This window comes from Micromonospora coriariae, from assembly GCF_900091455.1.
Taxonomy (GTDB): Bacteria; Actinomycetota; Actinomycetes; order Mycobacteriales; family Micromonosporaceae; genus Micromonospora; species Micromonospora coriariae.
Map to the genome: position 1 here is coordinate 57,405 of NZ_LT607412.1, position 114,736 is coordinate 172,140.

97 protein-coding genes and 6 pseudogenes (1 of these 103 running past the window's edge) are annotated in these 114,736 nt (G+C 69.5%); 57 read left to right on the forward strand and 46 right to left on the reverse strand.

Going from position 1 to position 114,736, the window contains the following annotated elements:
- Positions 1-97: 97 nt before the first annotated feature.
- Entirely contained in the window at positions 98-745 is a 648-nt protein-coding gene (locus GA0070607_RS00270) for a transposase (RefSeq protein ID WP_197701212.1), read from the reverse strand.
- A gap of 549 nt (positions 746-1,294) precedes the next feature.
- Here GA0070607_RS00270 and GA0070607_RS00275 point away from each other — a divergent pair.
- From GA0070607_RS00275 to GA0070607_RS34035, 3 genes are all read left to right on the forward strand, one after another.
- A complete protein-coding gene (locus GA0070607_RS00275; protein WP_089016359.1) occupies positions 1,295-1,858 on the forward strand; it encodes a helix-turn-helix domain-containing protein in 564 nt (187 codons plus the stop codon).
- A 461-nt stretch (positions 1,859-2,319) separates the two neighbouring features.
- A complete protein-coding gene (locus GA0070607_RS00280; RefSeq protein ID WP_408630861.1) occupies positions 2,320-2,535 on the forward strand; it encodes a winged helix-turn-helix domain-containing protein in 216 nt (71 codons plus the stop codon).
- A gap of 223 nt (positions 2,536-2,758) precedes the next feature.
- Positions 2,759-3,031, forward strand: coding sequence for a hypothetical protein (locus tag GA0070607_RS34035; RefSeq protein ID WP_408630933.1), 273 nt, complete (start codon positions 2,759-2,761; stop codon positions 3,029-3,031).
- Here GA0070607_RS34035 and GA0070607_RS00290 read toward each other — a convergent pair.
- Complete coding sequence (locus GA0070607_RS00290) at positions 2,967-3,200, reverse strand: hypothetical protein (RefSeq protein ID WP_089016362.1); 234 nt, start codon at positions 3,198-3,200, stop codon at positions 2,967-2,969. The genes GA0070607_RS34035 and GA0070607_RS00290 overlap by 65 nt on opposite strands.
- A 571-nt stretch (positions 3,201-3,771) precedes the next feature.
- On the opposite strand from GA0070607_RS00290, the gene GA0070607_RS00300 reads away from it, so the two are divergent.
- The 3 genes and pseudogenes from GA0070607_RS00300 to GA0070607_RS00315 form a co-directional block, all read left to right on the forward strand.
- Positions 3,772-4,305 (forward strand): hypothetical protein, encoded by a 534-nt coding sequence (locus tag GA0070607_RS00300; protein WP_157743037.1) that lies wholly within the window; start codon positions 3,772-3,774, stop codon positions 4,303-4,305.
- A 500-nt stretch (positions 4,306-4,805) separates the two neighbouring features.
- The gene (locus GA0070607_RS00310; protein WP_172898954.1) at positions 4,806-6,248 is read left to right on the forward strand and encodes a PKD domain-containing protein; all 1,443 of its coding nucleotides are present in this window, start codon (positions 4,806-4,808) and stop codon (positions 6,246-6,248) included.
- Positions 6,249-7,005: 757 nt separating this feature from the next.
- Positions 7,006-7,608 (forward strand): annotated as a pseudogene (locus GA0070607_RS00315) (transposase); the annotation flags it as partial.
- Between the two features lie 27 nt (positions 7,609-7,635).
- On the opposite strand, the gene GA0070607_RS00320 reads toward GA0070607_RS00315, so the two are convergent.
- Positions 7,636-9,198, reverse strand: a complete 1,563-nt coding sequence (locus GA0070607_RS00320) for an ISL3 family transposase (RefSeq protein ID WP_231930679.1) — start codon at positions 9,196-9,198, stop codon at positions 7,636-7,638.
- A gap of 78 nt (positions 9,199-9,276) precedes the next feature.
- Between GA0070607_RS00320 and GA0070607_RS00325 the strand changes: the two are divergent.
- Positions 9,277-9,684, forward strand: a pseudogene (locus GA0070607_RS00325) (transposase); the annotation flags it as partial.
- 47 nt (positions 9,685-9,731) lie between these two features.
- Here GA0070607_RS00325 and GA0070607_RS00330 read toward each other — a convergent pair.
- Together GA0070607_RS00330 and GA0070607_RS00335 are read right to left on the reverse strand one after the other, a co-directional pair.
- Positions 9,732-9,920 (reverse strand): annotated as a pseudogene (locus GA0070607_RS00330) (molybdenum cofactor biosysynthesis protein); the annotation flags it as partial.
- Positions 9,921-9,931: 11 nt separating this feature from the next.
- Entirely contained in the window at positions 9,932-11,539 is a 1,608-nt protein-coding gene (locus GA0070607_RS00335; RefSeq protein ID WP_089016365.1) for an alpha/beta hydrolase fold domain-containing protein, read from the reverse strand.
- A gap of 1,010 nt (positions 11,540-12,549) precedes the next feature.
- On the opposite strand from GA0070607_RS00335, the gene GA0070607_RS00340 reads away from it, so the two are divergent.
- From GA0070607_RS00340 to GA0070607_RS33120, 3 genes and pseudogenes are all read left to right on the forward strand, one after another.
- Positions 12,550-13,977 (forward strand): DEAD/DEAH box helicase, encoded by a 1,428-nt coding sequence (locus GA0070607_RS00340; RefSeq protein ID WP_089016366.1) that lies wholly within the window; start codon positions 12,550-12,552, stop codon positions 13,975-13,977.
- Positions 13,978-14,173: 196 nt separating this feature from the next.
- A complete protein-coding gene (locus tag GA0070607_RS00345; RefSeq protein WP_074308580.1) occupies positions 14,174-14,377 on the forward strand; it encodes a cold-shock protein in 204 nt (67 codons plus the stop codon).
- Positions 14,378-15,099: 722 nt separating this feature from the next.
- Positions 15,100-15,270, forward strand: a pseudogene (locus GA0070607_RS33120) (NUDIX hydrolase); the annotation flags it as partial.
- A gap of 60 nt (positions 15,271-15,330) precedes the next feature.
- On the opposite strand, the gene GA0070607_RS34040 reads toward GA0070607_RS33120, so the two are convergent.
- The 4 genes from GA0070607_RS34040 to GA0070607_RS00370 form a co-directional block, all read right to left on the reverse strand.
- Positions 15,331-15,783, reverse strand: a complete 453-nt coding sequence (locus GA0070607_RS34040; protein ID WP_089016367.1) for a GNAT family N-acetyltransferase — start codon at positions 15,781-15,783, stop codon at positions 15,331-15,333.
- A gap of 1,326 nt (positions 15,784-17,109) precedes the next feature.
- Positions 17,110-19,734, reverse strand: a complete 2,625-nt coding sequence (locus tag GA0070607_RS00360) for an ATP-binding protein (RefSeq protein WP_089016368.1) — start codon at positions 19,732-19,734, stop codon at positions 17,110-17,112.
- Positions 19,731-23,168: a phospholipase D-like domain-containing protein gene (locus GA0070607_RS00365; RefSeq protein ID WP_089016369.1), complete on the reverse strand. Its 3,438-nt coding sequence runs from the start codon at positions 23,166-23,168 to the stop codon at positions 19,731-19,733. The genes GA0070607_RS00360 and GA0070607_RS00365 overlap by 4 nt, the downstream gene beginning before the upstream one ends.
- The gene (locus GA0070607_RS00370) at positions 23,165-26,893 is read right to left on the reverse strand and encodes an AAA domain-containing protein (RefSeq protein WP_089016370.1); all 3,729 of its coding nucleotides are present in this window, start codon (positions 26,891-26,893) and stop codon (positions 23,165-23,167) included. The genes GA0070607_RS00365 and GA0070607_RS00370 overlap by 4 nt, the downstream gene beginning before the upstream one ends.
- 218 nt (positions 26,894-27,111) lie before the next feature.
- On the opposite strand from GA0070607_RS00370, the gene GA0070607_RS00375 reads away from it, so the two are divergent.
- Positions 27,112-28,377 carry a S1 RNA-binding domain-containing protein gene (locus GA0070607_RS00375; RefSeq protein WP_157743038.1) on the forward strand — a complete coding sequence of 422 codons (1,266 nt, stop codon included), beginning with the start codon at positions 27,112-27,114 and terminating at the stop codon, positions 28,375-28,377.
- 155 nt (positions 28,378-28,532) lie between these two features.
- Here GA0070607_RS00375 and GA0070607_RS00380 read toward each other — a convergent pair whose 3' ends face one another.
- The 3 genes from GA0070607_RS00380 to GA0070607_RS00390 form a co-directional block, all read right to left on the reverse strand.
- Positions 28,533-28,907 carry a type II toxin-antitoxin system VapC family toxin gene (locus GA0070607_RS00380; protein WP_089016372.1) on the reverse strand — a complete coding sequence of 125 codons (375 nt, stop codon included), beginning with the start codon at positions 28,905-28,907 and terminating at the stop codon, positions 28,533-28,535.
- Positions 28,904-29,158 carry a type II toxin-antitoxin system Phd/YefM family antitoxin gene (locus GA0070607_RS00385; RefSeq protein WP_089016373.1) on the reverse strand — a complete coding sequence of 85 codons (255 nt, stop codon included), beginning with the start codon at positions 29,156-29,158 and terminating at the stop codon, positions 28,904-28,906. The genes GA0070607_RS00380 and GA0070607_RS00385 overlap by 4 nt, the downstream gene beginning before the upstream one ends.
- Before the next feature lie 345 nt (positions 29,159-29,503).
- Positions 29,504-30,199 carry a tetratricopeptide repeat protein gene (locus GA0070607_RS00390; protein ID WP_157743039.1) on the reverse strand — a complete coding sequence of 232 codons (696 nt, stop codon included), beginning with the start codon at positions 30,197-30,199 and terminating at the stop codon, positions 29,504-29,506.
- 201 nt (positions 30,200-30,400) lie between these two features.
- Here GA0070607_RS00390 and GA0070607_RS00395 point away from each other — a divergent pair, with 201 nt between their 5' ends.
- Together GA0070607_RS00395 and GA0070607_RS32175 are read left to right on the forward strand one after the other, a co-directional pair.
- Entirely contained in the window at positions 30,401-30,694 is a 294-nt protein-coding gene (locus GA0070607_RS00395; protein WP_089016375.1) for a hypothetical protein, read from the forward strand.
- Between the two features lie 35 nt (positions 30,695-30,729).
- Positions 30,730-31,179: a hypothetical protein gene (locus GA0070607_RS32175; protein WP_157743040.1), complete on the forward strand. Its 450-nt coding sequence runs from the start codon at positions 30,730-30,732 to the stop codon at positions 31,177-31,179.
- A gap of 300 nt (positions 31,180-31,479) precedes the next feature.
- On the opposite strand, the gene GA0070607_RS00400 is transcribed toward GA0070607_RS32175, so the two are convergent.
- On the reverse strand, positions 31,480-31,725 hold the full coding sequence (locus tag GA0070607_RS00400) for a hypothetical protein (protein ID WP_157743041.1): 246 nt from the start codon (positions 31,723-31,725) through the stop codon (positions 31,480-31,482).
- A gap of 374 nt (positions 31,726-32,099) precedes the next feature.
- On the opposite strand from GA0070607_RS00400, the gene GA0070607_RS32180 reads away from it, so the two are divergent.
- The 6 genes from GA0070607_RS32180 (at position 32,100) to GA0070607_RS00430 (ending at position 37,538) form a co-directional block, all read left to right on the forward strand.
- Positions 32,100-32,285 (forward strand): hypothetical protein, encoded by a 186-nt coding sequence (locus GA0070607_RS32180; protein WP_157743042.1) that lies wholly within the window; start codon positions 32,100-32,102, stop codon positions 32,283-32,285.
- Positions 32,286-32,394: 109 nt separating this feature from the next.
- Positions 32,395-33,042, forward strand: coding sequence for a hypothetical protein (locus GA0070607_RS00405; protein ID WP_089016377.1), 648 nt, complete (start codon positions 32,395-32,397; stop codon positions 33,040-33,042).
- A gap of 125 nt (positions 33,043-33,167) precedes the next feature.
- Complete coding sequence (locus GA0070607_RS00410; RefSeq protein WP_089016378.1) at positions 33,168-33,527, forward strand: hypothetical protein; 360 nt, start codon at positions 33,168-33,170, stop codon at positions 33,525-33,527.
- Between the two features lie 750 nt (positions 33,528-34,277).
- Positions 34,278-35,015 carry a sulfite exporter TauE/SafE family protein gene (locus tag GA0070607_RS00420; protein WP_157743043.1) on the forward strand — a complete coding sequence of 246 codons (738 nt, stop codon included), beginning with the start codon at positions 34,278-34,280 and terminating at the stop codon, positions 35,013-35,015.
- A gap of 174 nt (positions 35,016-35,189) precedes the next feature.
- Entirely contained in the window at positions 35,190-37,061 is a 1,872-nt protein-coding gene (locus GA0070607_RS00425) for a transketolase (protein WP_231931230.1), read from the forward strand.
- Positions 37,062-37,130: 69 nt separating this feature from the next.
- On the forward strand, positions 37,131-37,538 hold the full coding sequence (locus GA0070607_RS00430) for a DUF2267 domain-containing protein (protein ID WP_089016381.1): 408 nt from the start codon (positions 37,131-37,133) through the stop codon (positions 37,536-37,538).
- A gap of 142 nt (positions 37,539-37,680) precedes the next feature.
- Here GA0070607_RS00430 and ileS read toward each other — a convergent pair whose 3' ends face one another.
- Together ileS and GA0070607_RS00440 are read right to left on the reverse strand one after the other, a co-directional pair.
- On the reverse strand, positions 37,681-40,803 hold the full coding sequence (gene ileS / locus GA0070607_RS00435; protein WP_089016382.1) for an isoleucine--tRNA ligase: 3,123 nt from the start codon (positions 40,801-40,803) through the stop codon (positions 37,681-37,683).
- Positions 40,804-41,415: 612 nt separating this feature from the next.
- Entirely contained in the window at positions 41,416-41,823 is a 408-nt protein-coding gene (locus GA0070607_RS00440; RefSeq protein ID WP_089016383.1) for a nitroreductase family deazaflavin-dependent oxidoreductase, read from the reverse strand.
- Between the two features lie 407 nt (positions 41,824-42,230).
- On the opposite strand from GA0070607_RS00440, the gene GA0070607_RS00450 reads away from it, so the two are divergent.
- Complete coding sequence (locus GA0070607_RS00450; protein WP_089016385.1) at positions 42,231-42,785, forward strand: nucleotidyltransferase family protein; 555 nt, start codon at positions 42,231-42,233, stop codon at positions 42,783-42,785.
- A gap of 106 nt (positions 42,786-42,891) precedes the next feature.
- Here the strand turns inward: GA0070607_RS00450 and pdxR are convergent, their stop codons facing one another.
- On the reverse strand, positions 42,892-44,310 hold the full coding sequence (gene pdxR, locus GA0070607_RS00455) for a MocR-like pyridoxine biosynthesis transcription factor PdxR (RefSeq protein ID WP_089016386.1): 1,419 nt from the start codon (positions 44,308-44,310) through the stop codon (positions 42,892-42,894).
- 47 nt (positions 44,311-44,357) lie between these two features.
- Here pdxR and GA0070607_RS00460 point away from each other — a divergent pair, with 47 nt between their 5' ends.
- The 5 genes from GA0070607_RS00460 to GA0070607_RS00485 all read left to right on the forward strand — a co-directional run bounded on the left by GA0070607_RS00460 (position 44,358) and on the right by GA0070607_RS00485 (position 51,002).
- Positions 44,358-45,710, forward strand: a complete 1,353-nt coding sequence (locus GA0070607_RS00460; RefSeq protein ID WP_089016387.1) for an FAD-binding oxidoreductase — start codon at positions 44,358-44,360, stop codon at positions 45,708-45,710.
- A gap of 38 nt (positions 45,711-45,748) precedes the next feature.
- A complete protein-coding gene (locus tag GA0070607_RS00465) occupies positions 45,749-46,174 on the forward strand; it encodes a DUF6069 family protein (RefSeq protein ID WP_089016388.1) in 426 nt (141 codons plus the stop codon).
- A gap of 115 nt (positions 46,175-46,289) precedes the next feature.
- Positions 46,290-48,212 carry a S9 family peptidase gene (locus GA0070607_RS00470; protein WP_231930693.1) on the forward strand — a complete coding sequence of 641 codons (1,923 nt, stop codon included), beginning with the start codon at positions 46,290-46,292 and terminating at the stop codon, positions 48,210-48,212.
- Between the two features lie 468 nt (positions 48,213-48,680).
- Positions 48,681-49,475, forward strand: coding sequence for an MBL fold metallo-hydrolase (locus tag GA0070607_RS00480; protein WP_269458413.1), 795 nt, complete (start codon positions 48,681-48,683; stop codon positions 49,473-49,475).
- A 363-nt stretch (positions 49,476-49,838) separates the two neighbouring features.
- The gene (locus GA0070607_RS00485; RefSeq protein ID WP_089016390.1) at positions 49,839-51,002 is read left to right on the forward strand and encodes an IS110 family RNA-guided transposase; all 1,164 of its coding nucleotides are present in this window, start codon (positions 49,839-49,841) and stop codon (positions 51,000-51,002) included.
- A gap of 165 nt (positions 51,003-51,167) precedes the next feature.
- On the opposite strand, the gene GA0070607_RS00490 is transcribed toward GA0070607_RS00485, so the two are convergent.
- Both GA0070607_RS00490 and GA0070607_RS00495 read right to left on the reverse strand, forming a co-directional pair.
- Positions 51,168-51,323, reverse strand: coding sequence for a VanZ family protein (locus GA0070607_RS00490; RefSeq protein ID WP_269458445.1), 156 nt, complete (start codon positions 51,321-51,323; stop codon positions 51,168-51,170).
- Positions 51,324-51,335: 12 nt separating this feature from the next.
- A complete protein-coding gene (locus GA0070607_RS00495) occupies positions 51,336-51,710 on the reverse strand; it encodes a nuclear transport factor 2 family protein (RefSeq protein ID WP_089016391.1) in 375 nt (124 codons plus the stop codon).
- Positions 51,711-51,780: 70 nt separating this feature from the next.
- Between GA0070607_RS00495 and GA0070607_RS00500 the strand changes: the two genes are divergently transcribed.
- Positions 51,781-52,377, forward strand: a complete 597-nt coding sequence (locus GA0070607_RS00500) for a TetR/AcrR family transcriptional regulator (RefSeq protein ID WP_089016392.1) — start codon at positions 51,781-51,783, stop codon at positions 52,375-52,377.
- A 43-nt stretch (positions 52,378-52,420) separates the two neighbouring features.
- On the opposite strand, the gene GA0070607_RS00505 is transcribed toward GA0070607_RS00500, so the two are convergent.
- The 4 genes from GA0070607_RS00505 to GA0070607_RS00520 are packed head-to-tail and all read right to left on the reverse strand — an operon-like array spanning position 52,421 to position 55,900.
- The gene (locus tag GA0070607_RS00505; protein WP_089016393.1) at positions 52,421-53,044 is read right to left on the reverse strand and encodes a response regulator; all 624 of its coding nucleotides are present in this window, start codon (positions 53,042-53,044) and stop codon (positions 52,421-52,423) included.
- On the reverse strand, positions 53,041-54,267 hold the full coding sequence (locus GA0070607_RS00510) for a sensor histidine kinase (RefSeq protein ID WP_231930700.1): 1,227 nt from the start codon (positions 54,265-54,267) through the stop codon (positions 53,041-53,043). Before GA0070607_RS00510 ends, GA0070607_RS00505 begins: the two co-directional genes overlap by 4 nt.
- Complete coding sequence (locus tag GA0070607_RS00515) at positions 54,225-55,049, reverse strand: ABC transporter permease (protein WP_089016394.1); 825 nt, start codon at positions 55,047-55,049, stop codon at positions 54,225-54,227. The genes GA0070607_RS00510 and GA0070607_RS00515 overlap by 43 nt, the downstream gene beginning before the upstream one ends.
- Positions 55,046-55,900 (reverse strand): ABC transporter ATP-binding protein, encoded by an 855-nt coding sequence (locus tag GA0070607_RS00520; protein WP_089016395.1) that lies wholly within the window; start codon positions 55,898-55,900, stop codon positions 55,046-55,048. The genes GA0070607_RS00515 and GA0070607_RS00520 overlap by 4 nt, the downstream gene beginning before the upstream one ends.
- A gap of 572 nt (positions 55,901-56,472) precedes the next feature.
- Here GA0070607_RS00520 and GA0070607_RS00525 point away from each other — a divergent pair.
- Positions 56,473-58,701: a HelD family protein gene (locus GA0070607_RS00525; RefSeq protein WP_089016396.1), complete on the forward strand. Its 2,229-nt coding sequence runs from the start codon at positions 56,473-56,475 to the stop codon at positions 58,699-58,701.
- 29 nt (positions 58,702-58,730) lie between these two features.
- Positions 58,731-59,231 (forward strand): annotated as a pseudogene (locus GA0070607_RS00530) (NADAR family protein); the annotation flags it as partial.
- 156 nt (positions 59,232-59,387) lie between these two features.
- Here the strand turns inward: GA0070607_RS00530 and GA0070607_RS00535 are convergent.
- Both GA0070607_RS00535 and GA0070607_RS00540 read right to left on the reverse strand, forming a co-directional pair.
- Entirely contained in the window at positions 59,388-59,969 is a 582-nt protein-coding gene (locus GA0070607_RS00535; RefSeq protein ID WP_089016397.1) for a dihydrofolate reductase family protein, read from the reverse strand.
- A 64-nt stretch (positions 59,970-60,033) separates the two neighbouring features.
- A complete protein-coding gene (locus GA0070607_RS00540; RefSeq protein ID WP_231930702.1) occupies positions 60,034-60,873 on the reverse strand; it encodes a helix-turn-helix domain-containing protein in 840 nt (279 codons plus the stop codon).
- 301 nt (positions 60,874-61,174) lie between these two features.
- Between GA0070607_RS00540 and GA0070607_RS00545 the strand changes: the two genes are divergently transcribed.
- The 4 genes and pseudogenes from GA0070607_RS00545 to GA0070607_RS00560 form a co-directional block, all read left to right on the forward strand.
- The gene (locus tag GA0070607_RS00545) at positions 61,175-61,849 is read left to right on the forward strand and encodes a cytidylate kinase family protein (protein ID WP_089016399.1); all 675 of its coding nucleotides are present in this window, start codon (positions 61,175-61,177) and stop codon (positions 61,847-61,849) included.
- A gap of 409 nt (positions 61,850-62,258) precedes the next feature.
- Complete coding sequence (locus tag GA0070607_RS00550) at positions 62,259-62,810, forward strand: TetR/AcrR family transcriptional regulator (RefSeq protein WP_089016400.1); 552 nt, start codon at positions 62,259-62,261, stop codon at positions 62,808-62,810.
- Between the two features lie 9 nt (positions 62,811-62,819).
- Positions 62,820-63,182, forward strand: a complete 363-nt coding sequence (locus GA0070607_RS00555) for a hypothetical protein (RefSeq protein WP_089016401.1) — start codon at positions 62,820-62,822, stop codon at positions 63,180-63,182.
- Positions 63,183-63,280: 98 nt separating this feature from the next.
- Positions 63,281-63,737, forward strand: a pseudogene (locus tag GA0070607_RS00560) (cation transporter); the annotation flags it as partial.
- A 79-nt stretch (positions 63,738-63,816) separates the two neighbouring features.
- Here GA0070607_RS00560 and GA0070607_RS00565 read toward each other — a convergent pair.
- Positions 63,817-64,794 carry an ArsR/SmtB family transcription factor gene (locus GA0070607_RS00565; protein WP_089016402.1) on the reverse strand — a complete coding sequence of 326 codons (978 nt, stop codon included), beginning with the start codon at positions 64,792-64,794 and terminating at the stop codon, positions 63,817-63,819.
- Positions 64,795-64,851: 57 nt separating this feature from the next.
- Between GA0070607_RS00565 and GA0070607_RS00570 the strand changes: the two genes are divergently transcribed.
- The 3 genes from GA0070607_RS00570 (at position 64,852) to GA0070607_RS00580 (ending at position 67,577) form a co-directional block, all read left to right on the forward strand.
- Positions 64,852-66,120, forward strand: a complete 1,269-nt coding sequence (locus tag GA0070607_RS00570; RefSeq protein WP_089016403.1) for an MFS transporter — start codon at positions 64,852-64,854, stop codon at positions 66,118-66,120.
- 181 nt (positions 66,121-66,301) lie between these two features.
- Positions 66,302-67,153, forward strand: a complete 852-nt coding sequence (locus GA0070607_RS00575; RefSeq protein ID WP_231930704.1) for an arsenate reductase/protein-tyrosine-phosphatase family protein — start codon at positions 66,302-66,304, stop codon at positions 67,151-67,153.
- A 13-nt stretch (positions 67,154-67,166) separates the two neighbouring features.
- The gene (locus GA0070607_RS00580) at positions 67,167-67,577 is read left to right on the forward strand and encodes a VOC family protein (RefSeq protein ID WP_089016405.1); all 411 of its coding nucleotides are present in this window, start codon (positions 67,167-67,169) and stop codon (positions 67,575-67,577) included.
- Positions 67,578-67,826: 249 nt separating this feature from the next.
- Here GA0070607_RS00580 and GA0070607_RS00585 read toward each other — a convergent pair whose 3' ends face one another.
- The 10 genes from GA0070607_RS00585 to GA0070607_RS00630 are packed head-to-tail and all read right to left on the reverse strand — an operon-like array spanning position 67,827 to position 78,598.
- A complete protein-coding gene (locus tag GA0070607_RS00585) occupies positions 67,827-69,023 on the reverse strand; it encodes a CaiB/BaiF CoA transferase family protein (protein WP_231930706.1) in 1,197 nt (398 codons plus the stop codon).
- Positions 69,024-69,034: 11 nt separating this feature from the next.
- Entirely contained in the window at positions 69,035-70,504 is a 1,470-nt protein-coding gene (locus tag GA0070607_RS00590; protein WP_089016407.1) for a dihydroorotase, read from the reverse strand.
- Positions 70,501-71,868: an FAD-dependent oxidoreductase gene (locus GA0070607_RS00595; RefSeq protein WP_089016408.1), complete on the reverse strand. Its 1,368-nt coding sequence runs from the start codon at positions 71,866-71,868 to the stop codon at positions 70,501-70,503. The genes GA0070607_RS00590 and GA0070607_RS00595 overlap by 4 nt, the downstream gene beginning before the upstream one ends.
- Positions 71,865-72,506 carry an aspartate/glutamate racemase family protein gene (locus GA0070607_RS00600; RefSeq protein ID WP_089016409.1) on the reverse strand — a complete coding sequence of 214 codons (642 nt, stop codon included), beginning with the start codon at positions 72,504-72,506 and terminating at the stop codon, positions 71,865-71,867. The genes GA0070607_RS00595 and GA0070607_RS00600 overlap by 4 nt, the downstream gene beginning before the upstream one ends.
- A gap of 12 nt (positions 72,507-72,518) precedes the next feature.
- On the reverse strand, positions 72,519-73,853 hold the full coding sequence (locus tag GA0070607_RS00605) for an MmgE/PrpD family protein (protein WP_089016410.1): 1,335 nt from the start codon (positions 73,851-73,853) through the stop codon (positions 72,519-72,521).
- Between the two features lies 1 nt (position 73,854).
- A complete protein-coding gene (locus tag GA0070607_RS00610; RefSeq protein ID WP_089016411.1) occupies positions 73,855-74,556 on the reverse strand; it encodes an ABC transporter ATP-binding protein in 702 nt (233 codons plus the stop codon).
- Entirely contained in the window at positions 74,543-75,274 is a 732-nt protein-coding gene (locus tag GA0070607_RS00615; RefSeq protein WP_089021560.1) for an ABC transporter ATP-binding protein, read from the reverse strand. The genes GA0070607_RS00610 and GA0070607_RS00615 overlap by 14 nt, the downstream gene beginning before the upstream one ends.
- The gene (locus GA0070607_RS00620; RefSeq protein ID WP_089016412.1) at positions 75,271-76,320 is read right to left on the reverse strand and encodes a branched-chain amino acid ABC transporter permease; all 1,050 of its coding nucleotides are present in this window, start codon (positions 76,318-76,320) and stop codon (positions 75,271-75,273) included. The genes GA0070607_RS00615 and GA0070607_RS00620 overlap by 4 nt, the downstream gene beginning before the upstream one ends.
- On the reverse strand, positions 76,317-77,300 hold the full coding sequence (locus GA0070607_RS00625; protein WP_089021561.1) for a branched-chain amino acid ABC transporter permease: 984 nt from the start codon (positions 77,298-77,300) through the stop codon (positions 76,317-76,319). The genes GA0070607_RS00620 and GA0070607_RS00625 overlap by 4 nt, the downstream gene beginning before the upstream one ends.
- 50 nt (positions 77,301-77,350) lie before the next feature.
- Positions 77,351-78,598 (reverse strand): ABC transporter substrate-binding protein, encoded by a 1,248-nt coding sequence (locus GA0070607_RS00630; RefSeq protein WP_089016413.1) that lies wholly within the window; start codon positions 78,596-78,598, stop codon positions 77,351-77,353.
- A 203-nt stretch (positions 78,599-78,801) separates the two neighbouring features.
- On the opposite strand from GA0070607_RS00630, the gene GA0070607_RS00635 reads away from it, so the two are divergent.
- From GA0070607_RS00635 to GA0070607_RS00685, 11 genes are read left to right on the forward strand one after another with little or no spacing between them, the layout of a single operon-like run.
- A complete protein-coding gene (locus tag GA0070607_RS00635) occupies positions 78,802-79,578 on the forward strand; it encodes an IclR family transcriptional regulator (RefSeq protein ID WP_089016414.1) in 777 nt (258 codons plus the stop codon).
- The gene (locus GA0070607_RS00640) at positions 79,575-80,417 is read left to right on the forward strand and encodes an HpcH/HpaI aldolase/citrate lyase family protein (RefSeq protein ID WP_089016415.1); all 843 of its coding nucleotides are present in this window, start codon (positions 79,575-79,577) and stop codon (positions 80,415-80,417) included. The genes GA0070607_RS00635 and GA0070607_RS00640 overlap by 4 nt, the downstream gene beginning before the upstream one ends.
- Entirely contained in the window at positions 80,414-81,259 is an 846-nt protein-coding gene (locus GA0070607_RS00645) for a cyclase family protein (RefSeq protein WP_231930708.1), read from the forward strand. The genes GA0070607_RS00640 and GA0070607_RS00645 overlap by 4 nt, the downstream gene beginning before the upstream one ends.
- Positions 81,256-82,653, forward strand: coding sequence for an MmgE/PrpD family protein (locus tag GA0070607_RS00650; protein ID WP_089016416.1), 1,398 nt, complete (start codon positions 81,256-81,258; stop codon positions 82,651-82,653). Before GA0070607_RS00645 ends, GA0070607_RS00650 begins: the two co-directional genes overlap by 4 nt.
- Positions 82,650-83,969, forward strand: coding sequence for an MmgE/PrpD family protein (locus GA0070607_RS00655; RefSeq protein WP_089016417.1), 1,320 nt, complete (start codon positions 82,650-82,652; stop codon positions 83,967-83,969). Before GA0070607_RS00650 ends, GA0070607_RS00655 begins: the two co-directional genes overlap by 4 nt.
- Complete coding sequence (locus GA0070607_RS00660) at positions 83,966-84,844, forward strand: DUF3891 family protein (RefSeq protein WP_089016418.1); 879 nt, start codon at positions 83,966-83,968, stop codon at positions 84,842-84,844. The genes GA0070607_RS00655 and GA0070607_RS00660 overlap by 4 nt, the downstream gene beginning before the upstream one ends.
- On the forward strand, positions 84,844-85,365 hold the full coding sequence (locus GA0070607_RS00665; RefSeq protein WP_157743044.1) for a hypothetical protein: 522 nt from the start codon (positions 84,844-84,846) through the stop codon (positions 85,363-85,365). The genes GA0070607_RS00660 and GA0070607_RS00665 overlap by 1 nt, the downstream gene beginning before the upstream one ends.
- Positions 85,362-85,715: an EthD domain-containing protein gene (locus GA0070607_RS00670; RefSeq protein ID WP_089016420.1), complete on the forward strand. Its 354-nt coding sequence runs from the start codon at positions 85,362-85,364 to the stop codon at positions 85,713-85,715. Before GA0070607_RS00665 ends, GA0070607_RS00670 begins: the two co-directional genes overlap by 4 nt.
- Positions 85,712-86,314 carry a hypothetical protein gene (locus GA0070607_RS00675; protein ID WP_089016421.1) on the forward strand — a complete coding sequence of 201 codons (603 nt, stop codon included), beginning with the start codon at positions 85,712-85,714 and terminating at the stop codon, positions 86,312-86,314. Before GA0070607_RS00670 ends, GA0070607_RS00675 begins: the two co-directional genes overlap by 4 nt.
- A complete protein-coding gene (locus GA0070607_RS00680; RefSeq protein WP_089016422.1) occupies positions 86,311-87,240 on the forward strand; it encodes an LLM class flavin-dependent oxidoreductase in 930 nt (309 codons plus the stop codon). Before GA0070607_RS00675 ends, GA0070607_RS00680 begins: the two co-directional genes overlap by 4 nt.
- Positions 87,240-88,604, forward strand: a complete 1,365-nt coding sequence (locus tag GA0070607_RS00685) for an MmgE/PrpD family protein (RefSeq protein ID WP_089016423.1) — start codon at positions 87,240-87,242, stop codon at positions 88,602-88,604. Before GA0070607_RS00680 ends, GA0070607_RS00685 begins: the two co-directional genes overlap by 1 nt.
- Before the next feature lie 490 nt (positions 88,605-89,094).
- Here GA0070607_RS00685 and GA0070607_RS00695 read toward each other — a convergent pair whose 3' ends face one another.
- Complete coding sequence (locus GA0070607_RS00695) at positions 89,095-89,817, reverse strand: SDR family NAD(P)-dependent oxidoreductase (RefSeq protein WP_089016424.1); 723 nt, start codon at positions 89,815-89,817, stop codon at positions 89,095-89,097.
- A gap of 381 nt (positions 89,818-90,198) precedes the next feature.
- Positions 90,199-90,420: a hypothetical protein gene (locus tag GA0070607_RS00700; protein ID WP_089016425.1), complete on the reverse strand. Its 222-nt coding sequence runs from the start codon at positions 90,418-90,420 to the stop codon at positions 90,199-90,201.
- A gap of 629 nt (positions 90,421-91,049) precedes the next feature.
- On the opposite strand from GA0070607_RS00700, the gene GA0070607_RS00705 reads away from it, so the two are divergent.
- Together GA0070607_RS00705 and GA0070607_RS00710 are read left to right on the forward strand one after the other, a co-directional pair.
- Positions 91,050-91,430, forward strand: a complete 381-nt coding sequence (locus GA0070607_RS00705) for a VOC family protein (protein WP_089016426.1) — start codon at positions 91,050-91,052, stop codon at positions 91,428-91,430.
- Positions 91,431-91,708: 278 nt separating this feature from the next.
- A complete protein-coding gene (locus tag GA0070607_RS00710) occupies positions 91,709-92,158 on the forward strand; it encodes a hypothetical protein (protein ID WP_089016427.1) in 450 nt (149 codons plus the stop codon).
- Between the two features lie 549 nt (positions 92,159-92,707).
- Here GA0070607_RS00710 and GA0070607_RS00715 read toward each other — a convergent pair.
- The 4 genes from GA0070607_RS00715 to GA0070607_RS00725 form a co-directional block, all read right to left on the reverse strand.
- Positions 92,708-93,079, reverse strand: coding sequence for a hypothetical protein (locus GA0070607_RS00715; protein WP_157743045.1), 372 nt, complete (start codon positions 93,077-93,079; stop codon positions 92,708-92,710).
- 384 nt (positions 93,080-93,463) lie between these two features.
- Positions 93,464-99,652, reverse strand: a complete 6,189-nt coding sequence (locus GA0070607_RS00720) for a S8 family serine peptidase (protein ID WP_089016429.1) — start codon at positions 99,650-99,652, stop codon at positions 93,464-93,466.
- A gap of 14 nt (positions 99,653-99,666) precedes the next feature.
- The gene (locus GA0070607_RS32185; protein ID WP_157743046.1) at positions 99,667-99,819 is read right to left on the reverse strand and encodes a hypothetical protein; all 153 of its coding nucleotides are present in this window, start codon (positions 99,817-99,819) and stop codon (positions 99,667-99,669) included.
- An 80-nt stretch (positions 99,820-99,899) separates the two neighbouring features.
- Positions 99,900-102,854 (reverse strand): ATP-binding protein, encoded by a 2,955-nt coding sequence (locus tag GA0070607_RS00725; RefSeq protein ID WP_089016430.1) that lies wholly within the window; start codon positions 102,852-102,854, stop codon positions 99,900-99,902.
- A 344-nt stretch (positions 102,855-103,198) separates the two neighbouring features.
- Between GA0070607_RS00725 and GA0070607_RS00730 the strand changes: the two genes are divergently transcribed.
- From GA0070607_RS00730 to GA0070607_RS34045, 6 genes are all read left to right on the forward strand, one after another.
- Entirely contained in the window at positions 103,199-103,897 is a 699-nt protein-coding gene (locus tag GA0070607_RS00730; protein ID WP_089016431.1) for a haloacid dehalogenase-like hydrolase, read from the forward strand.
- A gap of 384 nt (positions 103,898-104,281) precedes the next feature.
- Positions 104,282-104,737, forward strand: a complete 456-nt coding sequence (locus tag GA0070607_RS00735; RefSeq protein ID WP_231930711.1) for a MaoC family dehydratase — start codon at positions 104,282-104,284, stop codon at positions 104,735-104,737.
- 106 nt (positions 104,738-104,843) lie between these two features.
- Positions 104,844-105,326 carry a hypothetical protein gene (locus GA0070607_RS00740; protein ID WP_231930714.1) on the forward strand — a complete coding sequence of 161 codons (483 nt, stop codon included), beginning with the start codon at positions 104,844-104,846 and terminating at the stop codon, positions 105,324-105,326.
- A gap of 291 nt (positions 105,327-105,617) precedes the next feature.
- Positions 105,618-105,896, forward strand: coding sequence for a hypothetical protein (locus GA0070607_RS32910; RefSeq protein ID WP_197701334.1), 279 nt, complete (start codon positions 105,618-105,620; stop codon positions 105,894-105,896).
- The gene (locus tag GA0070607_RS32915; protein WP_331716463.1) at positions 105,896-106,141 is read left to right on the forward strand and encodes an HAD family hydrolase; all 246 of its coding nucleotides are present in this window, start codon (positions 105,896-105,898) and stop codon (positions 106,139-106,141) included. The genes GA0070607_RS32910 and GA0070607_RS32915 overlap by 1 nt, the downstream gene beginning before the upstream one ends.
- Positions 106,084-106,287 carry an HAD hydrolase-like protein gene (locus GA0070607_RS34045; protein WP_197701216.1) on the forward strand — a complete coding sequence of 68 codons (204 nt, stop codon included), beginning with the start codon at positions 106,084-106,086 and terminating at the stop codon, positions 106,285-106,287. The genes GA0070607_RS32915 and GA0070607_RS34045 overlap by 58 nt, the downstream gene beginning before the upstream one ends.
- A gap of 330 nt (positions 106,288-106,617) precedes the next feature.
- On the opposite strand, the gene GA0070607_RS00750 is transcribed toward GA0070607_RS34045, so the two are convergent.
- Positions 106,618-109,551: a M20/M25/M40 family metallo-hydrolase gene (locus GA0070607_RS00750; RefSeq protein ID WP_157743047.1), complete on the reverse strand. Its 2,934-nt coding sequence runs from the start codon at positions 109,549-109,551 to the stop codon at positions 106,618-106,620.
- Positions 109,552-109,994: 443 nt separating this feature from the next.
- Between GA0070607_RS00750 and GA0070607_RS32190 the strand changes: the two genes are divergently transcribed.
- The gene (locus GA0070607_RS32190) at positions 109,995-110,138 is read left to right on the forward strand and encodes a hypothetical protein (protein ID WP_157743048.1); all 144 of its coding nucleotides are present in this window, start codon (positions 109,995-109,997) and stop codon (positions 110,136-110,138) included.
- A 26-nt stretch (positions 110,139-110,164) separates the two neighbouring features.
- On the opposite strand, the gene GA0070607_RS00755 is transcribed toward GA0070607_RS32190, so the two are convergent.
- Genes GA0070607_RS00755 through GA0070607_RS00765 form a run of 3 tightly spaced genes read right to left on the reverse strand, consistent with a single transcriptional unit; the run spans position 110,165 to position 112,820 of the window.
- On the reverse strand, positions 110,165-110,824 hold the full coding sequence (locus GA0070607_RS00755; RefSeq protein WP_089016434.1) for a response regulator: 660 nt from the start codon (positions 110,822-110,824) through the stop codon (positions 110,165-110,167).
- Entirely contained in the window at positions 110,821-111,990 is a 1,170-nt protein-coding gene (locus GA0070607_RS00760) for a sensor histidine kinase (protein WP_089016435.1), read from the reverse strand. The genes GA0070607_RS00755 and GA0070607_RS00760 overlap by 4 nt, the downstream gene beginning before the upstream one ends.
- Positions 111,987-112,820 carry a CPBP family intramembrane glutamic endopeptidase gene (locus GA0070607_RS00765; protein ID WP_089016436.1) on the reverse strand — a complete coding sequence of 278 codons (834 nt, stop codon included), beginning with the start codon at positions 112,818-112,820 and terminating at the stop codon, positions 111,987-111,989. The genes GA0070607_RS00760 and GA0070607_RS00765 overlap by 4 nt, the downstream gene beginning before the upstream one ends.
- A gap of 271 nt (positions 112,821-113,091) precedes the next feature.
- Between GA0070607_RS00765 and GA0070607_RS32195 the strand changes: the two genes are divergently transcribed.
- Positions 113,092-113,433, forward strand: coding sequence for a hypothetical protein (locus GA0070607_RS32195; protein WP_157743049.1), 342 nt, complete (start codon positions 113,092-113,094; stop codon positions 113,431-113,433).
- Here GA0070607_RS32195 and GA0070607_RS00770 read toward each other — a convergent pair whose 3' ends face one another.
- On the reverse strand, positions 113,434-114,345 hold the full coding sequence (locus GA0070607_RS00770) for a LysR family transcriptional regulator (RefSeq protein ID WP_089016437.1): 912 nt from the start codon (positions 114,343-114,345) through the stop codon (positions 113,434-113,436). It abuts the gene before it with no gap.
- Positions 114,346-114,632: 287 nt separating this feature from the next.
- On the opposite strand from GA0070607_RS00770, the gene GA0070607_RS00775 reads away from it, so the two are divergent.
- Positions 114,633-114,736, forward strand: the 5' portion of a protein-coding gene (locus tag GA0070607_RS00775) for an NADPH-dependent F420 reductase (protein WP_089016438.1). It continues 523 nt past the right edge of the window; the window shows 104 of its 627 coding nt (coding positions 1-104); it begins with the start codon at positions 114,633-114,635; its stop codon lies beyond the right edge, outside the window.

Genomic DNA, 114,736 nt, shown 5'->3' on the forward strand with positions numbered 1-114,736 from the left:
TCATAACCGTGCGGCGTTTCCGGGTCCTCGTCCCAAACCCAGGAGATGGCGGGTTCTGCGACACGGCATGACTCCGACAGGGGCGAGCGATGAGTAATTAAGGGTCGCGGTCGCCGGGCAGGCGCGCGACCTGTAGCCGGATCAGGGTGCCGGCGATGACGGGCAGGTCGCCGTGGTGGTCGATCCGGCAGGTGCGGCGGGTCAACCGCGGGTGCAGCCGGTCCCAGCTGCAGGCGTTGACTGTGCCGTAGCGGCTGGTCTCGGCGGTGGTGTGGTGCTGCGGCGCCGGCCAGGTGGACGGGTTGTCCAGGCGGAACTCGGGCCCGTGTTTGGGCGGACGGCCGGTGCCGGCGGGCAGTCGGGGTGGCTTTGGTAGTCGTCGTCCCCGGTCGGCGCGGATGCGGCCCAGCAGTTGCACCGGCAGATCGGCCGGGACGAACGCCAGTCGGGTGATGTCGTAGCCGGCGTCGGCGACGATCAGAATCTCAGGATCGCCGTCGCGCCAGTGCCCTGCGGCGATGAGGCGGTTGACGACGTCGCGGAGCTGGTCGGCGGTCACGGCGGTGGCGTCATCGGCGGGTCCGAGCCGGACCGCGTCCAGCACCGCCGTCCAGCTGGTGGGACCCGAATCCAGCGCGGCGACAAACGAGTACGGCCAGCCGGGAATCAGCTGGGCCTGACCCTTCGACTGGCCGTAGACGTGGCAGAACAGCCGGTCGGGCGAGGTTGATGCGTCCGGGCGCATCGAGTTACCCGAAGATCATCAAATGATGGTCGTATTCCGCCTGCACGGCACGGCGCGTCCACACAGGATCGTCGAACCCGCCGGACACCGGAGGTTTAAAGGAAAAGCCAAGTCTCGACGGTGTAGCGCCAGGAGGGGTTCCTCGTCGGCGAGTCGCCTGATCAGATCGGCGAGGTCACTGTTCCGACGGCCTGCCGTATCGCTGCTGGTCGACGCACACAGCGTATGAGCCCGACACTCCACGTGGAACCGATAGGCAATTTCTGCCCAACTTCGTCATGGCCCCGGCGATAACTGTCAATCTTGGCAGCTGCTAGTGGCAAGTTGCTCACGTTCCGTGCTTGATGGTTCATTCACATAGTTCATATGATCCTTTCGGGTAGCCGACGTGATCCACGCGGCACCCACGGGGCTTGGGGGTGGTTCCGGGTCCTACCAGCGCCTGCTCCTGTTCCAATCGGGCCCGCGACGCAGGCGGAACGCAGTAGGCCACAGGTAAGGAGAAAGATGACTCTCGCTCGGGGGGAAAAGTCCATTGAGGACGTCCGGATGGAGCGTCTACTGGGAGCCGACGACGCGGCCGTGGTCATCGCGATCGCCTCCTCAACGGAGGAGAGAGTGCGCCTGGCGTCGCTGGTGACCGGCCATGCCGCGGTACTGCTGGTCTCGTCGCCGGAGGAGCTCCTGTCGCTACTTGTCGGCAGCGCACCGCCCGCCGAAGCCCCGTCAGTCCATCCACGCGTCGTCGAGCCGCTCTCGCGCGCCCTGATAGGAACGGCTGATGTCGTTCCGGAGGTCGATTCGGACAGGCGGGTGGCCACCTGGTCCGGGCGCACCGTGCCCCTGTCACCCCTTGAGCACGACCTGCTTCGGTACCTTCTGCTGGCACGACTCGGCCGCACCCGCACCTTCGAGTCACTGCACCGCGCGGTCTGGGGCAACGACCACCTCGGCGGCCGGGGCGACGTGCGGTCGGTGGTGAAGCGACTCCGCCGCAAGCTCGACGAATTGGACTGCCCGCTGCGGATCCAGGCGGTGCGCGGCGTCGGCCTGCGTCTTGTCGACCCCGGCGCGGTGCTGTCAACGAACGCCGAAGAAGCACGAGAGAGCTGAAACCAGATCTGAAAGTGATGCGCCTTCCCGGTCCTCCAGAACGATATGTCCGGGTCCGACCCGGGCGCCGATGTGGGGCCCCCTGCCACCGCAGACGGCGCTGGCCGTCAGGCCGTAGAACCGGTGCAAGCAATCCGGGCCGAGGTTCACGGCTGCTCGCCTGCTCCTTCCCATAGCAGTGCGGATCCGGGCGCCGTCATTGGCAACTGGTGTGGGCGTAGGCGGGGACCGTGTCGCATCGCGGCGAGCGGGCTCTTCGGCTGCCGAACCGGGGCCGAGAGCCGAACCTGGCCCGAGCCCGACCGAGCCGGTCCGTGCCCCTTGGCGCCAACCCAGGATCACAAGACACCACTCGCGCCTACAGCAGGTGCACCTAGTTCACTAAGTCGGTCGGAGGTTGAGTGGAGCTAGGGCCCGTGATCTCATCGGGGCGCCGACCCAGGAGTGATATGCCCCGACGAATGAGCTACCGCCAAATCGCGGACGACATCGCCGCCCGCATCGCGACCGGCGAGTACCCACCCGAGTCCAAGATTCCTTCCTACAGTCAGCTCTCGGAGCTCTACAGCGTTTCCGTTGCAACCGTGCAGCGTGCACTTCTGGTCCTGCACTCCAGAAGCGTCGTGTATGGAGAGCCTGGGCGGGGCGTCTACGTCAAGGGGCATGACGACTCATGAAGTACGGCGAACCAGGAGGCGTGGACGTTACGCCGACAGCGTGGAGCTGACCCCGATGGACGCCCGTGGGAGCGTGCCGAATCCGCTGCTATCAGTGTTCGTCCACCGAGTCGTGCAGGTGGGGGCAGTTATGAGAATGGTCTTCGTGTTGTGTTATTTGCACAAACCGGCACCCGCCGTGTCCGGGCACTTAAGACGCCGCTAAGCCGACTCGACCCGAGCCCTGTTCCCCTCGCACCGCTCGCCCCGGCTGCGGCTGCGGCTGCGGCTGCGGCTGGCCACCCTGCACGCCATCGACGCCGTGCACCGCTTCGTCGACGTCACCACCGGCGACAACCAGCACCTTGACACCCTCGGCCCGCTCGGCATGCTCCTGCATCCCACCACCCATACCGATCCGCAGCGGGCCGTGCCCGTCCACCGCGGCGTGGTCAATCGTCCGCTACCTCGATTCGGGGCATCGGGGCCGGCGGCAGGTACGCCCAGTCGGAGATGATGACCACGGCCACCTCACGATTTGTCACCATCCAACTCACCGACTTCCACGATCCGCGCACGATGCCTTCTAACCGGTAGCCTCGCCGGCGGCTGTAGTCCAGGCACTTCACCACAGCCGGCTCGATGGGATCGATGTCGGCAGATATCCAGATGACGGCCGTGTCCATGCAGCCCCCCAATCAACTTCTAGGTTTGGCGTCAACCGGACGGCGGGAGCTGATCGAGGCTGCCCCCAGCCGCCGCGCCGGCATCGTTCACCTGCAGCTCGGCGGGCGCGCTGGCGGGGTCCAAGGCCGACAAGACGCCGCAGTCCCCGCGGCCGGGATGAAAGCCACATCCCAGCCCTTCGCCGACGTTCAGCCCGACGTCCAACCCCACTGCCAGCCCGATAACGACTCCGAGCACCACCACCTCTCCTCCGAGCACCGACGTGAACGCCCAGATCCCGATCCCGGGCTACGTCACCGACTCCCGGTTCGGCGACATCCTGGTGGACGAGGCGCGCAGCCGGGTCTGCATCACGGGGGGCAAGGGCACCGACGCTCTGATCGTGACCGACCTAAACGGCAGCGTCCTTCGCACCCTTGCAGGCATCGCACCGGGGGGCTGCCGGGATGACGCTGAGCCCAGATGGCAGCAAGCTCTACATCGCCGCCGGCGACCAGGACTGGCTCAGGATTGTGGACCTGGACACGTGGGGAACTGGACGGGCAGTTCGCCGGGAAGACCGATGGAACCATGACGTGCCCGAAGGACATGGCCTTCGCGGCCGGCCAGCTCTGGGTCTCGTCGGGGTGCGAGAACGAGGCCACGGCGGGCATTGGCCGCGTCGACCTCGCGACCGGCAGGTTCAACGTGAACGCAGTCGACGCCATCGACGAGCGGATCAGCTCGGCGATGCTGCTGGCCACCTCACCCGCTCAGCCCGACGTGCTGATCGCCGGCGCGACGGGCACCAGCCCCGCCCTGCTGGTCCGCTTCGAGGCCACCGCGACAGGGCTAGTCCAGCGGGCGATCAGCCGGACCGACGGTGGCTCGGTCGCGCAGTTGGCGGTCACCCCGGACGGCACCGAAGTTCTCGTTCCCTCGGGTGCGCCGTACTACCACCCGGCCCTGCGCACGTCCGACCTCGTCGAGGTGCACCAGTACCCGACCGTGACGTATCCGAACGCCGTGGCGATCCGGCCCGACGGCCTCGTCGTCGCCGGCACCAACTCGTCGTACGACAAGGACGTCTGGATGGTGACCTTGCGGATCCGTACGCTGCCGTGACACCCCACGCCTGGCCCGTCACCGACGGGCCGGGCGATCGGCGATCGGTCACCGCTGGGGCTCGCGGTGAGGGGCCCGAGGTCGCTCTCGGCGAAGGTCGCCACCCTCGCCTGATCGACGCCCTCGCCGGCGTCCCAACCGTCATGCCCTTCGCCACCGGCCTGCACGGCGAGCACCCCGCCGGACCCGTCTGGACCCTCACCGCCAACCCCGCCAGTCGCCGATGGCTGCACGAGCCGCCCAACGACCACGGGCCCACAACACCGCCACCAACCCCCATCGCTACATCGGCGACACGGACGAGGTCTAACGGTCAGCCACGCTTTAGCACACCCTTAGCGACCCCTTAACCCTCTCACGCAGAGACTTCGGATTCCATCGGTGCGTTCGCGCGCCGCCGACGTGAAAAGAGAGGCCCTTCTTCGTATCCGTACCACCGGTATCCCTCCGCTGGCGACAGCGCCAGACGTGGCGGGATACGGGAATTAGGAGGATTTGCAGTGGTCAGACGGAATGTGGCACGGCTCGTCGTCGCGTTCACGGGGGTGATCGCTCTGCTGCTCGGGGGGCAGACCGCCGCCTTCGCCGCGCCGACCAACGACGACTATCTCGCCGCCATCGCGGTGGAGTCCATTCCCTTCACCACCACCATCGACACCAGCGACGCCACGTCCGACCCGACCGATCCGACCGGGTGCTACAACAACGGATCGGTGTGGTTCAGCTTCACCCCGACGCGGGACATGTGGATCCAGGCCGACACCATCGGCAGCAACTACAACACAGTGCTCTCCGCCTGGACCGGCGACCAGGGGGCACTGACCCTGGTCGGCTGCAACGACAATTACTACAGCCAGGACGCGCGGCTCGCCTTCACCGCCAACGCTGGCACCACCTACCGCTTCATGGCCGGTTACTGCTGCGGCAACGGCCGCGACGGGGGCGGTTCGCTTCGGTTCTCGGTCAAGGAGGTCCTGCCGCCGACCAACGACGACTTCGCCGACGCGATCCCGGTCGGCGCGCTGCCCTACACCGAGGCGCAGGACTACCAGGGTGCCACCCGGGAGACGGGCGAGCCCTCGTCCTGTTTCACCCCGACCCGTACGGCCTGGTACTCGTACACACCGACGACCACCGAGTCGATCACGGCCCGAACGAGCCCCGGCTATGCAGGCATGGCCGTGTACACGGGCTCCTCGCTCACCGACCTGGCCATGTCGGAATGCACCACCCTCTACAGCTATCGGCCGCTGACCTTCCGCGCGCAGGCGGGTACGACGTACCTCTTCCAGGTGGCGGCGGACGGAATCAACGTGCACACATTCCAACTGGAGGCCGCGAAGCAACCCATAGCCGATTTCTCCTACTGGCCGAGCGAACCCAACTCGTACGACCGGATCAGTTTCAGCAGCTCCGTCAATGACCCGGCGGGTGCGGGCATCTCCTCCTACGCCTGGGACTTCGGTGATGGGACGACGTCGGCCGACCCGAATCCGGTCCACCAGATAACAGCTGATGGCGATCACACGGTCAGATTGACGGTACGAACGCCTGACGGGCGGACCGCGTCCGCCACCCACGTGATCCGGGTGCGCACCCACGACGTCGCAATCGTGCGGATGACGGTGCCCACGACGGCGCGGGTGGGGCAGACCATCGGAGTCGACGTCCACGTGCGGAACACCCGGTACGACGAGAGCGTACGGGTCGAACTCGAACGCAGCACTCCCACATCGGGCTACCAGCCGGTCGGGGCGTTGACCCAGCCAGTCCCGGCCGCGAGCAGCAACAAGACCACCCGATTCTCGTTCACCTACACCGTCACCAGCGACGACCTGGCCTACGGGAAGCTCACCTTCCGGGCCTCGGCCGACCCGAGCCCGAGCCGCGACGCGCTCCCAGCGGACAACGAACTGCTCTCGACCCCGGTCATCATCAAATAAGTCGGCGGCGCCCCGGATCGTCAAGACCCGGGGCGCCGCTCAACGCCGGGTCCAACTTTGATGCCTGGTGGGATCCGGGACACCGACGCGTCGGTGCGAAGGGACATCAGGTATCCGCTCAGCTCATCAACAGGCTCTGCCGATACGCGGCGCGATCTCATGGTTCTGACGGGCTTAGCCGGCCCCACCCGGACGGCTTGGAGTGGCCCCACCCCGAAGGCGACCCGATGCCGATCTCGGTAACGCTGAGGGGCAGGCGAGACGAAGGTCGCGGGACGAGCATTGATCGTCGCTCTCGATAACCGGCACGTCTGGCGCGTATTTCCGGGCGGTGCCGCACGATGGTTGGGTCAAGGTGCGGTTGGTTCCACCAGTGGCGGCCGCTCGCTAGACCGGACCAACAACAGCCCAGCGCCGAGGACGAGCACCCCGAACTGCTCGCGGAGCAGGTCGATGAACGCGCGCTACTCGACCATCGGCACTCGGTGGGTGCGTCGGTACTCCCGCAACAGCCCGGCCCCGACGAACTCGGCCCACGTCACCGAACGGGCGCCGCACGGCTCCGTGCGCAGCACAGGTTTGTCTCTCGCCCCTTACGCTCGTCCCCTTCCAGCCAGCAGTGCAGCGTCGACTGCACCACCCGCAGCAGCCGGGCAGCGTCCGTCTCCGAGAAGGCCTCACGCTCCGGGACACTCAATCCAGCGCCAGTGGGTCTGTAAGAAGAACGGTGTAACTCCTGATCAAGGAGCGGCACCTGATGACGGAAACGACGATGGCCGTGGATACTTCCGCGGTGGCGAAGAAGAAGAACCCGGTGGGTAAGCCGGCGGACGGTGTGGACGCGGAGTTGGTCGGCCGCCTGGTCGAGCAGGCCCGCGCAGCGGGCCTGCAGCTGACCGGCGACGGCGGTCTCCTGCAGCAGCTCACGAAGCGGGTGATCGAGGCCGCCCTGGACGGTGAGATCACCGACCACCTCGGCTATGACAAGGGCGATCCAGCGGGCAACAACGGCGGCAACTCGCGCAACGGTGCCCGCGGCAAGACGGTTCTGACCGAGGTCGGCCCGGTCGAGATCACCGTGCCGCGTGACCGTGACGGCAGCTTCGAGCCGCAGATCGTCAAGAAGCGGCAGCGCCGGTTGACCGGGGTCGAGGACATGGTGATCTCGTTGTCCGCTAAGGGATTGACGACCGGTGAGATCGCCGCGCACCTGGCCGAGGTGTATGGCGCTGACGTGTCACGCCAGACCATCTCCACGATCACCGACAAGGTCATCGACGGCATGACCGAGTGGCAGAACAGGCCCCTCGACCCGGTCTACCCGGTGATCTTCCTCGACGCCGTGCACGTGAAGATCAGGGCTCTGTCGCCGGTTGTGTGAAGGGGATCAGTGCGCGAGGAGGACGCGTTTGCGGAGCAGGTCGAGGCCGGCGCGGCCGAACATCTGCCGTTTGATCATCTTGAGGCGGTTGATGTTGCCTTCGACCGCGCCGGAGCTGTGCGGCAGGGTCAGGCCGTTGCGGACGGCGTCGAAGTCGCGGCGCAGGTTGCGGGCGAACCCGGCCAGCGGCGTGAGGGTGTCGACTTCGACCGTGGTGATCCACATCTCGAGGCGGTCGCCGTGGCGGCCGGTCATCATGACCGCGAAGTCTCGCACGTGTTTGACCAGCCGGTTGATGTCCCGATCACGGCCGCGCAGCTCGTGAAGTTTGGTCGCGTCGCGGGCGTCGAGATGGTCAGGATGAGTCATGATCCACGAGGTGACTTGACGCACCGATGGCGGTTTCGGGCCGGGGTGTGGGGCGTGGCCGAGGCCTTTGCGGAAGCGGCGTAGGTAACGCTGGACGGCCAGTTCTCCGCCGGGATAACCCTGCTGTTTGATCTCTCGGAACAGCTGCGTGGCGTTGCGCTGTCCTTCGTTCCAGCGGTGGTGCAGGTAGGCGACGTAGTCGTCAACCAGGTGCGCGCGTTGCTCGGTGACGGCGGTCAACTCGGTGAAGCTGGCCGCGTTCAGGTATTTGCGGACCGTGGCCTGGTGCAGGCCGAGCTTGCGGCCGATTGCGGACTTGTTCAGTCCCTGTGCGGCGAGCTCGTGAACAGCGCCGTGATGTTCACGCAGGCGGGTCACGATCTTCTTCTCGGGTAGCGGCTGCACCTCGGCGGGCATGGAGTCGTCCGCCGCCGAGGGTGCCGGGGCGACGAGCCGGGACCGATAGGCGTTGACGGTCTTCTCGACCGCCTGGCCCAGGTTCTGCCAGAGATGGAACCGGTCCGCGACCTGAACCGCCTGCGGGGCTCCAGAGCGGGCGCCTTCGCCATAGCCGCCGGCCCGGTCCCGGCAGATCACCTCGATCTCGGGGTGCTGCCGCAGCCACTCTGCGAGGCTGTCACCGTCGCGGCCGACGAACATGTCGACCGGGCGGTGGCTGTCCATGTCGATCAGCACAGTGCCGTAATGACGGCCTCGGCGGAACGCGAAGTCGTCGACGCCGAGGACGGTGATCGGCGTCTTCGGCGGGTCAGGCAACGCCTTGACCAACCGCAACAACGTGTCGCGACCGGCAGCGACCCCGATCACCAACGCCAACCGGGAACCGGCCCGGCCAGCCAACGCCAAACCAATCTGCGTCAGTACGCCCCGCAGCCCCGGCGTCAATCGCGCATGCGGACTGGTCAGCCCCTCGATCTGCTCGGCGAACGTCCGCGCCGGGCAGGTGTTGTTGTCGCAGCGGAACCGCCGGATCCGCACCTCAAGCAGCAACGCCGTCCCGGCGATCGCGACATCACGCAACCGGCGCTGATACCGGCCATGAACCCTGGCTGACCGCTGCTGGCACCGACCACACCGCGCGGTCTCCGCCCGGACCCGCGCGGACAGCACCACGACGCCGTCACGCTGCTCAACCGTCTCGATGGACAGAAGCGAGAGATGCGGCAGTAACTGCTCCACAAGTGAACACGCCGGACATGATCAACGAAAGCACCGAGTTGGCGACGGACCTGTCCACATCACAAGATCGGCGACAGAGTCAAGATCAGAGACGGCAAGGTCGCCAACCGGCCCATCTACGTTGCCCTGGCAGTCACGGTCGATGGGACCCGCGACATCCTCGGCCTGTGGGCGGGTGACGGCGGGGAGGGCGCCAAATTCTGGCTGCAGGTCCTGACCGAATTGAAGAACCGCGGCGTCGACGACGCCTGCATGGTCGTCTGCGACGGGTTGAAGGGCCTACCCGACGCGATCGCCGCGACCTGGCCCCTCGCGGTGGTCCAAACGTGTGTCATCCACCTGCTCAGAGCCTCGTTCCGGTATGCGGGCCGGCAACACTGGGACGCTATCGCCAAGGCATTGCGGCCGGTTTACACCGCGCCCACCGAGGCGGCCGCGCAGGCCCCCTTCGACGAGTTCGCCGAGGCATGGGGCGGCCGATATCCGTTGCCCCGGACCTGCACCAGATCAACGCCGGGCGGCAAGGACTCCTACGCGATCACGGTCACGCTCGCGTCGCGATGCGCCTGCTTGCCGAAGTACCGGTCGCCGACGATGCCCAGGCCCGCCCGGATCCGGACCTCCTCGACCAGTTCGCCCGACGGCGCCGGCGGCGGACCGTCCGCGGGCCGACCCACATATCGATGTACGGGCGGGGCCAGCAGCTGGACGATCCGCCGCATGGCAGCCAGCGTCACCCGATGACCTTGGGCCTTCGCATTGGCGCGCCATCGAACGGATGCGCGGCCGGGGCCGCCTCGAACGCCTGACGCAGGTGCAGGGCGACCTCCTCTTGGGCGTGCGCGGCCTTGTCCAGCACCGCGGCAAGGCCGAAGAAGTCGTGCATCACTCCCCCGTAACGGACCGACGTGGCCCGCACGCCGGCGGCCTCCAAGCGGGCGCACCACTCGTCGCCCTGGCTCTGCAGCACGTCGCGGTCGGTGGTGACGATCAGTGTCGGCGGCAGACCGGCGAGGCCCTGCACGGAGAGCGGAAGCAGATCGACCCTGGGGTCTTTCAGGCTGTCGGTCACGCCACGGAAGGCGTGCATCATCATCCAGGACAGCAGTGGACGATTCAGCGGCCGGGCGTCTGCGGCGTCCCACATGGACGCGCCGTACTGGGCGGTGGTGGTCAGCGGGCAGACGAGCACCTGCGCCACGGGCAGTGGCTCACCTGCCTGCTTGAGCTGACAGCAGGTCGCAGCCGCCATGTTCGCCCCGACGCCCTCCCCGCCGATGGCGATGTGTGACGCGTCGCCGCCGAGCCCGGTGGCGTTGGTCAGGAGCCACCGGTAGGTGGCCAGCACATCCTCGTGGGCGGCCGGGAACACGTGCTCGGGAGCCTTGCGGTACTCCGGCGACACCACGATCGCGCCCGTCCGGTTGACCAGGGCGCGGCAGGACGCGTCATAGTCGTCGTTCGTGAACAGGGTCCAACCGCCACCGTGCACCCACATCACGACGGGCACCGGATCGGAGGTCTGGCCGAGCGGCTTGTAGACGCGTACGACCAGATCACCACCCGGGCCGGGCACGGTGACGTCCGCTGCAGATCCGACCTCCTCGGGGTCCGTCGGCCGCCCGTCCTGCCGCAGGATCTCCATCGCCGCGTCGGCGAGGCTCGGCTGCTGGCGGGCCTGCTCGAGGGTGAGGAGCTCATACGGGGCCAGGACCAGTCGGGACCAGGTGTCGAGGATCCGCTGCGCCTGGGTGTCGAGCAGCCAGGAGGCGTCGGTCGACAGGACGTTGCTGCGGCCGGATACCCTGTCGCGTACCTTGTCCATGAACCCGGCGGCACCGAGCATGAGCCTGCGACGGCGTCCGGTGGGCGGGACGGTGGGATGCGAGCGGGCAGGGGCCCACCCCTTGGCGGCGAGGTACCGCTCGCCGAGCCGACCCATCTCCTGCGCGCCCACCGCCCGACGCAGCGCCGGCAGGAACTCCCGTTCCTCCTTCTCGATGTGGTGCCGGACACCGCCGATCAGCTTGTTCAGCGCCCGCTCGAATTCGCGGCTGCCGGGATCCGCATGGTCGAGCAGGACGAGCAGCCTCTTGAGGGCCTGGTGCTCGCCCCGCCCCTCCTCGGCGTCCGCGGCGGCGCCGATCTCGGCCAGCGCCGGATACAACACCTCCTCCTCGGCGTGGGCGTGCAGGGCGCGGCCGTAACTCACCTGGTCGACCAGCATGCGCCGGTCACCGCGTCCGGCCTCGAGGTGCTCGAAGAGGCGGTTCGCCACCACGTGCTCGTCGGCGATCAGGTGGTCGAGGTCGCCCGGCAAGGTCGCGTACGGCAGCGTCATCGGACACCTCCTCCTCCACACTTACCGCAACCGGCACCGCCTTCGCGGCATAACCTCGCATGTCGCCAAGAACCCGAACGGGCGGGTCGACGCCGGTCAGCGCGCGTCCCAGCCAGGCGTTGACGCCCGGCTCCAGCTGACGCCACCTCACCCTGCGGGCATGCCTTCCTGAGCGGATGTCCGGCGAGCGCATTCACTGACCGATCGAAGCGATTCAACCGACGGCGACCACCCTCGACCCGCTCGGCGGACGTACCTCTCAGCCATCCAGTCAGACCCAAGCAGGTCATGTCATGAGCTGTTCGACTCGCATCGCCGGCGCCGAGACGGGCAGGGCCTACACCGTGCCCCGTTGCGCTGGGCGACCACCCCGACCGCGGCACGATGGGTGCGGCGGTCGCGCCACCGCCGCACCTGCTGGTCCAGACGTGAGATGTGCTGATCCATCTGATCTACCTGCACAGGACGTCGGTAGCTACGACGCGTCGAACCGACACGCGGGGTAGCCCTTACTGGCTGGGCTCCGTGGCGTCGTGATGCCTAACGAGCGGGCGATGGGCGCCGGTCCTCGGCTTCCGGTCGGCGTCACCCTCGACACGGAACGGGGTGCCCAGGCGGGTCATCGCACCCGAACTTGCGTCAACGGCAGGTGTGTGGTCGAAAGGCTCATCTGCTCCCGATGCTTCACGGAACAAATTCGAGTCATGCCCGGTTAAATCAGTCAAGAACTGCTCCAAGTTTGGCGCGCCACGGCGCGACCCGCTCGCACATGCAAGCCGGGTGCCGAAAATGCGCGGGGCGCATTCGGCCGCTCGCCGGGATCCGTTTCGCTCGGCCCGCCGAACCCTAACCCAGAAAGCCATCGTTACGGCTTGGGCTGGGGTGTGGGTAGAATTGATTAAGCAGCCCGCCGGTTTACGACCCGGCCTGCATCTGACGTCGACCACCACGCGCCGCGACCAATCGGTCAGCGCCGTGCAGGGCGACCCCTTCCACGTTCGGAGACTCCCATGGCGGCACGCCGCCCCAGCAAGACACGCCTTGTCACACCCACCTCCTTCGCCGACCTCGGCGTGCCCGGCCGCCTGGTCGCCGCGCTCGAGCAGGCAGGCATCAACACGCCATTCCCGATCCAGGCCGCGACGCTCCCGGATTCACTCGCCGGACGCGACGTGCTCGGTCGGGGCCGCACAGGTTCGGGCAAGACATACGCCTTCGCCCTCCCGGTCCTCGCCCGGCTCTCGGCCGCCACGTCTGCGCGACTGCCCGGCCGCCCGCGCTCGCTCATCCTGGCGCCCACTCGCGAGCTGGCAACCCAGATCGAAGCAACGATCGCACCGCTCGCCACCGCGCTGTCGCTGCGGACCGCGACGATCTTCGGCGGAGTGAGCGCGCGGCCACAGGTCGCTGCACTGCGTGCCGGAGTCGATATCCTCATCGCCTGTCCCGGCCGGCTCGCCGACCACGTGTCGACCGGCCACGCAAACCTCGACGCCGTCGAGATCACGGTGCTCGACGAGGCGGACCACATGGCCGACCTCGGCTTCCTGCCGGTCGTACGGCGACTCCTCGACACAACACCGCCCCGCTCGCAACGGCTGCTGTTCTCCGCGACGCTCGACGCGGGCGTCGACGTCCTCGTGCGGCGATACCTCTCCAACCCAGTCACCCACAGCGTCGACTCGGCGATGTCCCCGGTCGCCGCGATGACCCACCACGTGCTCCGGGTGCGTCACGATGATCGGCTCCCCGTCCTGATCGACCTGACGGCCGCCCCGGGGCGCACGCTCGTGTTCACCCGCACGAAGCGGGGCGCCAAGAAGCTGACCAGTCAACTGGTCGCCTCCGGCGTGCCCGCCGTCGAGCTGCACGGCAACCTGGCGCAAAACGCCCGAACCCGCAATCTGGCGGCGTTCTCCGCCGGCGACGCCCGCACACTTGTCGCGACCGACATCGCGGCGCGCGGTATCCACGTCGACGATGTAGCGCTCGTGATCCACGCCGACCCGCCAGCCGAACACAAGGCATACCTGCACCGCTCCGGGCGGACCGCGCGTGCCGGAGCGAGCGGCACAGTCGTCACCCTGATGACCGACGACCAGGTCACCGACGTGCGCGACCTCACCCGCCAGGCCGGCATCAACCCGACGATCACCCGCCTCGGCCCCGGTGACTCGCTGCTCACCGAACTCGCCCCGGGCGAGCGCCGCTTCGTGACGCCTCCCGTAGCGACAACGAGGCCGCATAGCGGACGAGGCCACAGCGCCACGCGGCGCCCGGATCCGCACACAGCCGCGGGCGGATCGACCGCCAGCGCGGCGCGCGGGACAGGCTCGGAAAGTCGTCGGGCGAGTGCGGCGGAAACCACGTCCCCGCCACGGGGCGCCGCGGCGTTCTCGTCCGGCACACGGGTTGGCAGCCGGCGCGGTCAGCGTTGACAGCGAAGACACCGCGCGGGCGGCTTGCGCGTGCTAGCCTGCCCGCGTTGCAACTTTTGGTTTGCCGCATACTTTGCCAGCGCCTGGTGGGTACCTAACCCGCCAGGCGCTCTTTGTTCTGCCGGTTCTTGCGGACCAGCGGCGGCGGCAACCGAGGGCCCGTACACGGCTCCATCAGCTACTCCAAGGAGAAGACATGGCATTCGGCACCGTCAAGTGGTTCAACGCGGACAAGGGCTTCGGCTTCATCACGCAGGACGGCGGCGGCGCCGACGTCTTCGCCCACTTCTCCGCCATCTCATCGAGCGGGTTCCGCAGCCTGGACGAGAACCAGCGGGTCGAGTTCGACGTCGAGCAGGGCCAGAAGGGCCTTCAGGCCGCCAACATCCGCCTGGTCTGACTGTTTGACTCCGCCGTGCGTGGCGACGAGGCCTCGCCCGTCGCCACGGCGGTGGCTGAGACCAACGGAACAGCGAAAGCCGATCTGTTCCGACACCGCGGTCCTGCCCGGCCCCGAACCGCTGGTGCTGCACCCGCAGTAAGTCCGGAGTTGCAGCGGGGACCACCAGCATCGACCGGCTACGCGCGCACAGTTTCGGGTCATGGTGCGGGGTAGCAGCCGGCGACGCGAGTCACCATCAGTTGGCGGCAGCCGACAACTTGATAACGGATCCCCCGGCGAGGGTCGTGGTCGAGCCCGGAACCTGAACAGCGACCGATGGACGAGCGAGATCATCAGGCACAAGGCGGGCACAACTGACGGCGACAAGGGCTGTCAACCGCTGTAAGGCAAGCAAGGCCTCGCCCAGGTCAAGGCATCGATTCGCCCGATCAAAGATGATCCACAGACCATCGGAGGGGTTCAGGATTCAAGTCCCTGACAGGCTCACCCTTCCCCCAGTTCAGCCGCCCCTGTGAGGTTGCTGAATCCCGATCTTGGTTCGTACAGCGGCGGACATGCTTCCCCGTAGGCGCCGATACTCCGGGCCGTAGTCCCCCAGCGGGTCCGTGACACGTCCAGCCGAAAGCTCGTGACAAGGCGCGGTAGAGCCTCGGCGCGTCATTGGTCGGATACTGGCCGGGTGACCGGAGGAGCAGGTTACCGAGTCGACGCGGTGGACGATCCATGGTGAGCGGGTTGTGGACGGCACCCTGCGGGCACGGTTGAGCATCGCCGAAGTGGAACTGCCGGACGGGGTCCGCTTCGAGCAGTACGTGATTCGGGCACCCCGGTCGGCTATGGTCGCCGTAATTGACGATCAGGAGCGCCTGTTGCTGATGAGGCGGCATCGGTTACGAAGCCACGGTTCACCTCGCCGCCATCAACCAGTGGCTGTAGACGATTTCGACACCCTAGTCCGCCGGTCGCTGCAGGAGCTGTCGGGACGACTGGAAGCCCAGCCGCTGGTACATCGGCACTGCCTTGCGGCCAGAACGGACCGTCACACGAAGGGACCCAAGGCGTGTCGCGTGCTCCGAAGCAGCATCCACGAGCGCCGAGCCAATCCCCTGGCCTCGCTGATTCGGCATGACGAATACGCTCTGGATGTCTGCGGATAGCCGACTTGTCGCTCCAGGTCTCGGGACGCGGGGTACGAGCGCGACCCAGGCCATGCCGACGATCTCCGGTCGGAGGAGTCGAGCGACGAATGCTACGTGCGAGTCCTGGTGAGCGGCCCACCACTTCGCGAGGTCCGCCGCGAATGCGTCTACGGACAGCTGTGCTGGTTCCTCATCAAGGGTGTCTAGCCACAACAGCCGGGCCAAGTCTGCGACGTCGTCCGCGTTCGCCTGACTGATCCTCACGGGGCGAGTCTGTCACGGCCATGGAGTGCGGCATGAACGGGCTCAAATGCCACCGTGCCGTGGCTACCTGCCACGACCAACCCTCCCGCCGTCATAAAGCCACTCTCCCTTCTCCCTCGCCGTGATCAATGAATGGCTTCAACCCGGACTTTGATACGGGCCGTAGTCGGCGAAGTCCGCCGACTGTGGACCTTCAGTCCATCGCACGAGGCCCGGAACAGCCTAAACTTGCTGGTGCCCTGACCTTCTAGCTCGGGCTGATCCTAGGAGTGAACATGCTGTCGGTCCGCCTGCTCGGCGATCTGGAGATTGTCGTCGACGGTCGGGCCGTCGATCTGTCCGGCATCAAGGCCCAGACACTGATCCTGATCGCGGCCAGCGGCCCGGCGGGCATCACCAGCTCTGACCTGGAGCGGGCGATGGAGGGCGTCGGCCGCGGAGCGGAGAAGGGCACGCTGCATCGCCGGGTGACCGAGGTTCGCAAGGCCCTCAACAATCAGGTTTCCCCGTACAAGGACGACCAGTGCTATCGACTGAAGTCCACGTCCCGCGTCACGGTCGATTCGTGGGAGTTTTCCGACGGCGTCGCTCTGCTAGCGGCGGGGGCTCCGGATCCGGCCGAGGCGGATCGGCTGATGGGACTGTGGCGCGGCAACCCGCTCCCCCGCCGTTACAGTCCGGCCTGGCCGGTGTGGCGGGCCGTCGCCGAAGGGCACGATCGGCTGGTGGCGCTGCTCGACGGCTGGGAGCGGGACCGGCTTGCGGAGCTGACCGCGCTGCGGCGGTACGCCTCCCTGTTCCCCGACGACTGGAAGCTGCAGAAGCTCCGTGGCGCGCTGTCCGGCAAGCCGCAGCTGCTGGTGGTCGAGGACCAGGTGATGGACGAGATCGTGCTGCTGCTCAAGGACGAGTTCGAGATCGTCCAGGCGGCCAGCTACCGGGACTTCGACGCGCTGCGCGAGTCCGGGGCACTCAACACTGTCCGGGCCGCCCTGGTCGACAAGCATCTGGAATCGGAGAGCGACAGTTACGGCACCACCAAGGTAGCCACCTACCTGCAGCGGCACACCGAGATTCCGGTGACCCTGATGTCGGTCGACGTTGAGTACTCCAGCAACAAGCAGTTCGAGATGTGCCTGAAGTACCGGTTGTCGGACGTGGTGCGCAAGCATCACAACGGAGGGATCAACTCCGGGATCGTCGACGCGGTCCGCGCGATGGTCGATGACAGCCCGCGGGGGTGGAGCCTGCGGATGCGGCGCTGGGTGGAGTCGGTCGCCTTCACCGTTCAGGACGAGAGCCTGATGGGGCAGGACAACTCGAACGTCATGGACTGTCTGGCCGCGCGTGACCGGGTGGTCGCTCTGCTGGAGCGTGGTCCGCTGGAGCAGGCCGAGGATGCGGTAGAAGGCTTTCGGCGACGATGGGATCCGTCAGCCGGGGCAGCCAGGCGCTGACCACACCACCCTGCCCCGGCCGGTTCGAGTTGCGGACCTCCAGCACGCCACCGAACCGTCGGAGCATGCTGGCGGTCAGCGGGATGCCCTGGCCGGGGCCGTTGCGCAGGCCGGCCGGGTTCCAATCCTTCTCGGCGGCGGCGGCGGCCCGCGTGGCACGATCCAGATCGCCGGCGGAGAAGCCGGGGCCGTTGTCCATCACCTCGACCACGACCAGTGAACCGGTCAGCGGCACGGGCCGGGGAGCGGACTCGTCGACGGTATCGACCGACACCTGGATGCCGGGCGGCACACCGTGGCGGCGGGGCGCCGTGCTCAGGGCCCGGGCCGAGTTGACGATCAGGTTGCGCAGTGACTCCTGCAGCAGGGCGGGGTTGGCCCGCACCCAGCACGGCTGACCGGTCGGCCGGGGCGTGCGCACGCCGTCCGGCAGCTGCCATTCGGTCGTGCCGACGAGGGCCTCCAGCAGTCCGGTCATCTCCACCGGTTCGGGGGGAGCGAGGGCGCTCCAGTACAGGTCGACGTAGGTGCCTCCGCCGAGGGCCATGATCCGGTCTCGGACCTCGGCGAGCCGGAGAAGGACCGCCTCGTCGGCGATGTCGTGCACGGCCCGGTCGAGCTTGCCGATGACGCCGATCACGTCGTTGTCGAGCCGGTGTCCGATGAGGTGGGTTACCCGGGGGCCGAGGACCGCCGCCGTCGCGTCGTGCTGCCGGCGGACCTCCTTGGTGATCGCCTCCAGCATGGTGCGCGTGCGTTCCGCCGCGGTCGGCCCGGACGGGTCTCGCAGGGCCGCGACCAGGCCCGGCGCCGGCGGCCGGTACCTGTGCCCGGCGCTGTCCGCGGCCAGCAGGCCGTGGCCCGCGAGCAGGTCCAGGGCCGTGGCGATGGTCGCAGGGTTGACCATCCAGTCCGTGCCCCGGCCGGAGAGTCCCTGCTCCCGGAACTCGGCGAGCATCGTGTCCGCTGTGATCGCCGGTCCGTCGGTGGGGCCGTGCAGGATCAGCCAGAGCACGGCCTGTGCCAGAGTGTCTGCGGCCAGTGACGAGAACACGGCGTCGCGGATCGCGGTCCGCTGGCCGATCGCGACCCGGCGCAGCACACCGATGCCGACGGGACCGGGCTGCCCGGCGTCGCGGCCGGCGGCGATCAACCCGTCCAGCATCTGGCGGAGGGCGGCCGGGCTGGAGCCGAAGTCGTGCATCAGCCCGTCGAGGACGGCGGCGTCGCAGGTCAGGCCGAACGCGTCGAGTAGCCAGGCCAGGTCTTCGCGGTCCTCACAGATCAGCCCGGGTGTGAGCACGTCCGCGGGCTCGAGCTGCGGCAACAGCAGCCGCAACAGGTTGATCCGACGGGCCGCCGCGTCGCCGGGGAAGCCGTCCACCGGTGCGACCAGTCGTAGCAGGGTGGACACGTCCAGAGTGGCCACTCCGGGGCCGGAGGCCGGGTTCGCGGCCATGACCGGGCGGAACCACACCAGCGGCCGGGCTAGCACCTCTGCGTCCGGTGGCTCGTCGGCGGCGCTCACCCACATCGTCATCCGGCGGGTGAATGGCTCAGCTCCGCTCATCCGGCTGTCGGCGAAGTCGATCCGCACCCCGAAGCCCGGGCTGCTAGCGGCTGGGAATGCGTCGCCGGCAACGCCTTCCAGGACCGCGGCTAGCGCTGCCCCGAACTCGGTCACGACGTCCGGATCGGCCTGCACGGTGACCGCGGTGAGTGCCGCGACCAGCCGCTGGGCCGCGATGTCTGTGGCCGGCGGGCGGTAGGCGGCGAACTCAGGAGGCGCTGCCCACCTCTGGGCGTACCAGGCCAGTACGTCGGCCACCGGCCGTTCCCGCCACGGCCACTGCCAGCGGACCGGCCGGACGGTGAGCGGACCCCACCTCGCTTCGCCGAGATCGGTGGTGCCGCTGAGCAACGAGGTGGCGACAGCGAACTCGCCCCGCCGCACGGAGTCGCGGACCGCGTCCTCCCAGGGCTGGGCATCGGCCTGGGTGGTGTCGTCGCGCAGCCGTTCCGCGAGGCGGTCGTCCAGGATCCCGGCGATGAGCCGCCCGCGATCACCGAGCAACCGCTGGGCCTGCGCCCGGTCGTGGGCGGCCAGTTCGATCGCCGCGCTGCCGTCCTCGGCGGGCAGGCCGACCTCGCAGGCCCGGACGTTCAGGTCGGCCCAGGCCCGTTCGACGTCGGCGACGGCCGCGGCCCGGGACAGCTCGAGGTCGGACTCCAGGCGTTCCAGGTCGTCGTCGCCGAGGGTGCCCGTGCTCTCCAGCGCTTCGATCAGCAGTACTTCGGCCATCGAGTACCGGCCGTCGGCGATGATCGCGGTGATCCCCGCCGCGAGGTCGCGCGGGCGGGCGATGCCGTCCAGCAGCAGGGTCACCGCAGTGCCGAGATCCGGCCGGTTCCCGCCTGCCAGAGCGGCCGCGAGCTCCGGGTATCGCCAACGGTCGGCGGAGACCGCGAGTAGGTCGAGGACGTCTGTCGTCATACGGCCGCCCCGGCCGTCTCGTCCGAGCGCAGCTCGGCCCATTCCTGCAGCACTGTCAAACCCTCCAGGATCTCGCGGACGAGCCGAAACTCCGGGTTGGCCGACGCCTCCGCCTCGGCGAGCAGGCCGGGCAGCTCCTGCTTGACGACGGCAGCCAGCGCTCGGGCGGCGTCGAGGTGCATGGCCTCGTCGGTGTCGGGAGGTATACCCACGTCACCGGAGTTCTCGTAGGCGGCGACGAGTGCCCGTACGTCGTTGGTGATCGTGGTGAGCTGGCGGATCAGCCGCCGGCGGTGGTCGCCGTGAATCGGCTCCTTGCTGTCGTCCACCGCGCGGCTCGCGTCGTCAATGAGCCGGTCGAGGTCTCGGCCGGTGGGGATCGCCGCGCTCAGCCGCGCGGCGAGCTCGTGGATATCCCGGTCCCGGACCCGGGAGGCCACTTCCGCGAAGACGCCGGACTTCGCTTCGTTGAACAGCTCGCGCAGCGTCCGGGTGCTGTGCATGTTCGGCAACGGGGCGTGCGCCGCCCGCTCCAGCGCGACGTCGAGCTCTCGCCAGAGCCCGGTCCGCTCGGTCAGCTCCTCGCGACGGTCAAGGCGCGACCGGATCTGCGCCAGCGGGAGGGGACGGTGGTAGCTGGCCTCAGCGTACGCGAGGACGGCCTCGGCCAGCGGCTGCCAGTCCGGGCCGAGCCGGGTGCGATGGTGCTCGAGGAGCCTCGCGACATCCGGGTCGCCGTCCATCAGGATCCGTTCCACAGCGGTGGCGAGTATCGCGGTGACAGCGGGGCCATCGGTGCCCGGCATGGCCGGCACCGTGGCGGTCAGCACCTCGCCGTACGGTGCGAGGCCGCGGGCCGCGGCGACCAGGGCCAGCTCCGGGCTGGGTCGGAAAGCGCCGTCGGCCAGGGCGCGCAGCAGCGCCGCCTCCCGGTACCGGCCGTCCACCCAGAGATCCTCGACCAGCCACCGCTGCCATCTCGTGCGGCGCCCGGGCGGCGCGCTCGCGGCATGCCCGCTCAGGCAGAACGCCGCGGCCACCCGCAGCAACGGCCGCCCGGCGCTCTGGGCGAGCCGGTCGAGCACGTCCCACGGGGAGATCGTGCCGAGGCTGAGGTGCTCGATGATCGCCGCCGCCGGGTCGGCTCCCCGGGACACGTCGGTGAGGATCCGCTGCGCGACGGTGAACGTGGGGTCGTCGCCCGCCGCGGCCACAGCCGTGCCCGGCGCGGCCTGCGCCACGGCGACGCCCGCCGCGCGGGCCGCGTCGTCCACGACCGCCCGGCCGGACAGCCGCAGGCCGACCTCGCTGTGCTGCCGGTGCGCGGGCATGGCCTGGTAGGTGCCTTCGAAGGAGAGGAAGTTGAAGCTGGTGACGATCGCCTCGTCGTCCCAGAGAAGAATCTTCGCGTGGTTGTCGTCGCGGATTACTCGCAGGTGCTTCGGGTGCTGCGCGGCCAGGTCGAGAAGGGACTGCTCGGCGTGGGTGGGCGCTTTCGAGATAGCGCCACCGTCGGACAGCCGTTCTTTTTCCTCCGGCCGTCCATAGCGGATGGTCACGGCCACTTCGCGGGCCGCTGCGCGCCGCAGGGCGTCCAGCATCCGCTCGTCCACGACCCGGCCGCTCAGCCGGTCCGAGGTGATCACGAGTCGTTCCCGGGCCTGGCGCAGGGCGTGCCACAGCAGTCGTCGGTGCTCGCCGTCGATCACCACCGCGGCCTGCGGATGCGTGCGGACCGCGACCTGGCCGGCCACCTGCCGGGCCACAAACTGCCAGCCCTCCGCCCACATCCCGGCGGCCAGGGCCGCGGCGGCGTCGTCACTCTCGTCCGGGGTGTCCGGGACACCGGGGTACCGGGGTAGCCAATCCGGGTCCGGGTCCTTACGCTGCGACGCGAAGGGCGCGAAGTCCTGTTCGGTGACGAACATCAGCTGGCTCATCCGGTACCCCGGAATCGCCGTGCGAGCCCACCGCAGTATGTCCCGGATCACCTGGCTGCCGCCGTTGCCGCCGGCCTCCGCCGGCGCGGTGACGTGGACCCCGGTCTCGTGCTGCGGAACCGCCCGGCTGAGCATGTTCCAGCTGGTCACCAGCGCGCAGCTGTCGTCGGCGACGACGATCTTGGCGTGTGTCCGCACGGCCGTGTCCGGAAGCAGGAACCATGGCCCGGTGCCCGGGCGGTCCGGCCCGGGCACCGGGTCCGGCTCCTCGCCGGGAACCGCCGCCACCAGGGTACGGGCGCCGGTGCGCAGCACGGTGTCGTAGAGCAGGTGACTGACCCTGGGATCCAGATTGGCCTGGAAGTTGATGCCCCACAGCAGGGCCACCCGGACGTTGCGCTCCAGCGCGGCACGCAGTTCAGGGAGCAGCGCTTGCAGGCCGTCGTAGCTGATCCACGGGCAGGCCAGGACCAGTTGGATGCGGGCCGAGCGAATGATGTCGGTGAGCACCTCCAGGTGCTCCGCGCCGGTCAGCACCCGCGCGGTGACCTCGGATTCGGTCCGAGCGTCGATCATCGCCCGCAGTTGGCGGTAGTCGTCCGCCATCAGGTTGTGCGTGCGGCGGCGCTGTCCGGCGGGCGCGTTCGCCGCGTTGCTGGCCTGATCGGCCAGCCGTTTCATCGCCCGGGCCAGGGTCGGCGCCGCGAGCAGGCCGGGTGCCAGCCGTCCGCGCAGGGCCTGAACGAACGGGTCGTCGGGGCGGCCGGTCACCAGCCGGGTCAGCTGTGCTGTCGCGGCGCTCCGGTAGGTCTCCGGCAGCCGGCTGTCGATCACCAACACGGTGATCTCGTCATTGTCCGGGTCGACGGCGGCCTGAATCTCCAGCGGCAGCCAGCGCCGCCCGCCTACACCGGTGAGCGCCTCGGCCTGGTAGGCGCCGAGCACCCGGCGCGCGCGGGTCGGGATCTGCCGCTGGTCACTGTCCGGCCGCTGTTGCAGCTCCTCCTGCGCCAGGCCCCGCTCGATCGCCTGGAGCAGGTCAGCCTGCGCCGCGGTGCCGACCCGGATCGGGCTGTTCTCCACCGGAACGGCCAGGTGGGGTCTGCCGTCGTAGCCGGGCCGGGTGGCCGGCATCACGTACCCGGACAGCTTGTCGATCATGACATGCCGGTCGTCGACGAGAGTCTCCGCACTGCGGAGCGTCCCCAGCGTGCGGTCGGCTATGTGCTTCGCGACGTCCGCGGTGACCTCGAGCCCGGCGTACGACCGGACCAGCCGCAGGTAGCCGGTCCGCCACAGGTCCTGAACCACGTCGAGGGTCATCCGGCGGCTCAGGCCCAGCACGTCGGAGAGGCTCGACAGGGTGCTCGCGCCCGCGTGCACCGCCTTGAGGACCACCTGCTCCATCGGGGTCAGCGTCTCCTGGTAACCCAGTCGGACCCGGATCCTGCCCACGTCACACGGCACGTAGACGGTCAGCTTGTCGCCGCTCACACCAGCACCTCACCGGAGTCGCCGTCCGCCGGGCCAGGCACCAGGCCGGGCAGATTGCCGTACAGCTCCTCGGCGGGCACCCTGACCCCATAGAGCTCGACGGCGCGGCAGACCTGGGGCCAGAAACCGGCGCTGCGGGCGTAGTGGTCGAACCGGCCGATCAGCACGAGCTGCCGACGCGCCCGGGAGAACAGGACGTTCACCAGTTGCCGCTGCCCCAGGTGCCCGAGCCCGGCGCCAGATGCCGCCGCTCCCGAGCGGCCAAGGCGGGCCTGGTCGCGGACGAGAGATACGATCACCATGTCCGCCTCGCGGCCCTGGAACGCGTGCACGGTCGACAGGTACGGTCGGGCCAGGCCGACGCCCTGCAACAGCCGGATCTGCTCCCGATACGGCGTGAGCACGGCCAGCGGGTCCGGCCCGTAACCGCCCCTGTTCGCCACCGGGAACGGATCGAGATCCTCCAGCAGTCTCTTGACCAGGGCCGCCTCGCCTGAGTTCGACCAGTGCGGATCGTCGTGACAGGACGCGATGCCGGCGGTGTCCAGCCACACCAGCGACTGCTGGTCCAACCGGCGGGGCCGCATCAGCCGCACGGCAGGAATCCGGTTGGTGAAGTCCTCATCGATGTGGGTCGCGAGACCGCCCACCGGCAGGCCGTCCGCCGCAAGCACCGCCGGCTGCTCCCCGGCAGGGTAGAAGACGCGACTTACCAACTCGCCGATCGGCTCACGCATCCGGAACTGCGTCGACATCCGCCGCAACGGCCGCCTCGGGTCGGGCTGTCCCTCAAAGAGGGTGCCGAACAGGTCGAACACCCGCATGTAGGCGGTCACCTTCTCCGGCGTAATGCCGGCCATCTGGCTGTTCGTGTCGGCCGCGCAGGCGTCCAGGAACCGTTTGAGATCCTGCCGGCGGTGCGCCGGCAGCTGGAAGTGGTCGCCGATGAGTGTCCAGCGCAGTCCGCGTAGCAGCGGCATGGCCAGCTCGGTCGGCCAGGCCTTCGCGGCCTCCTCCACCACCACCCAGTTGAACACCGACTCGGTGGTGGGCGACAGCAGCTCCGGCGCGGACGCGGCACAGGTGGCGAAGACCAGGTTGGCGCCCCGGTGCAGGCGGTCAGCCAGCTCGGGCACGACCCACTCCCCGGACTCCTGCTTCCCGGACAGCATCCTGGACCACTCGTCGAGCACCGCGACCAGTTGCCCGGGCATACCGGGGTCCGGATCCCCGGTCAGCCGGTTGACACGGGCCCTGACCTCGGCGGTCAGCCGGACGGCCGCATCGAGCCGCCGCCACGGGCGCACCGCGCGATCGACCCGTTCCTGGGCGGCCAGACCACGGGTGCTCACCCGCAACGCGAGCGGGCGCATCCGGTCCTCCGTGAGGTGCTGAACCGGCCGCCCCGCGTCGTCCATCTCGCCGAGCTCCCGCAGCACCCGCACGGCCAGGTTGTCCAGGGCGAAGTTCGACTGGGCCGAGACCAGGATCCGGGCGGTCGGGTCCCGTCTCAGGTAGGCGGCGATGGCGGCCGCGGCCACCCGGGTCTTACCGGTGCCCGGTGGCCCCTGCACCGCAGAGAGCGGTTCGCACACCAGGATCTCCTGGACCACCTCCTGCCCGCCGCCCTTCAGGCCGGCGCCTGCGTCCTGCCAGTGGTGCGCGAACGTCCGGATCGTGCGCGGATCGCGCAGGTATCGCTGCAGGTGCGTGGCCCGGTACAGCTCCACGCTCGCGGCGCGCTGCCGGTCCAGGCCCTGCTGGCTGCCCCGGTCGTCGGCGGGGCGGACCCAGCCCCGCTCGGGCAGGGGCTGCTCGCCCGGCTTGCGGCGTAGCCGTACCCGGTCCTGTCCATCCTTGCTCTCGACATAGGCCCGGCTGACCCACCGGCCGGGCTTACCGTTGCGATCCTCCAGGACGTCCACCTCGGAGTCTCCGTCTTCGTTCTCCAGGTCACCGAGGAACGAGCCGAACTCCGGGCGCAGGGCCGGGGTCGCCGCGTACTTGACGAAGGCCGCCGAGCTGACGATGCGGCGCCGGTCGCGCTCCGCGTCGTAGTGGACCAGGACAGTAGAGCGGTCGGTGTGCCCGGCGACCTCGAACGGGTAGGTCCGGGCATCCAGCTCCACCTCCTGGAAGTCCAGCAGCCAGTCGATCGCCTCGCGGAAGCTCAGCTCGTCCGGGGAGGCGGTGCTGACCGGCCGGGTCGCCTCGACGAGGACCTTCCAGGACGGGGCCCGGTCGATCCGGCGAGCCATGTACTCGCGGTCGATGTCGATGGCCCGCAACTCTAGGTCGGGCACCAGCCGTGCCGAGGTCCAATCGAGTTGCCGCAGCTTCTTCTCGTTCACCGGCAGATCCAGCCGGGCGACGTACCGGATGATCAGCGCCTGCTCGGTGTGCGCCTCCATCGCCCCGTACTCGTCTCGGGGCCGGTAGTAGTCGCAGAACCAGGCCAGGTCCGTCCCCCGGATCACCTGGGTGGCGGTGCTGGTGCTGGAGCGGACCCCGCGTACGAACGGCTCGGCTCCGAACGGCGAGTGGGCCATGTAGGCACCGCGCATGTCGGCCGCGATGTAGGCGGCCAGTTCCTCACGCCCGAGCTCGCTCTCCGGATCCTGCTTCACCAGGCCCCAGCGGTAGATGGTTTCGGAGCTCTCCCGCGGCATGAAGACCATGAGGTGCTTGCGGACGGTGACAGAGCCCTCGATGTCCGTCATGATCCGGTCGTACGCCCCGCTCAGCCGGCCGAGCACCTCGTCCGCCGACGGCCGGTCGGCCGCCTCGCCCGACAGCATCCCGGCGAGCAGCCCGGCCAGATCCGGTGGGATCCGGGTGTCGGCCAGCACCGTCTCCCGCAGGTACCGGGCGAACGCCAGGGAGGCCTGGTACCCCTGCTCGGCGGCCTCCCGATCCATCGGGCCGTCCGGCCAGGCGGGGCGGCGGTCCGCGGGGAACGGACCGAGGAACCACTCCCAGACGACCGCGGCCAGCCCGTACACGTCCGACTGCGGACTCTCCATCAGGTTCGCCTCGGTACCGAGCAGGAAGGCCACCCGCTCCGGCGGCGCGTAGGCGAGGTCCCGGCCGAGAACCGCACGCAGCTCACCGGGGTCAGCGGCGCTGTCCACAGTGGTCCGAAACAGGTCGAGGATCAGTGAGCTGAGCTCGAAACGGGCAAGCCGCAGCCGGGCCCCTTCGTGGACGTCGATGCTGGCCGGCGAAACACTGCGGTGGCTGATGCCGAGGAAGTGCAGCTCGGCGAGGCCCTCGGCCAGGGATCGGAACTGCCTGACCGCCTCGGCCCGATGGGTTCGAAAGCGGTCGATCTCCTGGGCCCCGGCACACCGCCGGCTGCCCCGGGTCGCGACGAACGCCATGCCGCCCGGCACCTGCACCTGCCGGGTCATCGCGTCGTCCAGGTAGCCGCCGTCGAGCACCTCGGGCAGCGCCGGATGCGGGATGCCCGAGACCCGCAGCAGCGACCGGACGTCCTGCTCCCAGAGCAGGCCGCCCATCTCCTCGATGCCGAGGAAGAGCTGGATATCGACCGGGCGCATGGTGCGGTCCAGCAACCGCAGCCGATAGATGCGGCCGGAAGCCAGTTCCTCCGCCTCGATCGGATCGTCCTCGTCATCGTCGCCCGTGCTGTACGGCCCGAACTCCGCGGTGGGACCACAGAGGAATCGTTTGACGAGCTTTATTGCATTCGCAGTGGACCCCACACCGCCCCCATCCGCTCACGAGTACGGCGAGCGTACGCGTGCTCCCAGTGACTAGACACCCACCACGAGTGCGGATTTCCCGCTGAGTTCGGCACCGCCACACAGACGGAAATCAGCGGCGACTCAGGTCGTCGTCCATGTCTTGGGTCAGCCGCACCCGTGTTGAGTCGAGTCCAGAGAGGCCCCGGCTCGCGGGGCCGGAAACGGAGTAGATGATCATGAGCGAACTGCACCTCCTGCGCGACGAGCGGCCGATCGAAGGCCGACTGTTCTTCGCCACCCCCTGGGGCAAGAAGGAGCTGCCCGACGGCAGCGTCTTCGACTTCAACGCGTTCTACGAGAACGAGCTGAAGGCGACGGCCGAGGCAGCCGGCTTTACGCCGGTCCGGGCGGACAACATCTACGGCCCGCAATCGGTGATGGGACCGATCTGGCGGGGCATCCAGCAGGCCGAGATCGTCGCCATCGACTTCACCCTACGGAACCCCAACGTGGCGATGGAGTACATGATGGCGATGCTGATCGGCAAGCGGTGCGTCTACCTGACCCAGGACCCCGACGACATCCCGACCGATGTCCGCGGACGGCTGCGCTACATCCGCTACAGCGACCGCTACCAGGATGTCAGCCGGATGCGTGAAGAGCTGCGCAACCAGCTGATCGCCATCCGCTCCGAGCCGGCGGTCGAGATGGCCCTGGTGCCGATGGCGGCCGGCGGCACCGACCCGGTGCCCGCCACCGTCATCACGGTGACCTCCGAGTTCGCCGTGATCGAGGCGAGCGGCGGTCGGCGGGGCGTGCTCGGCAACGCCGACGTCGACTACAACCGGATCGTTCCGGACATGACGCGGCTGTACTCGATCGGTACCCGGGTGACCGGTGCCTTCGACGTCGACACCGGCGGCGGCATGAAGTACACCCTGCTCGCCGGCACCCCGAACCCGTGGCCACGGCTGCGCACCGAGTTCCCCTCCGGCACCACGATCAGCGGCACGGTCCGCCGGACCCGGGACGGCATCGGGGCGTTCGTCGAGGTCGGGTACGGCATCGACGGCCTGATCCACACCTCCGCACTGGCCGGCCGCACCCTCTCCGCCGGGGACCAGGTGGTGGCCAGTGTGATCCGGGTCGACGCCGACCGGCGCCGGATCTCCCTGGCGTTGGACCGGGTGGTCAACGCCGCCGGGCCGCCTACCCCGCTCGCCGTGCCAGCCGCCGACCTCGGGGCGTTCCGGCTCGGGCAGCGGCTGGAGGCCGAGGTGGTCAAGGTGGTCCGCCAGGGTGACGGCGGATACCTGCTGGTCCAGCTCCCGGACCGGCGAAAGCCCGCGATGCTGCACTCCTCGGCGATGAGCCCGGAGCTGCGCGAGGGCCTCACGGACGACGACATCGAGGTCGGCGAGATCATCGACGTCGAGGTGTTGCGGATCGACACCGTCCGAGACCGCATCACGGTGCGTGACCTGCCGGAGACAGCGTCGTAGTGACCGGCGCTGTGGTGATCGCGGGTTGCCGGCTGGCAGCCCGCGATCTCTGTCAGCGGACCGGCGTTGCTCGGAATTGCATTGGCCGACCGGTCCGTGTGCGGGGTTGGGGCTGGACCTCTGGTCGGCATCAGGCGTTGATGGAGCCCGTTCGATCACACCTTGAGGACGTCCACGTCGTAGAGCGCTATCGACGCGTCGCGGGAGGCCAGGGTCAGACTTTCGGTGATCGCCTGGGCCACCAGCATGCGAGCGAACGGATCGCGGTGATGCGGTGGCAGGCGGCCGGCGGCGATGGCGTGGGCGTGGGTCACCGGGAGTTCGCGGAAGCCCATGTCTCTTACCCGCTCGGCGAGGTCAGGGGGTCCTTGGAGTTTCCCCGCACTCTGTTTGATGGTGATCTCCCACAGGGTGACCGGGGACAGGAAGATGTCCGGCTCGTGGCGTAGCCGGTCGAGGAACTCGGTGCCGAGGGTCGCGTCGCCGGTGATGGCCAAGAGCGCGACGTGGGTGTCCAGCAGCAGGGTCATGCGCCGATGCCGAAGTCGTCGGCGATCTCGGCGTTGGTCTGCGGTGAATCCCAGTCGCCGGTGAGGTCCAGTTGCCCGGCGAGGGAGCCGACTGCCGTGCGGTTGGCCCGCCGGACCAGCGGCACGACCTTCGCCACCGGCGTGCCGGCCCGGTCGATGATGATCTCCTCGCCCTGTTCCACCCGTTCGATGATGCGCGACAGGTGGGTCTTGGCATCATGCATGTTGTAGTGCGCGGCCTCACCCGACATGGCGCGACCCCCTCGGTTAGCTAGGGGCTTAGTCTATCCTGCTTGGCCCCGTGCGCCAGCGGTTCGGCTGCTCGGGTCGGGTCGTGGCTGAGGTGTGCCCGAGCGTCCACTGCACCGCCTTTACGTTGGCTCACGTGGTCACCTGGAAGGCCGCCAGCCTCTTGCGGAACAGATGCGGACCGCTCGGCAGCGGGCAGGGGCGAGTGCCAGTTTGGAAGGGCGAAGGTCCACTCTGACACGGACCTGGTGGGCCAGGTCATGGTGGCAAGCGGGTGACCTTTCGTGCCCTCTGGTGACCTCCTCGGTACCGGCTACTGGAAATTTGCGGTTCGTACGATGCCGGGTTCAGCCGCCGCTCATCGGGTCATCGGCGAGTCCGGACCGTGCCAACGTCTCCGCCCTCATCCGCAGGGTCTGCGCGACCTGTGGGAGGTACTCGTCCGGCTCGACGACTGCCGCCTCCCGGTAGCCGTCAACCGACGCGTTGAGGTCGGCGAGTGCCTCGCCGTAGCGGCCGAGAGCCGCGAGGCTGTCAGCCCGCCAGCGTCGAGCACTGGCCAGATAAGCCCTGTGTTCGTGGTCGATCGCCGCCAACGGGATTCGGACCTCGATGGCCTCCGCCCAGGCCGCCACCGCCTCGGCGTGCCGGCCAGCCATGTGGAATGCGATCGCCTGGTCGTGCAGTGACTTGACCAACTCCGGGCGGTCCGCAGCCATGTCCTGCCATAGCGCGATTTCTTCGGCCCGGGCGGCGATCTCCTCGTCGTGACGGCCCTGCCGACACAAGCAGTACGACAGTGTCGACAGGCTGCCGGCGAGCCCCTCGCTACTCCCCGGGTCGAGGTTCCGCAAGCTTCGGCTCACGGCGACCGCCATTCGGTAGGCGGCGGTGGCGTCCTGGAAGCGCCCAACGCGCTCCAGCGCGCGGCCCAGGTTGAACGCGGCATTGACGAGCGGCTGGCTGTACCGGCGCGGTGACAGCCACACCCCAGCGCGCAGCAGCGCGACTCGGATCCGCAACGTAATCACGTTACGCATCATTCCCGCCGGGTTGGGAACCGGTCAACGCGGCTTGACCCGGGACGACGCACGTGGGGTGGTCCGATCCGACAATGAGCCAATCTCATCGTGATTCGTGGCTGATCTGGATGTGGTGCAGGACGCGGTTAGCGACTCGGGGTCGCCGTGTCACGGCCCTGCTGCTGGGCCGGGCGCCCTCCGACGAGGTACCGGACGTACGCATTGACCGACTTCCCGGGTTCCCGGACGTCGCTGCACGTCGGGTGGGTGCTGCTGCTGGCGATGCTGGTCGCGGCCTGGGTGGGGCCCTCGTGGCGCCCCGGTACGCGGTTGGTCGCCTGGGTGCTCGACGTGGGGCTGACGCTCCTCACCTTCCTACCCACCGGCACGTGGCTCGCGCTGGCCGGGACGCTCGCGCTGGTCCGCGCCGTCTCGACACTGACGGGGGCGCCGCCGCCGATCTCCGAGGGACGGGCGGGGTTCGGGGCGGAGCCCCGAAGGGCTAACGCCCGCTAGGCTCCTCGCCTCTACGTCAGAGCGCGGGAGCGTACGTGATCAAGTTGTTCAGGACCAAGAAGTCCACATGCCGCTGTCGGCCCCAGTGGCCGGCTCTGGTGACGGAGATGAACGGCTATGGCATGCCGTGCCAACCATCCGAGCACGGCAGTCCGGTGACCAGGCTATTGGAGCTGTCAGCGCGGTGCGCCGGATGCGCCGCGACCTACCCGGGCAACTTCATCATCGAACCAGGCACGCCGCCTCCGTTCGACTGGGCGCGGGAGCCTGAGAACACCGTGTGCTCCTGCGAGCCACGGTGGCCGAAACTGATGGTGATGCTGCGTGGCCAGTACTACCTCGGCTACCCAGGTACGGAGGGCCAGCTGGTTGTTGACGGCGCAGCGGAGGGGGCCTTCTGCGATAGCTGCGGCGCCCGCTTCCTCGGGGACATGGCAGTCGACCTCACCGACAGGTCGCACCTCGAAGATCCTGACGAGACGTAGCAGATATGACCCCGGCCGGCCCGGGTCGATGCCAGCCGGAGGTCCTCGGCTGACTTGGCTGTACCAATGGCTGCACGGAGGCCGCGGTGATCGTACCGACCGGGAGCGGGAAGTTGCTGACCTGCGGTGACATGGGTGCGCCCGGCAGGATTCGAACCTGGGGCCTTCGGATTGAAGGAGATCGCGGATGGCTGGTCGAGCGGCTGCATCCCTGGTCAGCCCGTCTGCCGTTGTCTGATGGCGTCGTCGTCAGCCGGTCGTCTCGGCGGTACGGATGGCCGTACAGGGATCAGTTCTTCGTCAGACCCTCGTAGCCTTGACCCGCGATCGGCGCATCATGACGAGGACGATGATGGCAGCGGCCAGGAGACCGGGACCGCAGTGGACGGCAAGGACTCCCGGCAGGTCGGGCCCGCCCCAGTCATTCCGGTAGCTGGCAGGGTCCGAGAAGTCGATGATGAATAGCTCCATCACGGCCCGAACGATGAAGTACAGAGCAACGATCAGGCCGAGGACGGTCCCGATGATGGACAGGGCCTTGCGCAACTTGACCTCCATTGTGAGCGCAGTTGCCTGGCCGGCCTGACCCTATTGCCTGCATCCAAGCTCGACTGTCCTGCGGATCTCCTCGCCGGGCAGTCTCCGACCTTGCAGCCTCCCCGGACCGGGACAAGGTAGAGCGCCCGAGTCGGGCGGCCCGGTCACATGTCGCCCGGCTATCTGGAATATCAGTTCGCCTACGCCGCCCCGCCGCCGTGGCCGGGGAGCGGCAAGGAGGCCGTCGACGCTCCCTGCTGTCAACACCTGCTCGCCGCTCTGGCCGACCCCGGCCAGCCCAGAGCGCGACGACCCTGTTGAGATGCTCAGCGCGGGCTTCGATCCCGCCCGTTACCACCACGCAACCGCCGCATAGGTCAGCCGTGACCACCAGTCGACAACGCGCGGCACTTGGCGAATTCCTGGACGCGCTGGTACCCCGGTCGCGGGCCCTGGGCGTGGAGGGGATCGTGGTGGCACGCGTCGCGCACGCCCAGCGGCTACCCGCCAGCAGTCGCCGGGAAGCCGCCCGGATCGGCGCGGAACTCACCGAGCGCTATGCGCGCTGACAGCCCACCTTCGACACCGTCAGCTAGCCGGACGACGTTGCCTGACGGCAAGTTTAAGTTTTGCTTATCGGGTTGTGGATCAACGAGGGAAGCTCGGTACCTTGCCCGAATGCGACACATCAAGACCGTAATCGCCGCGCTCATCGTGGGTCCGCTGGCCTGGGTCCTGCTCGCCGCTGGACAAGGCCGGGCCATGAGGGTGTTCGCGGATGCGCAGGACAGTGGTGATGCGCTCGACCCTAACGCTCTGCTCAAGCCGTTGCTGGTGCTGGCGGCTGCTGGCCTTCTCCTCGGGCTCATCGCCACCGTCCGGATCTCCCCGATCGGCTCGGTGCTGGCGGGACTTGCGTACATAGTCAGCTACGCAGGCCTGTTGTTCAGCCCGGTACGGCTGCTGGACCTGCTCAGTCACAAGCTCAGCGTGGCGGGTTACCAGATTGACTTGCTCACCCCCGTACGGACCGGGACGACGCTGCTGCTGGGCTCGCTGCTCCTGGTCGGGGTCGCCAGTGTCCAGCGGTGGCGGCGCTGGCCGCAGTCGGACGCCGATGAGCCGACGATCCTTGCCCCGGACACGATCATTCCGCCGGTATCGGAACGGGACCGCCCGCTCGGCGCGGACGGGCTCGGCTCGACGAAGCAGGGTGAGGATCCGATGAAGCCGGGTAAGTCCGACGAACCGGCGTCGGCGATGGCCGGCGGTTCGCGCTGGACCGATTCGCCGCGCAGCCATTCCATGACAGAGCCCTGGCAGTAAGACGCGACGCGCTGGCCCGCCGCTGGGGACGGGCTACCCGAGCTGACCGGGAAGCCTGCGTCAACGGTTCGGGCAAGTCGGCGCAGGGCAACCTCTGCCTCCGGGTCGAGGACGGCGGCGCCATCGTGGTCGACCGCACCCTCAGCCGTTCCGGCACCGTTTCACTGGCCGGCACATCGTCCTGGCCCGCCGCGGGAGCCTTCACGGTCCCCCGACACGGGCGCGGGGGGCAGGGGGACCTCGCGGTAGAACTGGATGTCTTCGAAGCCGTAGGTGGCTACGTCCTGGCTGCTGACCCCGAGGATCAGGCCTACGCGGCCAACCGCGCCACCGGGCTGATCTGCCTGCACTTCGCCAGCACCTACGACGGGAACACCACACGGCCGCAGTCAGAATCCCCGCCGGCGCTTCTGGCGATCCGCCACGACGACGGGGCGTACATGGAAACCTTCACCTTCACCCCGACCGGCACCGCCTACCGCTGATATCTACCCGGCCGGTTACCGTGCGCGCTACCCGCGGCCAGCGGCGGAGAAGTACCCACTGACCTGCTCGCCGTGGCCGATGATGAGCTCGTGACGACATGTGGGCGCTGCGGTTCGCCGGTCCGGCGTTGGCGCCGACGCGCTGGCGCCGCCGCCACCGGCGCGGCCGCCGGGGGTGCATCGGCGGTCGGCGTCGTCAGCCTCGGCGCCCTGGCCGTCGGCGCACTGGCCCTCGGGTCCGTCGCCGTCGGTGCGATGGCAATCGGACGCCTGGTGGTCCGCCGCGCGGCCGTACGACACCTGCAGCTCCGTTCGGTACACGTCGGTCGGCTGGAGATCGACGCTCTCCTTGTAGCGGACGATGGGGGACGCCCCTCCCACAGCAATCCCGATGCTCCTACGGACGTCAACCCGTGAAGCCTTGACCCCAGGCACCACCACAGAGGCCCAACCTGCTCCCCCGCTACACATGCGGGGGTGTCCCGGCTGGTGGACGGCCTTGGATACTCACGTGGCTACTCAACGGGCACAGGAGTACGCGGGTCGACGCCCGGCGGGTGTTCAGTGGTTCGACGTCACCTGGCGGCAGGTGACGTCGTACTGCGCAACGTCGGATTCTTCGAATTCTGCGCCCGGTAGTAGGGACCCGGCGATGCCGCCGTCCGCCCAGAACAGCAGCTCATGAGCACTGCACGGCCGCTGGTCCTGTGTCGGGGATCTCCGGGCCGCCGGTTGTCCACCCGCCGTCCGGTGCGTCAGTCTCAGCGGGTGGTCATCCTGCTCATCGCGTTCGGCATCGTGCTGCTCGGCGCCTTCGCCCAGGCGGTCAGCGGCTTCGGGTACGCGCTGGTGACCGTGCCGTTGCTGGCCGCCGCCGTCGACCCGCGCGCCGCCGTGGTGGTGTCGGCACTGACCGGCGTCGGGCTGACCGTCACCGCGGCCATCCGGGAACGCGCCCACGCCCGGTGGCGGGTCGCGGCGGCACTCACCGCCACCGCCCTGCTCGGCCTGCCGGCCGGCCTGCTGGTTCTCGCGCTCGCGCCAGAGAGGCTGCTCAGCGCGCTGATCGCGGTCGTGGTGCTCGGCTGCGCCGCGCTGGTCTGGTCCAGGGCGCCGATCCGCACCGGACGGATCGGTCTCGGCGCCATCGGCGTCCTCGTCGGGGTGCTGACCGCCGCCACCGGGACGAACGGGCCGCCGCTGGTCGCCGCTTTCCAGTCGCTCGGCTACGATCCGCGCACCTTCCGGGCCACCCTGGCGGCGACCTTCTCGGGCACCAGTCTGATGGGGCTGACGGGGTTCCTGCTGGCCGGTCAGATACACGGCGATGTGGTGCGGATCTCCCTCGTGGCGCTCCCCGCGGTGCCGCTGGGTTGGTGGCTGGGAAACCGACTGTTCCACCGCATCGACCCCGTGGTGTTCCGACGGATCGTGCTGGTCGGGCTGCTCGGCAGCGCCGGTGCCGCGCTCGCGAGCATGGCCGGCTGAGCGGGTCGTCCACGGCCCCCCGGTGCTGGCTGCAGTGCCGTATCCGGCGGTGGCGGGCTGGCCGGTCGTCTCCCGGTCACGGCCGGCCCCGCCCTGGCTCCTGGCAAATCGGCGGTTACCGGGCAACGCGGGTTTTTCCTGACTACGGTATCTGCGGAGGCGATGTCGGTGACGATGGAAGCAGAGCGCACCCTGCCCGCGGAGGAGCTCACACGACTGGGTGAGCTCGCCGCCCAGCTGCGAGTGGACGCGATCCGGTGCAGCACCAGGGCAGGATCGGGGCATCCGACCTCGAGTCTGTCCGCCGCGGACCTGCTCGCGGTGCTGATCTCCCGGCACCTGCGTTACCAGTGGACGGACCCGCGCGGTCGGACCAACGACCACCTGATCTTCTCCAAGGGCCACGCCTCACCGCTGTTGTATGCGGTCTTCAAGGCGGTGGGTGCGATCACCGATCAGGAGTTGGTGGAAACCTACCGCCAGCTGGGGTCGCGCCTGCAGGGACACCCCACGCCGGCCCTGCCCTGGGTCGACGTGGCCACCGGATCGCTCGGTCAGGGACTGCCCGTCGGGGTCGGGATCGCGCTCGCCGGCCGGCACCTCGACCACCTGCCGTTCCACGTGTGGGCGCTGTGCGGCGACAGCGAGATGGCCGAGGGCTCCATCTGGGAGGCGCTTGACAAGGCCGGCCACTACGGGCTGCACAACCTCACAGCGATCGTCGACATCAACCGGTTCGGGCAACGGGGCCCGACCGAGCTGGAATGGGACCTGGACACCTACCGCCGCCGGGTCGAGGCGTTCGGCTGTCAGGCGCTCGTCATCGACGGACACGACCTGGCCGCGATCGACGAGGCGTTCGCCCGGGCGCGGCAGGCGACGGGTCCGACCGTGGTGCTCGCCCGGACGGTCAAGGGCAAGGGGGTGCCGGAGATCGAGAACCAGCCCGGGTGGCACGGCAAGCCGCTGAAACCCGACATGGCCGAGCAGGCCGTAACGGCTCTCGGCGGGGTACGCCAGATCCGCGTCACCGGGCCGCGACCCAAGCCCACCCCGCCCGCTAGTTCCCCCGCCGGCGAGCCGCCCACGCTGCCGCGATACGACAAGGGGACGAAGGTGGCCACCCGGAACGCGTACGGTGACGCGCTGCGCGCGCTGGGCTCGCGGCCCGACGTGGTCGCCCTGGACGGTGAGGTCAGCGACTCCACCCGCGCCGACAAGTTCGCCGAGGCGTATCCCGACCGGTTCTTCGAGATGTTCATCTCCGAACAGCAACTGGTCGCCGCCGCAGTCGGACTGCAGGTACGCGGCTATCGGCCCTTCGCCGCGACCTTCGCCGCATTCTTCTCCCGCGCCTACGACTTCGTGCGGATGGCCGCCGTCTCCCGGGCCGACATCGCCCTGTCCGGGTCGCACTGCGGGGTGGAGGTCGGGACGGACGGTCCCTCCCAGATGGGGCTGGAGGACCTGGCGGCCATGCGCGCCGTGCAGGGCTCGACAGTGCTGTATCCCAGCGACGCCGTGTCCTGCGCGGCCCTCGTTGCGCAGATGGTCGACCGCAAGGGCGTCAACTACCTGCGCACCACCCGAGGCAAGTACCCGGTGCTCTACGACAACGAAGACACCTTCCCGGTCGGCGGCAGCAAACTGCTCCGCGGCGGCGACGACGACGACATCGCGCTGATCGGCGCCGGGGTGACGGTGCACAACTGCCTCGCCGCCGCCGACGAGCTGGCGCGCGAGGGAATCAAGGCCCGGGTCATCGACCTGTATTCGATCAAGCCACTGGACCGGGACCGGTTGCTCGACGCCGTCCGGACCACCGGCGGTCGGCTGCTGGTGGTCGAGGACCACTACCCGGAGGGTGGCGTGGGATCGGCGGTCCTCGAGTCCCTGGCCGACCTCGCCGAGCCGGTGCGGGTGAAGCACCTGGCGGTACGGGGCCTGCCCACCTCCGGTACCCCGACCCAGCTGATGGACCAGGCCGGGATCGGGGTGAACGCCATCGTCGCGGCGGCACGCGCCGCACAGGCCCCCGGCCACTGACGCGGCGGGCGCCGTTTCACCCTTGGACGCGCGGGTAGACGCAGCATTCGCGGCAGGAAGGGGTTCGAGATGGACTACACGGAGTTCATCCAGTCGGTGGCGGCTCGACCGAAGGTGTCACCGACCCTGGCCGAGCCGATCACCCGTGCCACGCTCGCGACGTTGGCGGAGCGGCTCAGCGGCGGCCAGGCACGGGATCTCGCCGCGCAGCTTCCCGAGGAGCTGCGGGCAGACCTACGCAAACCCGACGAGCAGGCCGAACCGTTCGAGCTTCCCGAGTTCTTCGAGCGGGTGCAACAACGCGCCGCGGTGGAGTTGCAGGCGGCGACCGACGGGGTGCGCGCCGTGCTGGACACGCTGCGGGACGCGGTCAGCGCGAAGGAGTACGAGGACTCCATCGCCCAGTTGCCGAAGGAGTTCTGGCAGCTGACCGGGCCGGCCGCCACCCGGCTCGAACCCCGCCGGATCGGCACATAGGCCCGGCCGCGTCACGCCCGTAGCCGGACCTCGGCGGATTCGCGGTCGCTGCGCAGCCCCTTGCAGCAGGGGTGGCGCAGTCCGGGCGGCGGGCTGACCCAAGTTACCGCCCCGGGCCGTGGTGGCCCGGGGCGGCGGAGAGTCAGGCCCTGCGGAGCCAGAAGGTCAGGCCGAGCGACTCGTCGGTGAACGGCTGGGCGTCCGGCCAGGACGGTTCACCGTCGGCGCAGTCGGTCGCCAGCACCTCCTCGGCCACCAGGTCGCGGTGCTCGGCGAGGGCGAGCGCGGTCTCCTCCCGGTCCGTCCGGTACCGCAGCTCGATCCGGTCGGTCACCTCCAGGCCGCTGCTCTTGCGCGTCTCCTGGATCTGCCGGATCGCGTCCCGGGCCACCCCGGCCCGGCGCAGCTGCGGGGTCAGATGCAGGTCCAGGGCCAGGGTCGCGCTTGCGTCGCTGGCCACCGCCCACCCCTCCCGCGGCGTTTCCACCACGACCACCTCGTCCGGGCCGAGCGTCACCGACTCGTCGCCGAGGAGAACCGTGGCCGAGCCGGTGTCCCGCAGCGAGTCCCGCAGCGCGGCGGCGTCCGCGGCCGCGATCGCCTTGGCTACCTGCTGCACCCCCTTGCCGAACCGCTTGCCGAGGGTTCGGAAGTTGGCCTTGGCGGTGGTGTCCACCAGCGAACCGCCCGCGCCGCCCACCGGCTCGACCGAGCCGACGTTCAGCTCGGCGGCGATCTCGGCCAGCAGCTCCGGCGACAGCTCCTCGAACCCGTTGGCGGAGGCCAACGCCCGGGACAGTGGCTGACGGACCTTGATCCCGGAGTCGGCCCGGGCGGCGCGGCCCAGTTCGACCAGCCGGCGGGCGAGCGCCATCTGCCGGGACAGGGCCGGGTCGATCAGCGATTCGTCGACCTCCGGGTACGCGGCCAGGTGCACCGACTGCGGCAGCGTCGGGGCGACCGGCACGACCATGTCCTGCCAGACCCGCTCGGTGACGAACGGGGTGAGCGGCGCCAGCAGCAGGGTGACGGTGCTGAGCGCCTCGTGCAGGGTGGCGAGCGCCGCACGGTCGCCCCGCCAGAAGCGCCGCCGGCTGCGCCGGACGTACCAGTTCGACAGATCGTCGATGAAGGTGGCGAGCAACCGGCCCGCCTGGTGCGTGTCGAACGCCGCCATCGCCGCGTCGACCTGCTGGACCAGCGTGTTCAGCTCGGAGAGCACCCACCGGTCCTGCACCGGCCGGTCCGCGGGCGCCGGGTCGGCGGCCGACGGGGTCCAGCCGGCGGTGCGGCCGTAGAGGGACTGGAAGGCGGCCGTGTTCCAATAGGTCAGCAGGATCTTGCGGACCACCTCCTGAAGCGCCGTGTGCCCGACCCGGCGCGCCGACCAGGGCGAGCCGACGGCGGCCATGAACCAGCGCACCGCGTCCGCGCCGTGCTGGTCCATCAGCGGGATCGGCTCCAGAATGTTGCCCAGGTGCTTGGACATCTTCCGGCCGTCCTCGGCCAGGATGTGGCCGAGGCAGACCACGTTCTCGTACGCCGACCGGTCAAAGACCAGCGTGCCGATGGCCATCAGGGTGTAGAACCAGCCGCGCGTCTGGTCGATGGCCTCGGAGATGAACTGGGCCGGGTAACGCTCGGCGAAGAGCTCGGCGTTGCGGTGCGGGTAGCCGAACTGCGCGAACGGCATGGAGCCCGAGTCGTACCAGGCGTCGATGACGTCGGGCACCCGGCGGGCGGTCTCCCCGCAGTGGCAACCGAAGGTGACGTCGTCGATGAACGGCCGGTGCGGATCGAGGTTGCTCAGGTCGGACCCGGTAAGCTCGCCCAGCTCCGCGAGCGAGCCGACGCAGGTCAGGTGCTCGTTCGGGCAGCGCCAGATGGGCAGGGGGGTGCCCCAGTAGCGGCGGCGCGACAGCGCCCAGTCGACGTTGTTGTTGAGCCAGTCGCCGTAGCGGCCGTACTTGACCGTGGCGGGGTGCCAGGTGGTGCGCTCGTTCTCCCGCAGCAGCGCGTCCCGCACGGCGGTGGTCCGCACGTACCAGGACGGCTGGGCGTAGTAGATCAGCGCGGTGTGGCAGCGCCAGCAGTGCGGGTAGGTGTGCTCGTACGGCTGGTTACGGAAGAGCAGGCCCCGGATCTGCAGGTCCTCGATCAGCGGCCGGTCGGCCTCCTTGAAGAACAGCCCGCCGACCAGCGGTACCTCCGGGAAGAACCGGCCGTTGGACTGCACCGGGTTCACCATCGGCAGGCCGTACGCCCGGCTGTTGGCCAGGTCGTCCGCACCGAAGGCGGGCGCCTGGTGGACCAGCCCGGTGCCGCTGTCCGTGGTGACGTACGACGCGAGGATCACGATGTGCGCGTCGGGGACCTCGACCAGGTCGAACGGCGCCCGGTAGGTCCACCGCTCGAGCTCCTTGCCCTTGAACGACTCGCCGGTCAACTCCCACCCGTCGCCGAGCGCGTACGCCAGCAGCGGCTCGGCCACCACGAGCTGCTCGTCGCCGTCGCTGGCCACCACGTACCGCACGTCGGGGTGCACCGCGACCGCGACGTTCGACGGCAGGGTCCACGGGGTGGTGGTCCAGACCAGCAGCGCGGCCCGGTCGGCCAGTGGGCCAGAGGTGAGTGGGAATCGGACGAAGACCGACGGGTCGACGACCGTCTCGTAGCCCTGGGCGACCTCGTGGTCCGACAGGCCGGTCTCGTCCCGCGGGCACCACGGCGCGACCCGGAAGTCCTCGACCAGCAGGCCCTTGTCGAAGATCTGTTTCAACGACCACCAGACGGACTCGATGTACTCCGGGTCCATGGTCCGGTAGGCGTCGTCCGTGTCCACCCAGTAGCCCATGCGCTCGGTGAGCTCGGCGAACGCGTCGGTGTGCCGGGTGACCGACTCGCGGCACCGGGCGTTGAACTCCGCGATGCCGAACTTCTCGATGTCCTGCTTGCCGGAGAAGCCGAGCTCCCGCTCGACGGCCAGCTCCACGGGGAGACCGTGGCAGTCCCAGCCGGCCTTGCGGGCGACGTGGAACCCCTTCATGGTCTTGTAGCGCGGGAAGACGTCCTTGAAGACCCGGGCCTCGATGTGGTGGGCGCCAGGCATGCCGTTGGCTGTCGGCGGCCCTTCGTAGAACACCCACTCGGGGCGGCCCTCGGACTGCTCAAGGCTGCGCGCGAAGATGCTGTTGGCGTGCCAGAAGTGCAGGACCTCATGGTCGAGCTCGGGCAGATCGACCTGGGTCGGTACGCTGCGGTACATCGTTCCTCCGTCGGCGCGTGTGGTAAAGCTCCGCCGGAGGGACGAGGCCGTAGGCCCCGCGGTACCACCCTCCTTGGCCGGTCAAGGCCCTCTCGTTCTCCTGTGGTCGGGTCTACTCGGCCTGGCGGCCTTTCTTCCGACGGCTCCGGGGTGATCTTCCCGCCACGCACACCCCCGGGCTTCCACCATCCCCGGATCGCTTCTGGCTGCGTGCGGCGGTACTCGTCCCCATCTGCGCCTTCCGCACGCACCCTATCCCAGCCCATCTGATCACGACCACGGTGTTGCGGACGCCCTACCCCTTGGACACACCGACAATTTTGCCGACTCCATCGGCATCGCCGGCCCGACCACCGAGGGGCCAAGGCCCGGCTCACAATCGACGGCCTGCCGCCGGTCGAGGGGGTCGTCGACCTCGCCGGTCTTCCGACCTACGTCGGCATCCGCACCGACGACGCGCTCGACCGGCAAACATCGGTTGGGACCGATCTGACCGCGGGCCCTACGACGGAGTTGAGGCGCCGCGTAGCGGCCGGATTGCGACATGAGCGGATATGCGCCGGACCAGCGGCGCGGCCGCACCGGCGGGTACGGGGGTTGTACCGCCTCCGCCTACGGCGCAGGTTCCAGTACGACGACTGGGATCTGGCGGGTGGTCTTGCGCTCGTAGTCGGCGAAGCCTGGATACGCGGCCTTCTGCGCGCTCCAGATCCGTTCCCGCTCGTCCCCGGGGGCAACTCGAGCGACCAGCTCGACCTTGTCCGTACCGATCTCCGCTTGGGCCCGCGGATGAGCGAGCACGTTGTAGTACCAGTCGGGATTGATGGGCGCGCCGCCCTTGGACGCGAACACGGCAAAGGCACCGTCGACCTTCTGGTACATCATCGGGTTCACGCGAGGCTGGCCGCTCTTGGCGCCGACCGTGTGCAACAGCAGCAGCGGCGCTCCAGCGAACTGTCCGCCGACCCGCCCACCGTTGGCGCGAAACTCAGCGATGATCTTGTCGTTCCAGTCGCTCATGCTTCTCCTCGGCTGCGCGCACCGGCTACTTGAACAGATTCTGTCAGTCCCAACCCGCGCGTGATACCGCACTCGACGGCAGGATCGGCTCACCGTCGACGGCTCGGCGGTAACCGTCGAGCGTCTGCCTGGCAGGGCGGCGTATCCCCGGCGGGAGTGTCGACCCGCCTTTTCACCCTCGCCCACGGGCAGGTCGGCCGGTACAGGGCCAATTTCCGGTTCCGGGTCACCGACTGCGCGTGCGACGCCAGCTGGTACTACGAGGACTGGGTGGTCCATGTCAGCAATGGCGGTGTCGCACACGACCGGTTCCTGCACGGCGAACCGGACCGCGTTGTCGACAACCGTGTCCATCTTTACGGCGGTCGCGCGCGCCGAGATGACCGCTAGCGTTTAGGGTCCCTGGGATGGTCATGAACGCGCAGGACGTTGTGGGCGTGATCGAGTCAGACCCGGGAGCGATGAGAGTCCTTCGGGCTACGGCCGACCTTGGATTACCGGACTGGTGGATCGGTGCCGGCTTCGTACGCAACCGCGTCTGGGACGCGATCAGCGGCCTCCCTGCCTCGCCCGAGCGCGACGTGGATGTCGCCTACTTCGACGCGGAAAAGCTGGACCCACGCGAGGAGGCACGCGCCGAAGCCCGAGCCATGGTGGCCCTGCCTGGGGTGCCGTGGGAGATCCCTAATCAGGCACGGATGCATCTGCGCAATGGCGATGAGCCCTACACGTGCGCCCTGGACGCGATATCGCGCTGGCCCGAGACGGCGACGTGCGTCGCGGTGACTCTGCGGGGCGATTCTGTTCGCCTGGTGTCCTGCCACGGTCTGACTGACCTTGTGGGAATGGTTGTCCGTCCCTCTCCAGCCTTTACCAACGCGGCGGGTCGCGCGAAGGTACAGCGCCGCGTGGAGGTCAAGGGATGGCTCCAGCGATGGGCCGAGCTGCGGCTGGAGATCTAGCGCGCACGTCAACCAAAGGGTGGCCCTTGACAGGGACGTCCTCTTCGCGGCACGGGCGGACATCCACTCCACAACCTGTGTCAAGCTCCGTCGCGAGCGGCTCGCCTCAGGTGTGCGCACGGACCTCTGCGACCGCGTCGGCGAGGACTTGCACTCCGTTTGTGATGGCACGTTCGGTGAGGGTGGCGTAGCCGAAGATCAGCCCGCCGGGTCCGGCGGGGCTCAGTCGGTACCGGGAGACGCCTTGCACGACAAGTGCGTGCCGGGCGGCGGCGGCCACGACCGCGGCCTCGTCGAGGTCGTGCGGGAGCCAGGTTACGACGTGTTGGCCCGCCGCGACACCGACCGGCTCCAGGTCGGGCAGCCGTGTGCGCAGCGCGGCCAGGAGTGCGTCGCGGCGGCGGCGGTAGACCGGGCGCATGCGCCGCAGGTGCCGGTCGAATTCGCCGCGGGTAAGGAAGTCGGCGAAGGTCAGTTGGTCGATGACGGGAGAGCCGCGGTCGGCCAGAACCTTGGCCGCCGCGATGTCGTCGACCAGGTGTGACGGCGCCAGCAGCCAGCCGAGGCGCAGCCCTGGCGCCAGGGTCTTGCTCGCTGTGCCGCAGTACACGACGGTGTCGGGCGCCAGCCCCTGCATGGCGCCGACGGGCGAGCGGTCGTAGCGGTACTCCGCGTCGTAGTCGTCCTCGATCACCACGGCGCGGCGACGCTGCGCCCAGCCGATCACCCGGGCTCGAGCGGTGGCGGACAGGACCCCGCCGGTGGGCCACTGGTGCGAGGGCGTCAGCACTACGGCGTCCGCGTCGGTCTGTTCGAGCTCTTCGACGAGAATGCCGTCCGGCCCGACCGGGACGCCGATCACCTCCAGGCCGGCGGCGGCCGCGACGCGGCGGGCGTCGTCGTCCGCGGATGGGTCCTCGACGGCCAGCCGGCGGGCGCCGCGCGCCGCGAGCACCTGGATCAGCAGCGCGACGCCCTGGCCGTAGCCACTGCAGATCACGACGTTCTCCGGGCGGGCCAACGTGCCGCGGACCCGGTTGAGGTAGTCGGTCAGGGCGGTGTGCAGTTCGGGCACGCCACGTCCGTCGAGGTAGGCGAAGCGCTCGTTCGGCGTGGTGGTGAGGACCGTGCGCACCGAACGCAGCCAGGCGGCCCGGGGGAACGACGACACGTCGGTGCGGCCGTACCCGAAGTCGATCCGGGCCGCCGACCGATCCCCGGTGCGGCGATCCGCTGGCGGCGGAACCGGCTCGACCGCAACCTGGGTGTAGCCGCCAGCCCGACTGGTGAGGTAGCCCTCGGCGACGAGTTGCTGGTAGGCCTCGACCACCACGCCACGCGACACTCCCAGATCGGCTGCGATGGTGCGGGTGGGCGGCAGAGACGTCCCGAGACGCAACCGGCCGGCCCGGACGCCGCCCCGGATCGAGGCGGCGATCTGCCGGTGCAGCGGCTCGGCGGCGGACCGGTCGACATCGATGAGCAGGTCCTGCGCCGTGCTGGAATTGGTCCTGATTCGGCCCATGCAATCGGACCTTACCTGGTGTACCGATTTCCGTCAGGCTCAGACGTATGACCACAGTGACCAGCGCTCGCTTCGACGGCCGCCTCCTCACCCCGGGCGATCAGGGTTACGACGCGGCCCGCACCATCTGGAACGCCATGATTGACCGCCGCCCGCGGATGATCGTGCGGGCCGCGAGCGTCACCGACGTGGTGACCGCGGTGCGCCTGGCCCGCGAACTCGACCTGGAGATCGGGGTGCGCTGCGGCGGGCACAACGTGGCCGGTCTCGCCGTCCCCGCGGACGGCCTGATGATCGACCTGACCCCGATGAACGGCGTTCGGGTCGACCCGATCCGGCGGCGCGCCCGGGTCCAGGGCGGCGCGCTGCTCGGCGCACTCGACCGGGCGTCGCAGCCATACGGCCTCGCCACGACCGCAGGTAACGTCTCGCACACCGGCGTCGGCGGCCTGACCCTGGGCGGCGGCATGGGCTGGCTCGCCCGCCAACACGGGTTGGCCTGCGACAACGTCGTCTCCTACACAATGGTCACCGCCGACGGGGCCGTGGTGACCGCGAGCCGAACCGAGAACGCCGACCTCTACTGGGGCCTGCGCGGCGGGGGCGGCAACTTCGGCATAGTCACCGACTTCGACTTCCAACTGCATCACACCGGAACGCAGACCCTCGTCGCCGAGTTCGACTTCCGCGCCGAGGACGCCGTGCCGGTGCTCGAAGGCTGGCGGGACCTGAACGCCGTCGCACCGCGGCAGGCGACCTTCACCGCCGATGTCCACAGCACGGCCATCGGCCCGATCGCCACCGTCGGCTTCGTGTGGGTCGGCGACCCGGCACAGGGTCGCCGGTTGCTGCCGGCGATGCGCGCGCTCGGGCGCCCGGTCGCCGAGCGGGTCACCACGCCGTCGTACCTCGAACTCCAGCAACGCGACGACACCACCGGCGGCCACGCCTACCGCCGGTACTCCAGCGCGCACTACCTGCGGCAGTTCCCCACCGCCGCAATCGAGGCGTTCCTGCTGCGCGGCGCGTCGGACCTGCACGCCGGCACCTACCTGCCCGGCGTCGGCCTGCAGGCGCACGGCGGCGCCATCGCCGACGTCGCGGACGCCGACGCCGCATTCAGCCACCGCGGCACCACGTTCGAGTTCGGCGCCGGCTCCCGCTGGACCGAGCCATCCGAGGACGACACCCGGATGGCAGCGGCGCGCACTGCCGGAGCCGCGCTCGACCCGTACGCCGACGGCGTCTACGTCAACTCACTCGCCGCCGACGAGGGGCAACGCGGGCTACGCCGTGCATACCCGGCCGCCAAGCTCGCCAGGTTGAGCGCCCTCAAGACCGTCTGGGATCCGCAGAACACCTTTCACCTCAACCACAACATCCGGCCCAGCCACGCCTGAGCCGGCACCGAGAATGCCGACAGATCGAAAGGATGCTCATGACCTCCACCGGCCCCAACGTTCAACTCAGCACACACAGCCAGCAGCGCAGCCGGCTGTTCCTGCCGGGCCTGGCCGCAGCGGCTGGCGCCGCCGTCGCCGTGACGGCCGTCGCGGCCACCGCCATGGCCGTCGGTGTCGACTTCGAGCTACCCGAAAGCGGCGCGTCGATTCCGCTGCTCGGCTTCACGCAGCTCACGTTCATCTTCGGTGTGGTGGGCATCCTCATCGCCCTGGCGATCCGCCGTTGGGCGTCCCAGCCGGCACGCACCTGGGTCCGCACCGCGGTGGCACTCACCGCGCTGTCGCTCGTACCACCGTTCCTGGTCGACGCCAATCTCGCCATCGAGTGCACGCTCGTGCTCACACACCTGGTCGCCGCCGCGATCGTGATCCCTGTCATCGCCCGCCGGCTGGCCAACTGACGATCGTTCGTCACGGCACCCGGCGTGAATGTGGGGGCTGCAGCCACTCATGGTCCTGGCCGGCGCGTTGCGGCACCGGTTGGCCGCCGTGGGAGTTGATCGATACTGTGCCTCGGTGGCCCGTGCACAGCTCACCGCCCAGTTGGTGGTTGACGGTCGTGTTCCGCAGTCATTGGCGTTGTCGCCGAACGGCAAGTGGGTCGCCTACGTGGTCGCACCGGTCGGGCGCGCTGGTGACCACCCGGTCAGCGAACTCTGGGTCGCCGCCGTCGACGGGACCGCGTCTCCGCGACGATTGACCTCGGGTGAGGTATGCGATTCAGCGCCGCGGTGGGCCGGGGATTCGCTGTCGATCTACTTTCTCTCCGACCGGGCCGAGCGTGGCACGGCGCAACTGCACCAGGTGGGGCTCGTCGACGGCGTTGTGCAGGCGGTCACGTCCTGGGCCGGTGGGGTGTCCGGGCACCTTCCGCTGGCCGATCCGGACCTGGTCGTGGTGATCGCAGCCGATGAACCGTCCGCTGAGGACGAACGTCGGGCCAGGGAGCGCGACGACGCTCGGGTGTGGGGTGAACGCGTCCGCCCGGACCGGCTGAGGCTGCTCGACGTACGGAGCGGGGAGGTTCGGACACCGGATGCGTTCGGCGACCGTCACGTCGTGGAGGTGGCCCAGCGGCCTGTCGATGGAGTGCTTGCGGTACTGACCTGGTCGACCCCCGACGTGGACCCGGGTCTGCTGGAGCCCGGTCTCCACCTGCTCGATCCGGACAGCGGCGGGACCCGTGAGCTCGGCCCGGCCGCAGCGGGCGCGTCGTCGCTCGTCTGGTGGCCCGCCGACGACGGCTGGCACCTGGCATATGTCGCGCAGACCCCGCCCGCTCTGGCGGGCGGATACGCGGTTCTCGATGTCGCAGTACCCGGGAGCGGGCCGGTGGGCGAGCACCGTAACCTGACCGCCGGCACGACCGTCTGCCCGAGCAACCTGGTCCAGGCCGACACCGGGCCGCCGCTGGCGCTGGTCGCCGACGGGCTCGATACCGCGATCCACCGGCTCGATCCGGCCGGGCCCAACCTCGTCGAAGTGTCCCGGGTCGACGGTCTCGCGACGTCGTTGACCACCTGCCGGCACGGTGACGTCGTCGCGGCGGTGGTGAGCACGTCCTACGAGCCCGGGAACGTCCACGCCGGCCCTACGAGCGGGCCGCTGAGGAGCCTGACCGATCTCAGGCCCGAACTCCGCGACACCCGGTGGGGTGATCAGGAGCGCCTGTCGTACAAGGCACCTGACGGGCTGACATTGGACGGCCTGCTGATTTTGCCCGCCGGCCGGTCCCACAAGGACGGGCCCTTTCCACTGGTGACACTCGTTCACGGCGGCCCGTACGACCGGCACGCCGACCGGCTCATGCTCGGCTGGCACCCGTCAGGCCAGTGGCTGGCGACCGCCGGCTACGCCGTGTTCCTGCCGAACCCGCGCGGCGGCCAAGGGCACGGCCACGACTTCGCGGTGCGCGTCGCCGGTGCGGTCGGCCTGGACGAGTGGACCGACATCTGCGCCGGCATCGACCTGCTCATCGCCGATGGCGTCGCCGACCCCGAGCGGCTGGGCATCGGAGGCTGGAGCCACGGCGGTTTCATGGCCGCATGGGCGGTCGGGCAGACCGACCGGTTCAAGGCCGCGGTGATGGGTGCCGGAATCAGCGACTGGGGAATGCTCGCCGCAACCGGAGAACAGGGGCCGTTCGAGGCTGCCCTCGGCGGTAGCAGCGGCTGGGAGGGACCGGGTCCGCACCGCCACGACCGGCTCAGCCCGATCTCGTACGCTTCCAAGGTCCGCACGCCGGTGCTGATCCTGCACGGCGAGAACGACACAAACGTTCCGGTGTCACAGGCGGAGTTCTTCCACCGCGCGCTACGCAGGTTCGGAGTCGAGCACGAGTACGTCGTCTACCCCCGGGAGAACCACTCGATCCGCGAACGTAACCACCAGATCGACGTGCTCCGCCGCACCCGCGCGTGGTTCGACCGATGGCTCTGATGAACCCAACGTCCGACCGCCACGACCGAGCGTGGCCGGCACCTATTTTAGAAACAGAGCGGCGAGCAGCGGCAAGCGTTGACGCAGTTGCTGATCGTCGTCCAAGTTCCACAGCACCCACGCACGCATCTCGGCTACCTCCGGACGCAACCGGGCCGGCTCGGCGGGACGCTGGGTGGCGCGCGAGTCGTGGCAGAAGCGGGTATCAGAGCCCATGCAGGGCGCCAGGTCTGCCGGGGTCGGTATCCAGCACGTCGCAGCCAGTGCTCGGTGTAAAGGACGCGGTTGGGGGTGATGATCGTCAGAGGGTCGGTGGGGGGCTCCCTCAGGGAGCCTCCCTGCTCAACGTGGTCCGACCAGACGTCCTCGCACTCGGGTCGTACCACCGCCGGCGGCTACCTAGGGTGACGGGGCGATCCGACGCCGACGCGCACGATCGGCGGCAGTTGTGGATGTTCGGGCAGCGACATGCATCAGTCAACTGGAACAGTTGGCGAACCGGCCGATAAGATCCTTCGGGTGCGGCTAAGGGTTCTGGGCGGGTGCGGTGCATGGCCAGAGGCGGGCCAGGCATGCAGTGGCTACCTCGTGGAGCACGACGGGTTCCGGCTGCTCGTCGATCTCGGCTATGCGACCGTGCCGCGACTGCTGGAACACATCACCGCGGACCAGGTCGACGCGGTGTTCATCAGCCACGGACATCCCGATCACTGCGCTGACCTGAATCCGCTGCTGCGGGCACGAGCGTTGCGTGATGATCCGCCGGCGCCGCTGCCGGTGTACGCGCTGCCTGGCGCGCTGGATGCGGTGTTAGCGCTGGACCGCCCCGGGATGCTGGATGCCGCCTACGTTCTGCATGAGATAACCGTCGGCAGCCGCCTCGACATCGGCCCGTTCCGGGCCCAGACCCGTTTGCTGCCGCACTGGGTGCCAAATGCCGGCGTGCGGCTGGCTGCGGGCGACCAAGTTCTCGCGTACACCGGTGACACCGGCCCGAGCCCCGACGTGGTGGAACTGGCGCGCGACGCCGACCTGCTGCTGGCCGAGGCCACCTACGTGGATGAGGTGCCGGAGGACTCGCGGCGGTACCTGTCGAGTGCGCGCCAGGTAGGTCGGCAGGCCGCCGATGCCGGCGTCAGACACCTACTACTGACACACCTGTGGCCAGGCACGGATCCAGCGGCTGCGCGAGCCGCCGCCGGCGACAGGTACGACGGTGAGGTCGGCGTCGCCACTGCTGGCCTGGTCCGAGACCTGCCCTAGACCTCGGCTTTCCCTCGGCTTCGGAAGCGTCCACGCCGGACAACCTCCGCTCCATCACAGTTCGCAAAACGCGCGCTCCTCGGCACGTCCGGACGCCGACGACCGGCGTCCGACCTCACCTTCGGTGACGAGCGCTTCGCGGCTACCTGTTGACTGGTGGTACGACCGCAGCCCGGCCAGGCTTGGTCGAGGTGACCGGTGGGGTCGCTCTCATCGCGGCTGCCCACCGCTGTTTGGTGTGGCTCTCATCTGGCGTGCGTCCCGCCGGTCACCGCGGCGGAGAGAGGCTCAAGAGGGGACTGCCGGGCTCAAGGTAGCGCTGCCCTCCCGTCGACGAACACCGTCGGATCGAGGGAGGACACGATGGCCCAGGTCATCATCGGCGTGGACCCGCACAAGCGTTCCGCCACCATCGAAATCATCAACGCCCGCGAGAAGGCGATCGGGCAGGGCCGGTTCGGCACCGACCGCGACGGCTACCAGGTCATGCTCGCCGCCGGCCGCAAGCACAAGGACCGCCTGTGGGCGGTCGAGGGCTGCAACGGCATCGGCCGGCACGTCGCTCAACGCCTGGTCGCCGACGGCGAAACCGTCGTGGACGTTCCCGCGAAGCTGTCCGCCCGGGCCCGCGTGTTCGCCACCGGCCAGGGCCGCAAGACCGACCCGGTCGATGCCCGCAGCGTCGCTGTGGTCGCCCTGCGCACCGAAGGTCTGCGGCAGGTCGTCACCGACGACACCACGGTCGCGTTACGGCTGCTGGTCGACCGCCGTGACCAGCTCGGACGGGCCCGCACCGACGTGGTCTCCCGGCTGCACCACCTGCTGCTCGAGTTGGTGCCCGGCGGCGCGAAGAAGGACCTGTCCGCCCAGCAGGCCCGCGCCCTGCTGGGCAGCGTGCGCCCGCGCGACGTGGTCGGCAAGACCCGCCGCCGGCTGGCCTCCGAGCTGATCGGCGAACTCGTCGTCATCGACAAGAAGATCAAAACCGCGAAACAGGAGCTCACCGACCTGGTCAACAGCACCGGAAGCCGGCTGATGGACCTGACCGGCATCGGACCGTCCGGCGCGGCCCGCCTGATCGGCGACATCGGAGACATCCACCGGTTTCCCAGCCGCGCCCACTTCGCCTCGTGGAACGGCACCGCACCGATCGACGCCTCGTCCGGCGACCAGAACCGGCACCGGCTCTCCAGAGCCGGGAACCGGCGCATCAACCGGGCCCTGCACATCATGGCCATCGTCCAACTGCGCCGTGACACCGAAGGGCGCCGCTACTACCGACGCAGACTGGCTGCGGGCAAGACCCCGATGGAGGCCCTACGGGCACTGAAACGGCGGCTGTCCGACATCGTCTACCGGCAGATGGTGGCCGACGCGAAGCTGGTCGGGACGGGTCCGGGAGGACACGCGGGGGCGACTCTGCAATCCAGCGCGGCCGACCTGAACCCCGAGATCGACACTTCGGAAAAGTCACTTCCCGGACCCGCCACACCCCAGCCTAGAACACCCCTCTTGATCATCACTTGACACAGAGGGGTGCCAGAAGAGTGCGGCTTACTAGGGCTCGTCCCCCACAATCAGTACCTGCATGACGGATGTCTATGACCAGGAAAAGTATCGCTGACATTCGCCTACTGGACACACCGCTCAGTCTGTCCTTGCCGGCGCTGGGCGCGGCCGATCTGACGGTAGCTAAGCCGCGGTGCGCCACCAGTGGCGCGACGCGAGCCCGGCCAGCACGGCGCCGGCGGCGTTGACCAGCACGTCGTCGACGGAGGACACCCGGTCCAGCCGCAGCACGTACTGTGCGGTTTCGACCAGGGCCGAGCAGCCTGCTCCGAGCGCCAGGTGCTTTTGGAACTATTCTGATGGCATCACGCGGGTGGCTTGGATGGCGCAGCGCAGTCGACCGTCGGCAGCCAACTTCCCGAACATGTAGATCTCCGTGGTGATGGTGCCGCCCTTGCGCAGCTCCGCGATGAGCCGGTACCGGGCGGCCACCTGGTCGCCGTCCACCAGCGCTTGCTCCACCTCGACACGCAGACCAACGGCCCGTTTGCGGGCCGGACGGATGTGATCCAGTAGCCGCTTGCGGTCCAGCAGCACGCCGTCGTTGACCAGCTCATAGTCCGGCGTGTGGTAGCGGTCCAGCACCATTGCCGGATCCTCGTCGCCCAGCCCTGCCTCCTGCGGATAGCGGACCAGGTAGCCGGTCAGATCGGTGCGGGGCGTCATTTGATCTCCCTGAATCGAGTTAGCTTTGACAGCGTGTCTACGATAACGCCGAGGCGGTAGATTAGACAACGTGTCAGAGATAGCAGGTGGTCGGCGCCGCCGGCGGCGGTCCGACGCCGAGCGCAGCGCAGCCGCGGTACTCGACGCCGCCGTCCAGGTGCTCGGTCGGCATCCGGCGGCGACGGTGGAACAGGTCGCCGCCGCAGCTTGCGTCACCCGCCAAACCGTGTACGCCCACTACCCGTCCCGGCCGCTGCTGGTGGCGGCGGTCATCGACCGCATCACCGCAGAAGCGGTCGCCGCCCTCGACGCCGCCGACGTGGACAGCGGTACAGTCACCGAGGCGCTGCTGCGCTGGCTGGACGTCACCTGGCAGCTGTTCGACCGGTACCCGCTGCTCCTGCATCCCTCGGTGACCGCCATTGACCAGGCGGACTCCGACCGTCACCATGCCCCGGTCATCGGGCGCCTGGAGCGGCTGATCAGGCGTGGCCAGGCCACCGGCGAGTTCGACAGCACTCTCAGCCCGGCCTGGTTGGTCTCCGCGACCATGGCGCTAGGTCATGCGGCCGGCGGCGAGGTCACCGCTGGCCGCATGACCACCGCGCAGACGGCGGCGGCGCTGCGGCACAGCATCCTGCGCGTGTATGGCGTCCGCGAGTCCTGATCAGCGACGGTCGCCCGTCACTCCCGCGCTGGTGACTGATGAGTCAGGATGGCAGCAGGCCCGCGGCCATCGCGGTGGTCACCGCCGCAGTCCGGTCGCTGACGCCGAGTTTGACGAACGCGCGCAGCAGGTGGGTCTTCACTGTGGCCTCGGTGATGTGCAGCCGCAGCCCGATCTCACCGTTTGACAAACCCTGCGCGACCAGCCGCAGCACGTCGACCTCCCGCGGCGACAGGGTGGCTGGCCGGGGGTGTCGGAGTTGGCGGAGTACCCGGCCGGCCACCGACGGCGCCAGCACGGTCTCGCCGCGGGCGGCGCCGCGGACCGCGTCCACCAGTTCGGCCCGGGACGCGTCCTTGAGCAGGTACCCCGCAGCTCCGGCCTCGACCGCGCGGAGGATGTCCCCGTCCGTCTCGTACGTGGTGAGCACGACCACCCGGGTGCCGGGTGCCACGGCCAGCACCTCGGCGGTCGCCGCGGCGCCGTCCACCCCGGGCATCCGTAGGTCCATGAGCACGACGTCAGGGCGTACCGCCCGCACGGCGGTGACCGCCTCGGCGGCCGAGGCGGACTCGCCGACCACCGCGATGTCTGGTTCGCCGGCGAGCATTCCGCGCACCCCGGCCCGCACCACCGGGTGGTCGTCCACCAGCAGCACCGAAATCATCGGATCGGCACCTCCGCCCGTACCGTGGTGCCGGCCCCGGGACTGGACGCCACCCGCAGCGTACCGGCTACCTGCTCGACCCGGTTCCGCATGCCGGCCAGACCGTACCCGTCGCCGACCGGCGGGGCGGTGAAGCCGCGGCCGTCGTCGCGGACCTCCAGCACGACGACGTCGTCCCGCCGTTCAAGGCGTACCTCGACCCGGCCGGCGGCGGCGTGCTTGCGCGCGTTGGCCAACGCCTCCTGGGTGACCCGCAGCAGAACCACCTCGACCGAGGTGGGCAGCGGGCACTGCGTCCCCGGTGTGGTCAGGGTGACCGGCACGCCGGTCTCGGCGGTGAACCGGTCCACCACCCGCCGCACCGCCTCGACCAGTGGCGACCCGGCCAACTCCGCCGGGGTCAGCGCGGCGACAACTGCCCGCGCCTCGGCCAGGTTGGCCCGGGCGGTGGCCACGGCGAGGGTCAGGTGGCGGCGGGCCTGCACGATGTCGCGGTCCAACTCCGCGTCGGCGGCCTGAATCAGCATGACCACACTGGACAGCCCCTGGGCGATGGTGTCGTGGATCTCGCCGGCCAGCCGTTGCCGTTCGGCGTCGACGCCGGCCTGCCGGGACAGTCGGGCCACCTCGTCGCGGGAGGCGGCCAGCTCGTCGACCAGCGCGGCCCGCCGGTCGGCGTCGACGAACAGGTGCTGCACCCAGCCTCCGGTCACCGACACCACGACGGCGATCATCACGGCCGCCAGCAGCGACCCCCGGGCGTCCGGGCCGCCGCCGGACCGCAGCCAGTCCAGCACCACCTGGACGGCGGTGAACACCACCACCGCGCCGACCGCGGGCGCCGTCTGCAGCAGCATGAACGCCTGCGGCAGGAGCACGAACAGGGCAAACGACGCGGACGACGCGAGCGCCACCGCCGCCACGTAGAGCGCGAGAGCGACCCCCAGATAAAGGTACGCCCGCCAGCCCCCGACCCCGTACCGCATGAGCGCCCGGCCGAAGGCGGCGTACCAGATGCTGATCGCGGCCAGCAGTGCGACGGAGCCGATGCGGTACGGCGCGGCCGGTGGGGCGCTGGTGGCCACGGCGACCCCGACGGCGAAGGCCAGCACCGCGAAGTAGGCGTCCCAGAGCGGGAACCGGGCGACCCACGCCGCCGAGGGCGGCGGGTCGCCCGCGCTCACCGCTCCCGCCGGCTTCGCCAGCGGAAGGTGGTCAGACACAGCAACAGACCTCCGATGCACCAGGCCGCGAGGATGAGCGCGGTCCGCCCGTGCTCCCAATCGCGTACGACCTCCGCACTAAGAATCGTGTCCGGCAGCAGCGCCGAGCGGAAGCCCTGGGCCATCCATTTCAGCGGGAAGACCGAACCCAGTACCAGCAGCGGCTGCGGCAGGGCGCTGACCGGGGTGAAGAAGATGCCGGAGACGAAGGCCAGCACCAGGTACGGCAGTTGGGTCACCGCGCCTGCGCTGCGGGCCGAGCGGATCACGCTGCTCACCGCGATGCCGAGCAGCGAGCAGGCGGTGACGCCGAGCAGGAGCACCCAGCCGAAGGTGAGCCAGCGCGCCGGGTCGGCGGGCAGCCGCAGGTCGAACAGGATCATCCCGACGGCGAGCAGCAGCACGATCTCGGCCGCGACCACGACCATCGTCTGCACGGTCTTGCCCAGGAAGTACGCGACCGGGGGCATCGGTGCGCCACGTAGCCGCTTGAGGGTGCCGTCCTCCCGGTCGTTGGCGATGCCGGTGCCGAGATTGACGAAGGTGACGGCCGATATCCCCGCCGCGATCATGCTGGGCGCCAGGTACTGGGCGGAGGTGACGTCGCTGCCGTCGTAGACGCCGGAGATGAGCGAGCCGAGCAGTGCCAGGGTGACCACCGGTAGGGCGAAGGTGAAGACCACCGCATCCCACTCGCGGAAGAACGCCTTCAACTCGACGACGCCGCGGTGCAGGCCGAGCATCAGCGCGGACGGGTGGATGGTGCCGCTGGTCGTCGTCATGGCCGGCTTCCGATCAGGTCGAGGTAGACGTCTTCCAGGCTTGGCCGGGTGACGGTGAGCCCGGGGATCGGGCCGCCGAACCGCCGTGCCAGCTCAGCGATCACCGTCGCCGGGTCGTCGGTCCGCCGCTCGCCGCCGGACCACCGCACGGTGACCTGGTGGCCGGCCCGCTCGGCCAGGGCGGACGGCGGACCGTCGGCGACCACCCGGCCGCCGGTCAGCACCACCACCCGGTCGGCGAGGGCCTCCGCCTCGTCCAGGTAGTGCGTGGTCAGCAGGATCGTGGTGCCAGCTCCGGCCAGTGTCCGGATCAGCTCCCAGAACGCCCGCCGGGCGGCCGGATCGAAACCGGTGGTCGGCTCGTCGAGAAACACCAGGCGCGGGTCGCCGACCAGACCGACGGCCACGTCCAGCCGGCGCCGTTGGCCACCGGAGAGCTTCCGGACCCGGGTCCGGGTCCGGTCGGTCAGCCCGACCACCCCGATCACCTCAGCCGGGTCCCGGGGTGCCGGGTAGTAGCGGGCGAAGTGCCGGACCGTCTCGCCCACGGTCAACTCGCCGAGGTCAGCGGCCTCTTGGAGCACGATGCCGATGCCGGAGCGCCAGTCCCGGGCGGCCCGGCCGAACCGGCCGATCCGCGCCGGGTCCACCCCGAGCACGGTCACCTCGCCGCCGTCCCGGCTCCGGTGTCCCTCCAGGATCTCCACGGTGCTGGTCTTGCCTGCGCCATTGGGACCGAGCAGGGCGACCACCTCGCCGTACGCGATGTCCAGGTCGATCCCGGCCAGCGCGGTGCGCCGGCCGTACCGCTTGTGCAGTCCGCGTACCCGGACCGCAGGGGATTCCGTCATGTCCCGATGCTCCGCCCGTCGACCGCGGTCACGGGACGACCGGCCGGTCGAGGACGGGTGTCCATCGGTCGACGGACACCGGGCTCGCCAGCGTCACCGCCGCCGGGCGTTTGCAGCCGCTACGTCCTGGGCCGATCCGTGCTGATGCCAGGACAGGCTGACACGTCCTTGGAAATGGACAAGTGCGACACCCTCGTGTGCTGTTCCATGCCGCGGCTCACCGCCTCATCCGCCCGTTCGGACCCCCGCGTTACAGGGCTCCTTATCGCCGATCGTCAAGCGATGCCCATGCCAGACAGTCCGGGCGAACTCCTGCGAGCAGGGCTAGCGATTCCACGAACTACGACGACGTGTGGCTGCCCGGAACACACCCGCAGACCAGATGAGGACCGGACTGTCAATAAGCGAATCAAGATTGGTTGAGGCCACAAGCGACCAGGAACTGCAAGACATTGAGACTCCCATCTCCGCCGGCCAAATTCCTGGCCGACGAGGGAAACCAACTCTATGCTTGCCGCCGAATACACTGCGGCTCATCCGGGCCGAGGCGACACCAATACAAGGATTTGCGAATGCGCCGGAAGTCTGCTCTGAACAACAGCACTGCTGGCGTCAGCGAAGTAACACCCCAAGGCGAACCGGCGACCTCTACCGCAGAGGACGTCGCGCGCCGATCCGCGGTCGCCGAGGAGCAGGCGTTTCTCGACGTGGCCACGGCCCGGCGCGACAGGCTGGTTGACCACCTTCAGGTCGAGCTGTCATCAGAGGCCCTGGACGAGTTGGAACGGGCTCGGCAGCGCATGCTCCGCCAGCAGTACGAAGAGCTACGGCGAGCACGAGAAGGCCTGGTCTTCGGCCGCCTTGACGGTCTTGATGGCACCGTGCGACACGTAGGCCGTGTCGGTCTGCGCAACGACAGCGAGGACAGCGAGCCACTGCTGGTCGATTGGCGCGCTCCCGCAGCTCGGCCGTTCTACACCGCGACGGCTGTCGACCCACAAGGTCAGGCACGGCGCCGTCACATACGCACGAGGGGAATGGCCGTCGTCGGCGTGGACGACGAGCCACTGGACGGGACGATGACGGCGGAACTCGTCGGTGAGGGCGCTCTGCTTGCCGCCCTCGACCAGCGGCGCACCGGCCACATGTCGACCGCGATCTCCACGCTGCAACGCGAACAGGACGAGATCATCCGGGCCGAGGCGACCGGTCCGCTGATCGTGCAGGGCGGTCCCGGCACCGGCAAGACCGTGGTTGCTCTGCACCGCGTCGCCTACCTGCTGTTCGCCCACCGGAAGATGGCCGACCAAGCGGTCCTGGTCCTCGGCCCCTCGCCGCGGTTCCTCCAGTACATCGCCCAGGTGCTACCCGCGCTCGGTGAGACCGCCGTCGTCTCGGCGACCTGCGACACCCTGCTGACCGACATCCAGGTGGGCCGCGACGAGAGCCGTCTTCTCGCCGAAATCAAGGGCCGCGCCCTCTGGCAGCCAGCGCTCGAAAACTACGTCACATCGCTGCTCCCCCGGCCCCGCGAGCTGAAGCTGCGCTGGGACGGCGAGTTCTACGTCATCACCGCCGCAACGGTGGCGCAGGCGCTCGCCTCGGCGGTGCAGGGACGCTCGTACCACCGCGCCCGCGCGGCGTTCGCCGAGCAGCTGCACCACCTCCTTGCCGAAGCCGTCGCCGAGCAGCGCGAGGCGCTGATGAACGAGATGGAGGAGGGCTTCGAGGACATCCTCGCCCGCGTCGACAGGAGCATGCAGCATGGCCACCACCCCGGCAGGACGTCCACCGGCAGCGACATCGACGGATTGCTTTCCGAGGAAGAGATAGAGCACCTCCGTACTCGTATCGCCGAGAGCGCCATCATTGCCCGGTTCATCGAGGCATGGTGGCCCACCCTCGACGCCGAAACCCTGCTGGGTGATCTCCTGGCCGACCGCACCCTGCTGGCCCGGTTCGCCCCGCAACTGTCCCCGCAGGAGATCACCGCTGTCTCGGCCGAGCCCGCCCCATGGGCATCGAGCGACATTCCCCTGCTCGACGCCCTTGCCGACCTCCTCGGCGAGGTCGACGCCCCGCAACCACAGGGCGAGTTCGTCGCCGACCGCGCTCGCCGGCAACGCGGCTGGGTGTACGGCCACGTCGTCATCGACGAGGCGCAAGAGCTGTCCGAGATGCAGTGGCACATGGTCCTACGGCGCTGTCCCAGTCGATCCATCACCGCCGTCGGCGACATCGACCAGACCGAGGCAGCGCACCGGCACACCAGCTGGGCACAAGCGGTGCAGGCTGTTTTCGCAGACCGCTGGACCGCCGCGGAACTGACCATCTGCTACCGGACCCCGCGTGAGGTTATGGATCTCACCGAACCGGTCTTGAAGGAAGCTGGCAGCCACAACACGCCGCCGCGGGCCGTACGCTCCTCCGGCATCGCCCCCTGGGAGCTCGCGATCACACCCGCCGAGCTTGCCGACGACGCCGCCCGAGCTGTGCGACAGCTGCAGCAGCGGTGGCATGGCGGCACGGTCGGCGTCATCGCCCCCGCCGACCGCATCGCCGAACTCCTAGAGGTGCTGAGTGATGTGCCAGTGCTCACCGCAACCCAGTCCAAGGGATTGGAATGGGATGCGACACTACTCATCGACCCCCAAGGAATCGCCGCTGAGCCACGCGGCTGGAACGGCCTCTACGTCGCGCTCACCCGATGCACCCAGGAACTGGGACAGCTGATACTCACGCAGCCATCGCCACACACTGGGACAAGATCTCCGGATGTTGGGCGAGTCCCAGGGACGTGAGGACCGTCCCGTCTGAGCGTAAGGAAGAGTGCCTGAGCCAATGGTGACCGGCCCCATTCGTCGTGGACGGGATCCAGTACGCCACGACTGAGCACTACATGATGATCGGCAAGGCCCGCCTGTTCGGCGACGAAGCGATCGCCGCACAGATGCTTACGGCGTCGCACCCGGGCGCGGTCAAGGCCCTGGGCCGGCAGGTCCGTAACTTCGACCGGGCCACCTGGGATGCCTACAGCTTCCGCCTGGTCGTCGCCGGCAACGTGGCCAAGTTCAGCCAGCACCCCGACCTCGGGCAGTACCTGTCCCGCACGGGCAACCGGGTACTGGTGGAAGCCAGCCCGTTGGATCGAGTCTGGGGCATCGGCCTTTCCGCAGCGGACCCACGCGCCCACGATCCCGCCCGATGGCGCGGCGGCAACCTGCTCGGGTTCGCGCTGATGCACGCCCGCGCGCAACTCGCTACCGGATCCGCCCAGCCATTCAGCGGCCCCGTACGAGATCGGCGCCAGAACTCGGATGAGTGTGCCTGATCAACCAGTGATCTTGAGTCGAACTTGCCGCAGGTGAGGTGCTGGGGCGGATCGAGGTCGGCTGCCTGACCCGGGACAGCGATGCGCAAACCAGCCGGAGGCCCGATCTTGTGTCACCGTTCGCAGTGGACGTTCTCGCGTACCCGCTCAGATCGGTCAACGACGCACCCGATAGCGCAGGTGAAGCACCCGGTTGCCTTGAATCACCACGTCAGGATCCTCCAACAGGTGCTGCGCGTGGACCGACCCGAAGTAGCGCTTGCCGGACCCGAACACCACGGGTACGACGTCCATGCGCACCTCGTCGACCAGGCCCGCCGCAAGCACCTGGCCACCGACGTCGCCAGCGGCGACCTCGACCATGCGGTCACCCGCAAGCTCCTGCGCCTTGGCCACGGCTGCCTCGACGCCGTCGACGAAGTGAAACGGCGCCTCGGGGTCCCAGCCCTCGGGCTTCGGCCGGTGCGTCACGACGACCACGTGGTCGATCCCGCCCGGAGGCTTCCCGTCCCAGCCGTCCGTCATGTCGAAGACGTGGCGGCCGGCGATTGTCGCCCCGATCTGGTCCCAGTACGGCCGGGTGTAGTCGTAGGACGTCTGCGACACCTTCAATACGCCGCTCTCGTCCAACGGGACGTCACCGCTGGTCAACCAGTCGAACAGCGGTCCGGGCTGGTCGTTCTCGTCCGCGATGAAGCCGTCTACCGACACCGAGCTGTACATGACCACCTTGCCCACGGGCTCTCCTCTGCTTGGGGTGCCCCCAAATTAGCGTGCCGTGAGCTGCCGCTCTTGTAAGAAATCAATCGGCCGGCAGCGGCCAGCCGTCCAGTACGTGGCCGGGATGTTCGCGCAGGAACCGCCGCCGGACTTCGACATATCGTGTCGGCGTGAGCCCGGTGAACGCCCGGAACTCGTGGCCGAAGTGGGCCTGATCGAAGTAGCCTGCGCCACCGGCGAGGTCGCCCCAGTCGATCTGTTCGGCGGGGTTGATCGAGAGCACGGTGGCGGCGAAGCGGTAGGTGCGGGCCAGCCGCTTCGGCGTGACGCCGATGAGCTCCTTGAACCGCTGTGCCAGATGACTGCTGCTGACACCGGCTGCCACGCTCAGGTCGCCGATCGCCACCGCCCCGCTGGTCGCCGCGATGACGCTGCTCGTATGGCTGACCAGCCCCAGGCCGGCGGTCTCGCACAGCCGTCGCATCAGCTCCTCCTCGAGCAGCGTCAGCATCTCGTGCGGTCGGTCCGCCGTCGCCAGCCGGTCTCGCAGCTCAGCAATGGCGGGCCGGCCCCAAACCTGCTCTACCGTCACCGGCCGGTCACACAGCTCGGTCGCGGGCATCGGCAGGAACGGCGCCAGGCCCCACGGCTTGAAGTGCACGCCGACGGACCGGGTCTCCGGCGGATAGCCGAACTCGAAGGCGCGGGTGGGCGTGGTGACCACGCAGCCGTCGGCGTACTCGACAGTCTCGATGCCGGTGCCGAGGCGGATGAGGAACGGCGAACCGAGGTTGACGATGAGCAGCGCCGCCGGACTTGCCGGCAGCGTCAGCCGGGCGTACGGCGGCACACCCTCCAGGTAGTAAAGGTCGTCGATCAGCCCGTCCAGCGGCGGTCGCGGCACTCTGGACACGTACTCCACGCCCACAGTATCGCCGACGCCCCGCCGGCATCGAGCCGGCGCCGATCCCGGACGAGCGCCCGACCGCGGACATTTGCGTGGAATACGCGTGCCGCGTGAGCGATGGAGGATTCCCGGCCCTCCCGTGTCGGCCCCGCATTGAGGCGCTACACCATCCTCTGCTGCGTTACGGTGCCCTGCTACGCGGCCGCGGGCTGTTCGCCGCCAAAGTCGACCTCGTCCAGCGCGGCGTCGTACACGTTCGGCGGGATGTGGAGTTCGTCGGTTGGCATTGTGAAGAGCCACTACGACAGGGCAGGACATGGACCAAGGCACCCGCGACGAATTGCTCGGCCGCCTGGCTGAGGCAGTCGGGTCCGTCACAGTCGCACACCCGACGCGGGTTGCCATCGACGGACCGCCAGCCGCCGGCAAGACCACCCTCGCCGACGAACTGGCCGTCGCCTTGCGCGAACAGGGCCGCGACGTCATCCGCGCGACGATCGACGATTTCCTCTTCCCACGGTCGCAGCGCTATCCGCGCGGCGAGTACTCGGCCGAAGGCTGCTACTACGACACCCACGACTACCAGGCGCTGAACCGGGTTCTGCTCGATCCACTCGGCCCAGGCGGAGATCGACGCTTCAAACAGGCGGTCTACGACCACACTGCGGACAGTGTCCTGTCCCCGCCGGTCACGACTGCCCCCGCCGACGCCGTGCTGGTCTTCGACGGCGTCTTCCTCATGCGTCCGGAACTGATTGATCGGTGGGATCTGCGCATCTTCGTGTCGACCGCGCTCGAAAAGACAGTGGATCGTGCCGTGATCCGAGAGCGCCAGGTGTCATCTCGGGCCGACGTCGAACGGCGCTGGCGCGAGCGTTACATCCCCTCCCAACAGCTCTACTTCGCTACGGTCCGCCCGGCCCATCACGTCGACATCATCGTGCACAACGACGAGCCCCAGCAGCCGGCCTGGGAGATCCAAACACACTGACCGACCCCAATTCGGCTACGCAAGGGTGAAGTCCTCGGTCTCACCGAGGAGCACATCACCTGGGACGGCCGGCAGAGACCGCGCGCCACCGACGGCGGAAGGTTCTGCGAGCACTGCCGCGACAACCACGACATCAGCCTCGTCATCGACAAGCTGCTCAAGCGGTACGCCGTAGCGGCCTTCCTGTTGGCCGCCGGCATCCGCGCCGAAGGATTTCGACCCCTTGGTGACGAACTACGCCGCGGCGCATCGTCTGCTGCTATCGGCTGTCATCCGGTGTCGCCCAGCTCGGCGAAAACCCCGCCTGTTGTCGTCAGATGCCGCCTCAACGTAGCGCCAGCGCTCGCGCCACTCAATTTAGGAACGGTCGTTCTTGACTGAGCGTTCCTAAAACAGCTATGGTCCTCCCGTGGGCCGACCGAGAGCATTCGACGAGGCCGAGGTGGTCATGGCGGCGGCGGGACTTTTCGCCGGCCGGGCGTACGACGGCATCTCCGTCGACGACCTTGTTTCAGAACTCGGCGTGCACCGCAACAGTCTGTACAAGGTCTTCGGCAGCAAGCGAGGGCTGTACCTGGCCGCCCTGCGGTGGCACCTGGAGCATCAGGTCCGGCCACTGCTCGCCAAGGTGAGCGCGGCGCCTGACCCGGCGCAGGCATTACGCGACACGCTCACAGCCAACGACGCGAACTCCGATCTGGACTTGCTGCTGATGGCGGCGGTCGAACGCGCGCCGGCGGATCCTGAGGTGGCCGAGGAAATCGCCCGGGCCCTGCGGGATTTCGACGCTGCCGTGGAGCTCGCCCTGGGCGGGGCGGCGATCGGCGATGGCGCGCCAGCAGAGCTGGCCTACACGCTCGTTGCCACGATCCTCGGCCTGCGCCTGCGGTCCCGGACCAGCGCCGGCAACGGCGGTGCCGGCCCCGTTCTCTTCGACCACCTTCGCCAACCCCGACCCTAAGGAACATCCATGGCTCAGGTACGCATCGACGGCGACACTCTGGTCGTCGAGATCGAAGGACTCGACAAGCTGTGGGCGCTCAAAAGCCGCCTGGAGATCCCGATTGTCAACGTCCGTGGCGCTACCGCCGATCCGGGCGTAATCAAGGAACCGAAGGGCATCCGCTCCCCCGGCGCCCACGTGCCGGGCGTCATCACCGCCGGCACCTTCCGCATCGACGGCGAACGGATTTTCTGGGACGTCCGCGATGCGGCTAAGGCCATCGTCATCGAGCTGCACGACGAGCGCTACGCCCGGCTCATCGTCGAAGTCGCCGACCCCCGGGCCACCGTTGCACTCATCGAACACGCCGTCGTCCGCCCGACCACCTGATCCAAGATCGGCCAACGTGCACGCACGGTGCCGCTCGGGCGAGGACGGGTATCCATCGCTCGACGGACACCGGGCTCGCCAGCGACACCGGCGCCGGCGCGTTTGCGGACGCTACGTCGTGGGTCGCCGGCCGCGACCCGGAGGCACGGGAGAAGGCGGCGCTGCGGATCATCGCGATATCGTTCTTCGCTCTCGCCGCGTACGTGACGGTGGAGTCGGTGCGGGCGCTGGTTGGCGGCGCCGAGGCCGGGCACTCCAGCATGGTTGCGGACTCCAAGCAGACCCTGCTGTGCACCTACCTGTCCGCCGTCCTGCTCGTAGGCCTGGGACTGAACAGCCTGTTCGGGTTGTCCTGGCCGACCCGATCGCCGCGCTGGTCATCGCTGCGGGGTGGCGGTCAAGGAGTGCCGCGAGGCGTGGCGTGGTGACACCTGCTGCGCGGTCCCGCTGACCGCTTCCCTCGCTGATACCGCGACGGGTGGGCATGGCGCCGGCGAGGGTGACCGGTGTGGATGCCGGCCGGGCTGCTCCTGCTGTTCAACCGACGCAACATGACCGAGCTGGCAGCCCTGTTCGACGGGTTACTCGGCGCCCGTCCGCCGTCGGCACCGCGATCGTCGGCCCGCCAAACAGTTCACCCCGGCCAGGAGGCAGGGTCGGGCGCTACCATGCGGTCACCGAGCGGGGAACGGCGGTAGAGCACGGACCGGCCGTCGCGTACCCCGACAAGCAGACCACCGTCGCGCAGCGCGCGCAGGTGCTGGTTGACCGCAGTTGGCGTGACGCCGAGGCGGGACGCGAGTTCGGTGGATGACGCCGGCGTCTCCAACGCGACGAGCAGACCGGCCCGGACAACGCCCAGCAGAGCCGCCAACGCGCCGGGCGCGGCCAGCGGCTGCGGCTCCCACAGTGTCGCCACCCCACGCCCCGCATAGATGATCATCGGCGGTTCGGCTTCGGAGGCCGGCGTCGATGCGTTGAGCGTCCAGAGGCTCGGCACGAGGGTCAGGCCGCCGTTGGTCGCCCGCGTGTATTGCAGACGGGATCGCAGCCGCACCTCGACGGTCGCGTCGACGAGCCGGACTGCAGGCGAGAGCCCGTTGAACATTGCCGCAAGTCCGTGTTGGGAGATCTGCCGCGCGCGGAACGTCACATCGCCCTCAAGGAGAGCCCGCATGCGCGGCCAGTGCGGCGCAAAGCAGTGCCGCCAGTAGCCGGCCAGCGCGTCGATGATCCTGGACAGCACCCGAGGGACGGGACCACGCAACGCGCGGGGCAGCGACCCCGCACTGTGCACGGCCCGCAGGTCGCGGACGACCACGGCCGGGTCGATGGCGCCCAGCCTCGCCAGTTCATCATCGAAGTGGGTCAGCGGGGAGGACGGCCGGGGATTGAGGAAGTCAGGCGTCCAAAGTCTCGAATCAGTCAGGGCCAGCAGTGTCTCGTGGTCCAGCGCGCTTCGCGACTCGTTGACCGAGCGCACCCAACGCAGATGCAGGGGATAGCGACCCGGGTCTCGCCACGCTCGCAGCGACAGCACCACCTCGTTGAGTGGCGACACCGCGAACCGGACGTCAGCCAAGTCGTTATCGACCAACTCGTAGCGGACCATGAAGCACAACGCTACATCATTGGCGGCCAGGGGCCGGACAGTGCGACAACTGCCGCCATGCTTCTCGCAACGGTCCGGCGGCCGTCAATCACGCAGTGGCTTGCCCCATACCTGAACCCGGTCGACCCGACCGCCCGGGCGCTGACCTGGTCGACGATCGCGTCCTCACTGTCAAAGGGCGTGTTCTTCAGCGTCAGCGTGCTGTACTTCACGCGCGTCGCCGGCTTCCCCGCCACGACCGTCGGGCTCGGGCTGACCATCGCCGGATGCCTCGGGGTCGGAGCGGCGCTGGGCGCCGGCTACCTTGCCCGGGCGATCGGCGCGCGGCAGGTGATGGTTCTGGCCACCGCCGGACAGGGTGTAGCGCTGCTTGCTTACCTGTTGGCCCGGACACCGGCTGCGTTCGTCGTCGTCGCGAGCGTCGCGGTCTGCGGACAGGCCATGCAGCGCACCGCTCTCACGACGATGATTGCGGAGTCCTTCACCGCGGCAGACCGGCTCGCCATGCGGGCCCGGCTGCGGGTCGTGATGAATGTCTTCATCGCCCTGGGAACCGCGCTGGCGGCGATCGCCCTGGCCATCGACACGAGATCCGCGTACCAGGTGGCCATGTTGGCCACCGGCGCGTTGACGCTCGTTGCCGCCTACACGCTCGTCCGGGCACGGCGGCAGCCCCAGGCGACCCACGTAGACACCGATCCGGCACAACGGAACCAATCCGGTCGGCCAATGCGACGCTCACCGCTGCGAGACCGCACCTATCTGGCGATCACCGCCCTCTACGCCCTCCTGTCAATGCAGTTCGGACTATTGACGGTCGGGATGCCACTGTGGGTCGGTGGCCATACCCGGACGCCAACGGTGACCGTGGCGGTGCTGCTGGCCGCGAACACCGCCATCGTGTCGGTCCTGCAGCTCTGGGCGGCACACCGAACAACCGACCTGCATTCCTCCGGCCGCGCGATCGCGCAGGCCGGCGCACTCCTGGCGCTCGCCTGCGCCCTGTACGCCATCGCCGCTGGGGGCTCACTCGCGATCGCCGTGGCAGTCCTGGTCCTCGCAGCCATCGCGCACAGTCTCGCGGAGATCCTCTCCGAGGCCGGCAGCTGGACACTCGCCTTCGAACTGGCCGACCCTGCCAACGCCGGCGCCTACCAGGGCGTCAGCCAGACCGGCGCAGCACTCGGCGCCATGCTCGCGCCCCTGGTCGTCACCGCCGCCATCGAACACGGCGCGGCGGGCTGGGCCATCCTCGCCGCGGTCTTTCTTGCCGCAGCGCTGACGACCCAGGCCCTTATCAGGGCTCGCGAAGGCCGGATGGCATGAATCAGCGCGGCCCAAATTAGTCAAGTCCGGCAGAGCGAGGGCACTGCGAGCGGGACCTCGCAATACAAGCCGGCAAGCATGCCTGCCGAAGTTGTGGCCCCAGGGTCAAGGTGCACCATGAAGCGACCACCCAAGATCGACATGGTCTCCAGGCCAAGTCCAGTACCTGGCTGCTATCGCCATGAGCCAGGGCTCGGCCACCACCCACGTCCCCAACACCTGGCTATTCCATCAAGCCTGTTTGATGTATCTTGCTGTCATGGCGTCGTCGAATCAAGCCGCCCCGGCGTTTGTGCGCTTGGCGGCCCATCCGCTGCGGTGGCGGCTGCTGACCGAGCTCGCCGACAGCGACTACCGGGTCCGGGAGTTGGTGACGCTGGTAGGTGAGCCGCAGAACCTGGTCTCCTACCATCTGCGCCTGCTGCGTGACAGCGGGCTGGTCACCGCCACACGCAGCAGCTTCGACGGCCGCGACAGCTATTACCACCTGGATCTGGACCGCTGCGCAGACGCGCTGGCCGAATCCGGCTCCGCACTGCACCCGGCGCTGCATCGAGAGCATGCGCCGCGCATACCTCTGGTCGACCTGCGGCGCTCCCCCCGCCTCGGCGTGCTGTTCGTGTGCACTGGCAACGGCGCGCGCTCACCGATCGCCGAAGCTCTGCTACGCCACCGCGCCGGCGGCCAGGTCGAGGTGGCCAGCGCCGGCAGCCGCCCCAAGCCCCGCCTTCATCCCAACGCCGTACGCCTGCTACGCGATGAGTTCGGCATCGACATCACCGCCCAGCGCCCCCGACACCTGGACACGGTGACCGGCCGTCGGTTCGACTACGTGATCAGCTTGTGTGACAAGGCCCGCGAGGCCTGCCCTGACTTTCCGGACCATCCTCGGCGGGTGCACTGGAGCATCTCCGACCCCGCCACGGCCGGCGACACCGACCAGGCCAGCTACCCCGCCTTCCAGCAGACCGCGGCCGACATCGACACCCGCATCAGACACCTGCTGCCCGTCCTCACCGCCGCCCGCCCTTGAAGGAGATTCAGCAGTGACAGCACACGAGCAGTACGCCAGCGTCCGCTACCTCGTTGATGACGTCCAGACGGCCGTGGACTTCTACACCATCCACCTCGGCTTCACCCTGAACACCAGCGCCGCGCCCGCCTTCGCAGACGTCGTGCGCGGCCCGTTGCGGCTGCTGCTGTCCGGCCCAGCCAGTTCGGGCGCCCGCGCCACCCCCGACGACACGACCACCGCCGGACGCAACCGCATCCAACTGATCACCGACGACCTGGATGCCGAGATCGACCGACTGCACAGCACGGGACTGTCGTTCCGCAGCGACGTAATTGCTGGTCCCGGCGGCCGCCAAATCCTGCTCACCGACCCCGCCGGCAACCTCGTCGAACTGTTCCAACCCGCCCACCGGCCGGGTGCACCCACACCGGCAGCACTCTGACCTGGACACTGCCGCCGGCGCGGAGTTGGACTTCGCGGTCGAAGAAGTCTCTACAACCCTTGCATCGCATCCGGCCGGGCATGCCCGGCCTGCTCCGCCAACTGCCAACGCGTCTTGACCTCAGCACGCGGCCACCGCCAGATCTGAAAGTGTGTCCACAACATACAGACGATCACGCGGTGGCCGCACCTCGTCTACCTGGCCCCCACCAGCCACATCCCAAACGGTGGCAGCCGTAATAGGCGGTACCTAACCAAGTACGTCGCGTTCCCGCAGGGCCGCCAACTCCTCCACCGACAGGCCCAGCTCGTCGCCGAGTACCGCGTCGGTGTCTGCACCCAGTGCGCGCCCGGTGAACCGGATCCGGCCCGGCGTACGATTCATCCGCCACAGCACGTTCTGCATCCGGACCGGCCCCAGGTCAGGGTCGTCCACCGTGGTCACCAGATCCAATGCCCGCACCTGCGGGTCGTCGAGCAACTCGCTCGGCTTGTAGACCGGCGCCACCGCCGCCCCCGCCTCCTCGAACGCGCGCAGCACCTCGTCGCGGGTCCGCGCCCCGATCCACTCCCCCACGTAGCCGTCGAGCAGGTCGGCGTGCTGCGCCCGCTGGCGTCCGGTGGCGAACCACGGCTCGTCGATCACCTCCGGGTGGCCGACCAGCGTCAGCACTCGTCGAGCGATGCTGTCGGCGCTGGTGGAAATGGCCACCCAATGCCCGTCAGCGGTGCGGTAGGTGTTGCGCGGCGCGTTGTTGACCGATCGGTTGCCGGTGCGCTGCTGGTCGATGCCGAGCTGGTCGGCGTAGATCACGCCGGGACCGACCGCCGTCATGATGGGGCTGAGCAGGTCGAGGTCGATCTCCTGACCGTGGCCGTCCTTCTCCCGCTGGAACAGCGCCATCGAGACCGCCGCCGCACCCGCCATCCCGGCGATCGAGTCGGCCAGACCGAACGCTGGCAGCGTTGGTGGGCCGTTCGGTTCGCCGGTCAGGTGAGCGAAACCGCTCATCGACTCGACGAGCGTGCCGAAGGCCGGCCGCGCCGCGTACGGGCCGGACTGACCGAAGCCGGTGACCCGCAGCAGGATCAGCCGCGGATTGTCCGCGGAGAGCACGTCGTAGCCGAGGCCCCAGCGCTCCAGCGTGCCGGGCCGGAAGTTCTCGATCACGACGTCGGCGGTGGCGGCGAGCTTGCGGAAGATCTCCGCTCCGGCCGGGTCACCGAGATAGAGCCCGATCGTCCGCTTGTTGCGGGCCACCATCTTCCACCACAGCGGCTGGTCGTCCTTGGCCAACCCGTGCCCGCGCATGCCGTCCCCGCGGCTCGGGTGCTCGACCTTGATGACCTCGGCGCCGAAGTCGCCGAGCAGCTGCGCCACCAGCGGGCCGGCCAGGATGGTCGACAGGTCGAGCACCCGCAGGCCGGCCAGTGGTCCGTCGTTCACACTGGACATGCTCACCCCTGGTACGGACGGTGCACGTAGCGGCCGCTCGGGGTGCCGACGATGTTGCCGGCGTCGAGCACGCGCTGCCCCCGAACCCAGGTGTCGGTGACGCGGGCACCGAGTTCGAAGCCCTCGAACGGCGTGTACTCCTGGGTCGACTCGGAGTCGGCAGCGTGCACGGTCCAGGTGGTGTTCTCCACGAGGCACAGGTCGGCGTCGAAGCCCACCCCGATCGTGCCCTTGCCGGGCAGGCCGTAGCGGCGGGCCGGGTTCCAGGCGACCAACTGCGCGATCCGCTGGTGCGACAGGCCGCGCTTGCGCCCTTCCGAGACCAGGCCGGGCAGCAGGTATTCGGCGCCGCCGAAGCCCGACTTCGCGGCGAAGATGTCGTCGCGCGGGTCGCCGAACTTCGTTTCGTCCTTGCAGCACGCGTGGTCACTGACCACCCAGTCGACGCTGCCGTCGAGCACGTACTCCCAGAGCGCCTGCACGTCCTCCTGCGGGCGCAGCGGCGGGTTCACCTTGCCGCCAAGGCCGTGCGCGCTGTCCACACTGGCCAGCAGGTGCCCGAGGGTGACCTCGCGGCGGAAGTCGACATGCGGGAACGTCCTCGCCATCAACATCGCCGCCCGCAGGGCCTTGCGCGAGGAGAGGTGCAGCAGGTTGATGTTGGGCAGCCCGGTCTCGTCGGCCAGGAACGCCGCAATCGTCACCGCGAGCCCTTCCGAATGCGGCGGCCGTGACGCGCTGTAGGCGGCCAGGCCCTGCAATGATGCGTCCTGCTCGACCAGCTTCGTGTAGGCGGTCATGATCTCGGCGGTCTCGCAGTGCAGCGACAGCGACACGTGCGGCGCCGCCTCGGTCAGCTTCTCCCGGGCCGCCTGCACGCCGCGCATCACGAACTCGAAGTGAGCGAGGTCGTAGCGTTCGTTCGGCGGGATCATCAGGAACGAACTCTGGTCGCTGGACCGCCCGTGCAGCCCGTGGCTGCCGTAGAACATGAAGATCTTGAAGGAGGTGACGCCGAAGTTCTCGATGATCGACGGGATCTCGTCGATGTGCTCCTTCATCATCGGCGCGAGGTGGAATCCGTAGTCGATGAACGAGCGCCCTTCCGAGGCTGCCAGCACCTGGGGGAAGAACTCGGCGTACGAGCCACCCCGGTTGAGGTAGTACTGCCCCGTGCGCATGTAGGTCAGTCCGGTCGTCACGCCGCCCTGGGCGCTGGCGCGGCTCTCGGTGGCGGTGTCCTCGGCCAGCGAGTTGTAGATGCCCCAGTGCTGGTGGGCGTCGACCGCACCCGGGTACGCGAGGCGGCCGCGCCCGTCCACGACGGTCTGTGCCTCGTCGGCCGGGATGTCGGCCTCCACCCGCACCACCTTGCCGCCGGCGATGCCGATGTCGAGCCGGTCGCCGTCGGGCGAGCCGGCATCAGGCCGGACCACGGTTACGTTCTTGATCAGGGTTTCCAGCAGTTTCATGCGTTTTCTCCCGTGGTTCGAGCGACGTGGTTCGCCGCGAGGTAGGCGAGGCCGAGGGCGGGCAGGAGGCCGTTGCCGGCCAGGTAGCCGGCCGCGCCCTGGCCGGAGATGCCGGCCGCCGCACCGCCCGAGGCGTAGAGCCCGGGGATCGGCACGCCGCCCGGGCGCAGCACCCGGGCATGCTCGTCGACCACCAGGCCGCCCTGGGTGTGAAAGAGTGCTGGCACCACCCGGGCGGCGAGGTACGGCGGCTCCAGTGGTGCTTCGAAGAAGGTGCGGCCGAACCGGTCGGCACGCTCGCCGCGAGCCACCGCGGCCGTCTCGGCGAGCTCCACGGCCACGGCCTCGGCCGGCAGCCCGGTGACCGACGACAGGGCGGCCTCGTCGGCCGCGTCCAGCAGCGCGCCCGACTCCACGCTCTGCCGGAAGTCGGTGAACGCGAGGCAGGCGTCGTGGATCCGGCGGTCCAGTACCAGCCAACCGAACGCGTCCGGGCGGGCCGCGAGCGCGGCGGCGTACTCGGAATAGCCGGTCGTCTCGTCACCGAACCGCCGTCCGGTGGTGTCCAGGAGGAAACCGCCGTGCATCACGGTCGCCCAGCCGACCAGCGTCGCGGAGCGGGCCGAAAGGGCCGCATGCCCCTGGTACGCGTCGAGGAAGGCGCTCTGCGCGCCGAGCTCGGTGCCGATCCGCAGCGCGTCGCCGCGGGACATCTCACTGCCGTGGTAGACCGCCCTGGCGATCTCCGGCAGGTGCTCGCCGACGAGGGACCGGTCGGCGCCGTAGCCGTTGGTGGCCAGCAGCACCGCCCGGGTCGGGATTTCCTCGCGTGTGCCGTCCGGTCGCTCGACCACGGCGGCCAGAACCGCGCCGGCGTCGACGACCACGTCGACGAGTCGGGCCGGGACCAGCATGTCGATGCCGGCCCTGCCCAGCCGCTGGACCAGGTGGTCGAGCAGCACGCTGCCGTGCCGGCCCTCCACGGTGTGGCAGCGATCGACCGAGTGGCCCGGGTAGTGGAAGTCGGTCACCAGCGACAGCTCCAGCCCGACGCTGTCAGCCAGCCACTCGACCAGCTCGGCGCTCACCGCGCCGAGCGCACGGGCGAGCCTCTGGTCGCCCTGCCCCTTGGTCTTGCGCGCGACGTCCGCCGCGAACAGCTCGGCCGAGTCGTCGACGCCGGCGGCCCGCTGCCACCGCGAGCCGGCGCCCGGGATCATCGCGGTCGACATCGAGGTGTTGTTGCCTCGGCGGAAGTGCTCGCTGGCCTCGACCACCAACACGTCGAGGCCGAGCTGGACGGCGCGCAGGGCGGCGACCAGGCCTCCACCGGCGCCGGCGACTACGAGGTCGGGTCCGGTCACGCGCCCACCTCCCCGGCTCCGATGAGCCGTAGCGCCAGGGCCGTCGGGTCCACGACACGAGCTGGCAGGCTGACGCCGGCCGACAGGTCGACGGCCGAGCAGCCGTTGATCACCGAACGCGCGCCGCCCGCGGCAAGCGTGCCGACGGCGACGCCGAGTGTGCTGGCCCAGCGGGAGGTGTCGGCGATCGCGTGCACGTCAAGGTCGAGCACCTCGACGCCGAGGAGGTCGTCCGACCAGCCGTAAACCCCGGCCCGGGCCGTGATCTCGTCGGCGATCGCCTTGTTGCGGGCCACCGCCGCGCACCCGCGCCCGCTCAGCACAGCCCATCCGAGGCTGAGACGGAGCAGTCCGAAGACCGGCACCGGCAGGATGCCGGCGAGGTCCGCCACACCGGGGTCAAGCACGCAGTCCGGCAGCAGCGCGTCGAATCCGGCCGGCGCGCCGCGCAGCGCCGCGGTGACCAGCGCCTCGCTCTGCCGCACCTGCGCGTCGGTGTCCAGCGCACGCGGTGCGTCCGCTCCGATGTCGTGCAGTACGACGTCGACGCCCGGCGGCGAGAGCGCGGCATAGCGCGCCTGCCGGCGGGCCAGTTCCTCGGCGTCGACATGGATCGGGGTCACCGCGTAGATCCGCACGGTCTCTCTCTCCTAGATTTCGGCTAGCCGGCGCAGGTCGGGCCCGACGTCGGTGGTGCCAGCCAGGCCGGCGGCGACCTCGTGCACGGCTCGGACAGCGTCGGGGTCGAGCAGGCGTCCGAGCAGCGCGAGCACGTCGCCCTCGGTCATCGGGTGGTAGGCCGCGTCGCCGACCGGGTTGGGCACCTCAATCACCTTGGGTGGCCCGCCGAGGGTGCGGACGGTGACGCGGGCCGCACGCTCGTCGGGCAGTCGGGCGTCGAGGTCCGGAGCCACCCGCAGCACCACCTTGGCGGCCAGTGCGCGTACGCGCGGGTCGTCGCGCTGGTCGTCGGCGGAGACGGCGGGGTCGACGGTGCCGTGCACCAGCGCGGCGGCCACCACGAACGGCGTCGAGAACAGGGCGGCCAACCGGCTGTCCCAGCTCGTCCGGCCGAGCCCGCCGGCCAGCGAGTGGGTCTCGACCAGGACCCCCTCGATGGCGTCCAGCGTCAGCCCGTCGGCCCGCATCAGCAGGGCCGCGTCGGCCGCCGGGTGGGTGAACGAGCAGGACGCGTGCCGCTTGAAATAGCCGAGCTGTACGTCCCACCGGGTGCCGAGCCCGTCGGTGAGCGGCGCGGGCTCGAACCGGCCGAGCACGTCGCCGAGCGACAACGAGGGCGTACCGGTGTTGCGGGCGACGCCGGCCGCGGCCATCCGCGCCGCCGCCAACCCGGACACGTTGGCGGCTCCCAGCCAGGCGTCGCGGACTGGGTTGCCGTCCAGCGCGCTGGCGAAGTGCCCGGCCACCGGCAGGCCGGCGCCCGCGTCGATCGCTGCGGCGACGCCCTCACCGGGCAGGCCGAGCAACCGCGCACAGCCGGCCGCCGCGCCCGCGACGCCCCAGCTGCCGTGTGGATGCGCGCCGGTCCGAAGGGTGGTGGCCCGGCCGAAACGCGCTGCCACCTCGTAGGCCGCCAGCAGCGCCGACATCGTCTCTGGACCGGAGGCGCCGAGGTCGGCGGCGAGCGCCAGCACCGCGGGCAGCGCGTGCGCCGCCGGATGCCCCTTCGCGTACTTGTGGCCCTCGTCGAGCTCGAGCCGCGCCATCGCGTTCGCGTTCAGCCAGGCTGCCGCCTCGACGGTCGTGGTCGCACCGGCCCCGACCAGCGGCGCGGGACCGGGCCCGGGACGCCATGCGGCGACCAGGGCCCGCTGCTCGGCCTGCCGAGCGCCGACCACGGTCACGCCGAGCGAGTCGAGCAGCACCAGCCCGAGCCGGTCGCGGACGGTGTCCGGGACGTCGGACCAGCGGAGCCCGGCGGCCCAGGTGCCGAGCCGGGCCACCGCTTCCACAGTGGACGTCATGTTAGAGCCCCAGGTAGGCGGCTCGGACCCGATCGTCGCGGGCGAGCTGCGGTCCCGGGCCTTCGAGGACCAGGCTGCCGCTCTCCAGCACGTACGCCCGGTCGGCCAGGTTGAGCGCGTGCGCGGCGTTCTGCTCGACCAGCAGCACCGAGACGCCCCGGTCGCGGATCGCCTTGATCGCGTCGAGCACGGTCCAGGTCAGCTTCGGCGACAGGCCGGTAGACGGCTCGTCGAGCAGCAACAGCCGTGGACCGGCCATCAACGCCCTGCCGATCGCGAGCATCTGCTGCTGCCCGCCACTGAGCGTCTCGGCGGCCTGGGCGCGCCGCTCGGCGAGGATCGGGAACAGGCCGAAGACCTCGCCCAACGGCTCATCGAGCGGCTTGCGGCCACGGGTCCAGCCGCCCATCCGCAGGTTCTCCTCGACGCTGAGCGGCCCGAACAGCGCCCGCCCCTCCGGCACGTGCAGCAGGCCACGGGCGACCAGCTCGCTCGGGCGTACGCCGTCGGCCCGTCCGCCGTTGAAGGTGATCGTGCCCGCGGTCGGTTTGACCAGCCCGGAAATGGTCTTCAGCGTGGTGGTCTTGCCGGCACCGTTGGCGCCGACGATCGCCACGATCTCGCCCTCCTCGACCCGCAGGTCGAGCTCGTGCAGGATCTGCAGGCCGTGGTAGCCGGCGCTGACCCCCTCAAGCGTGAGCATGCGGGTCCTCCCCGAGGTAGGCCTCGATGACCCGCGGATCACGGGTCACCTCCTGCGGTGGGCCCGAGGTGAGCACCCGGCCCAGATCGAGCACGAGCACCGAGTCCGACAGCCTCATGACCGCAGCCATGATGTGTTCGACGAAGACGAGCGTCACGCCGTCTTCGGTGCGCAGCCGCTCCAGCAGCTCCATCACCGGCGCCCGCTCCGCGGGCACGAGGCCGGCCAGCACCTCGTCGAGCAACAGCACACGGGGTTTGCTGGCCAACGCCCGGGCCAGCTCCAGTCGCTTGAGGGCCGCGGTGGGCAGGCCCTCGGTCGCCGAGTCGCGCCACCGGCCGAGGCCGACCCGATCGATCAGCTCGGCGGCGGCGGTCCGGGCCGTACGCTTGGCGGCGCCGCCGGCCAGCACCGCGATCGTGACGTTCTCCAGCACGGTCATCGAATAGAACGGCCGCATCAGCTGGAACGTCCGGGTCATGCCCGCGGAGGTCACCTGGTGCGGCGCGTGCCCGGTGATCTCCTTGCCGCCCAGGTACACCCGGCCGGTGTCCGGCCGCAACGCACCCGCGATGAGGTTGAAAACCGTTGTCTTGCCGGCGCCGTTGGCCCCGATGACGCCGAGGATACTGCCCTCGGCGACCTCGAAGCTCACCTCGTCGACCGCCCGCAGGCCCTTGAACGACTTGGAGATTCCGTCGACCCGAAGCAGTGTCATCGCCGGGACCACCTTTGGCGGATCGTTCCGTAGATGCCTTTCGGCAGGAGCAGCACGATGATGATCAACAGGGTGCCGTAGACGATCACGTCCAGGCCGCTGCGCCCCTGCAGGAACTCCAGCGCGGGTGGCGGGTTGCGCAGCACCGTCGCCGTCACGTCGTTGAGCGGGCCCATCACCACGGCGCCGATTACCGGACCCCAGATGGTCGCCACCCCGCCGATCACGGCCGGCAGGATCGCCTGGATCGACACGCTCGACCCGAACGCCAGGTCCGGATCAATGAACAGGAAGTACTGCACGTAGAAGGCGCCGGCGACAGAGGTGATCGCTGCGGATAGCGCCATCGTCAACAGCTTGTAGCGCATCACCGGGATGCCGACCGCTGCCGCCGCGTCCTCGTCGTCGCGGGCGGCCTTGGTGAACTGTCCGGCGCGCGAGCGGACGAACTGCACGCTGATCACCAGTGCGGCGACGGTGAGCCCGAGCGCGATCCAGAAGTAGTTCGGCGACGCTGGCTCGAACTGGATCCACCACCACGAGCTGTCGGGACGCAGCGGCACGTGGTAGCCGACCGCGCGGTTGACGAAGTCGCTGTTTGTCGCCCAGAGCCGGAGCATCTCGGCGAACGCGAAGGTGGCCAGCGCGAAGTAGGCGCCGCGCAGCTTGTACCGCAGCGCGAGAAAGCCGATCAGCGCGGCGAACGCCGCGGCCATCATCATGCCGGCGAGCATCCCGATCCACGGCGACACCCGATACTCGACCAAAAGCCAGGCGCTGGTGTACGCGCCGATTCCGAAGTAGGCCGCGTGCCCGAAGCTGAACATGCCGCCGAAGCCACTCATCATGTTCCAGCCGATGCTCATCAGGGCGAAGATGAGCACCCGCACCGCGACCGATGCCTGCGCCGACGGCAGGATCAGCGGCAGCGGCACCAGCAGCACGGCGAGTACCGCGATGGCGACCAGGTGCTTTGTCCACGGCAGGCGGGGCAGCGGCCTGCCGGCCGCTGTCTCCGGTGCCGGCGTGTCGGTGGTGGTCGTCATGCCGACCTCCCGAAGAGTCCCTGCGGGCGCAGGAAGAGCACGAGCACGAAGACGATGAACACCGACAGCAGGGGCGACTGTCCCGGCAGGTAGATGCCGCCGAGCTGCTCGGCCAACCCGATGACCAGACCGCCGACCAGCGCGCCGACGACGTTGCCCATGCCGCCCAGCACCACCACCACGAAGGCCACGATGTTGAACAGCGAACCGGTGGTGGGCTCGATGGTGACCAGTGGGGCGACGAGTGTGCCAGCGGCGCCGGCGCAGGCGGTGCCGAGGGCGAAGGTCACCGCGTAGATGACCCGGGTGTCGATGCCGACCAGTTGCGCGCCGGTGTCGTTGGCCGCCACCGCGCGGATCGCGGTGCCCAGCCGGGTGCGCTGCAGCAGTAGGTAGAGCACCCCGGCCAGGATCAGCGCGCCGACGAAGGCGAGGATCCGGGACAGGTTGGCCACCGCTTCGAAGATCGGCACGCCGCGGTCGCCGGGCAGGGCCACCGAGCGGGGGTTCCCGCCGAAGAACAGCAGCAGCGCGTTCTCGATGATCAGCGAGATGCCCAGCGTGATCAGCAGTTGGTTCTCCAGCGGCTTGCCCATCGCGCCGGCCAGGACGCCTCGCTGCACCAGGATGCCGAGTATGAACATCGCCGGCACGCTGACGGCGAGCGCGAGGTAGGGATGCAGCCCGGCCTGGGTCAGCCCGAACGTGAGGAACAAGGCCAGCGCCAGGAAGCTGCCGTGCGCGAAGTTGACGATGTCGAGGACGCCGAAGATCAGCGTGAGGCCCATCGCGATCAGGCCGTAGACGCCGCCGATCAGGACACCGGTGGCCACCGCCTGCACGACGACCACCCCGCTGCCGGAGCGGGCGTACGCGAGCACGACCGCGAGCACGACCAGCGCGGCGATCACCGCGATCCGCAGCCACGGCACGGTACGGGCGGTGGGCACGCGTACCTCGTCGGGATCCAGGGTTGCCACGCCGCCGCCGCTGCCGGCGGGGGCGGCGTGACCCTGGTCGGCTGGCGAGGTCACTGGCTCTTGAAGGCGGGGTAGAGGGGCTTCGCCTCCGCCTTGTCGGCCGGGAACACCTGCTTGACCACGCCACCCTGGACCTGCATCAGAATGGGCGTGGCGTTCTCGTTCTCTCCGGTCGGGCCGAACTTGATCGGGCCGTTGCCGGCGATCAGGGTCGGCACCGAGCCGCTGGCGATCGCGTCGCGCACCTTGGCCGGTTCGGCGCTGCCGGCCCGCTCCAGCGCGTCGGCGATAACCTTGACCGAGTCGTAGGCGAGCACCGCGCCGGTGCGAATCTGGTCGTTGTAACGCTCCTGGTAGAGCTTGGCCAGCGCCTGCGTGTCGGCGTTGGTCATGTCGGGGTGGTAGTTGGCGTCGAAGAAGCCCTCGGCCGCGGCGCCCGCCTCCTTCGGGAACTGCGGGAGGTCGAACGCACCGTTGGCGACGCCGTAGACCGCCTTCAGGGCCGGCGGCTTGACGGTGGCGACGGCCTTGGCCGCCAGCACGCCGTCGCGGTAGTAGCCGGTCACCATCAGCACGTCGGCGCCACTGGCCTTGACCTGGGTGACCTGGGTGGTCAGGTCGGAGACGTTGGCGGCGTCGTAGGCGAGCGCCGGGCCGACCTTGATGCCGGCCTTCTCCGCCTCGGCCTTGAAGGCATCACGTACGGCGCTGCCGAACGGGCCCTGCTCGTGCAGCACCGCCACGGTCTTGACCGGCTGGTTGGCCGCCTTGGCCACCTGGTCGAGGAACTGCGCACCGGCGGTGCCGAGCACGGTGGAGCTGGGCTGCACCCGGAACGTGTACTTGTAGCCCTGGGTGAGAATCGAGTCCGCGCTGGACACATCGATCACCAGCGGCACCTTGTTGCGTTCGGCCACCGTGGACACGTTCGCGGTGACCGCGCTCTGGTAGGTGCCGACCAGGCCGACCACACCGTCCTGAATGAGGCGCTGCGCCTCGCTCTGGCCGACCTCCGGCTTGCCCTGGGTGTCGGCGCTCACCAGTTCCAGCTTCTTGCCGCCCTGCGACTTGATGCCACCGGCGTTGTTGATGGCCTCGACGGCCAGCTTGGCTCCGTTGTCCATCTGCTGGCCGTCAGCCGCGGCCGCGCCGCTCAGCGGGTGCAGAGAACCGATCTTTATGGTGCCACCGGACTGGGCACCGCCGCCGTTGGTCGTGCCGGCGGGCCCGGACCCGCCACACGCGGCGAGGGCCAGCGGCAGGGTCAAGGCGAGGCTCAGGGTCCAGGTCTTCCTCATGTCAGCTCCTGGGGTGACCGTGTTCCGCCACACGGAACATCGCATGGGGCATGATGCTGGCACTGCCTGTTCGCCTGGGTCAAGGGTTCGTCGCAGAATCTTCGCCAACCCTGGATAGCGCCATATTGGGGACTTGACCCTCGGGCCAGTCGGTGCTGGAATCGTGTTCCGCTGGCGGAAACACCGCACTGGGAGATGAAGACGTGGCAGAAAGTCAGGGCACCGAGGCGGCGAGCCGCGTGGCCGACGTCCTTCTCCTGTTCACCGACGGGCCGGACTTCCTCGGGGTCACCGCGATAGCGCGCAGCCTCGACCTGTCCAAGGCCGTGGTGCACCGGATCCTGCAGACGCTGGTCGAGCGTCGGCTGCTGGTCAGCGACCCGGCGAGCCGCGGCTACCAGCTCGGCCCGGCGGCCGCCGCACTCGGCGCCCGCGCGCTGCGCGAATCTCAGCTGCGCACGGTCGCGATGCCGGTCCTGCGCGAGCTGCAACTGACCACCGGCGAGACGACGACCGTGTCAGCGCGGGTGCATAGCGGCCGGGTCTACCTCGACCAGGTCGAGTCCACACGGGAAATCAAGATGACGGTCGAGGTGGGTCGCCGTTTCCCCCTGCACGCCGGCAGCTCCAGCACCTGCATCCTGGCCTTCCTGCCCGACACCGAGCGGGAGTGCGTGCTCGCCGCCGAACTGCCGTCGCTGACCAGCCGCACAGTGACCGACCACGACCTGCTCCGCTCGCGGCTCACCGCGATCCGCGAGAGCGGGGTCGCCAACTCCGACGGCGAACGGCAGGAGGGCGCGGGCTCGGTCGCCTCGCCCGTCTTCGGCATCGACGGCACGGTCGTCGGTGCCATCTCGGTCTGCGGCCCTGCGCACCGGGTCGACGCGGCCGCCCGGGAACGCTTCGGTCCGCTCGTGTGGGAGGCCGCCGACCGCATCTCGCGGGCGCTGGGCTGGTCCGGCGGGCTCCCCAAGTGACCCCGCGATCCTGGCTCTACGTGCCCGGCCACCGCGCCGACCGGGTCGCGAAGGCCCTCGCCGCCGGTGCCGACGCGGTGGTCGTCGACCTCGAGGACGCCGTGCCGCCGGACCAGAAGACGACCGCCCGGGAAACCGCCCTGCGGCTGGCCTCCCAGGGCCTCCAGGAGCGACCGCTGTGGGTACGCGTGAACGACCCGACCGGCCCATGGGGCGAGGACGACATCGACGCGCTGGCCGGGTTGGAGCTGACCGGCTTGCGGGTGCCCCGGTGCGAAGACCCGGCTGTGATCCGCGAAGTCGCCACCCGGGCCGGGCTGCCGCTGCAACTGCTCCTGGAAAGCGCCGCCGGGCTGGCCCGGGCGGCCGAGTTGGCCACCGCGCATCCCCTGGTCGCCGGGCTGGGGCTGGGCGAGGCCGACCTGTCGGCCGACCTACGGGTGACCGGTGACGACGGGCTGGCCTGGGCGCGCGGCTGGGTGGTGGTCGCGGCCCGCGCCGCTGGGCTCCCCTCGCCCGTGCAGAGCGTCTACACCGACGTCGCCGACCTCGACGGCCTGCGCGCCAGCACCGAGCGGGCCAGGGCCAACGGCTTCGTCGGCCGGTCGGTGGTGCACCCCCGACAGATCCCGGTCGTGCACGAGGTCTTCACGCCGACCGCCGCCGAGGTGGCGTCCGCGCGGGCCGTCGTTTCCGCCGCGGCGCGCGCGCAGGAGGCCGGCGAGGTGGCCGTGCTCGACGCCGACGGCCGGTTCGTCGATCCCGCGGTGGTGCGCCGGGCCCGACTCGTTCACGACCTGACCGAACCGTCCGAACCGCCATCAGGAGGAACGAGTTGACCACCGAGCCGCAGGCCCGCCCGGCGCGCACTAACGACGCCCTACTCACCGCGGTGACCGCGGGGGTACGGCTCGTCGAGCTCGGGCACCCGCATTTCACGGGCATGCCGTGCTCGCCGAACCATCCCGGTTTCCGAATGAGCCTGATCCGCCGCCACGGCGACATGGTCCGCCCGGACGGCGGCTCGGCAGCCAACGAGATGATCGTGACCGGGGGGCACGTGGGGACCCACGTCGACGCGCTCTCCCACGTCAGCCACGACGGCAGGCTGCACGGCGGCGTGGACGCCGCGGCGGCGCAGACCGGCGGCCGGTTCAGCGCGCTCGGCGCCGAGCACACGCCCGCGCTGCTCACCCGGGGTGTGCTGCTCGACGTGGCCGCCGTACACGGGGTGGACGTGCTACCCGCCGGCTACGGCGTGACCGCGACCGACCTGGCCGCCGCCGCCGAGCGGGCCGGTGTCGAGCCGGGGCCTGGCGACGTCGCGCTGGTGCGCACCGGCTGGGCGCGGCACTTCGAGGACGCGACGACCTATCTCGGGCAGACCGCTGGCGTGCCGGGCGCCACCATCGACGCCGCCGAGTGGCTGGCCGAGCGTCGGGTGGTTGCCACCGGCTCGGACACCACGGCGTACGAGCAGATCCGTCCGGGCAGCGGCCACAGCATTCTGCCCGTGCACCGGGTGTTGCTGGTCGATGCCGGCGTCTACATCATCGAGCACCTCAACCTGGAGCACGCGGCCGCCGAAGGGCTGACGGCGTTCGTCTTCGCGATGGCGCCGTTGCGCATCGTCGGCGGCACCGGCTCGCCGATCCGGCCGTTCGCGGCGGTGGCGGCATGAGCACGCCGACCATCGTGCACCGGCTCGCGGCGGTGGCCGACGACGTACGGCGCGGTGGGCTTCCCGGCGACCTGCGGCAGGACGTGGCCCGCAGGGTCCTCGACCTGATCGGCAACAGCCTCGCCGCCACCGGGCTGCCGCCCGCACGGGCGGTCACCGCGTACGTCCGGGCGGCCGGCGGCACGCCGGAGGCCGTCGCGATCGGCACCGGGCTGCGCGTCCCGGCCGCGAACGCGGCGCTGGTCAACGGCACGCTGGCGCACTCGCTCGACTTCGACGACACCCACCTGCCGTCGGTTCTGCACCCCTCCTCGCCGGTGGTGCCGGCGGCGTTGGCGGTGGCCGAGGCGCGCGGCGCGTCCGGTGCCGCGCTGCTCGACGCGGCCGGAATGGGCATCGAGGTCGCCGTCCGGCTCGGCATGGGCGGCTACGACCGCGCGCTCGGAAATTCCGAGTTCTTTGAGCGCGGGCAACACGCCACGTCGATCTGCGGCGCGGTCGGGGCAGCCGTGGCGGCCGCGATGGTCGGTGGCGCCGACGCCGAAGGCATCGCCCACGCGGCCGGGATCGCCGCGAGCATGGGTGCCGGACTGCTGGAGGCCAACCGGACCGGCGGCACCGTGAAGCGGGTGCACTGCGGCTGGGCGGCCCACTCCGGCGTGGTCGCCGCCGAGTTAGCCCGGCACGGGCTCACCGGCCCGCCGACAGTGGTCGAGGGGCGGTTCGGCTTCCTGCACGCGTTCTGCGGCGAGCGGGCCGACGTCGACGCGGTGGTGGACCGGCTCGGCACGCACTGGGAGCTGCCGGGAATCTTCTTCAAGCCGTACCCGTGCAACCACTTCACGCACGCCGGCATCGACGCGGCGCTGGCCCTGCGCGCGCGCGGCATCGAACCGGCCGCGATCGAGTCGATCGAGTTGGGCGTACCGTCGCCGGTGCTGCGCACGATCGCCCAACCGCCGGAGGACAAGGCGCGGCCGCAATCCGGCTACCACGCGGCGTTCAGCGGCCCCTACACGGTGGCGGCGGCGCTGCTCGGCGGCGGCGGCCTGGGCCTGGGTCACGAGGACTTCACGGACGCTGCGGCGGCGGACGAGACGCGGTTGGCGCTGGCGGCGAAGGTGCGCTGCGTGGCGGACGCCCGCTGCGACGAGATCTTCCCGAACCAGTTCCCGGCTGTACTGCGGGTGGCGATGCACGACGGCACCCGGCACGAGGTGCGGGTCGACGTCAACCGCGGTGGGCCGGACAACCCGCTCAGCTCGGCCGAGCTGGCCGCCAAGTTCACGCTCAACGCCGCACGGGTGCCCGACCGCGAGGACATCGCCGCGGCCGTGCTGGACCTGGCCGCCGCGCCCGACGTGGCCGCTCTGATGGTCCGGGTGCGGGGATGATCGAGCGGCTCGCCGCGACTGCCGCCAGCACCGAGTGGGCGTCAGCACCCGCCGGCGTCCAGGACCGGGTGGTCGACCTGGTCGCGGACACGATCGCGGTCGCCGCGCTGGGCAGCGGGCGGGCCGAGCTGCGCGCGTTGGCCGCCGGGTCCGGCGGCTCGGGTGAGTCGACAGTGGTGGGCTCGCCGCGCGGTTGGCCCGCCGCGGAGGCTCAGTTCCTCAATGGCAGCGCGATCGCGGCGGATCAGCTCCAGGACGGCCATCGACCGGCCCGTGGCCATCCGGCATCGCACGTGGTCCCGGCCGTGCTGGCGCTCGCCGAGGACCGGGACCTGCCGGGTGTCGAACTGCTGTCGGCGGTGCTGGCCGGTTACGAGGTCGGTGTGCGGGTCGGTCGGGCGATGGGGGGCACGCCGGATGGCGTGCACGACATCGGCACCTGGGGCCAGGTCGGGGCGGCCGCCGGGGTGGCTCGGCTGCTGGCGCCGGGCGATGCGGCCGCCATGCGCCGCGCCGTCGAGCTGGCCGGTTCGGCCGTGCTGCTCAGCGACGCGGCGACCATCTTCGCCGGGCGTGCCGGCGGGCACGCGTTCCTGGGCGCGTCGGTGCAGCTGGGCGCGAGCCTTGGCGCGGCCGCCGTGGCCGGTCTGGAACCGCTGCCCGGCGCGCTGGATCGGCATTTCGCAGCGGTCGCCGCCCGTGACTGGTCGGGTGTCGGGCACGACCATGGCCACGAGGTGCTCCATGGCTACACCAAGGCGCACCCCACCTGCGCCCACCTGCACGGCGTGAACGACGCGGTGGCGGACATCGCCTCCGTGACCGGCCCGTTGTCGGATGTGGAACGCGTCGAGGTGCGCACGTTCGCGCACGCGGCCCGGTTCGACGCGGTCGCCGACAGCGAGCTGGCCGCCCGGTTCAGCGTGCCCACCTCGGTCGCGGTCGCGCTGCTCACCGGCACGCTCGACGAGACCACGCTGACCGCGGAGACGGTCTGCTCGGCGACGGTCCGCGACCTGGCCGCGCGGGTCGAGGTGCGGCACGACCCTGAGCTGGACGCCGGCTATCCGGCCGGCCGTCCCGCCCGGGTGCGGGTCATCCGCGCCGACGGCCGCGTGCTGACCGGAGCGGCGGATCTGCCGCGCGGCGACGGCCCCCGGGCCTTCGACCGGGACGCGTTGCGCACCAAGGCCCGGCGGCTGCTCGACCACCGCTTTCCCGGGCATGCCGACGCGGTGCTCGCCCTGATCGACGGGCTGGCCGCCGGCGGCACCGCCCGCTCGCTCGGTGCCGCGCTACGGGCGGCGGCCGCGTGATCGTCACCCGACGCGACGGCGCGCTGCACCTGGTCGAGCAGGTCGAACACGGCCGGGTCGCGGGCGAGCTGGCGGCCGTGTGGGGCAATGACCGGTTCGAGACGCCGACGCCGGGTTCGCCGGTGCGCACCGCGGCCGCGCGGCACGACGAGGGCTGGCGGGCCTGGGACGCCCGGGTGCTCTTCCACGAGCTGGAACGCCGGCCGCTGCACTTCTTGGAGATTGACGCCACCGAACACGTGCGGCTCTACCGCCAGGGCATCGAGCGGGTGGCGCTCGGCGACGTGTACGCCGGCGTCCTGGTCGGCATGCACTGGACCGGCCTCTACCGGGGCCGGTGGTCGGCTCCGGACGCCCGGGGCCGACTGAACCTCGGCCCCGAGGGCCGGGCGGCGCAGGACGCGGCGGTCGACGCCGAGGAGCGGCGGTGGGTGACGGCGAAGCGACTGGCCTGGGCGGCGGCCGAGCCCCGGGCCGCGTTCGAGACCAGGCTCTGGCACAACTACGAGCTGCTTCAGCTCTGGGACCTGCTCTCGCTCTACCTGTGCGTGATGCCGCCACAGCCGGGGGCCGAGCCCCGAGCGGCGCGGCCCTGGGGTCCGCAGCTGGCCGCCCTGGAGCATTCGGCCGAGGACGTGCTGCTGCCGCCCGTGCGCACGCACCCGTTCGGCTCGGTCGAGCGGATCACCGTGGGTGTCCGCAGACCGGGCGTGCTCTGGCTCGACCCGTACCCGTTCACCCGGCCCGGCGTCACCGTCGACGTGCTCAGCGCGGTCGTGCCGGACCGGACCTACCGCCATGCGGAACTCGCCGCACGGGTCGGACGGACGCCGGCGACCGTCAGGACCTGGCACCTCGCGCCGTGGACCCGCTGATGGACCTCGCCACGGCCCGCGCCGCCGCGCACGCCTTCGTGCTCGGCGAGGCCGGCTTCGCCCAGGTGACCACCATCGACTCCGACGGCTTTCCGGTGAGCCGCACGATGACCGCGTTCCTCGAACCGGACTGGTCGGTCAGCCTGGTGCAGCGGGCCGGGCACCGGCGGCTCGAGCAGTGGCGACGCGACCCGCACACGCTGGTCACCTGGGTCGGCTCCCCCGCGCCCGGCGCCACCAACGAGCGACCGCATGTCTTCGACATCGGCCTGGTTCCGCCCCGGATGGTGGCCATCCGCGGGACGGCGTCGGTCATGCCGGCGGAGTGGACCATCGCGGTGTACCGGCGGGAGGTGGCTCGGCAGCGGGCGTCCGGCTTCACCAAGGCTCCCGTGCGCTCCGCCGACGAGGTGTCCGCCGAGTTGGCCGGGGTGCGGATCGAGCCGGTGCGAGTGCGACTTGAAGGGTTCGGCGTGGGCGCCGAATCCCATCTGTGGACCATCAGAAAGGCAACCACATGATCAAGACGATTCTTGGGTACGAGATCGAGGAGGGCGTCAGCCCCGAGGAGTACGAGCGCTGGCTCTTCGATGTGCACGCGCCGGACCTCCTGGCCAACCCCTACCTCGACCGGATCGTCTTCAACAAGGTGCTGCGCCCGGTGCGGCAGGCCTCCGGCGGCACAGCCTCCGTGCCGGACGGCTACACGTTCTACCGGATCGCCGAGATGCACTACGCCGACGAGGAGGCGTACGCGAACTACCTGCGCTGGTTCGAGGAGCACCCGCTGCCGGCCGAACGCGGCCCGGCCGGCCGCACGAAGTTCAAGTTCTACCTGGTCACCGAGAGCACCGAGGTGAACCGGGAATGAGTGTTGCCGCACTGCTCGCCGGGTTCGCCGCGCTCTCACCACCGGAGGGATCCCTGGCCGCGTGGGCGGCCCGGGTCGGCACACCGGACGGCGAGTTCCCGCTCATCGGCGCCGGCACCCGGGCGGAGACCTACGTCGCTCTGCAGTGGAATGGCGAACGGTGTGCCTCGCTCGGTCCGGCGGTCGGGCCGACCCTCGTCGGTCTCGCGGTCGGCGCGGCCCGGCGCCGGTCGGCGGCCCAGCTGTCGGCGGCCGTCGACGCCGGGCTCGCCGCCGCCGCCGAGGTGTCGACGCCCACTGTGCCGGTGAGTACCGGTGTGCTGGCCGCCACCGTGTGCGCGGCGCGACTGGCCGAGGTGCCGGAGAAGGAACTGCCGGCGCTGCTGGACCTCGCGGCGAGCCTGATGGTGATCGGGCCGCCCGGTGTCGCGCCCGGGCACGACCCGGCCGCCGCCTGGCTCGCGATGCGGGCCTGGGATGCCGGCATCACAGGCATGCCTGGCGGGCTGGCCCACACCCTGTCCGTGGTGGCCGCCGGGCTTCCCGAGCGCGCTGCGGCTGACCTGGATGTCGTCGATCTCGTGGAGGCGTTGCCATGATCGTGCTCAACGTGGCGCGGCCGGCCGGCGAGGCGGACCCGGTCGAGCTGGCCGGCGCCGCGCTCGCGGCAGGGCTCGACGGTGTCGCCCTGGCCGACAGCCCACGGCTGTTTCCCGACTGCCTGGTGGAGACCGAACGGGTGCTCAGCGCCACCCCGGCCCGGCTCGCCGGGCCGTGCGTGCTGAGCCTCGGGCTGCGGCACCCGGCCACGGTGGCCGGCGCCGTACGCACCCTGGAGGCGCACCATCCCGGCCGGGTGCTCACCGTGGTGGGGCGGGGCGAGAGTTCGGTACGCAACGAAGGGCTGGCGCCACCGTCTCTGCGTGCGTATGAAGCGGCACTCGACGTGCTGCGCGAACTGGTGCCGGCGTCGGCGCTGCTGCTCGGCGCCGCGTCCGGGCCGCGCACCATCGCGGCCACCACCGCCCGGCTCGGCGGCGTACTGATCGACGCGGGCGCGGACCCCACGATCGTCGGCAAGGCGGTGGCGTTGGCCCGATCGGCGCGGGCGGACGTGCCGGTCTGGATGTTCGTCCGCGCGGTCGTGACCGACGACGAAACCGACGCCGACGCTGCCGCCGCGACCGTGCTCGGGTCGTGCGCGGCCCGGCTGGTGCGGGCGCCGGACTGGTTCGACGTGCCGGCCACGCTGCGCTCCGGGGTCGCCGCCGTGGCCGAGGCGCACGACTACCGGCGGCACGGCACGGCCGATGCCCGCGGCGCCGGCGACGTGCCCGCCGAAGCCGACCGGTTCGTCCGTGAACGCTTCGTGGTGACCGGCGACCGGCGCGCGGTCGCGGAACGGTTCGCCGCGTTCAGCGCTGCCGGCGTCGACGGCGTGGTGTTGGCCGGCGCTGTCGGTGGCGTCCTGGACCGGCTCGACGAGCTGAGCCGCGCGGTCCGCGACGGCCTGACGAAGGGCTGATGATGCAAGGAATAGACACCGCGCGGATCGCTGCCTTCGCACACGACACCAGCCTCTGGGACCCGCCCGAGAAGGTCCTCACCTTCACCCGCGCGCTGCTGCTCGACACCCTGGGCGCGCTGTTGGGTGGCCTGCGGTATCCGGCCGTGCGGGCGCTGGCCGAGTCACTACGCCCGTCGGCCACCACCGACCTTCCGTTCGGCCGGCTGCTCACCCTCGGTACGGCTGCGACCTGGCTGGACGCCGATTCCGGCGGGTCCTTCCATCCGCAGGGGCACCGGCTACCGCCGGTACCGACGGCGCACCCGGCGCCGCACTCGCTGCCCGTGCTGCTGCACGCCGCGGCCGCCGGGGTCGACGACCGACGGCTCGTCGAGGTGTTCCTGATCGCCAACGAGATCGGCATGCGTTTCGGCGTCGGCACCACCCTGCGGCCCGGGCTGCACCCCCACGGCATCCACGGCCCGATCGCCGCAGCGGTTGCCACCGCTCTGCTGGATGACCTTCCCCCTGCAACCATCGCCACCGCCATCGAGCTGGCCGGCTCGGTGCCGATGGCCGCGACCCTCGCCGTCCCGATGCGCGGCGGTACCGTCCGGAACCTGTGGACCGGCCTGGGCGCCTACTACGGCGCCTCCGCCGCCCGCCGCGCGGCCGACGGCGCCACCGGGTCGGGGGCCCTGCTCCGCGAACTGCTCGACGGCCTGGTCTGCACGGATCTGTCCGCCGCGGAGCTGACCACGGGTCTGGGCACCCGCTGGCGGCTGACCGACAGCTATCTCAAGCCGTACGCCTGCGCACGCTGGGTGCACCCCGCGCTGGACGCGTTCCGCGCCGCCGTCACGGGTGTGGCCGACCCGGTGCGCGAGCGCGGGGGCCTGGCCGCGATCGAGGTCGACACCTTCGCCTTCGCCGCATCGCTGTCCACAGTCGACGTCTCCTCGGATCTGCAGGCGCGGTTCTCGGTGCCGGTCAGCCTGGCCACCCTGGCCCTCGACGGCGAACTGGCCGCAGCGGGTTTCCTGCCCGACCGCCTGGCCCGCCCCGAGGTTGGCGCGCTGGCCGCTCTGGTCCGGCTGCGCGAGGAGCCGGTGTTCACCGCCGCCCTCCCGCACGAGCGGCCGACGATGGTCACCGTCCACTGGCGGGACGGCTCCACGGCGTCGGCCACCGTGCGCAACGCCCGCGGCAACCCGGACGACCCGCTGACCACCGACGAGGTGGCCGCCAAGTTCCGTCGCAACGTCGAGGACGTACTCAACGCGACGACCGCCGACGCGGTGGTGGCCGGGCTCCTCGACGGTGCTGGCGGCAACACCATGGCGCGCGCGGCTGCCGAGGTGATCGGCCGGTTCTGCCCCTAGGTGTTCTGCCCAGAGAGGTTGGGGACGCCGATCCCTTGATCGCACAACTCGACCGAGGTTGCCGAGCGGCCGACTTCACACCCTCGTACCCCAGCAAGTGGATTCGATTCTGCCTGAGGCCCATCATCAACAGGCCCAACTGGTCCGGCAACGACTCGACCAAGCAACCCGCGACCTTCGCGCCCTCGTCCGGACGGACGTGCTCGAACAGCACGGCGAGGCCCGCGGCAGGTTCTACCTCGCCTCACCGACGCTCCGCGACCTCGCTGCCCCCGCGCTGCACCCGAAGGAAATCATCGACCCATACCGGCGGTGCGGCGCAGGACCGAACCGCAAGTCCTGCCTGTCGGCGGGCCGCCAGTCGACGCCACCAGGCACCACCGGCGGCAGATTCGCGCACCTGCTCTTGGTTTCGACGCCGTCGGTCTCAGCGCTGGGACCTGCGCCGAGGATCCTCGCTTTGGCCCAGGCTGCTTGGCGCGGCGGGCGCTCAGGAGTGTGGAGTCCGTACCTGCTCGAAGTGGAACTCACGGATGAAGCAATCTCGTGGTTGACCAACCGCGAAGACCACGCAGTCGATGACCGACTGCGCAGTGAGGTCGCTATCCGCCTGCCGCGGCCCGTTCTGAACGAAGTCCGGTGGGAAAAGGGAAATCAGCCGGATTCCTTCTGGCCGCAGCCGGTGCGACAGGATCTCAGCGAGCCCGGCGTGGGCATGCTTGGCCGCGTAGAACGCGGGATGCGCGCCCGAACGGCGGTGCCCCACCTCGCCGCATGTCGAGATCATGTTGACAACGTCGGGCCGCGACGATGCACGCAGCAGCGGCAACAGATGCTTGGTCAGCAGCACGGTGCCGGTCCCGCCCGCAGCCATCACGCTCTCGATCGTGTCGTCCGAGACGTCTGCCAGATCGTCACCGTCGATGTATGAGGCACCATTGTTGATCAGCACATCGAGGTAGCTCGTCCGGTCGGCGTCGGCCACGGCCGCAGCGAACCCACGCACCGAATCCGGTACGGCGAGGTCGCAGTGAAACGCATCAGCCCTACCTGCCCCCTGCCGGTTGATCGCATCCGCAACCCGCCGGGCCGCTACCACGTCGCGGGCCGAGAGGAAGATCTGTGCGCCGCGTTCGGCGAACGCCTCTGCCAGAAGTCGACCCGTGCCACGTGCCGCGCCGGTGATGGCGACGCGCAAACCATCAAGATCCATGGCCGACAGTGAAGCACCTGAACTCTGGTTGAGGTCAACAGGAGCCTGCAAGATCGGACATCCGCTCCTCGGATCCAGATCCGGATGCCGGCAGAAGCCCACTGCGGCTAGGGTCCGTGACGCGCCCCGACTGCGGCTGGCCCGCCGGGTCGAACTCGCGTCGAAGGAATACGCGCTCCTGCCAGTCAACCCACTGGGTACGGGCCCGCCGCCACACAACCCCGAAGCTGAGAAAGAGTTGCTCGGGCACTAAGAGCCGCTATCGCGCCACCAGCAGGAACAGTGCTGGCCGCCTGCTCACAGGGCGTCTCGGGCTGCCACTGTTGCTCCGCTGGTTGACGACGTTTCACGGTGTGTTGTGCCCCCTGCGTGCCCCGCGTGCTACCACTTCCGACGCCATTCGAGGCGACCCCGATGCGCCACCGCCGGGCCGTCCCCGCGCTGGACGTACAGCACCTCGTTCTCGATCCACCAAACGTCGCCAGCGCAAAGGAAAGTCGGAGCTTCCAGAGACAGGGCAAGCAGACAGCCGTCCGAACTGCCGGGCAGCCCCTCCAGGTCGTCCACCAGTTCCACCCGGGCTGCGGTGACGGGCTCGGTCATCACGCCATCATCTTGCCGGGGCCCGTCACAGACTCCGGCGTACAGGTCGACTCGTCTGTCGCGCTGCTGGTCACAGTAGGCATTCACCCTGCCCACCCCTACCGGCCGCCGGGGATGCTCCATCGGCTACCAAACTGATCCGTGTCGGCGGGCCTCGAGTAGCTGATCAAGGATGGTCGCGGTGGTGATCAGTGAGAGGTGGGTTGATGTTCCGGACCAGCCTGGCTCAAGGCTCGCGCTGCCTCCTTGCTGCTTCGCTACCTGGGTTACGGTCGGCACCCACGGTCGGCGCGTCGCCGCACACTGCCTTGCAAAGGCGGCTCCACACAGTTGATGCTTGCTGATCAATGCAGACGACTGCTGTTGTCGTCCGGGACTTTGCTGTCCCGTACCAACGGTTGACGGCTGTTGTCGCGCGTCTCGCTGACTTCCTGCTGACTGACGACCGTCAGTCCCGCCGGTCCTCACCTCGGGCCGGCGAGCGGTGCTCGGCTCAGCCCGACGGGCACCCTCGTCCAGCCCCGCTCGCCTCGCCCAGTACGATCGCGAGCTTGTTCTCACTGCGGGGAGCCCATGAGATCCGCGTGCGGCCACCCCGGCAGTTCCCATGCTGAGAGTAGGTTTCGTCAATGGCATGCCGTATCGGTGAGCTCGTGCTCAAGTGCCGCGACCCCGAGGCGCTGGCGCGGTTCTGGTGCGAGGTCCTGGATTTCGTAGAGCTCGATCGCGAAGCGGAGGTCTACATCGAGATAGGCCCGCGCGAAGGGTTCGGCGGCCCGCAGCCGACGATCTTCCTCATCCGCAACGACGAGCCGAAGAACGGGCATGCCCGGCTGCACATCGACGTCAACCCCACCGACCGCGATCAGGACGCCGAGCTCGAGCGCCTCCTGGCCGCCGGGGCCAAACTCGTCGACATCGGTCAGCCTGCGGATGCGTCCTGGTACGTCCTCGCCGATCCAGAAGGCAACGAGTTCTGCCTGCTCAAGCGCCGCCTCGACCCACTCTGACGGCCCCGCCCAAGCGATCGACGCAGCCGCCACCCCGCAGCCGCTGACAAGATCTGGCGACCCCCATCAATAGCTGGGGGCCGGGTGGACACTCGACCCGCCCCGTGTCGCATGCGTGTTGGCGAGGCATTGACCCAGCCAGCGGAACCTTGCCACCCCGTCGCCGTCGACCCGCCCTTGTGGGAGCGGGCCGCCGTCGGGGCTGCCACGTCAAGACCGTCTTGACACACTGAAGTGGAGCCCGGGCCATCCTGGAGCGACGACCACGGAGCCCGACCATGAAGCTGCCGCCCGGAGCCACCGGGTTCACCCCGCAGTCCGGCGCTCAAGCGGACCTCAGGGCCTTCACCGCCGTCTGTCACCACGCCGCCCACGCCATCGACGCCACCGTCACCGGCGTCACTCCCGCCGGCGTCACGCCGAACTTCCACACGGTTGATATCGCCGACGCCCAGCACCACATCTCGGTGCTGCGGCACACCACCCTGCCGTTCATCGCCTTCGCCCGCCCCCACGCCAACGGCGACGTCATGCTGACCTTCGTCGACCACCCCGGCCTCGCCGTTGCCCTCACCAACCTGACCGACGCCCAGGCCCTCACCGCCGAGCAGCTACAGACCTCCCTGTCACAGGTCGACCTAAGCGCCTTCAGCCAGCACGAACACAACCAGATCACCTACTGGAGACCGACCACAATCGGCGAGCTGCTGTTCAACTTCTGGGACTGAACACCAGTAGCCTGAGACAACGAACGGCAAGATCGTCTAGCCGGACGTGTCACGGATCAAGTGACAGCGATCCGTGACGCATCTGGAGCCCGACAGACGCTCGCTCTGTCCGGACTCGGGACCTGCGTGACACATCGGTATCAGGACCTGCGTGAGATCTGCAGGGGGCTGGCGAGCAAGAGCGGCCTGAACGCCACTGCAAACACGGGTGCCCGGAAGGCAGGCGCGCAGACACAATCACTCGGTGTTGTACTTCCCTGCCGTACGGCGAGCAGGCCGAGGCGGAGCTTCGACCCTCCTCGGGGGGGATGCGGTCTCAAGTTGTCGACTGCTGTCAGTTGGTGGCGGCCCACGTCGGCGAGCAGGTGCCGGGCGTCGTCGGTTCCGGTTCGGAGTCGACCCGCGTCGACGCTCGAGCTGCCTTCTCGCTGCCTCGTCGCCCGACGCCTCGCTTACAAGCTCTGCACCTCGCATCCGTACGTGTCCGGAGGCAACTGCACGTTCAGAGCTTCGTCCCTGCCACCGGCGGCCTCGACCTGTTCCTGGCAGTCATCTGGCCATCCGGATCGGCGCGGCCACCAGCACGGCGCAATCGATGATGGCCAGCAGGACCCGCAGCTTGCGTAGGCCGCGCCACCACGGCACCAGCCAGAGCAACAGCCACACCGCGGCGGAAAGGACCGCGTGCTCACCCAACATGCCGAGGGTGACTTCCTCGCAGCGATTGTCGCCCAAGGCCGACTCGCAGAGCGCCGGTGTCCGGTCGAAGGCGCCCCCGACCAGCACGACCATCCCCACAGCGCCAGCCATCACCGGAGCGACAACGAGCGTGATCAGCGGCGTCAGCAGCCACCCGGCAAGATCACGATGCCGATCCAACCGGCCGGTGTGAGCCAACTCAGGGACACTGGCGTCCGGCATGACGAGCACGATACCTACCGATGCACGCTCATGGTTTACCCGCCGGCTGACGCGCCTGCTAGCTGTGCTCTTCCGCAGCGTCACGGCGGTCGCCGGGAGATGCGATTCGCCTCGCTTACAACTTCTGGGCGCTACGCCCGGGCGGGTCCGCGCATGTCTTTGACTCGGGCGTGCACTGGCTGGCGACGGTGGCGAAGGGCTCTGGCGTGGCGGGCAACGCGCTTCGTTGTCTGGCGGGTCGCCACCGGCGACGAAGTCGGGTTCGTTGTCACCAACTGCGCGAGTACGGTCCGAAGCCGCACACTCGGTGGTCGTGGTCAGAGCCTCCCCGGCGATCCTTTTCCGAGGAGGCTCTGACCACTGCTGGCGGATAGGTTGGCTATCTCAGAGGCGCGGGTCCTGCTGGACCTTCAGGGCGTTGAGGATCGGGTCGCCCTCGCCCTTCTCGCGGCGAAGCTCGATCTTCAGATCGCCACCGGCGTGCTCAACGGTGACCATGTTCATGTCCGCGGTCAGCGCACCCACCTTCGCCTGCACGTCGTGGTCGTAGAGCACGACCTTGCCGTCGGCCAGAACATCGAAGGCACGCTTGCCGGCCTTGATCTTCTCGATCTCCGCGAAGTCGAGGGCGATCCGGTACTTCCCGGCGGGGGCGTTCTTGAACACGTAGCTGAACGTCTCGCCGGTCCGCTGGGTGCGGAACAGCGCGTCGTCCTCGGTGCCGGCGATGTCGGCCTTGGTGGCATGCGCCTTGCCGCCGACGTAGCCCCACGGTCGCGAACCGAGTTGTTGGTCGGGCGACCAGATGAAACCGTCGGCACCGACGTACCCGGATCCGCCCACGTCGACGCCCTTCCAGTAGGCCGAGGTTGCCAGGCGGACCGGCTTGAGCTGGGCCTCGCTCTTGGCGGCGTTCGACGCCACGAGTACGTCCGCGACGAGCACGCCGGGCTCGACGTCGGCGTTGTCGGCCGTCGCCGTGACCGTGGTGGCCTCGCCGGCCGCGAGCGTGACCGTGCCGGTTGCGGCCGCGCCCGTGAGGGTCAGCCACGGAAGGTCGGCGGCCTCGTGCCCGCCGTCGCTGGTGCGTTTCTGCTCGCTGAGCCGCACCTCGAGCGGGGCGGAGCCGGTGTTGGTGACGGTCACGTCGGCCGTCGCCTTCTGGTCCTTGTCGAGGAGCCAGTCGAAGGCACCTCCGGTGACGGTGGCGACGCCCGTGGTCAGCGCCGTGTCGACCACCTCGGCCTGATCCTTCTTGGCGATGGTCACGGGGTGACTGGCGGTGACGTAGTTCGGCGCCGACACCTCCACGGTGTTCTCGCCGACCAGCGCCTGGGCCTTCCACCGGCCCTTGGCGTCGGCGGTGATGACCCGCTCACCGTTCGGCCCCTTGAGCGTGACGATCGCGCCCTCGATCGGCTTGCCGTCGTTCTTGTCGGTGACCGTGCCCTCGATCGTGCCCGCGGCCGGGAGGGTGTACTCCAGCCCCAGGCCGGCCTTCAGGACGGGTTGGTTGAAGGAGTGCTGGCTCGCGGGGTTGCGCGTCAGGCTCTCCACGCCGACCGTCGCCGACGACCCTCGGGTGAGGGGGTTGTCGCCGCCGACGCCGTCGCCGTACCCGATCTGGATCCGTCCGTCGGCGATCAGGGTGACCGAGAAGCTCACGCGAGCCGTCTGGTCGCTGTAGAAGGTGGCGTTGCGCCACTCGATGACCTCAGCGGCCAGGCCGTCCACCTCGGTGGTGCCGAAGTAGATGCCCGCCTGGTCGTCGACGACCAGGTCGTCCCAGAGCGGATAGATCGCGTCGAACGCGTACGGCGACGGCAGCTCCGTGTTGCCCCCCACGGCACTGGCCTGATCGAAGATCAGCTGGCCGTTCGTCGTCACGCACACGCCGTCCCAGGCCGTGTCGTAGAACGGGAACAGGAAGCTGGTGTCGAACCACAGCACGCCGCAGACGTCATCGCCGTGCCACCCGGACTCCTGCGCGCCCTGGCGGTAGAGCCCGTCGGTCACCTTCATCGTGTACGAACGACCGGCGGGGGCCACCGGCACGGGGCCCGGCTCCGGTTGCTCGGGCTGGGGCTCCGGCTCCGCCGTTTCTGCGCGCGGGTCGAGCGTCACCCGCAGCGCGGCGATGGTCGGGGCCTTCAGGCCCTTCGAGCCGCGCAGCTCCACTGTCAGCGGACCGCCCTCGTGCTTCACGACGGCGGTGCGCCAGTCGGCGGCGTTCGGCCCCACGGCCGCGGCCGCGTCGTACGCGTAGTCGGTCAGCGTGCCGTCCACGAGGACGTCGAACACCCGCTTGCCCTTGGCCACCTTCTCGATCTCGGCGAACCCGAGATCGATCGCGTAGGTGCCCTTGGGTGCGTCAGGGAAGCGGTAGAACAGCTGCTTGTCCGCCGTGGTGCGCTGCGACTGGAACAGGGCGTCGTCCGTCGTCCGTTCGATCCCGGACTCCGTGGAGGCGACCTTCGTCTTCCCCTCGTAGCCCCACTTTCCGTTGCCGGAGGCCTGGTCGGCGGACCAGGTGAAGCCGGAGCCGTCGGTGACCTTTGAGCCGCCGGCGTTGACGCCGACCTGGTACTTCGTGGTCGTGAGCGTCACCGGGACGTAGGTCTTGGACTGGCGTCCGGTGTCGGACCGCACCACGATGTTCGCGCCGAGGACTCCGGGCTTGGCGTCCTTCGAGGAGAGCGAGACCTTGACGGTCGTCGACTGACCCGGGGCGAGGGTGCCGCCGGTCGAGGAGAGCGACAGCCACGGCAGGTCGGTGAGCAGGTCGTCCTCGACGTCGACCAGCACGATGTCGTCGGCGACCTGGTCGGCCGCCCACAGCGCGCCGGTCGAGTCGGTTTCGAGGCCGCCGCCCTGGGTCGCCTTCTGGCCCGGGAACCACCACGCGTTGACCAGCGAGCAGTCGACGGGGTCGATCTGCAGCAGGCGGGTGGGCCGGTTCGAGGTGAGGTCGGTGTACCAGATGGTGTTGGACGCCTGGTTGTAGGCCAGGCCCATCACCTCGGGCAGCGGTGGCGCGCAGAACGACAGCAGTGCGCCCGCGTTGTCGTGCGAGGTCCCGGCGACGGTGCCGATCATGCCGTTCGCCCGGCCGCCGACGTAGAACACGTCCTCGGTCGGGTTGTAGGCCAGTCCGGTCAGCTGCAGCGTGGACCAGTCACCCTTGATCTGCCGGGTCTCCTTCCCGGTCTTGCGGTCGAAGCAGTGGATGTAGCTGGCCGGGCTGTCCTCCATCTGGCACATGTCCCCGGTCTTGGTGTCGAGCGCCATGTCGAACGCCCGGTACGCGGGGTTCCACGCCGCGTCGAAGACCTTCCCGGTCGGCTTGCCCGTCACCGTGTAGGCGGTGTTGGTCCGCGCGATGTAGTCGTGGACCCAGACGTCGCCGTCGTACCCGATGCCGGTGGGCTCCTTCTCCGCGATCGTGCCCGGGATGGGGATCCGGGTGATGACGTCCCCGCCGGAGGTCGGGCCGACCTTGGCGGCCGCCTGTACTTCCGCCTTGGTCGCGGTCGCGGCCTTGCCGTCGGCGTTCGACGGCTTCATGCCGCTGGCACCGGCCTTCCATGCGGCGAGGTCGATCGTGCTGGCCGCGCCCTTTCCGGTGCGCGTTGTGGCGCCGGCGGCGTCGAGCTCGGGGTGGCGCGCGGCCTCGCCCAGGTTGTACGTCAGCGGCGCCGAACCGGTGTTGGTCAGCGTGAGCGTGCCGACGCCCTTCTGGTCGGTGCCCAGCACTGCGTCGAGGCCGTCGGCCTTCAGGCCGGCGATACCCGTGGTCAGCCGTGCGTCGATCTTGGCGTTCGCGTAGAGCTTGTCGAGGGAGAAGGGGTGCGCCGCGGTCGTGTAGTTCGGCGCCTCGACGGTCATGGTGTAGTCGGCGACCGGGAGCTGGCGATGCACGATGCCCGTCCCGTTGGTCGTGACGCTCTCGACGAGGCCGTCCTTGTCGGTGAACGACACCTTGGCCCCGGACACCGGCAGCCCGTCGTTCTTGTCGACGACGGTCGCGTCGAGGTAACCCCAGTCGGGAAGGTCGTAGGTGACGATCATCCCGTCATGCAGCACCGGGGCGCCGTCGGAGAACCGGATGCCGTCGATGCCGGCCCAGCCCTGGATGCCGGTGATGGTCTTGGCGCCGGCGGTCACCGGGTCGTCGGTGCCGATGCCGTCGCCGTACCCGAAGATGATCTTGCCCGAGCGGGTGAGCGCGGCCGAGAAGTTGACCGGCTCCGTGTACTCCGACCGGATCGGGTAGGCCCAGATCTTGGCGTTGCGGAACTCGACGACGAACGCGTCCTCGCCGTCGACCTTGGTGGCCGCGGTGAAGACGCCGCCGCCGGGGGCGAACTCGACGGGGGTCTGGACGTAGAACGGGAAGACGCCCGCACCGCCGCTGCCCGGTCCGGTGCCCTCGTCCGGGGTGATCACGCCACGAAGGCTGATGCCGAGGGTGTCGTGGCTGCCGTTGTAGAGCGCGATCGGGAACGGCAGCTTCACCGTTGCCCACACGCCGCTGGGGAACGCGACCGGGTCGGTGCCGCGCAGGTACTCGCCGTCGGAGACGGCGCAGCTGTAGCCGCCCTTGTCGACGACGAGCCCGACCGGGATCTCGCGCGACTCGTTCTGCGCGCCGACGGTCAGCGGGACCGTCGTGGGCGAGAAGCAGGCGTTGGGCTTGATGTTCAGCGTGTACCCGCCCTCGGGGACAGCGCTGATCGTGAACGCGCCGTTGGCATCCGTGCGTACCGGCTTCAGCGGCGTGTCCTTGACGGATACGTCGGCGTTCGGGACGGGCCGCTTCTTGTCGTCGACGACCCGGCCGCTGATGTCGTGCTTCGCGGCGGCCGTGAGCGGCAGCTTGACGGAGGTGTCCTGGCCGAGGGAGATCGTGACGTTGGCGGTCGCGGTCAGGTAGCCGAAGACCTTGGTGCTGAGCTGGTAGTCGCCGACCGGGAGGTTCGTGGTGAACCGGCCGTCCTTGTCGGTTCCGATCGACCGGCTGAACGGCCCGCTGATCGTCACCTCGGCGGCGGGGACCGCAGCGCCGTCGGCCGTGACGACACCGGTGAGGGTGCCGCCCTGCCGGGGCGCGAGCTCGAGCAGGCGGACGAGGTCGAGCCGGCCCTCGCCGTACTTGTTGTTGATCTCGGCGGTGCCGCCGCACTCGGTGTCGTCGACGTCGACGGCCGACTCGCCGAGCAGGCGTCGAGTCTGGTCGACCTGCCCGATGAGGGTCGGGTCGTAGCTCCACAGCGCCGCGACGGCGCCCGCGACGTGGGGTGCCGCCATCGAGGTGCCGGACATCTCGGTGTAGCTGTTGTTCGGGTAGGACGACAGGACGCCGACTCCCGGAGCGGAGATCTCGGGCTTGATCCGGCCGCCCTCACCCTCGCCCTTGCGGGAGAACGACGCGAGCGTGCCGTCCGACGCGTAGGCGCCCACGGAGTAGGCGCTCTCGGCGGAGCCCGGCGAGGAGACGGTGTCGCAGGCCGCGTACGGGCTGGTGTTGCCCGAGGACCAGACGCTGAAGATGCCCGCGGCGCTCCAGGCCTCGTCGATGGCCTGGAAGAAGTCGTCGAAGGCGTGCTCGACGGTCTGGCCCCACGAGTTGTTGATGACGTGCGGGCGCTTGGAGGGATCCGGGTTGTTGCCCTGCACGTCGGTCGGGGCGAGTAGCCACCAGCCCGACCGGAGCAGTGATTCGACGCCGGTGCTGTCGCAGCAGCCGTTCGTCGCGATCCACTGCGCGTCCGGGGCGACGCCGACGTGGTTGGTGCCGTCGTCGCCGACCATGGTGCCCATGGTGTGCGTGCCGTGTCCGTTGTCGTCGCACGGTGCTCCCGTGCACGTGCCCCGGGTGGCCATCCAGTTGTAGTTGTGGTCGACGGTGCCGTCGGGCTTCGTGCCGCGGTACTGGTGCATCAGAGCGGGGTGGTCGAACTGGACGCCCGAGTCGAGGTTGGACACGGTGATGCCCGCGCCGGTGGCGCCCATGGCCCACGCCTCGGGGGCGTGGATGGCGTCCAGACCCCACGTGGTGGCGCCCTCCTCGGCGGCGGCCTTGGGGGCGGCGGGGCGGGCAGCCTGGTCGGCGGGGACCTTCTCGTCGACGGGATCGACCAGCGCGACCTGCGGTGTCGCGTGGATCTCGGCGACCTGCACCTTCGAGGCCACGGTGAGGGCGAGCTTCTCGGTGCCCCCCTTGACGAGCACAGTGTTGGCGATCGGGTAGGAGGTGTACTTGACGCCTGCCCGGTCCAGTTCGGTGGAGACCGATGCCAGGGAGTTCTTCGCCGCTGCGATCAGCGCGTCGTGGACGAACTGACCACGAGCGGTCCAGTCGGTGATCTTCTTCGCCGGGCCGAGGTCGGCCTTGGTGTCGAACGTGATCCAGAAGTCGGAAGCCGGCTCCGTGCGGAAGCGGTCCTTCAGGTTCGACGCGATCTTCTTGTCGGCAGCGCCGGGATCCGGCTCAGCGGCGGACGCCGGCGGTGGCTGGATCATGCTCAGGCCGACCGCTACGGCCAGCGAAGCCGCGAGGGCTTTGAGTCTCATAAGGGTCCTTTGACCTACAGGGGTTGATAGGGGTCGTGGTTCTTGTGGCCGTCGGCACCGTCGGCGCCGTCGGCGTCGCGCGCGCTGCCGGGTGGCTCGCGGGGCAGCTCGGGTGGTGGCGGGTGCTCGATGGCGGCGTCGTCACGCGCGACAGGTCGCTCAGGCATGCATCGCCCTAGGGCTATGGATCATGCAGTCATGCTCGGGGGGACGAGTGTCCGTCGCTATCCAGCGGATACGTCAATATTCACGACGGGTCGTCGAGGGAGTCCTCTTCTGCGAACACTCCGGCCTCTACCGCCTTGACCGCGAGCGCGGTCCGGGAGGTCACCTTCAACTTGCGCATCGCCGCACGCAGCTGCTGATCCACCGTGGCCGGCGACTTGGCCAGGATCCGGCTGATCTCCCGGTTCGTCTTGCCGGCGACAACCAGCTGGACCACGTCGAGCTCTCGCGGTGAGAGCTGGTCGCCGTACCCTCGTCGGCCGCCGCGCCACAGTCGCGGAACCTCGGCGCCGTGTTCGCGAAGCCGCTGTGCGACACGGTCCGCGTCGCCGCGGGCTCCGAGCCTGAACAACTGCTCGTACTGTGCGGCCAGCAGCTCTCGGCCTTGTTCGATCTGGCCTTGCGCGATGAGCGCCTCGGCTTGACGCTCGCGGGCGAGCATGGCGTCGTAGGGGCGCGGCAACGCGCTCCAGGCGCCCGCCGCCCGACCGTATGCCGTCGCCGCGCGGGCGTGGTCTCCGGCCGCGGCCGCCAGCAGGGCACGGCACACGGTGAGGGCGGCGCGCGGCGCAGGCGCCGTACGGCCACGCAGCCCTCTGGCGAACTGGTCGCCCAGGCGTGTCGCGGTCTTGAGGTCGCCCGCGGCGAGGTGCGCCTCGATCCGGGCGGGGACGAGGTCCGTCGCCCAGACCCAGATGCCTTTTCTCCGGACGGTGTCCATCGGCTCGTTCGTGATCTGCAGCGCCCGGCTGCTGTTTCCGTCCGTCAGCCACAGTCTGGCCAGCGCGGCGGCGGCCTCCATCGTGTCGTCGGCCGCGCCGAGACGGGCAGACTCCTCAAGGACCAGCCGGAACTGCTCCTCCGCGGCGCGCCGCCGTCCGGCCGCGGCTGCCAGCCGGGCCGCGAGGCGAATGCTGCCGAGGTAGTGCGCCGGCCGGTCCCGGTCGGCATCGGCCAGTGCCGCGCTTCGCTCCGCGAGACCCTCCCACCGGCCGGTGAGCCACGCCAGGTTGGCCTGCTCGAGTCGGACGTTGTGGTACAACCGGGACGCCTGCTCGGCCTCGGCAAGGCGCATGGCCACGGCGAGGTGTTTGTCCGCGTCGGCGTACCGACCCCAGATCAGTGCGCCGGTCCCGACATTTGCGTGGATGCGGGCCACGTCGAGACGCTCCGCCGAGGTCGCGCCGTCGATGGGCAGGCCGGCGACGACGTCCCAGGCCTCCTCTTCGCCGAGCATCAGCAACGCCGCGGCTCGGTTGCCGGCCAGGTTCAGCCGCTCCGCCGGAGAATCGAACTCGGCGGTGAGCTCCGCGGCGCGGTCCAGCCAACGCCGATGGGTCGACGCCGGCCACGGCCCCGCATAGGCCCATCCCAGATAGGTCATTGCCCGGGCCGCCTCGACCGGGTCATGGTCGAGGTTGGCCACCGCCTGCTCGAGCTCGGCGAGTGCGGCCTGCGCCTCACCCCCGGTGATCAGGAGCCGACCCAGGGGGTTGCGGATCTCGGCCTGCTGGCGGGCGGAGAGACCGGGGGTCTCCAGCACCGAGCGCAAGGTACGGATCACGCGGTGGTGGACCTCGTCGACCGGTTCACGGCGGCCCAGTGCGGCAACTCCGGCGATGCGCGCGACCCGTGCCCGATCCGTCGGCGCCAACACAGCCTCCGACAACAGATCGACCAGCAGGTCGACCGCCTTGGTGTGATCACCCGAGGCCATGGCCAACTCGGCACCCTGCTCGGCGTACCGCGCCCAGGACTGCGTCTCGCCCGCCTCACGGAAATGGTGGGCAAGGCGTGCGACAGGCGGCGGATGGACGTCCTCCAAGGCCCGGCCGGCCAGCAGGTGGAAGTGTCTGCGGTCGGTCAACGGGATCGCTTCGTAGACAGCCGTGGCGGCCAGCACATGCCGGAACCGCCACTGGCCGCGGTCGTCTGCGTCCAGGACGCCGGCGTTGGCCGCCTCCGCGATGGCGCCTCGACACGCAGCGGGTGACAGACCGGCGGTCACCGCGATCGTGGCCACCGATGACCGCTCAGCCAACGTGGCTGCGGCTCGCAACACCTGCTGCGCCGTCGGCGACAGACGGCCCACCCGCTCCCGGGTGGAGTCGCGCACCGTTGGCGGCACCTGTAGCTCGCGCAGCTTCAGCCGGACCCACTGCCCGTCGCGGAAGACGAGGTCGGCACGGTCGCACATGAGGCGAACCGACTCCTCCAGCGCCAGAGGAATGCCACCGGTGCGCTCGTGCATGAACGTCGTGAACTCCTGCGATATCGGGTTGCCGTCCAGCATCGAGGACACCAGCGCTGCCGTGTCGTCGGGTCGCATCGGCGCCAGGGCGATCCTCAGCTGGGTCACGCCGGCGGGCAACCGGGACGTCAGCCGCAGCAACAGCGATCCGACGTCCACCTCCTCCGGCCGATAGGAGATCACGAGGCTCGGCCCGTCCGACTGCTGTCGGGAGGCGACGAACAGCAGGAACTCCAAGGTCACCTCGTCGGCCCAGTGAGCGTCCTCGAGCACGAGAACGTCGACACGCAGAGCCCGCAGCAGCTCGTCCAGGGCGCGGAACAGGCGATGCCGTGCCGCCTTCGCATCGTCCAAGGGCGGCAGTGCAGGCGGCAGGTCCGAGGACCACTCAGGGAACAGGGGCCGTAACGCACCCGCAAGCTCGGTGAGCCGCAATCGCGACACCGGGCGGTCGATCCCACCGAACGCGTCGACGACCGGCCCCAACGTCAGCGACTCGCGAAGCGGTGGGCACACCGAGACCAAGGCGGTGCGCTGGTCCGGCGCGGCCAGCCACTCTCGCAGCAGCCGGCTCTTCCCGATCCCCGCCTCGCCCTCCACCAGAACGATCGCCGGTGGCCGGGCCAAGGCGACCCGGAGCGCCGCCATCTCCCGATCACGACCCACGAAATGCGGCGTAGAGACCGTCGGTGAGGTCCCGTCGTCCTCGGGCGAGGGGTCGAGCATGCGTGATGATCTCGCTTTTCGATGCTCGGGCGCAACTACCCGCCCTGTGGGATCCTCACTGTCGTCGGGTCTCCGGCGAGTTCGCGATACGGCGGATCGCCGCGATCTGGTGGAGCCATTAGCTCAACCGGATGATCTTGACGACGCCGCCGGTCTTCGCAGCCTGGCCGAGAACTACGTGGGCGTGCCCCTCGACTGATCTCGTGCCGCCGGGTCAACGACGGCCGGACGCAGGTCTGGCGTAGGTCTCTCGATGACCGCAGGGCGAGGACCTCGGACGGGGCCCCGCTCCCCGTACACTCGGCTCATGCCGAACCGCCTGCGGCACCGGATCCGGTAGACCGATGAGGGCGCCTCCCGCCGACACCGTCATCTTCGATCTCGACGGCGTACTGCTGCGTGGGGACGCATTCGGGCTTTTCATGCGACGCGTTGCCTTCGCGGGTGCTCGACTGCCGCTCGCCGTCGTCCTGCTCATTCTCCTCGCACCCATCGTCGCCATTCCCGCTTGTCGTCCGCGAGCGGCGCGGTGGATGAGCCGGATCGGCTTGTTGGGCCGAAGCGCGGAACAGTTGCGGGCGGAACTCGGGCGTTTCGGCGCGGACCTCGGTGAAGAGCCAGAGCGGATCATCGCGCCCGGCCTGCGGGTGGTCCGTGCCCACCTCGCCGTGGGCGACCGGGTCGTCGTGGTCACCGCGTGCGAGCACACCTTGGCGCGCGCGGTGCTCGACGCGATCGGCCTCGCCGAGGTCGAGCTCGTGGCCTCGCACATCCACGGGCCGAAGCTGATTGTGCACAACTACGGGGCGACCAAGATGGTGCAGCTCGCCGCCCAGGGGGTGACGCCACCCTGGCGGGTGGCCTACAGCGACTCGCTGTCGGATCTGCCCATCCTTGGCGCCGCGGAGCAGGCAGTTCTGGTCAACGCGAACGCGCGTCAGGTCGCCAGGGCGCGGCGGCTACTCGGTGCCCGGCTGACCACTGTCACCTGGACGGGTGGCCACCTCTCCCGAGAGGAGAAGGCATCGGGACCGGTCAGTTGACGACGGTGTTCCCCGCCGACGTCGCGATACCCGATGCAGGCGGGCCCGAGGAGCCTCTCCGGGCAGGTCGGCGGCCACACCCAGCATTCAAGCTCCTTCTTGGCGGCCTGCGCGTACATGTGCACGTAGTCCTCGCCGGACAGGGCCTGGAGTCGTCGCGTGATCTCATCGGGCGGGGCGCACGAGGCGACGCCGGACGGGAGGCCCCGAAACGGGGCCGGGCCGGTCGCGTACCGACGGCCACCCTGGGCTTCCCCATCTAGCACATGATCGTTCGACGCACGCGACAACCATCGGCCAGATCGCTCAGCTTGACGGCTCCCCCGTCTGCCGGTAAAGCCGGTGGGTTTGCGGTGTGGCCCACCTCGACGGATGGTGGACAAAGTGAGCCGATTCGACAACATTGACGCCCTCCTCGAGCGCGCCGGCCAGCCGCTCGGCACAACCGGATGGCACCTCGTCGACCAGGCCCGGATCAACGCGTTCGCCGACGCCACCGGCGACCACCAGTGGATACACGTCGATGAGGAGCGGGCGGCGGCGGAGAGTCCGTTCCAGACGACAATTGCCCATGGCATGCTCACGCTCTCCCTCTGCGCCACCTTTCTGTCCGAACTGGTCAAGGTCGACGACGTCCGCCTGGTCATCAACGCGGGGCTGAACAAGGTGCGCCTGCGCGCTCCGGTTCCGGTCGGCTCACGGGTGCGCGGCGTCGCGACCCTCCTGGAGACCCGCCGGATGGCTGCCGGAGCCCGGGTAGTCGTGCAGATGCGAGTGGAGATCGAAGGCGAGCTCAAACCGGCCTCTGTCGCCGATTGGGTCCTGGTGTTCCATGAGTGATCACCGCGCCACTGCGCCCTGCGTCTCACGCGAGGTACGCGGATCGGCCGCCGTACTCGGTGATGGACCGGCCAGACACCGGCAACCTGGACGTACGATCCGGCGCATGGACGTGCCACGGGTTCGCCTACTTGCCTGCCTTGTCCTGCCGCTCCTGGCGGCCTGCGGCGTCGAGCCGTCCGGCCCGGTGGCGGCCGCACCGGTGACGTACAGCTGCTGTGAGGCCCTCGACGTCGACAGGCTGTACCAGCCTGGTCAGACCATGGCTGTGCACTGGACCGTCGAATCCTCGGACGACTCGGGCGCAACCCCGCCCCGCGTCGAGTTGACCGCACGCCTGACCGGTCCATTCGCCACCGCGGGTGACCTCAAGGCCGCGACAGAACGCACCCAACCCGTTCCGGGGCTGGTCACCTTCGCCGCCGCACCGGTGCGACCATCCGGCACTCCCGGTGAGCGACCCGTCAGCACGATAATGATCGGCCTTGAGGCGAAGCCGGGGTATTACAACCTGGTCACCTCCATGGTCGGCGACGGTAACGCCGCGAGCGGCGGGGGAAGCGTCGTCCGGGTAGTGCCCAAGTCCTGAGCGTCGGGGCACGCGTCCCCTTGGGCGTCAGCGCGAATGGCTATACGACCTGCTGGCGTTGACCCTCTGATCCCTTGATGGGCGTGCGTCGCCGAGCGCTGACGGCACTGCATTGGGAAGCGGAGGGGGCACAGTGCTTACAGGATGCTGAGAGCACCGCCTTCGGTCTTCACATCACCGTCGCGGTCGCCTGGCAACGTGCGACGGCAGGAGATTGGACCGCGTACACCGCAGACGTCAGCCGCAGCAGCGGCCCGTCAAGCTGACAAAGATGCTCGATCTACTACGCCGATGCCGCTAATGCTGGTGCATCTCGACAACACTTTGATCGACCGAGATGCGGCCTTCCGGGCCGCCGTCGCCGCGTTTCTGGCCGAACACGGCTTAGCCGACACCGACCTCGCCTGGATCATGCGCCTGGACGCCAGCGGTTACACCGCTCGCGACGCGGTTGCATCAGCTATGGCGGACCGATTTGAAGACCTCGTGCCCCAGACACGATTCGCACCCTGCTCGACAACGGGGCAGCCGACCGCGTGGTGCTGGAGAGCGCGTGCGAGGAAGCGCTGATGTCGGCGCGGGCACATGGATGGACCTGCATGATCGTCACCAATGGCCGCACATCGCAGCAGGAAGCCAAGATCCGCAACACCGGCCTTGACCGGCTGGTACACGGATGGGTCGTCTCCGAGACGATCGGCCACAGGAAGCCCGCCCCGGAGATCTTCCATGCGGCCGCCGAGATCGCCAGGTCCCTTTGCCGGATGCGTGGGCCATCGGCGACTCGCCCCGAGCCGACATCGCGGGAGCAGTAACTTTGGGGCTTCGAAGCATGTGGGTTTCGAACAATCGGACGTGGAGCCAAGCCGCCTACGAACCCACCGACGTCGCCGGCGACGTCGCCTCCGCCATCCATCGGGTCCTCCGACCGGCGCCACCGACCGGAGACGCTGGGATCTGATGTCGCGAAACTGCCGAGGCGATACAACGCACCCGAGCCGGAGGCGGCTGTTCCTTCCCGGCGAGCGGGCGGATCAGCGCACCAGCGCTTATGCGGGCAGGCATTCGGACAGTTCCAGCGGTGATGGCAGCGCCGGCATGACTCACTCCGGACGATCAAAAAGGCGTAGGAACCTCGATGATCATCTGATCCGGTCCTGCCGGCCCTGCCACCACCAGCACTGGCGCGCCTACACCAACCACATCAGGCTGGGCACCGTTACGACTTTGCCGGGGCCCTGCACCGCGCATGCCCTCTCGTGCGCGGTGCAGGACCTCCGGTTCACAGGCGTCACACGATGGAGATCGACCGCACCTGGGTGTTGCCCTTGGTTTCGACGTATACCTTGTGATCGCCGACGGTGTAGGTGCCAGCAGCGTTGTTGTCGATGGTGAACGTGGCCGTCACAGGAGACTCGCTGCCATCGATGTGAGTCTGCTTCACCGTGATGGTCAACTCGTTCTTGTTGCCCTGCAACTTCTTCACCACCGCCGATGGCTTCGCATCGATGACCGCGTTGGCGACTGTCACGTAGACCGCGTTGGGTGAAGAGAACTCCGCGTTCTTCTGCCCATCACCGAAGGTGAAGAAGCCCCGTTGTTCGATGGCCCCGCGCCCGGGGAACGGATCGGGGTTTGAAGCCAGGTACGTCGGGTTCACCGTGTACAGGTCCGTCTTGGAATCCGCGAGGATGCCGTGCACCCCGGTGTACGGGGCATCGGTGATCGCGAGGTTGACCGACAGGTAGATAGCGTTGGGGTTGTTGGCCGAGATGCGCGAGGAGAAGTACTTGTCCGCACTCTGCCCCGCAGGAACGGCCAGCGGCACAACCTCGTCGCCGACGAGAATGTTGAACTGGAAGTCGCCGTAGCCGCCGGCGACGAACTTCGCCCAAGCCGCGTCCGACATGTGGTCGGGGCGCTCCACCTTGAACTCCAGACGCATCGGCGCCACGTACGTGTTGTTCAGGTACTCGGTGTCGGTCAGGGGCAGGTAGACCCCTCCTGGGGCGTGCCCCAGTGCGAAAGCCGACGCCGACGGGGCCGAGTTGCCGCGCCCGTTCCACATCGGGATGTTGAACGAGGTGGCGCCGAGCAGGGCCTGGCTGCCCAACTGGCTCGTGCCGACAGCGGCCGACGCATCCTTGTAGGTTCCGATCGTGACGTCGAGCAGGTCGAGGTCCGCCCGGTCGGCGTTCAGCCCCGGGATGCTTGCCGACATGAACTTGGCACCGGCGGGCCCGGAGTACCGGGCCATCTCCAGCATGCCATCGGCCATCATTTTGGTCATCTGCACTGCCGAGTCGACCTTCATCCGCTCGTTGGCCGTGTGCCACCAGCGCTCGTTGCCCGGGATGACGGCGCCGAAGGCGGTCATCTTGTTGCGGAAGCTGCTGGCCAGGGTGCCACCGGTCGTGCCCTGCGGATAGACCACGTCCCTGAGGGAGTACGGATCCGCAAACTCTTCCGGATTGCGGTTGATCGAGGCTTGGTAGCTCCCGAACTGAAGAGCCGTCAGCGGGTTGTCGTGAGTGACGTACAACCCGGCGCCGACGGGCGAGCCGAGGTTGCCGATGGTGAACCCCTTCGCCTGGAAGGCGTCAGTGACCGCCGCCGTTGCCTGGCCGGAGTCAGCCGCGGTGACGTGCATGCTGCGCACATACATCGGCATGCTGAGGCTGCCGGAGGCGTCCGTGTAAAAGCTCGTCGGGGTCTCTGAATTGATGCCGCCCATGAGGGCGAAGGTCAGGTTCGGAGTGCCGTTGCTCGGGTTGCGCAACAGGCTCGCCGGGATGCCCATGTACTTGCCGATATAGGCTTCGCCTTCGACACCGTCGCGGAAGAACAGGTCGGCGATGCCGTCGGCGGCCTTCTTCAACTGCATGTCGGCGGCCGTGGCTCCCAACGCGCCGAGTCCCTTGGAGAGGAGGAACATTCCCCACACGATGGCGTTCTTGCCGTACTGCGGGGTCGGCATCTCCATCGCCACATCGGTGTTGATCTCCAGCGTGAGCGAGTCACCGGTGATCGTGGCCTGCACCTTCGGCGTGGTGCGGGGAGCAGCCGGAAGCCAACCCTTCGTGGTCGCGGCAGCGGTGATCGCCGACACGAACCGGTCGCGCTCGGCGGAGCCGGCGCCCGCCACGTCGAGGGTGAAGATGGCCCGCGAGGCGATCTGCGTGGTGCTGCCGTACGCGATGTCCTTGAGCGTCGGGTCGCCTTCGCGCCGGGTGACACCGGCTGTGGCATCCGTCAGCCGGAAGGCCTTGGTGCTGTCTGCGGACAAGCTCATCGACACCGACGGGGTCACCGATCCGGAGTTGCCGACAATGACCGGGAACCGCGAGTCGGAGGTGTAGCCCGCGATCGGGATCTCCTCGCGGTTGAGGTTCTTGTAGGCCCAGTTGTCGTAGAAGCTCGGGTTCGAGTTGTACGGGATGGACTGGAAGGTGGCGGTGTTCGTCGTCGAGGGGGTGCCGGGACCGCCGTCTTCGTAGATCCCCATGACGATGCGGATGCGTCGGTCGAGGGGCAACCCCGCCTCGAGCAGCGCCTTGGCCGCGAGCAGCGTCGCCAGCGTCGGGCCGCTGTCGTCCTGCAGGCCCGCCCCGTAGACCCAGCCGTCCTGGACATAGGGCGAGTGGTACGCACCAGGAGTGCCGAGGTTGCCATCGGCGTCCCGCCAGCGCGCCAGCTGGGCTGGCGAAACCGAAGCCGTCGGCGAGTCGAGGTGGCTCAACGCCATGACCATCTCCGGGGCGTCCGGGTCACCGATCTCGGCGTAGACGTACTTGTCGGGCTGGCGTTGCACGACCACCGGGAAACCCAGGTCGGTGGCCAGCTTGACCACCCAGGCGAGCTTGGCGACCTTGCGGTCGTACTCGTTCTGGTTGGCTTCGGTGTTGCTGACCGGGAAGGGGTACGCCGTCGCGGCCGTGCCGCCTCGCGAGATGGAGTCGTAACTCGACCCGTCCAGCATCGCCCCGATCAGACTGAGCGGGTCGTAGGTGCCGTCCCCCGCCCGCGCGCTGTTGACGCGCCCAGCCAACGCCTCGACTTCCGCGTGGATCGCGTCGCGCTCGGCGTCGGTCACCGACAGGTCGTAGGTGGCGCTCGGCTGGAAGCGCTCCTCGCCGACGCTGTTCGCGGACGCGTCCGCCGCTGCACCCATGGACAGGAGCAATGACATGCCAAGCGTCATCGCAAGAGGTTTCTTCCGCAGCACCGTGATCTCCCCCGAATGGTCAGACCTACAAAACATCGGATGAATTTCGTTGTACGCGAGACACTTTCAGGCGTTTCGCAGCCTGTCAACGAACCTTTCCGGGTAACGGCTCGTAGCGCTGCGTGACCAGGTGGTGCGGCGCAACTGTGTCCAAAGTGGAGGGCGATGAGCACGACGGACACGAACATCGATGCTTTTCGAGGGGGTTACCTGCGTGGCCCCCTCGATGTTTTCGGGGCTCACCTCATTCATCCATGAGCCTCAAGATCGAGGAGAGTCTGTTTCTTTTATGGCCCTACGAGTCGGGGGCCTCTCGACGCCTGCGCAAAGCAGGCAGCCACCGCGCGCCCCATTGCGCGGCCCGGTAGTCCACGTTGCGGGCCGACCGTCGCCAGACACATCCGCAGCCACCGATCGGCGTACCGCTGACCTCCGATATGGAGGTGCGAGCCAGCCGGGACCGTCCCCACCGGGCGCGGGTCGGGGCGGTCGTGGCCATCGCGCTCGTCGCCGGGCTCCTCGCCTCGGTGCTACCGGCGCGGGCCGCGGCCCGCACCTCACCCGTGGCGGCGCTCGGGGTCGAATGACGACCACCCGCCGCCGTGCGCCATCCTCAGGTCACCAGGCCGCTGCGGTAGGCGTGGACGACTGCCTGCACGCGGTCGCGCAGGCCGAGCTTGGCCAGGATGCGTGACACGTACGTCTTGACGGTCTCCTGGCTGATCACCAGCGTCGCGGCGATCTCGCCGTTCGACAGGCCGTTGGCGATGAGGCGCAGCACCTCGAGCTCGCGCGGCGTCAGCGCGGACTCGGGGTCCGCGCTCTCTGGGGGCCGGATCCGGGCCGCGTACCGGCCGACGAGCTGCCTGGTCACCTCGGGTGCCAGCAGTGCGGACCCGGTCGCGACGGTGCGGATGCCGTTCAGCAGCTGCGCGGTCGGGGCGTCCTTGAGCAGGAATCCGCTGGCTCCGGCGCGCAGCGCCTCGTAGACGTACTCGTCGAGGTTGAACGTCGTCACCACGAGCACCTTGACGGGGCGCGCCACCCCGGCGCCGGCGATCAGGCGGGTCGCCTGGATGCCGTCGAGCACCGGCATCCGGACGTCCATCACCACGACGTCCGGGTTCAGTTGGACCGCAAGGTCGACGGCGGCCTGCCCGTCCGCGCACTCGCCGACCACCTCGAGGTCGGGCTGGGCGTCGATGATTGTCGCGAAACCGGTGCGGATCAGCGCCTGGTCGTCGCACACCAGGACCCGGACCGGCGCACTCACGCCCGGTTCCCGGTAGGGATGCGCGCACGGACGACGAACCCGCCGTCCGCCCGCCGGTCCGCGCTGAACTCGCCCCCGAGGGCGTCCACCCGTTCACGGAGCCCGACGAGCCCCCGGCCGCTCCCGCCGGCAGGGCGCTGTCGGGCGCCGGCGGGTTCATGGCTCGCGCCCGCCGTACTGACCTCCACGGTGATCTCCCTGTCGTCGTAGCGCACGCGCGCCGCAGTCGGCCTGCCGTGTGCGTGCTTGAGGGCGTTCGTCAGAGCCTCCTGCACCACCCGGTGGGCGACCAGCTCGGCGCTCCCGGCCGATTCCGACGGCGTGCCCTCCTCGGTGAGCTCCACCGGCTGCCCGGCCCGGCGGGTCTGCTCGACGAGCGTGCGCAGTTCCCGGAGCGACGGTGTCCGGGCAGTGGTGTCGTGGCCCGGGTCGAGCAGGTCCAGGAGATGACGTAGGTCGCCGATCGCCCGGCGGCCCGTGTCGGTGACCGCGTTCAGGGTCTCGTCGAGACGGTCGGGCGCGCCCGTCAGGTACCTGGCAGCCTCTGTCTGCACGACCATCGCCGTCACATGGTGGGTCACGACGTCGTGCAGCTCGCGGGCGATCCGCGTGCGTTCCGCGGTGCGGGTCTCCTCGGCGACCCGGAGGCGCCGTTCGGCCTCGGCCGCCCGGATGGCTCGCAGCCAGGAGCCCACGGCCCACACGAGGACCAGCGCCACGTAGAACGTCAGGTACCCGTCCGCCCGCTCGGCCCCGCCGACCAGGTCGAGCGCGACCGCCAGCATCACGTAGGCACCCGAGAGGAGGATCGCGACCATGCGGCGACGGCGTTCCAGGTAGACACCCGCGCTCAGCAGCGCGATAGCGAGCCCGGCGCCCGCCAACGTGTGGTAACCCCGGAGCTGATCGAGGGTGAAGCCGAGGAACACCAGGACAAGGCAGGCGGCCGGCCACCGCCGACGAACGGCGAGCGGGAAGCACTGGAGGACGATCGCGACAACGGCCAGCGCGTCGAAGGGACGGGTCGGCAGCGCGCCGATCTCTGTCCCAAGCCCGTGGAACGCCGGCACGAACGATGCGATCGCCGGCACCAACGCGAGCGGCAGGTCCCGGACCGTGACGTCGAGCTGACGCCACCGGTCCAGGACCCGCCGGAGATCGGTCACCGAGTGAGCCTAGCGGCCACGTCCGCCTGGGCCGAGCGACGGACGGGGACCACGTGACCACGCCGGTAGGCCAGCCACATGAACGCGCCGGTGGCCAGCACGCCGAGCACCACCGCGTAGACACTGGCCTCCGGTCCGAAGTCGCCGCCCGTGACCAGCGCGGGACCCGAGATCGTCGCGTCCAGCAGGCCCTGCGCGGTGTTGCTGCCGGACACCTCGGTGCTGAAGATGGCGCTCGCGGCGATGTTCCAGCCGAAGTGCAGACCGATCGGCACCCACAGCTTGCGGGTGGCGATGTACGCGGCGGTCAGCATCCCGCCTGCCTCGATGGCGATTGCGATGGCACCCAACAGGGTGGCGTTCGCGTTGGCCAGGTGGATCAGGCCGAACAGCGAGCCGGTCAGCGCGAGCGCGATCCAGGTGCCGGTCCAGCGCTCGATGTTCCGGAACAGGACACCGCGGAAGACCAGCTCCTCGGCCACAGCGGCACCCGCCATGATCCCGAGCAGGCTGACGGCGCTCGCCGGCGTGCCCAGGCCGTTGATCGTGTAGTCACCGAAGAAGGCGATGTTCGCGATCACTGCCCCGAACAGCGCGATGCCGAGCAGCGTGCCCCAGCCGATTCCGGCACCTGCTCCCTTCAGCGAGACCTCGACGGGGGCGCGGTGCTCGGTTCGCCGCACCACCCAGCCGTAGACCAGGACCCCGACGACGGCCGTCAGCAGGCCGGCGACGAGCGCCAGCCAGGGGGTGTCCTTCACCGCTGCCGTGCCCAGATTGCCGAGGATCCAGACCGCCGCAACCGCCAAGAGTTGCCATACCAGACGCACGATGACTCCTTGAGAAGCCGCGGCGGGAGCGTCGCGGGCTACCCCGAACGCTATGGATTTGCCCGCCCAAAGTAGTCACCGCACGGTGGACATTCGCAGGTAGCTCGCACGGGGGACAGATTGTGCTGCACCGGGCAGCCGCGCTCGAACGTCAGCAGACGTCCTGGCTCGGCATTGACGACGAGCAGTTCTACGACCCAAACGCAGGCCACTAGCCCAGGAGACCAGCTCGTACCGCATCGTCCGGGCAACTCAGCCGCTCGAGCTGGAAGTGTCCATCCTGCTGCACGTGTGCCCCCAAGCGGTTGGCGCCGACTTTGTCAATGGAAACCACATCGCGGATGAACGACCGATGCTGTTGGTCCATGGAATGGCTGGGTACACGAAGACCGGCATCATCGGCCGCCCCTCGGCTGGCACCGCCGACAAGGGCCGAGCCCTACTGGCAAGCCTGGCAGAATCGTTCGACGATCATCTGTCCAGCCTGCTAGACGAGCGGCAACCGCCGCGGAGTCAGTGGAAGGAGGTCTGGAACCTCATTCAGCCGCTGCTGCCCGCCGACCCGCCGCGAGGAGTCCGCTGGGGCGATCACCGCTGTTGTCGGTCGAACTGATCAACCGTGCTGTGCGGCGGCACCGGTTGCCAGGTGCCACATTTCATCGTTCCCGCATTCTGCGGTGATCTCGGCCGTCGCGTGAGCCGCGGCGAGGAAGTCGTTGACCAGCGGCGAGGTGCGCGACGCCGCCACCGCGAGGCACACCTGGTCGGGTGCCAGATCCGTGACGGGTACATAGCTGACTTCCGGGTGTGAGTAGAACACGGCTGCCGAACGGGCTAGGAACGAGATGCCCCGGCGGGCCGCGACATGTTCGAGCGTCTCGTCCACCCCACGCACCAGGTATCCGGCGTTGGGGTGTGGGCGCTTGGTGGGCTGTGTGCTTGTGTCGGGATGCCAGAGCAGCGGCTCGCCGGCCAGGTCGGCCTCGGTGATCTGCTTCTTGCCGGCGAATCGGTGGCCGGCGGGAAGCACTGCCACCCGCGGCTCGGTGTACAGCGGGGTGACGCGCAGGCCGGTCTCGTCGATGGGCAGCCGCACATAGCCGACGTCGATGCGGCCGTCGAGCAGCATCTCGGCCTGCTCGTCGGACTCGATCCGCTGCACATCCACGATCACGTCCGGGTGCCGGACGGCGAACTCCCGCACCGCCGCAGTGGCCGTAATGCCCGCGCGGAAGCCGACCATCAGCCGCTGGCTGCCGCGCGCGGCTGCGGTCACCCGGCGGCGGACCGCGTCTGCGGAGGCCAGCAGCGGGCCGGCGTCGGTCAACAACTGCCTGCCGGCGTCGGTCAGCGCCACGCCGTGGCTGTCCCTGATCAGCAGCGGGGCGCCAAGATCGTGTTCCAGCGCGCGGATCTGCCGGCTGAGCACCGGCTGTGCGATATGCAGGTCATCGGCAGCGCGGCCGAAGTGCAACCGGTCGGTGACGGCCACGAAGTAGCGCAACTTGCGCAGGTCCAGATCCATGGAGCCTCCCGTTCCGGCGATGCCTCCAGGGTATCGCAATCGCTGAAATAGGTCTTGGACACCTCGCTCAGGCCAGTGGCATGCTCGATAGGCACCTGATGGTCCGGAGCTAATTCGACACGAGAATTCGACATCGAGACTTCATAGCAGATCGCCAGAATTTGAATTAGCACGTACTGAACCGGGCCCGTCGCGTCATTCGGTGGCATCGACGACACAACCGTTTGCAACAACGGGACGGGCGTGGCGTTCTGTCCAGACATTCGAATCCAGAAAGCAGGCACTCCATGAGCAGCATCAGCATTATCGGCCTGGGGGGTATGGGCCGCGCCATTGGCGCCCGCGCGGTCGAGGGCGGCCACGCCGTCGAGGTCGTCGGTCGCGACGCGGC

Excerpts from the sequence above, each read along its gene's own strand:
- GA0070607_RS00270 (WP_197701212.1), bottom strand. The coding sequence starts at position 745 with ATGCGCCCGGACGCATCAACCTCGCCCGACCGGCTGTTCTGCCACGTC.
- GA0070607_RS00275 (WP_089016359.1), top strand. The coding sequence starts at position 1,295 with ATGGAGCGTCTACTGGGAGCCGACGACGCGGCCGTGGTCATCGCGATC.
- GA0070607_RS00280 (WP_408630861.1), top strand. The coding sequence starts at position 2,320 with ATGAGCTACCGCCAAATCGCGGACGACATCGCCGCCCGCATCGCGACC.
- GA0070607_RS00290 (WP_089016362.1), bottom strand. The coding sequence starts at position 3,200 with ATGGACACGGCCGTCATCTGGATATCTGCCGACATCGATCCCATCGAG.
- GA0070607_RS00300 (WP_157743037.1), top strand. The coding sequence starts at position 3,772 with ATGACGTGCCCGAAGGACATGGCCTTCGCGGCCGGCCAGCTCTGGGTC.
- GA0070607_RS00335 (WP_089016365.1), bottom strand. The coding sequence starts at position 11,539 with ATGACGCTGCCGTACGCGACCTTGCCGGGCGACCTCGACCACCTGATC.
- GA0070607_RS00340 (WP_089016366.1), top strand. The coding sequence starts at position 12,550 with ATGGCGGCACGCCGCCCCAGCAAGACACGCCTTGTCACACCCACCTCC.
- GA0070607_RS00345 (WP_074308580.1), top strand. The coding sequence starts at position 14,174 with ATGGCATTCGGCACCGTCAAGTGGTTCAACGCGGACAAGGGCTTCGGC.
- GA0070607_RS00360 (WP_089016368.1), bottom strand. The coding sequence starts at position 19,734 with ATGACGACAGACGTCCTCGACCTACTCGCGGTCTCCGCCGACCGTTGG.
- GA0070607_RS00375 (WP_157743038.1), top strand. The coding sequence starts at position 27,112 with ATGAGCGAACTGCACCTCCTGCGCGACGAGCGGCCGATCGAAGGCCGA.
- GA0070607_RS00380 (WP_089016372.1), bottom strand. The coding sequence starts at position 28,907 with ATGACCCTGCTGCTGGACACCCACGTCGCGCTCTTGGCCATCACCGGC.
- GA0070607_RS00385 (WP_089016373.1), bottom strand. The coding sequence starts at position 29,158 with ATGTCGGGTGAGGCCGCGCACTACAACATGCATGATGCCAAGACCCAC.
- GA0070607_RS00390 (WP_157743039.1), bottom strand. The coding sequence starts at position 30,199 with ATGATGCGTAACGTGATTACGTTGCGGATCCGAGTCGCGCTGCTGCGC.
- GA0070607_RS00405 (WP_089016377.1), top strand. The coding sequence starts at position 32,395 with ATGCGACACATCAAGACCGTAATCGCCGCGCTCATCGTGGGTCCGCTG.
- GA0070607_RS00425 (WP_231931230.1), top strand. The coding sequence starts at position 35,190 with ATGGAAGCAGAGCGCACCCTGCCCGCGGAGGAGCTCACACGACTGGGT.
- GA0070607_RS00430 (WP_089016381.1), top strand. The coding sequence starts at position 37,131 with ATGGACTACACGGAGTTCATCCAGTCGGTGGCGGCTCGACCGAAGGTG.
- ileS (WP_089016382.1), bottom strand. The coding sequence starts at position 40,803 with ATGTACCGCAGCGTACCGACCCAGGTCGATCTGCCCGAGCTCGACCAT.
- GA0070607_RS00440 (WP_089016383.1), bottom strand. The coding sequence starts at position 41,823 with ATGAGCGACTGGAACGACAAGATCATCGCTGAGTTTCGCGCCAACGGT.
- GA0070607_RS00450 (WP_089016385.1), top strand. The coding sequence starts at position 42,231 with ATGGTCATGAACGCGCAGGACGTTGTGGGCGTGATCGAGTCAGACCCG.
- pdxR (WP_089016386.1), bottom strand. The coding sequence starts at position 44,310 with ATGGGCCGAATCAGGACCAATTCCAGCACGGCGCAGGACCTGCTCATC.
- GA0070607_RS00460 (WP_089016387.1), top strand. The coding sequence starts at position 44,358 with ATGACCACAGTGACCAGCGCTCGCTTCGACGGCCGCCTCCTCACCCCG.
- GA0070607_RS00465 (WP_089016388.1), top strand. The coding sequence starts at position 45,749 with ATGACCTCCACCGGCCCCAACGTTCAACTCAGCACACACAGCCAGCAG.
- GA0070607_RS00480 (WP_269458413.1), top strand. The coding sequence starts at position 48,681 with ATGCATCAGTCAACTGGAACAGTTGGCGAACCGGCCGATAAGATCCTT.
- GA0070607_RS00485 (WP_089016390.1), top strand. The coding sequence starts at position 49,839 with ATGGCCCAGGTCATCATCGGCGTGGACCCGCACAAGCGTTCCGCCACC.
- GA0070607_RS00495 (WP_089016391.1), bottom strand. The coding sequence starts at position 51,710 with ATGACGCCCCGCACCGATCTGACCGGCTACCTGGTCCGCTATCCGCAG.
- GA0070607_RS00505 (WP_089016393.1), bottom strand. The coding sequence starts at position 53,044 with ATGATTTCGGTGCTGCTGGTGGACGACCACCCGGTGGTGCGGGCCGGG.
- GA0070607_RS00515 (WP_089016394.1), bottom strand. The coding sequence starts at position 55,049 with ATGACGACGACCAGCGGCACCATCCACCCGTCCGCGCTGATGCTCGGC.
- GA0070607_RS00520 (WP_089016395.1), bottom strand. The coding sequence starts at position 55,900 with ATGACGGAATCCCCTGCGGTCCGGGTACGCGGACTGCACAAGCGGTAC.
- GA0070607_RS00525 (WP_089016396.1), top strand. The coding sequence starts at position 56,473 with ATGCGCCGGAAGTCTGCTCTGAACAACAGCACTGCTGGCGTCAGCGAA.
- GA0070607_RS00545 (WP_089016399.1), top strand. The coding sequence starts at position 61,175 with ATGGACCAAGGCACCCGCGACGAATTGCTCGGCCGCCTGGCTGAGGCA.
- GA0070607_RS00555 (WP_089016401.1), top strand. The coding sequence starts at position 62,820 with ATGGCTCAGGTACGCATCGACGGCGACACTCTGGTCGTCGAGATCGAA.
- GA0070607_RS00565 (WP_089016402.1), bottom strand. The coding sequence starts at position 64,794 with ATGGTCCGCTACGAGTTGGTCGATAACGACTTGGCTGACGTCCGGTTC.
- GA0070607_RS00570 (WP_089016403.1), top strand. The coding sequence starts at position 64,852 with ATGCTTCTCGCAACGGTCCGGCGGCCGTCAATCACGCAGTGGCTTGCC.
- GA0070607_RS00575 (WP_231930704.1), top strand. The coding sequence starts at position 66,302 with ATGAGCCAGGGCTCGGCCACCACCCACGTCCCCAACACCTGGCTATTC.
- GA0070607_RS00590 (WP_089016407.1), bottom strand. The coding sequence starts at position 70,504 with ATGAAACTGCTGGAAACCCTGATCAAGAACGTAACCGTGGTCCGGCCT.
- GA0070607_RS00605 (WP_089016410.1), bottom strand. The coding sequence starts at position 73,853 with ATGACGTCCACTGTGGAAGCGGTGGCCCGGCTCGGCACCTGGGCCGCC.
- GA0070607_RS00610 (WP_089016411.1), bottom strand. The coding sequence starts at position 74,556 with ATGCTCACGCTTGAGGGGGTCAGCGCCGGCTACCACGGCCTGCAGATC.
- GA0070607_RS00615 (WP_089021560.1), bottom strand. The coding sequence starts at position 75,274 with ATGACACTGCTTCGGGTCGACGGAATCTCCAAGTCGTTCAAGGGCCTG.
- GA0070607_RS00620 (WP_089016412.1), bottom strand. The coding sequence starts at position 76,320 with ATGACGACCACCACCGACACGCCGGCACCGGAGACAGCGGCCGGCAGG.
- GA0070607_RS00630 (WP_089016413.1), bottom strand. The coding sequence starts at position 78,598 with ATGAGGAAGACCTGGACCCTGAGCCTCGCCTTGACCCTGCCGCTGGCC.
- GA0070607_RS00650 (WP_089016416.1), top strand. The coding sequence starts at position 81,256 with ATGAGCACGCCGACCATCGTGCACCGGCTCGCGGCGGTGGCCGACGAC.
- GA0070607_RS00655 (WP_089016417.1), top strand. The coding sequence starts at position 82,650 with ATGATCGAGCGGCTCGCCGCGACTGCCGCCAGCACCGAGTGGGCGTCA.
- GA0070607_RS00665 (WP_157743044.1), top strand. The coding sequence starts at position 84,844 with ATGGACCTCGCCACGGCCCGCGCCGCCGCGCACGCCTTCGTGCTCGGC.
- GA0070607_RS00670 (WP_089016420.1), top strand. The coding sequence starts at position 85,362 with ATGATCAAGACGATTCTTGGGTACGAGATCGAGGAGGGCGTCAGCCCC.
- GA0070607_RS00675 (WP_089016421.1), top strand. The coding sequence starts at position 85,712 with ATGAGTGTTGCCGCACTGCTCGCCGGGTTCGCCGCGCTCTCACCACCG.
- GA0070607_RS00680 (WP_089016422.1), top strand. The coding sequence starts at position 86,311 with ATGATCGTGCTCAACGTGGCGCGGCCGGCCGGCGAGGCGGACCCGGTC.
- GA0070607_RS00685 (WP_089016423.1), top strand. The coding sequence starts at position 87,240 with ATGATGCAAGGAATAGACACCGCGCGGATCGCTGCCTTCGCACACGAC.
- GA0070607_RS00695 (WP_089016424.1), bottom strand. The coding sequence starts at position 89,817 with ATGGATCTTGATGGTTTGCGCGTCGCCATCACCGGCGCGGCACGTGGC.
- GA0070607_RS00700 (WP_089016425.1), bottom strand. The coding sequence starts at position 90,420 with ATGACCGAGCCCGTCACCGCAGCCCGGGTGGAACTGGTGGACGACCTG.
- GA0070607_RS00705 (WP_089016426.1), top strand. The coding sequence starts at position 91,050 with ATGGCATGCCGTATCGGTGAGCTCGTGCTCAAGTGCCGCGACCCCGAG.
- GA0070607_RS00710 (WP_089016427.1), top strand. The coding sequence starts at position 91,709 with ATGAAGCTGCCGCCCGGAGCCACCGGGTTCACCCCGCAGTCCGGCGCT.
- GA0070607_RS00715 (WP_157743045.1), bottom strand. The coding sequence starts at position 93,079 with ATGCCGGACGCCAGTGTCCCTGAGTTGGCTCACACCGGCCGGTTGGAT.
- GA0070607_RS00720 (WP_089016429.1), bottom strand. The coding sequence starts at position 99,652 with ATGAGACTCAAAGCCCTCGCGGCTTCGCTGGCCGTAGCGGTCGGCCTG.
- GA0070607_RS32185 (WP_157743046.1), bottom strand. The coding sequence starts at position 99,819 with ATGCCTGAGCGACCTGTCGCGCGTGACGACGCCGCCATCGAGCACCCG.
- GA0070607_RS00725 (WP_089016430.1), bottom strand. The coding sequence starts at position 102,854 with ATGCTCGACCCCTCGCCCGAGGACGACGGGACCTCACCGACGGTCTCT.
- GA0070607_RS00730 (WP_089016431.1), top strand. The coding sequence starts at position 103,199 with ATGAGGGCGCCTCCCGCCGACACCGTCATCTTCGATCTCGACGGCGTA.
- GA0070607_RS00740 (WP_231930714.1), top strand. The coding sequence starts at position 104,844 with ATGGACGTGCCACGGGTTCGCCTACTTGCCTGCCTTGTCCTGCCGCTC.
- GA0070607_RS32910 (WP_197701334.1), top strand. The coding sequence starts at position 105,618 with ATGCCGCTAATGCTGGTGCATCTCGACAACACTTTGATCGACCGAGAT.
- GA0070607_RS32915 (WP_331716463.1), top strand. The coding sequence starts at position 105,896 with ATGTCGGCGCGGGCACATGGATGGACCTGCATGATCGTCACCAATGGC.
- GA0070607_RS00770 (WP_089016437.1), bottom strand. The coding sequence starts at position 114,345 with ATGGATCTGGACCTGCGCAAGTTGCGCTACTTCGTGGCCGTCACCGAC.